The organism is Candidatus Hydrogenedentota bacterium, assembly GCA_019637335.1.
Classification (GTDB): Bacteria; Hydrogenedentota; Hydrogenedentia; order Hydrogenedentales; family JAEUWI01; genus JAEUWI01.
Map to the genome: position 1 here is coordinate 1 of JAHBVV010000021.1, position 115,343 is coordinate 115,343.

The window sequence follows — 115,343 nt, forward strand, 5'->3', positions numbered from 1 at the left end:
GGGAATCTTGTATACGCTCATAGCATCGCCGTCCGGAAAAGAGAACCGAGCAAACTACCCATATTTGCCGCCATCGTTGCCGATGTACCTTCAAACCGGATGAGCCTCCTTTCCTTGTGGCTGTCAGCCCGCGCCGGGGGCAACCGCGTCGGCCGCTTCGCCGCGCGGGCGAATGATCAGGGTGCTCATGTAACCCGTGTGGTCGCTTAACTCCAGCACCGTGTCGCCAAGCCGCACGGCCGCCTCGATCGGCTCCGTGGACTCCACCTCGACGGTATACGCGTCGCTTTCCGCCGCGAACAGGTGATCGATCCGGGACTCGCCAATCATAACGCGCGCAAGGCCCGCCCCGCTGACGGCGATCTCAAACTCGGGGTCGCCCGGGCGGCAGTTCATGTCCCCCGCGAGAAGCGCCGGGGCCGTCGGGCACCGGCTCGCGTTCATAAAATCCGCCAGCTCGCGCATCTGCTGCGCCCGCACCGCGTCGTAGGCCGGATTCCCGTACCCCGCCTGCGCGTGCGTGTTGTAGAAATCGATCAGGCCCCCCTCCGGCAGCGCGATCCGCGCCAGCGCCACGCCCTTCCCCGCCCACCAGTCGCCCTCCCAGACCTTGTAAAACGGATTGGACGCCGTGAAACGGTGAAACCACGCTTCCTGGATCGGGAACGCGCTCGCGATCAGCAGCCCGCTCCCCACCGTGCCGCTCGGGTAGTACTCGAAGTACTTCAGCCGCGACGGGGCAAGCTCCCGCATCAGGATTTCCCTATCCGCCGCGATAAACGCCTCCTGGAAGCCCACAATGTCCGGATCGAGCGTGTATAGCTTGGCCGCTATCGCCTTCATACGGCGCGGGCGGTCCTGGCTGCGCAGATACAAATCCTGGATGTTGAACGTCACTACCCGCAAGGTCACAGGAGCCGGCGCCGCCGGCGGCGGCTCCCGCAGCGCGGCGCTCTCCGCAAAATCGGTCGGAGCCCCCGTGCGGCCGTTGAAAAGCGCGGCGCCGCACAGCAAAACCAGCGGCGCCGCGGCAATCAGACACAGAACCAACAGCGCTATCTTGAGAAGCCGGGGCACGGGGTCTCCTCGGGGCGCCGGCTACACGCCCGCCCGCGCGATGCACTCGCGCATGCGGCGCAGTCCCGTTTCCGAGACGATCTTCGGGTCGGTCTTCCAGTGCTCCTCGTTGAAAAGCTCCAGCGAAAGCGTCCGGGTAAAGCCGATCGCCTTCAGATCGCGCAACGCCTGCTCGAGCGGCAACGCGCCGTCGCCCGGATACACGCGCGCGCCGTCGCCCGTGCCCTCCATCGGCGTGCCATCCGGGATGTCGTTCCAGTGGAAATTCGCGATGGACTTCCCGTTCAGCAGGCCCAGCCCGCCGAATCCGGAACCGCCGCGCCACATGTGGAACGTGTCGGCGATGATGCAGGCCGTCGGGTCGTCCGCGTCCACCGCCAGGGCCGCCGCCATGCCAAGCTTGTTCAGGCCCTTCAAGAAACCGATGAACTCAATCGCCACCACTATGTTGTAATCCTCCCGGCCGATACGGAGCAATTCGCGATACCGCTCCGCGCCCCACTTCACATCGAAGTCATCGCGATCCGGCGTCGGGATCGACGCCACGTGCAGCGACCCCACATCCGCCGACTGCCTCATCCGCTTCCGCGTAATCTCCAGCGTCGCGTCCCACTCCTCCTGTGTCGCCGGGATGCTGTTCCACAGCCCGATCACATTGGGGACAAAGAGCCCGCGATCCTTGATCTCGCGGCCCAGCGCCTTCAGGTCGCCGCCTTCTTCTTCGTACTTCTCCAGATCGTTGATCCAGAGTTCGATCGCGTCCCATCCCGCTTCCGCGGTAACCCGGATCTTGTCCTCAAGCGACGCGGGCCGGATCGTGCTCGTATTCATGGCAAGCGGCCAGGGGCTCGCGCCGCCCTGGTACGCGGCGGGCGCCGCGGAAGCTCCCGCGCTCACGGTGGCGGCCGCGCCGATGGCGGCGCCCGCGGTGGCGGTCTGCTGGAGGAACCCGCGGCGGCTGACGGGATTGGACATGGTGGCGATCTCCGTAAAGCGTGTGTTCGTCAATATCAGGGGTCGGAAGAAACGCGGGTAGTGTACCGCCCGCCCGCCCCCAGTGCAAGGCCCAGGGAAATCGCATTTAAGGCAAATGGGCGCAATCTCGAGTCGATTTGGAACCTTGAATCAAGGAAAGTGAGCAACCTGGAGCGCCGGCATCTCTGGCAAGGTCCGGGATTGGCCATGGGCGAAATGCCAGCGTTCCAACACGGGCTCTTTTCTGAGCTTCCGGTGGTTCGTATGGCGATTGGCTCGTAAACGAAGTTTAAACTCGATTGCCCTGGCAAGGCCCCGCCGCACGAAAGGATCAACCAAGGGAGGCCGTGGCGGGCCATGGGGAGGGAGGGGGAGGGAAGGGAAGCGACCCGCCACGGCTCCGTTGGTTGTTGGGAAGCATACTCGCCGCGCAAGGGCCTTACGGCGTCGGGACCCCTTCATTCCGGAATCCCCGCGCGCCCCAGTGAGGCGCCGCCTTGCGCGTCTGCCTTTTCTATTCGCGCCGGGGATCGATCCATGTCAGCCCGTGCAGGCCGCTACCCCGGGGTCAAATCAGGTCAAATTGCCGCGAATGGGCTGAACCAGCCTCGCCAGCTCCAGGGACGAATGGCCGCCGACCACGGCCGCAACGAAATCGTCCGTCGAAAGGCATTCCAGAGCCTCGCCCTCGTCGAAAGCGGCGCGAAGAATCTGTTCGCCCTCCGTCCCGCGGCGCGCGACAAACAGCTTAGCGGGCTCGTCACAACACCAGAAACGCAGCTCGAACAGGGTGCCCTCCGGGCAGCGCCCGCGGCAGATCCCCAGGAACTCGATATCGTGCCCGTGCCCCGACTCCGCCCCGATCGAATGCGCGAGACGCAGCGGAATGTTGTGATCGTGGAGGAATTTCTGCGCCGCCGCAAGCGAAGCCGGAGCCTGAAGCCCCTGCGAGAACTGCGCGCGGGTCGTATTCTTCGTGATCGCCACCACGCTGCCCGGGCGGTGGCCCTCCGTGAAGAAAAACGCCTCGTAATACGGCGCGCCCACGACGATGGCAAGCGTCGCCGCCACCACGACCGACGTCCGCGAAACCCAGTATGCCAAACGGCTCGGGCGCGCGGGAGGAGCCGCAAGCGGCACGACATTGTCCGGAGCCAGCTGCGCCGCCAGGGACTCCCAGAGCGCCGCGGGACATCCCCCCCCGCCGGACGACAGGCTCTCGCCGATGGCCGCTTCGAGGCGCACTTCGCCCTGAAGCCGGGCGCGATCACGCTCGGCCAGCGAAGCCTCGAAGTCCAGCGCTTCCGAAGCGGACATCTGTCCGTCCAGATACGCCATCCACCGTCTGTCCTGATCGTCGCACTTCATTATGCAGTTCCGCTTTTTTGCAGCTCCATGTCGTCCGATTTGCTTCCGCGCGGCAGGAGGCGCGGCATGTCGCGCACGATGCCCTGCTCCCGAGCGTAATCCACCAGCTCCTTGCGAAGCTTGGCGCGGCCCCGGCTCAGGTGCGTCATCACCGTCCCGACCGGGATATCCATGATCTCGGCGATTTCCTTGTAGGAGAATTTCTCCACCCCGCGCAGCAGCAAACACGTGCGCTGAGCCGGAGACAAATTCTCCATCGCCTGATTCAACTCGTCGCCGCACGCTTCCATCACCCGCTCGGGGTTGTCGAGCACATCGTAATACGCCCGATCATCCGTCAGCGAGACAAACGCCGACTCCGGAACATCGTCCAGCGGCGCGGGACGCCGGCCCGTCACCCGGTTGGCCACGTAACACTTGTTCGTGATGATCCGGTACATCCAGGCCCGGAAGTTCGTCCCCGGCGTAAACTTGTGCCGGTTCTCCCAGGCCGCCAGGACTGCCGACGAAAACACGTCGTCGGCCACCCCCGGATCCCACAGGGTACGCGTTACGTAGCGGTAGAATTCATCTCGGTAGCGATCAACTTGTTCGAGAAAGTCGTTCATGGCGCCTTCTTAATTCGTTGACTACACGGTTTAATGTCAAGTTTACTGGCCACCGCTAGCAACATTCCCGGTGTGTGGAATATTCCAGCGGTAATCGCAGTCCGCCCCCTACGGGCACGGGGACCACACGCCCCGGCATCGAATCAATGCCGGTCAATACGCTAAAATGACCGCCGCGGGAGGGCCGCTGCGGCTCTTTGTCTATTTCGCATACTATAACCCGAGGAGTCGAAATGAGCAAGCTTTGGGGTGGGCGTTTTGAGGGCAAAACCGACGCCCTCGTGGAACAACTCGGCGAATCCGTCAGTTTTGACGCCCGGCTGGCCCCCTGGGACATCCGCGCCAGCATCGCGCACGCCACCATGCTCGGCGATCGCGGCATCATCAGCCAGAAAGACGCCCGGGACATCGTGCGGGGCCTCAAAGCCATTGATCGCGACATCGCCGCCGGAAAAATGGCCTGGGATACCGGCCTGGAGGACGTCCACACCAACATCGAGGCCGCCCTGGTCGCCCGCGTCGGCGAAGCCGGCAAGCGCCTCCACACCGGACGCAGCCGAAACGACCAGATCGCCACTGACATGCGGCTCTGGATGCGCGACCAGATCGACGCCATTACCGGGCTCCTCGCGCATCTCCGAGCGGCCCTGCTCGACCTCGCCGAGGCCCACCAGGACGTGATCCTCCCCGGGTTTACCCACCTCCAGCCCGCCCAGCCCGTCCTCCTGGCGCACCACCTCCTCGCCTACGTGGAAATGTTCGCGCGCGACGGCGATCGCTTCTCCGAGCTCCGCGCCCGGGTGAACGTCCTCCCCCTCGGTTCCGCCGCCATGGCCGGAACACCGTATCCCATTGACAGGAAACAGGTTGCGAAGCTGCTCGATTTCGCCGCCATCTCCCGAAACAGCATGGATGCCGTCTCCGATCGCGATCACATGATCGAATTCTGCGCCCACGCCGCCCTCGTCATGATGCACCTCTCCCGCATCAGCGAAGAACTCATCCTCTGGTCCAGCCCCGCCTTCGGTTTCGTCGAAATCGGCGACGCCTTCACCACCGGCTCCAGCATCATGCCCCAGAAGAAAAACCCCGATGTCGCCGAACTCGTCCGCGGTAAAACGGGCCGCGTCTACGGGGACCTGCACGCCCTCCTCACCCTCATGAAGGGCCTCCCCATGACCTACAACCGCGACCTCCAGGAGGACAAGGAAGCCCTTTTCGACGCCTCCGATACTGTCCAGCTCTGCGTGGCCGTGTTCGCCCGCATGATCCCTTCCATCGCGATCAACCGCGAGGCCATGGAGCGGGCCACGCGCCACGGCTTCATGGAAGCCACCGACCTGGCCGACTATCTCGCCATGAAGGGCGTGCCCTTCCGCGAGGCCCATGGCATCGTCGGACGCATCGTCCGCCATTGCGTCGCCGCAAAGACCACCCTGCCCGATCTCCCGCTGGACGTATACCAGCAGCATTCACCCCATTTCGAGCGGGACGTCTACCAGGTGCTGGACCCCCGCGCCATTGTCTCCCGGCGAAACAACCCGGGGGCCACCGCGCCATCCCAGGTGGCGCGCGCCCTCAAGCAGGCCCGCAAACGGGGATAAACATCTGACATTATTTCACTTTGCGGAGTTTCCGCCGGAGTATGGTATGATTAGCACGTGTCGTCTTGGCACATGGGAGACGGTATGGCGAAATCGGAGCGCATTCTAATCGTTGATGACGAAATCGTCATCCGCGAGCTGATGTCCGATATCCTCACGGATGAGGGGTTCAACGTAGAGTCCGCGCCCAATGGCGTGGCGGCGCTCGAAATCCTCCGCGCGGCCAACGACTTCGCCGTTCTCTTCACGGATATCATGATGCCCGAAATGGATGGCATCGAGCTCATCCGCAAGGCCCGCCAGGTCGCCCCGGCCCTCGTTCCCATCGTCATGACCGGCTACGCCACCCTCGAAACCGCCCGCGCCGCCGTCAAGGAAGGGGCCTACGACTACGTCCTTAAACCCTTTAATCTCAGCGAGATAAAGATGGCGGTCACCAACGCGCTCGAGCGATGCCGCCTCTCCAATGAAAACGCATCCCTACGCGAAATCACCGAACTCTTCCGCATCAGCGAGCGGATCGCATCCATACGGACCGAAGATGATCTGCTCGATTACGTCCTCGAGGCCTCGCTGGAGCGCGTAAACGCGCGCCGGGGCTCGCTCATGCTCGTCTCCGAGGACGGCCAGCAACTCGAAGTCGCCCGCGGCGTCGGCATCCCGCAGGACTTCGACCGCGCCGCGATTCACGTCAAGAACACCATCTCCGGCTGGGTCGCCGAAAACGTCAAGCCCCTCTTCATCGAGGACATCCGCCGCGAACCCACCGTGGACAAGCTCAGCTGGCAGCTTCGAGACAACTCCTTCATCTCCGTGCCCCTCGAACGGAAGTCGTCCGCCCTGGCCGAGACGCAGAATGCCCGCAGCAAGGTCGTCGCGGTGCTCAACGTCACCGAAAAAGAGGGCGGCGCCAGTTTCTCGGAGGCCGACCTCAAAATCCTCAGCATCATGGCCAACCACGCCGCCGCAGCCCTCGAAAACGTCCGCCTCCTGCGCGACGTCGAGGATGCCCAGCGCGAAATCGTCTTCACCCTCGGCGAAATCGTCGAAACCCGCTCCCAGGAGACCGGCTTCCACGTCAAGCGGGTCGCCGAATACTGCAAATTGATCGGCCTCAAGTGCGGGCTGAACCCAAGCGAGGCCGAAGTCCTCCGCCTCGCGTCCCCCCTCCACGACGTCGGCAAGGTCGGCATCCCCGACGCCATCCTCAACAAGCCCGGAAAACTCACCCCCGAAGAGTTCGACGTCATCAAGACCCACGCCACCATCGGCTACGACATGCTCAAGGTCACCAAGGGCCATGTCCTGCGCGCCGCCGCCGTCATCGCCCTCCAGCACCACGAGCGCTACGACGGAAATGGGTACCCCCACGGCCTCGCCGGCAAGGAAATCCACCTCTTCGGCCGCATCACCTGCATCGCGGACGTCTTCGACGCCCTCGGCGTCAAGCGCGTCTACAAGGACGCCTGGGATCTCGACCGTATCCTCGCCCTCTTCCGCGAAGAGCGCGGACGCCAGTTCGACCCCGAAATAACCGACGTCTTCTTCGAAAACCTCGACGAAATCCTCGCCATACGCGCCGCCCTCGCCGACGTCGACTAACGGCTTCGCCCGAGACGACGCCAACCACGGTGGCGACGTTTCCTCCAACTTCCAAAACTGCGGGACAATAAATGCGTCAGTCGGGTCGTTACTTCCTCGTCATTGGCCCGTTTGCCGTCATTGTCGCGGCGATGGTGCTCTTGGATGTGGAATCCGTCTCAGAACGGATTGGAAAGACACAGGCCGGCATCAATCTGCGCCGTCTCGACAGCGAGACAATCCGGATATCGTGGGGAACGGGAAGTGGCGTGAATGTCTCTCCTGAGGGAGCACTAGGATTCTGGGGGTTTGTACTCGAATCAGCACGCGGGAATGGCACGCCGCAGGAATTGGCTCAGGCGCTACCCCCGCTTTCTCCTCTCGACGGCGTTTGGATGTATTTGGTGAAACCCGAACGAATGGGGGAGACCGTGCCTGCAGAATTTGTAAACCCGAAGCTCGACGGGGCCATTGACCATATGTTTCACTTAATCGCGCTTGGAGGCGAGGGAAACCAAAACGGGGACAGGATCACGCGCCTGGCGGCACGAAGTTACATCTATCTTGGATATGTGGTATTGAATGAAAGCGATGTTGTCGCGCTGCTCACCGCGCTCGCAGACCGATCCAGGATCAATCTGGAGGAAGATATCGAAACACCTGAAAGGCGCTTGTACCGATTGCGCCCTGGCGTGGAACATATCTTTGCGGATGACCCCAATGACGAAAAGGCGCTTGCTGACGCCAGAAGAAATATTCCGATTATGTATGAGTCGATCAACTTGGACGCCGGGCATCCGGGTGATGTGATGCATGTCCTCTATCTCGATGGGCACGTCGAAGCCATACCGTACGGAGAACGATTTCCGGCGCTTCCAAGCTTCATGGATGCCTTTCCGCCCCCTACGGTGTCGGAGTAGCCCGCGCCAATGATCCGGGAAAAGCCGGTCGGTGTTGACCACGGCTGTCGACAACGGATTGTTATTAGCGCGCCTGCGGCCCGGAATTCACGCGGTGACGCGCTCACGAACGGTCTTCACTCGCCAACAGGGCTTCAATTATGGGAACGAGCTTTGGCAGGGCTTGCGTAACCGTGGCCCATATGATGTCGTGATCGATATCAAAGTACGCGTGCACGAGACGGTTTCGGGCGCCAATGATGGGCTGCCATGGTATCTCCGGGTGGGCCGTGCGAAACGCGGGCTCGATCCGGCTCGCCGCCTCGCCGATTATCTCCAGCGCGCGAATCACCGCGAATCGGAGTTGGGCATCCGTGTCCAGGTCGGACCGCGTTCGAGAATGCACAAAAGCCATGCCCTCGCGCGCGGCTTCCAACATGTGCCGGACTCGGTTGCGATCAGAATCAAGCAGCATACTGAATCAACGCGTTTCGCACCACTTCGTCCCGAAAGTGGCGGCTGAGATCCCGTGGGGTTCGCATATCGGCTTTGCGGCCAAGTATTTCGCTCAGCTCGGCTTCCATCGCCGCCACATCGAACAAGGTCGGTATGTGATCGGGATGATACTCGAAGAGCACATCGATGTCGCTTTCGGGACTGAACCGGTCGGTAAGTATCGACCCAAAGAACGCCAGCTGGGTCAAATGATGGCGGCGGCAGAAGGCCTCAATGGCGCCCGGTTGAATCGTCACTGGCAAGTTCATGCGAAACCCTTTCCACGTCAATCCTGGGTGGATTAAGTATAGCAGAGCGGGTATCAGGTAGCGGAAAAACCATGGCATTCTCGGAACTTGCGAAAAAAGCCGCGGATGCGAGACGTCCATGGAGCGCAAACTGCCTGGGGTAGCATTTCATCCCTGTTGGGCGATGCAATGCCTCAAGATCGCTCACGCAGAGGCTCAAAAATTTCGCACCAGCACTTCCCGCACCTTGCCGCGCTTGTCCGCGTCCCGGTTCACCAGCCGGGCCGCCATCACATAGTCCACCCGGAACCCGCGATACAGCTCCTTGATAAGTGGCGTATCGGAATTGGACAGCAACGCCTTCACCCCCCGTCGGTCGAGCTCCCGGAAGACCTCCGCCAATTCCGCCTGGGCCGCCTCGCCAAATTGCTCCTGGTGGTAGCTCGTGAAATTGGCCGTCTTGGACACCGGATCGTAGGGCGGATCGAAATACACAAAATCACCGGGTTCCGCGTGTTCAAGCACCGCCTGAAACGGGCGGCATTCGAGCGTGCAGTTCCCAAGCGCCGCCGAGACCGCCCGCATGTTCGCCGCGTCGCAAATGCGCGGGTTCTTGTACCGCCCCATCGGCACATTGAACGCGCCCTTGCTGTTTTCCCGGTAGAGCCCGTTAAAACAGGTTCGGTTCAGGTAGATCACCCGCGCCGCCCGCGCGAGCGGATCCTCCGGTGTGCTGGCGCGCACGGCGTAGTAGTGCTCCTGGCAATGCGCGGCCTGGTGTTTTTCCAACAGCGCGATGACGCCCTCCACATCCTGCTGGACGCCCTGGTAGGCCTCGATCAGCCGCGGGTTGTTGTCCGAGAGGAACGCCGCCGCATCGCCGAGCGCGCCCCGCCGGCACAGGTGGAAAAACAGCGCCCCGCCCCCGACGAAGGGCTCATGGTAGCGCCCGTGCGGGCGCGCCTTCGCCACGCGCTTCTCCAGCTCGGGCAGAAGCTGCCGCTTCCCGCCCGCCCACTTCAGGAACGGCCGCGGCATGGCGTCTCGCAGGTTCACGCGCTTCACAGGCCGAAATACAGCTCCAACCATTTCTTGAGGTCACACAGCTCCACCGCCTTCCCGGTGGACAGCAGATACGCCTTCAGGTTCGCCGAGAAACCGTCCCCAGCGTAGACCACAATCCCGCGAATTGGCCAGGCGCGGATATCCTCGATCGTCGCCGGGATCTTCTCTTCCGCCGAACCCGCGCCGCCCTGGTACTTGCACTCCAGGCCGAGGCTCGTGCGGGTCTCCCGGTGCTTCAGCACCACGTCGATCCGGCGCCGCGCACCCCAGATGCGCCGCCCGACCTCCACCTGCCGCTCCACCACGAGGCCCAGCGCCGCGCCAATTTCGGCGACAGCGGCCTCCAGGTCGTTTCCAGATTCTACGGCGGCGGCTTTCCCGGGCATGTGATCTCAATGGGGGTTGGGGTTGCAGCGGGAGTATGTCCGAAAGGCCGCCGAAGGATCAAGGCGCGGAGCCATTCCGGGCGGTGGCGGCCCGCCCCGGAAGTGAGTTCCCGCACCCGACCACATCCTACGGTTTGGTAGGTTGGATGCTCTGAGACTACGCCGCTGTAGTTTTCCAGCAAGCGACCGGCCCAGGCCCACGAGAACCCGCCGCGGAGCCCACGCCGCTCGCAATGCCCCAGCCTGAAACAGGTTACACGCCATTTCGATCCAGGGCGAAGGGCCACAAATCAAGTTTGGCACGCTAGTTGCCCTAGAGCCCGCAAGATGTTTCCTGGAGAGTAATCAGGCGTGTTGGAGACGCCGGGGAACATCGGGCAATGGGATGGGCGTAGAGACGCGCCCTGGCGCCGGGCGTTTTCACGCGCGACCTTCCCCTCTTTTTGCTTTGCGAGTAGTCTGTTACACGCCCTAATCAGTTCCACAGGAGGAGCGATACGTGAAAAGTCCATGGAGTTTGCGAAGTGGTCTCTGGGTCCGGCCCGGGCTGGCGGCGGCGGCGCTGTGCCTGCCCGGCCTCGCCTTTGCGCAGGATACGCCCGAACTGAACTCGGGCGACACCGCCTGGATGCTCGTGGCCACCGTGCTGGTGTTGTTCATGACCATACCCGGCCTGTCTTTGTTCTACGGCGGCCTCGTCCGGTCGAAGAACGTGCTGTCCGTATTGATGCAGTGCTTTACCATTACCGCGCTGGCCAGCGTGCTCTGGGTCGCCGTCGGCTATAGCCTCGCCTTCAGCGTCCCCGAATCGCAGGTGGAGGGAACCTTCAACTTCCACTCGCTCGTCGGCGATCTGAGCAACGTGTTTCTGAAGAACGTTACGGTGGACAGCCTCGCCGGCTCCTACCCCGAAACCATCTTTATCATGTTCCAGATGACCTTCTTCATCATCACGCCGGCGCTCATTTGCGGCGCCTTCGCCGAGCGCATGAAGTTCTCCGCCGTGCTCATATTCACGGCTCTCTGGCTCGTCCTCGTCTACGCCCCCATCTGCCACATGGCCTGGTCGGGCGGCGGCGCCCTCTTCCACAACTGGGGCGTCCTGGACTTTGCCGGCGGCACCGTCGTGCACATTAACGCCGGTATCGCCGCGCTCGTCGCGTGCCTTCTCGTCGGAAAACGCACCGGATATCCCCAGAAGCCCATGCCCCCGCACAATATGACGATGACCCTGACAGGCGCCGCCATGCTCTGGGTCGGCTGGTTCGGCTTCAACGCCGGCAGCGAACTCGCAGCCGATGGCGTGGCCGGCATGGCCATGCTCGTAACACAGCTCTCGACCGCCGCCGCCACCCTCACCTGGCTCGGCATCGAATGGGTCAAGCACGGCAAGCCCAGCGCACTCGGCGCGGCCACCGGCGCGGTGGCGGGCCTCGTGGCGATTACCCCCGCCGCCGGCACCGCCGGCCCCATGGGCGCCCTCCTCATGGGCGTCGCCTCCGGCGCGATCTGCTTCCTGGGAGCCACCTCCCTCAAGCGCATGGCCGGCTATGACGACTCCCTGGACGCCTTCGGCGTGCACGGCGTCGGCGGTATCGTCGGCGCCCTGCTCACCGGCGTCTTCGCCTCCGAAATCTTCGGCGGCGCCGGACTCGAAGTCAGCATCGGCGCGCAGGTCTTCGCGCAGCTCAAGAGCATCCTCGTCACCCTTGTCTACGGCGGCGTGGCCTCCTTCATCCTGCTGAAGGGCATCGACCTGGCCATCGGCCTCCGGGTAACCGAGGAAGTCGAAAACCAGGGCCTCGACCTGGCCGAACACGGCGAAGAAGGCTATATACTGTAAGCGGGTTTCCCCCCGGGGAGGCGCGAATGCCCCCCGGGGCCAGACATCCGGCTGGCGCTGTTGAAACAAGCACAACCTGCCGCAAGGTAGTGGAGAGCATAAACGTGAAAAAAGTCGAAGCGATTATCAAGCCCTTCAAACTCGAAGAAGTCAAGGACGCGCTGTCCGCCGTCGGAATCCAGGGCCTCACGGTCTCCGAAGTCAAGGGCTTCGGGCGCCAGAAAGGCCACAAGGAGCTCTACCGCGGCGCCGAGTACGTCGTCGAGTTTCTGCCCAAAGTCAAACTGGAGATCGTCTGCACCGACGACGCCGTGGAAAAGGTGGTGAGAGCCATTCAGGACGGCGCCTCCACAGGACGCATCGGCGATGGAAAGATCTTCGTCTCCCCGATTGACGAGGCCGTGCGAATCCGCACCGGAGAATCCGGCGACGCCGTGCTGGGCTGAGGCCCACCGCCCCCGGACGCTGACCAAGGGACCCCCGGACCTGGCAAACCCGCCAGCGCCGGGGGTCCGCTTGCCTTCCGCGTCACCGCCGTTCAAGCAGCCCACCAATAAGCCGTCCCCCTTCAAGTGTGCCACGGCCAAGCGGCGCGGCCCCAGCCGCGCGGTAGCTTGACCGTGACTCCTGTGACCGTCAAACGTCAAACGTCAAACGTCAAACGTCTACCGTCAACCGTCAACCGTCAACTGTCAACTGTCAACTGTCAACTGTCAACTGTCAACTGTCAACTGTCAACTGTCAACTGTCAACTGCCCCGCCCCCCTCCAAGTGTGCCACGGCCAAGCGGCGCGGCCCCAGCCGCGCGGTAGCTTGACCGTGCCCTAAAGCCTCCAGCCTAAAGTCTCCAGCCTAAAGCCTCCCCCAAAAAGTGCAACGCCCCATCCCAATTAATAGGTGATTGACGGGGAAACTTCGATCGCGTTTGCCACCTCGTCCCCTTTCAACGTTCAGACGCGGGCTCTGTACTGGCGGATTACCACTGGGCGTATGCCGGCTATTCCGCACCACGATACTGCCAGACACCCCCGCGCGTCGTTAGTCTGACCCAAGGTTAAAACCGCCAATCACCCGCATAAGTCCGGCGCCGGACAACCTTCTAAAACCACAACTGCAACCAGGGGACTGGAGCCCGCGACGCCAACCACCCCAGCCGCGAAAGCGCCCCAAACCACCCCAGAATCGCGGGTGCCTGTACCCGCAGAAAAACGCCCCCCGTCCCACGCGCACCCGCCCCAGGGACCGCGGCGCCCCATCACCCCGGGTACCAGCAGCCCGAACGCGACCCCAGGGACTGCAGCGCCCCATCACCTCAGGTACCAACAGCCCACACGCGACCCCAGGGACTGCGGCGCCCCATCACCTCAGGTACGAGCAGCCTGCGCGGTACCGAAAGCGAGCCCAACCAAGCCGCTACACGGCCAACCGGCGCGGCTGTCCCGTCGCCCGCCAGGCAAAAGCCACCCAAGCCGCGTACGCGCCCCAAACCACCCCAAAATCGCGGGCGCCGCCAAGGGGACTGGCTCCCGCGACAAAAACCACCCAAGCCGCGTAAGCGCCCAAAGACCACCCCAAAATCGCGGGTGCCTGTACCCGCAGAAAAGCACCCCCCCGTCCCACGCGATTCCGCCTCGGGCGTATTCCCGTCCCTCCAGCCTACAGCCTAAAAGCCTAAAGCCTGCAGCCCAAAGCTACACCTTATCCTTCAAAAACTGCCCCGTATAACTCTGCTTACACGCCACAATCGCCGCCGGCGGCCCCACCGCAATCACCCGGCCCCCCGCATCCCCGCCTTCCGGGCCAATGTCAATGATCCAGTCGGAGGTCTTGATCACGTCCAGATTGTGTTCGATAACCACCACCGTATTGCCATGATCCGCCAGGCGGTGGAGCACCTGCAAGAGCTTGTCCACGTCCGCCGCATGCAGACCCGTCGTCGGCTCGTCGAGAATGTACAGCGTGCGCCCGGTCTGGCGTTTGGCCAGCTCCGACGCGAGCTTCACCCGCTGGGCCTCGCCCCCGGAAAGCGTCGTCGCCGCCTGGCCCAGCGTGATGTACCCCAGGCCCACATCCATCAGCGTCTGCACGGGCCGGTAGACCGCGGGGATGTGCTTGAAGAACGCGCACGCGTCCTCCACCGTCATTTCGAGGACCTCGGCGATGTTCTTGCCCTTGTAGCGCACTTCCAGCGTGTCCCGGTTGTAGCGGTGGCCATCGCATGTGTCGCACGGCACATACACATCCGGCAGGAAATGCATCTCGATGGTAATCAGCCCGTTGCCTTCGCACGCCTCGCAGCGCCCGCCCTTGACATTGAAGCTGAAGCGCCCGGGCTTGTACCCGCGGGCCTTCGCCTCGGGAAGCTGGGCAAACAAATCTCGGATGGGCCCGAACATCCCCGTGTACGTCGCCGGGTTGGATCGCGGCGTCCGCCCGATCGGCGACTGGTCGATATCGATGATCTTGTCGATGTGGTCCAGCCCCTCGATCCGATCGTGCTTCCCGGGCTTCTTCTTCGCGCCGCCATGCAGCGCCCGCGACACCGCCGGGTAGAGCGTCTCGTTAATCAGGCTCGACTTGCCGGACCCGGATACGCCGGTAATGCAGACGAACTGGCCCAGCGGAATCTCCACGTCCACCTTCTTGAGGTTGTTGTGTTCCGCACCGTAGATCGCGATCGACTTACCGTTGCCCGACCGCCGCTCTGCCGGGCAGTGGATCGACAGCTTCCCCGTGAGGTACTGGCCCGTGAGCGACTTCTTCGACGCCATGATCTGCTTCGGCGTGCCCTGCGCCACCACGCGTCCGCCATGCACGCCCGCGCCGGGCCCCATATCCACCACGAAATCCGCTGTGCGGATCGTATCTTCGTCATGCTCGACCACAATCACGGTATTGCCCAGATTGCGCAGGCGCTCCAGCGTTGCGATGAGCTTGGCGTTGTCCCGCTGGTGAAGCCCGATACTGGGCTCGTCGAGGATATACACCACGCCCACGAGGCCCGATCCGATCTGCGTCGCCAGCCGGATCCGCTGCGATTCCCCGCCGGAAAGCGTCCCCGCCTGGCGGTCGAGCGAAAGGTAGTTCAGCCCGACGCTCGAGAGAAAGCCAAGGCGCTCGCGGATTTCCTTGAGGATGCGTTCGGCGATGATCTTCTGCGACTTCTCCAGCTTGAGCGACTTCGTGTATTCCAGCGCGTCGCCAATCGACATCCGGGTCACGTCGATGATGTTGTGGTTGTCGATCTTCACCGCCATCGACTCCGGACGCAGGCGCGCCCCCGCGCAATGCGGGCAGGGGCGGCTGGCCATGAATTCGCTGATGGTCTCTCGCGCGCGGTTCGACTCCGTGTCGCGGTAACGGCGCTCGAGATTCGGGATCACGCCTTCGAAAGGCCGCATGACCTCGTAGGTGCGCTTCGCGTTGGAATACGAAAACGCCACCTCTTCGTCGCCGGACCCGTACAGCACGATCTGCTGGAACGTCTCCGAAAGCTGGCGCCAGGGCGTATACACGCTCTCGCCGTAGTGCTTGCACACCGATTCCAGCGCCTTCCGGTACATCCCGTCCATCAGCCGGTGCATGCTCCACGGCCGTACCGCGCCGTCCTCGATGCAGATCGACGTGTCGGGCACCACGAGCTCCGGGTCGACCTCCATCACGGATCCCAGGCCCGTACAGTGGGCGCAGGCCCCGTGCGGGTTGTTGAAGGAGAATGCGCGCGGCTCCAACTCCTCCGAGGCGATGCCGCACTCGACGCACGCCAGGCGCTCGCTCTGCAGCATCTCCTTCTCTTCGCCATCGGGCGTCTGATACCAGATGCGTATCAGGCCCTTGCCGTGCTTCAGACAGGTTTCCACCGAATCCGTGAGCCGTTTCCGTGCGCCGTCCTTGACCACCACGCGATCCACCACCACGTCGATATCGTGCTTGACGTAGCGCTCCATCTCGATGTCGTCGTCCACGTGGTGGAACGCGCCGTCCACGCGGACCCGCGTGAAGCCCTGGCGCTTCACGTCCTCAAACACCTTCTGGTACGTGCCCTTGCGCTGGCGGATGACCGGCGCGAGCAGCTGGACCTTCGCGCCCTCGGGGAACGCGAGGATTGTGTCCACGATGCTCTGCGGCGTCTGCGACTGGATCACCTTGCCGCACTGGTAGCAGTGGGGCGTGCCCACGCGCGCGAACAGGAGGCGCAGGTAGTCGTAGATCTCCGTTACCGTCCCCACGGTCGATCGCGGGTTCCGGTGCGTCGTCTTCTGCTCGATCGAGATCGCGGGGCTCAGCCCCTCGATGTGGTCCACATCCGGCTTGTCCATCTGATCCAGGAACTGCCGCGCGTACGCGGAAAGGCTCTCGACGTAGCGCCGCTGGCCCTCGGCGTAAAGCGTGTCGAACGCGAGGCTGGACTTGCCGGAGCCGCTCAGGCCCGTGATCACCACGAGTTTGTCCCGCGGGATCTCGAGATTCAGATCCTTCAGGTTGTGTTCCCGGGCGCCCTTGATCGAGATCACGTTCGACGGGGATGTTTTCTTCTTCGGGGGCATCGCGCGCTGGCGCCTCGTGGTCTTGGAATGGGTACCGGGCCAATACAGGCCACCCCGGCGCGATACCGGGGCGCCGGGGTGAGTGAAGCATTCAGAATACTAAATATTGGTTCAGTGAATCCAGCCGCATCACCGTTCGGAACGGCCGCGCGCCGCCGGATCAAACCCCGCGATCGATCAGCGATTCGCGCTCGGGCCCGACGGATACGTAGCGGATGCGGCACTGGATCTGCCGCTCGATCTCGAGGACGTAGTCCCGGGCCGCCTGGGGAAGGCCGTCGAAGGTCCGCACGCCCGTAATGTCCTCGTCCCAGCCGGGCATGTCCTCGTACACCGCCGTGGCTTCGTCGAGCACTGCGTTGATCGGGAATCGGTCGATCCGCTGGCCCCGGAAATCGTAGTGCGTGCAGATCTTCAGCGTCTTCAGCCCGCTGAGGCTGTCAAGCTTCGTGAGCGCGACCTCCGACGCCCCCTGCACCTGCACGCCATACCGCGTGGCGACCGCGTCGAAGTGGCCGATGGTGCGCGGGCGCCCCGTGGCCGCGCCGTATTCCTCCGCGATCTCGCGCAGCGCGTTGGCCTCGGCGTCGTTCATCCGCGTCACGAAGGGCCCCTCGCCGACGCACGTCGAGAAGGCCTTCACCACCGCCATGACGCGGTCCAGCCCGCGGCCGAAGAGGCCGCCGCCCACCGGTGCATAGGCCGCCAGCGCGCAGGAGGACGTCGTGAACGGGTAGATGCCGAAGTTCAGATCGCGCAGGGTGCCGAGCTGCGCCTCAAACAGGATGTTCTTGCCCGCCGCCGCCGCCTCTTCAAGCACCACCGTGGTATCGCAGATCAGGTGGCGGATCTTGTCGCCGTACGTCTCCGCCCACGCCATCGTCTCGTCGAAGGAAATCTCGCCGTTCTTGCCGTAAATGCCGGACTGCAGCTCCTTCCACTCCAGCAGGTGCAGAAGACGCTCCCGGAAACGCTCGGGATAGAGCAACTCCCCGATCTGGATGCCCTTTTTCATCGTGCGATCGCCATAGGCCGGCGCGATGCCCCGGCGCGTCGACCCGTAGGCCTGCGCGCCCAGGCGCTCCTCTTCCCACGCGTCCTGAAGGCGGTGGAACGGAAAACAGATCGTGGCGCGATCCGAAACGCGAATCACGGGATCGATGCCGCGCGATTTCAGGTCGTCCAGTTCGTCGGCGAGGCCCTGGATATCGATCACCATGCCCGGCCCCAGAATATTCGTGGCCTTCGGATTGAATACGCCGGAGGGGAGCAGGTGCAGCTTGAAGGTCCCGAATTCGTTCACGACGGTGTGGCCGGCATTGTTGCCGCCCTGAAACCGAACAACGAAATCCGCGTTCTGCGCAAGGTAGTCCACCATGCGCCCCTTGCCCTCATCCCCCCAGTTGGCTCCTACGACGATGTCTATGCTCATATCACGGCCCTTGCGCCATTGGATCGAATTCGCGGGAAAGCGCCCGATGCCGGGCAAACATGAAATGGGCGGGCCACGGTGTGCGCAGCCCGCCGCATGCGGTGAAAAATTTCCGGGAAAAGCGCGCGGCCCTTACCGGGAGTAGAAACCGATGACCCCGGCCGTCTCGGCCTTGAACGGGAGCGTCTCGGCGTTCGGAAGCGCCGTCATGCGCCCCTCGAACGACTTCGACGCGCGGTCCAGGTATTCCGGGATGTGCACCGGCGGGTGCTCGACGCCCTCCGCGATCATCGGGACCTTCTTGCTGCGTTCGCGGATGCCGATGGTCATGCCGGGCAATACGCGGAACGAGGGGATGTCAACCTTCTTGCCGTTTACCAGGATGTGGCCGTGGTTCACCAGCTGGCGCGCCGCAGTGATGGTGGGGGCGTAGCCCAGGCGGAAACAGATGCAGTCCAGGCGGCTTTCCAATAGCATCAACAGGTTGGTGCCCGTCACGCCGCCCATGCGTTGGGCTTCCTTGAAGGTCTTGCTCATCTGGCGCTCCAGAAGCCCGTAGTGCATACGGATCTTCTGCTTCTCCACCAGCTGCTGCCCGTAAACCGACATCTTGCGGCGGATGTTCTGGCCGTGCTGCCCGGGGGCGTACGGGCGCTTGTTCGACGGGCATTTCGCACTGCCCCAGATGCATGACCCGAGGCGGCGGCAGAGTTTGTGTTTGGGTCCTAGATACTTGCCCATATCGCTCGCGTTTTTCCTTTTCGTTGGACAGAAAATACCGTCTAAGTGGCGCGCCCGCCGCAATCGCGCGACCGGCACAACAGGGCATATTTCGCCCTGACAGGATGACAGAGTTGCGTATATTACGCGCTGAAGGCGGGTGAAGTCAAGTTAAGATCACGCGCCGGCAGACCACGGACGCACCCGCGCCCCGCATTTCACGGTTTTGTACCGTCACCCCCCCCAGCGGCACGCGCCACAACGCGGGGTTATGTCCCGGCAGGAGTCAATGCCCCGGATTCTTGCCACCATGCATGTCTAAAAAATGTCCTACCATTTTTTAGACATTCCTGCTATAATCCCGCCATGGCCTACGAAGAACCGCGACACCCCATCAATTTTGTGGCAAACCGAACCGGATTGTCAACCCACGTCATCCGCGTCTGGGAGCGCCGCTACGGCGCCATTCAGCCGCAACGAAGCGACACCAACCGGCGCCTTTACAGCGATGCCGAAGTGGACCGGCTGAAACTGCTCAACCAGGTCAAGTCGCAGGGGCAGTCCATCCGCCTCATAGCGCAGCTCCCGAATGATGAGCTCAAGCGGATGCTGGTCGCGGTCGAAGGGGATCGCCTCGCGGCCGCGCGCGCGCCGAGCAACGGAGAGCACGGCGCACGGATCGACACCCTGATGGAAACCTGTAAGAGCGCCATACTCGGGCTCGACGAGGACGCGCTCGCCCGGGCGCTGCTGGAAGCGAGCGTGCAACTGCCGCTGCTGCCGCTGCTGGACAATCTGATAGGCCCGCTGATGACCTGGATCGGGGATCGCTGGCACGCGGGCGCCCTGCGCGTGGCCCACGAGCACATGGCCACCGCGGCGATCCGCAGTTTCATCGGGCGCATCAAGCCAATCCGCCGCGCCGGAGCAGGCGCGCCGTGCGTGGTGATCGCCACGCCGGCCGGCCAGGACCACGAGATAGGGGCGCTGATGGCCGCGACCATGGCCGCGAACGAAGGGTGGCGCGATCTGTATCTCGGCCCCAACCTGCCCGCCCACGAGATCGCGCTGGCGGCCATGGAATCGGGCGCCCGCGCCGTGGCGGTGAGCGTTGTGGCGCCGGGTAACAACCCGGAGACCATCCAGGAGTTTCACACCCTGCGGCACGTGCTCGAGGAACGCATCCCGATCATCGCCGGCGGCGGCGGCGTCACCCGAAACCGGCTCCACTACGAAATGGACGGCGTGCGCTGCGTGGACGACCTGGCGGGATTTCGGCTGGAGCTCGCGCGGCTGAACCCGTAGCAAGCCGCGTGCGGGCCCGCGCAAAAATTTTGACAAGCGCCGCGATCTTCGGATAAACTTCTCATCCGCCGTAGCCGCATGGCCAAATTGGTAAGGCACCAGATTCTGGTTCTGGGTATTCTAGGTTCGAGTCCTAGTGCGGCTGCCATTTTATACACATAGACGGCCCTCGGGCCGTAGCCACGTTTTCGGTGGCCCGTTCATCTAGGGGTTTAGGATGCGGGATTCTCAGTCCCGTCACAGGGGTTCGAATCCCCTACGGGCTACCATATAGATTGCAGGGCCCCGGCTTCCGCCGGGGTCTTTTTTGTCTCCGCCTTACCAAAATCCCGCACGCCAATACGGGGGCCTGGGCTACGCGCTGGGGCGAAATTCGGCTCATACGCCGCGGTGGGCCGCTGGTGGATTGAAATGGAAGAGGTTTCCGCTCAGGGTCTTTCCAGCCCATAATCTTCGATTTTCTTGCGCAGGGTCACGCGCGTAATGTCGAGGATTTCGGACGTTTGCTTGATGTTCCAACCGGTGGCGCGCAGCACACGGGTGACATACGCCTTTTCCATATCACGCAATGATTTGAGCTCGGAATCTTCGCCTTCCGGCACGGCCTCGTCGCCGATGGCGGTCTGGACGAGGTCCGCGGTGACAATCGGGCCGCGGGATAGCAGGGCGGCCCGGGTCAGCACGTTATTCAGTTCGCGTATGTTACCCGGCCAGGGATAGCGTTCGCAGCGGCTGAGCGCCTCGGCGGATATGCCCTGAATGTCCTTGTGGAGCTCCCTTCCGAGGCGCGCGAGCATGCTATTGGCGAGGATGGCGATATCGGAGCGCCTTTCGCGAAGCGCGGGCACGTAAATGGTGGACACCGCGAGCCGGTAGTACAGGTCGTCGCGGAAAGTCTTTTCCGCCACCATGGATTTCAGGTCCCGGTGCGTGGCGGCGATGACCCGCGCGCGAAATGGGATCGACTTGGTGCTACCGACCCGTTCAAACTCTTTTTCCTGCAGCACGCGAAGCAATTTTGCCTGAAGCTCGAGAGGCATATCCCCGATCTCATCGAAGAAAACCGTCCCCTCTCCGGCGGCCTCCAGCCTTCCCGGCCTGTCAGCGTCCGCACCCGTGAACGCGCCCTTCACGTGTCCGAACAATTCGCTTTCCAGCAACGTGGAAACGACGGCGGAGCAGTTCACCGCGACAAAAGGCCGTTCCGGAGCGCCTGTTTCGTGCAGGGCCCTCGCCACGAGCTCTTTTCCGGTTCCCGTCTCACCTTGAACCAATACGGGCACGTGGCTTCCCGCGGTAATCGCGATCTGTTTCAGCACTTCGATTGTGCGGGGGTGCGACCCGATGATTTCGTGTGGATTCCAAGCAGCCTCGCCCGTTTCGGGCTGCGACCGCCGCACGGCCACTCCAGCTCCCCGGCTGGCCGCCTTCTCAATTGAAAGCATGACGGCATCGAGATCGAGCGGCTTCCGTATATAGTCGAACGCGCCGAGGCGCACGGCTTCAATCGTAGCCTTATAATCCTGCACGCCGGTAATCATCACCGGAACGGTCAGCGCGCTCCGCGGAAGTTCCCGGAACTTGCGCAGTATATCGAGGCCGGTGGTGTCCGGCAGGTTCAGGTCGATGAATGCGAGGTCGTAGGGTTCGGCGGCGAGCCGGTCAAGGCCTTCGGCGCCGGAGTTGCAGGTATCGGCGCGGTGTCCGGCTCGCTCCAGGTGGATCTGGAGCGAGCGGCACAACGCGCGATCATCATCGATGACGAGTATGTTCATGACAGCTTTCCGTATGGCCGGTAGCGGCCCATACGCTCAATGTTCGGCGCGCGGCAATCCAATGCAGAACGCCGCGCCGCCTTGGGGAGACGCACCGGCGTAGATGCGCCCGCCGTGAAGTTCCACAATTTTTTTCGCGTTTGCCAGGCCCAGCCCGGTTCCGTCGCTCTTGGTCGTGAAGAAGGGCTTGAACAGTATCGCCCGGTGTTCGGGGCGTATTCCGGCGCCCGAATCAAGTACTTCCACGATTACCTCGCCCCCATGAACGCGCGCGCCGATTTCCACGGCGGATCCGTTGGGTGACGCGTCAACAGCGTTCTTAACCAGGTTTTCAAGGACGCGGGAGAATTGCTCGACATCGACATTTACCGAGGCCATGTCCGTATAATCTTCGAAGGCGATCTGGATGCCCTTTTCCGCGGCCAGCCGCCTCAGGTTTTGCATCAGGTTCGCAAGCAGCGCGCCTGCGGGGAAGGGCTCCAAGTTCAAATCTATGGGCCGCCCGTATTGAAGGAGTTCATGGAGCATTCCTTCGAGCCGGGCGGATTGGCCAGACGCGATTTCCGCCAGCTCCCGATCATCCGCATCCAGTCTGGCCGAGGATTTCAGAGCATGCAGGTTCATCTTGATTGACGATAGCGGGTTTCTCATCTCGTGAACGACCCGGGACGTCAGCTCGCCGACGGTAGCGAGCGTGGCGGATCGCACGATGACGTTTTCCTTATCCCGGAGATCGTCCAGCATGCCATTGAACGCCGAACGCACCTCCTCGACCTCGCGGAGCGTGGCGGGCTCCATGCGAGCATCGGTGTTCCCGCTGGAAATCCCGCGGGCGACCCTGGCGAGGTTGGCCAGCGGGCCACCGAGGGAGCCGGAGAGCCACGCCGATACAAACGTAACGGCAAGAAGCGCAACGACCACAACGACCGTTGCGCGAAACAGCAACACCCTGACTGGGCGCATGGCCTCGTCCTGGCGAATTTCCACGACCAGCCACCAATCGCTCCCCAACGGGAGGGGAAGGGTGGCTCCAATTGTATCGCCTGTTTGGAAAGTGGAGTCCCTGGTCTGAGCCGCGCCCGGATCGCCGGAATCGAGGTGATCAAATGCGAGGAACTCATCCGCGCTCCCGTGGGTGGCGGCAAGAGGCGCCGCGCCGCGCCGCTTGTCCGAGCTCGCCAGATACACCGTGCCGGTACGACCGAGCCCGGCCCGGTCCTCCAGAATTGGGGACACCGCCCGGGTTACATTGAGGCGGGCCACGACGAAGCCGGCTATTGCGCCCTGGCCGCGTCTGACTGGGATGCTCAATCGCATCATTGCTTCGCGGCCATCCGCCGCGCCTTCCGGTTCGCTGTAGACCTTCTCGGCGCTGGCGGCCCGATCGCGGAACTCGGCGTCAACGGCCGTTTGTCCCGGATCGCCGTCCACCTCCGCAGCCGCAAGTAAAGTCCATTCCGGACCGTAGAGCGCAAGGCTCTCATACTCGCTGCCCGCACCTTGAATCGAGTTCAGCGTTTCTCGCCAGTGCGAAAAAGCCTTTTCACGACGCCCCGATTGGAGTTCTTCCAGCGCCGAGGAGAGGCCAGGGAGACTTGCCAGCGCGGCCAGGTCACGCTCGCGCTCGATGAGCCAAAGCTGGATCATGGCCCGTCGCGAAGCCGCTATCGACAGGACGTGTTGCTCCAACAACGCGTGAACGGCCATTCGTCCACAGTGATAGCCCTGATACGCAACGATGGTCAGCGGTATCAGTGAAAGCAGGGTCAGTGCGGCGAATATGCGGTGGCGCAGGCTACTACCTGGCATGATCCAATCCTGGGATTTTCGTCTGGGCTGTTTCCGGGTGCTGATGGATTCGAGACTCCCCATTATAGTGCGCGTTGCCGCTCCGCGCGACCACCCGAATTCGATTGACGGGCAACGGGGTTGACTCACGCTTGGCGTTGATTTTTGGGACGGGACTCCCCGGCGGGCGCGGAATTACCGAATACAGCCGGCCCCGTGTGGCCAGATTCTGACCAGCGATCGTGGTTAGAAGCTTTTCCGCGGATTTCGGATGTTCTTCGAAAGCACCCTTTTTATTGGTGTTTTCCGCGGTTTTTCGTTTGGCATGATACATGCTTTCGCTTAGGCAAGGCCCGCAAGCCCTGGCGCGGACGGCGGCGGTTGAAGAAACCGGCTGACCACTCCAGCGAGCGGCGGCACAATTGAAACCCACTGTCGAACGGGGTATACAGCGCCACCGCGCTTACTACCCCAAACACCCCCAACGGGGTATTAAGGAGAGCAGCCATGTACAAATCTCTGATTCTCACCGCCACCGCCCTCACCTTTGTTGCCATGAGCGCCTCGGCCCACGCCGGAACGATCATTGACAAGGGCGAACTCGGCAAGTACGAGCGCCGGGGCCAGTTTCTCAAGCCCGTGCTGGCCGCGGCCCCGCGCAATGTCGCCTCGGACCAGAAGGTCGCGGCGCGCAATGAGGCCGGGAACATCGTCGACAAGGGCGAGCTCGGCAAGTACGAGCGCCGGGGCCAGTTTCTCAAGCCCGTACTGGAAGTTGGCCCCCAGGGTTGGGCAAACATGGGCCGTGTGGCCCCGGCCAGCAGCGTCACGCACAAACACGGGCTGAATGGAAAGGAACACCGAAACATCGGGCGCAAACGCGCCTACTGAATATGGTGTGGAGCGGCGCCTGGAGGCCACCAACGGCTTCCGGGCGCCGTGGGCGTTTTGCGGTATGTGGCAGGGCGGGGAGGTCAAGGAGGGGTGGCCGAAGGTATGCTCTCGAACGCGCGAAAGGCCTATTTGGCGTAACCTCCCGACAATAGTCTGGTTCTGAGGCTGCCGGGTGTCGCACTCTGGTCGCCGCCTTACGAGAATCCGGTCCGCGCCGTTATTGGGGTGGAACCAACGGCAACAATCAGGCGAGGGCGACGGTTTGTCTCGGACGTATCGAGCAATGTTTTATCGTTGGATCGCGCACCGGGACGCGGAGGATGTCACACAGGCAGGGTGCGAGAAGCTCGCGTTTCAATCCAAGCGGTCGGGTCCCCGATAAGCCGGTGGCTACACCGCATCGCGAGGAAGCCGTGAACTGGAAGCGATCGCTGCCGTGAAGTTCCGCCAGGACCGTGAGGCGCGGGGCGGCTATTCCCCCGTGGCTTCGAGGGCGGCGGCGCATTTTTTCACGAAGGCGTCCTGCGCGTCGTTTACGCTGATGAAGGGTAGCTTTGGCGCCTCTTTTGTTGGCTGCGCGGCGCCGATGGCCCAGGCTTCACGGGCTTCGTCGTGGCGGCCGAGTTTGGCGAGGCTCTGGCCCTGCCAGTAGCGGATTTCGGCGTCGGTGAGGACGTATCGGCGGCCGACGTTGAGGTATTCCGGGTAGGTGAGGGCTTCGGAGAAGTCCGCCAGGGCGGGTTCGAATGCGCCGGCCTCGTAGTGCTGAAGCCCGCGGGCGAGCAGGGCCGCCTCGAAGATGTCGTGCGGGCGGGTGGAACCTTCGTAGTTGGTGAAGGTGGCGTCTTTCAGGAGCGCGAGGCAGTTGTCGTACCGGCCCTCGCCCAGGTAGGCCTCGGCGAGCCACAGGACGATATCGAAGCGCGTGGGCGCCTCGCGGGGCATGGTTTCGAGGAGCGCGATGGCTTCGGCCTTCTTGCCGGCGGCGGCGAGCACGAGCGCGAGATCGCGGTGGTTTACCTGGTGGTTGGTAACGGGGAACACGCCATGGGGCAGGTAGGCCTTGTATTCGACGGCGTCTGGGTTTTCGGCGGCGGCGGCCCGCGCCGCCTCGTCCTCGGCGGCGCGCGCCATGGCGTTACCGAGGCACTCTTCGGCGCGCGCGAGGTCGTTCCCGCGTTTCCAGGCATCCAGCCCGAGGAGGCGCCAGGCGACGGCGGGGGCGTCGGGCTGCTGGACCGCGGATTCCCAGAGGGCGACGGCGTCATCCATCGCGAAGAGTGCGGCTTCGAGGCATCCGGCGGCGGTGAGGATGTTTGCGTCTTGCGGGTCGACGCTTCGGGCGTAGGCGAGCACGGGGCGCGTCTCTGGGCGGGAGGGGAAGGTGTAGGTGTGGGGCATGCGCTTCGCGAGATCGACGAGGGCGGCGGCATGGGCCTCGTTCCCAATGCGCGCGCGGCACCAGGCGAGGTAGTAGACGGGGAGTGGCCCCAGGAAATGGCGTCCGTCCTTCACGCGCTCGAGGATGGCGATGGCGTCGTGGTAGCGGCCGAGATTCGTGAAGAAGGTCACGGTTTCAATGAGGGTGAAAAGGCGCTCGCCGCAGTTCTGCTCGAAATAGGCGACCGCTTCGCCGGCCTTGCTCGAATCCGCCAGGGCGTAGAGCGCGTTGAGCACGAAGTTGGTGGGGTCGTCCGCGTCGCGCGCGGCGGCGATTTCGGCGGCGATGTTCTCGCCGGCGGCGAGCCGGGCGGCGAACTCCCAGTCGCGGAAGCGCGTGTTTTCGGGGGCCAGCGCGCGCGCGGCGGCGAAATCGCTTACGGCGGCCGGGTAGTCGCCGAGGTTCATGCGGGCGCGCCCGGCGAGGCTGTATCCCTCGGCGCGGAGCGCCAGTCCGCGCACGGCGGCATAGCCGCTGTCGATGGCGCCGCGGAAATCGCCGGAAGCGAGTTGCGCCGCGCCCAGGAGGTAGCGCGCGCGGTGGGCCTCCTCATCGACCCGGAGGGCCTCCTGGCAGTGGAGGATGGCGCGGGTGTAGTCCCCGCGTTCCAGGTGGAGGGCGGCGAGGGCTTCCAGGGCGCCGGTGTGCCCCGGCGATACGGCGAGGACTTCTTCGTACTTGGTTTTCGCCTCTTCCGGGCGGTTCTCGCGGTTGAGCAGTTCGGCCTGGTGATAGAGGCGGGTGGCTTCGGGGAGGGTTTCGCGCCAGGCCTTTTCCGCGGCGAGGTCCGGCGCTTCCACGGGGGTGATCGCCAGGGGGGTGGCATAGGCGAGCAGGGTGGCGTCTCCCTGCGTCACGCGAACGTCGACGGGGCCCGAGGCGACTCCGCTCACGGCCACGGACACGGGCGCGACCGGGGACAGAGAGGCGGGCTGGTCGAGCAGGACCTTGTTCCCCTGCGAAAGGACGACGCGGGCATCGGGGAAAATGCCGGTGGCGAGCATCTTGATGGTGAGGTTGTCGCCGCTGCGGACGGCGTTTACGGCGAGGTCGCGGTTGGCGAATTCGAATCCGTCACCGAGGCCATGGACGGGGTACCAGTACTCGCGCCAGGCGACTTCCTGGTGCGGGTGGAGGAACCCGTAGTCCGCCTGGGTGAGGAGCGGCCCGGACTGCACTTCGATGTAGGGAGCGTCTTCCGGACCGCTGTCGGTAAGGCCCATCTGGCTGACAACGCCGAAGTCGTCCTCGCCCCAGGTCCAGGCTTTCTTGCCGGGCAGGAGGCGGTGGTCGGCGTGGGAGACGACGCCGCGGTCGAGATCGACGTCGTAGGCCCCGAAGAAGTCCTGATCGCAGCCGTAGGCGAAGACCGAGCTCATGGTGGGGTAGTTGCGGAGCCAGGTCATGTCCTTCCCTTCGTGGACGGGCCACGAGAAGAACTCCTCGCCGTTGTGGTCGCTGCCGAGGGACATGGGGAAGATGAAGCGGGTTCCATCGAGGTTGGGGAAGGCGGTGTTGTTCCAGAAGTAGTAGGTGTGGGTGCCGTCGGTCGGGTTGAACATCCGGATCGACTCGTCGAGATAGGCCTTGCCGGGGTGCAGGGTGAGCTGGACGGTCCAGCGGGTGCGGAAGTTCTTTTCGGTATTGCCCACCACGAGCGTTGCGGATCCGTCGCCGTTTTGCAGCAGGGCGGCGTCGACGGGGGAGACGATGGTGACGGTGTGGCCCTGGGGTCCGGCATTCCATTCGATGCCGCCGGCGATCCAGGCGCCGCGCATGGCGATCAGGGCGGGCTTGATCACGCCGGGGGTATGAAAGACCTCGGTGTCCGTGGTCTTGTTCCATACGGAGTGGATGCGCCCGCCGAGCTCGGGCAGGCAGGTGATCTTGAGGTATTCGTTTTCGAGAAAGAGCGCGCGATAGGTGCGCGTTTCGGCGTGTCTCAGAAGGTGGTCCTGGCGGGTGTAGGGGTAATAGATGCTGTTTTCGTAGGCCGAAAAGACGGGATTCGGGTCGTCGATCCAGGGGTAGGTCTTGAGGTCGAGGGTACCCTCCCAGGCCTTGACCGGTTCCCCGTGCGCCGCCCCCGTGAGCAGCAGCAGCGACACCAGAACAGCCAACACGCGCGGTTTCTGAATCATGACCCGTTCCTTCCTCTTGAATTTCGCAACCGGCGGCATCCCCGACCGCCGGGGTTTATTTTAGTAAGGAGGCGCGGGAATGTACAGTTGGGGGTTAGGCTGGAGTGGACGGCAGGGACAACAGGGACAGCGGGGGCGGCGGGGGTGGAATGTGGTATGGTGGTGTCAGCAGAACCGTCTTGAAACTCCGCAATCAACCCGCCATTTGGGAGGCCGCCGTGACCCACGATGACGCCCAGCCGCTGTATATCAACCACCTGATCCACGAGACGAGCCCGTATTTGCTCCAGCACGCGCACAACCCGGTGGAGTGGTATCCGTGGGGGGAGGCGGCGTTCAAGAAGGCGCGGGAGGAGGACAAGCCGATCTTCCTGTCGATCGGGTATGCGGCGTGCCACTGGTGCCACGTGATGGAGCACGAGTCGTTCGAGAACGAGGAGATCGCGCAGTTTCTGGCGGAGTATTTCGTGAGCATCAAGGTGGATCGGGAGGAACGCCCGGATCTGGACGATATTTACATGACGGCGGTGATGGGTCTTACGGGGCACGGGGGCTGGCCAATGACGGTGTTTCTGACGCCGGACCTGCACCCGTTTTACGGGGGCACGTATTACCCGCCGGTGGACCGCCACGGGCATATTGGCTTTCCGACGCTGCTGCGGGGCATCGCGCAGAGCTGGGAGGAGAAGCGGGAGGAGATCCTGAAGGGCGCGGAGAACATTACGAATTTCCTGAAGGAGCAATCGCGCAAGGCGCTGCCGGACGAGACGGTGCTGGCGTCGAAGCTGGTTGAGAAGGCGCGCCAGCAATTGAAGAACAGTTTTGACGCCGAACGCGGGGGCTGGGGGGGGGCGCCGAAGTTTCCGAACAGCGGCGCGATCGGGCTGCTGCTGCGGTCGCACCGGGCGACGGGCGATCCGGAGCTGCTGGAGATTGCGACGGCGACGCTGGACAAGATGGCGCGCGGGGGGATGTACGACCAGATCGGCGGCGGGTTTCACCGGTATTCGGTGGATGCGGAATGGCTCGTGCCGCATTTTGAGAAGATGCTGTATGACAATGGCCAGCTGGCGCAGGTGTACCTGGAGGCGTGGCAGGCGACGGGCGACCCGTATTACCGTCAGATTACGCGGGAAATCCTCGATTACGAGATCCGCGATATGCTTGATTCGCTCGGGGGCTTTCACAGCACGGAGGACGCGGACAGCGAGGGGGAGGAGGGCAAGTTTTACCTCTGGACGCACCGCGAGATCCTGGATACGCTGGGCGAGGAGGATGGGCGGCTGATCTGCGCGTATTACAACATCATGGAGCGCGGGAACTTTTCGTCGCACGAGACCTACCACCGGGGGCTGAATATCCCGCATATCTCGCGGCCGCCGGCGCGGATCGCGGCGGAGCAGGGCCTCGATCCGGAGGTGCTGGAGGCGCGTGTCGCGCCCTTGCGCCAGAAGCTGCTGGAGATACGCGCGGTGCGGACGCGCCCGGGGCTGGACGATAAAGTGCTGACATCGTGGAACGCGCTGCTGATCACGCCGCTGGCGCTGGCGGGGGCGGTGCTTGGGGAGCCGCGCTACACGATCGCGGCGGAGAACGCGGGGCGCTTTCTGATGGAGCGGATGTTGCGGGAGAACGGGCTGCTGCGGACGCACCGGCATGGCGAAAGCCGGATTCCGGGCTACCTGGACGACTACGCGTTCACGACGAATGCGTTTGTGGATCTGTACGAGGGGACGCTGGACCCGGTCTGGATCGAACACGCGGCCGCGATTGCGGAGCAGATGATTGCGCGTTTTGGCGACGAGGACGGGACGAGTTTCTATTTCACCGAGGCGGCGCACACCGACCTGATTCTGCGGACGCGACCGACGTATGACGGGGCGGAGCCATCGGGCAATTCGGTGGCGGCGCTGGCGCTGCTGCGCCTGGGTCTGGTGACGGGCCGCGAGGATTTTCAGTCGTGGGGCCGGAAGGTGGTGGAGACGGCGCAGCCGCAGGCGAACCAGGCGCCGCAGGGGTATCTGCGGATGCTGTGGGCGGTTGACTTCCTGTTGCACGCGCCGGTGGAGATCACACTGGTCGGGCCGCGGGACGACGCGACGATCCGGGCGATGCACGCGGCGGTGTTTGCGCGGTACCTGCCGAACCGGGCGATCGTGCTGCTCGATCCGGACAATCCGGGGCCTGTCGAGTCGTCGCCGCTGGCGCGGGAGAAGACGCTGGTGGATGGGCAGCCGGCGGCGTATGTGTGCGTAAACCAGACGTGCCTGGCCCCGGTGCGCAGTCCCGAGGCGCTTGGGGCGCTGCTGGACGGGCTCGGCGCCGGGGATGCTTCTGAGATGGCCGAATAGGGCGCAGAATCTCGACCAGGCCGCTCAGTCGGCGAGGATGTGACCTGGTAACACTTTAGCGATCTGAAGTGCGGAACAGTATGTGTTTTTACTGATGGAGCCGGTGTGCATGGAACGCCGGCGGGCCGCCGGCGCTCCATAGTTGTCTTGCGCCGGGGGCGCAATGCCGGCGGGCCGCCGGCGCTCCATAGCTGTCTTGCGCCGGGGGCGCAATGCCGGCGGGCCGCCGGCGCTCCATAGTTGCACGTAGCCTTTATTCAACGAGTCGCTCTGGTTTGGCCACTGTGCTTCGTTCGGCTAAAGTGATACGTAACCTGAGACTTTTCCGGTGGCATAAAAGGCGGCGGCGCACCGGATGGCGCGCCGCCGTTTCATAGTCTCACGAATTCGGGACGGTCAGGGAATCGTCACCCAGGCATCCGGCTTGCACTGGTCGCCGAGCTTCTTGCCAATGTCGGATCCCTTGACGTCATTGAAGAGCTCGCCGGCCGGCGGGAGCTGGTAACGTTCGCCGGCCTTGCCCCGCTTCAGGCGCTCGACCGCATAAATCTGCTCCACCTTCGTCACGGTCACGCCGTCGTCCTTGTTCAGGCGCGCGATCTCGTTGTAGAGCGCCTTGCGCCCCTGGTTCTCGTCCGCCACGAGCTGCTGCGCCGCATTCTTCGCCGCCGCATCGGCCAGGGCGTCGCAGTCGCGCAACTCAACATAGCCGCGGTTCGTCTCCCCGAGGCAGCCATCCTTCTTCAGCTTCGCGATGGCGTCGTTGTTCTTCCGCAGCGCCGTGGCGATTTCCTCCACCTTCGCCGACTTCGTGTTCATCTGCGCATGCGCGGTCTCGAACGGGTCGATGGCGTCCAGCGCGCGCCGCAGCCACGACGTGGGTTCGCCCGCGTCCTCAAATCCGGGCAGGGTGTCGGACTTGCCCTCAATGAAGTCCAATACCCCTTCGGCCTGTTGCTGGACGTGCCGTATGTCCAGGGTGATGTGGGCGTCGATCTTGTGCTCCGTGCGAATGACACAACCGGCCAGAACAAGTATGGCCGCGGTACTCAGGAACCAGCTGTTTTTTTTCATGAGATATCCTTCCTTTCGTCACACGAGACGCAAACGCGCCAAACCTTATTCACGTATTCTATACCGGGCGGCGGAAGCGCCGCGAGTTTTAGCGTTCCTGTTGTGCGGTGGACCGCATGGCCTCGAGGATGGCGGCCGGTTCCGCGCTGATATCAACCGTCACGTCGAGCGATTTGCTTTCCAGGCGGGCGACGCCCTTGATCAGCCCCCCTTCAAGCCGGAGCTGGAGCGTGGCCTTCTCGAAGGGGCGCTGCTCGTCATTGCCGATCACCTTTTCGATTACCCGCTGCACCGATTTACTGCCCACCGCATCATTGACGTACTGCGACATGAGAATCTGCCGGACCATGCCGCGGTTCATGCTCAGGTTTTCGGAAGCGACCAAGTCCACGTGCAGATCGCGGAGCCCATCCAGGGACAGCGATATTTCCGCATCTCCACTGACCTTGCCGGTTAGCATGAGGTCCGGCGGCTTGAAGATACGCGTGAATTCGGCCAGGTCCAGCCCCGCCACTTCGACGTCCAGCGTTCCCGGAATGGCGGGATCCAGGTAGTCGAAACGCCCGCTCGCGACCAGGTTCCCGCCCAGAAACGTGGTGGCCAGTCTGTCACACGCCAGATGGTCCGGCCCTATCCGGATGAAGGTATCCGCCGCGCCAAAGGGGATTTCATAGATCGTGAAATTCGCCGCCGTCAGGCGCCCGCCGCTCTCGCCGCCCGCCGGGCTGAACTGGCCCGCCCAGGCGATCGTATCAAACGACGCCATTTTCTCGGGAAGCGCCAGCGAGGCCGCGCGCAGGTCCCAATTGACGGCGCCGGAAAAAGCTTCCCCGGTCCAGGCGAAATCCTCGCCGCGCAGGGTGGCGCGGCCGCTCTCGGCGGCGCCCAGCATCCCGCGGCGGACCAGCAGGTCGAGATCGGTCTCCAGCGCGAAGGCGGAGGCCCGCATGGAGAAGGGCGTTTCGCCCGTCGGAAACTGGAACGCGAGCGCGCCGAGCTCCCATGCGGCCAGGGCGCCGATCGTGGCCCGAACCGGCGCCAGCTTGAGCGAGTTCGGTGTGTAGGCGTAGGCTAGACTCCCCGCCAGCTCCAGTTCCTCGCCGTAGGGAACGCTGTAGTCGCCATACCCGAAGGACCCCGACCGCGCCGTGAAATCCCCGAGCGAGGTTTCCTCCGCTGTGATGGACAGGGCGCCCTGGATCGCGGCGTCCCCATAGAGGTCGGACAGGTCGAACATGCGGGCGACGGCGTCGAGCGAGAGCGTGCCGCCGATCCCGCCGCGCATCGCCGCCCGCGCGATGTCGAAGGACCAGCGGGACACCGAGGCGTCGAGCAATCCCTCCTGCTTTACGCGCAGGCGCTCGCTCGCCAGGCGGCTGGCGTCGAGGTCCAGCGCCACGCGCCCGGAAGCTTCCACCGGGGCCTCCTCCGGGAGCACGACATCGCCATACCGCAGCCCGGCGCCCTTGAGGTCCAGGTCCAGGGCGACGGGGGCGTCCGGCGGCAGGGTAGCCAGCGCGGATCCCGATATCGCGCCGGAAAACCCGGGCAAGATCGCGTCCCCCAGCAGCGAGGCGGTCCAGGGATTGACCTGCACCCCGGACAGCGCACTCGCGATAGATACCGGCGCGTCCGGCGGCACAACGATACGGCTCTTCACGTTGCCGCCGTGAAGCGACAACGCGGTCTCGAGTTCCAGGGCGCCGGAGGCGTCCCGCGACACGGCCAGCGGCGCCTCCACGGGCGCGGCGTCCCCGAAGGCGAGCGCCAGGGTGGCGTCAATGCGCAGCCCATCGGCGCCATACGCGAAGTCGCCGCGGGCTCCGAGACGGTTCAGTGGCTTCAGAATCTCCAGCGCGCTGGCGTAGGCTTCGGGCGCGAGTTGCGCAATCAGTTCCCGTGGCCACGGGTCCCACGTGAAACTGCCCTCCGCGCCTTCGCCCGCATGGCGGACCGAGGCCTCCACCTTCGCATTGTTCAGCAGGGTGGCCTTCCCGGTGATCGTCGTTTCGTCACCGTACTGGCCGCGCACCGCCACGTCAAGCGGCCCTTGATAGTACGGGTCTTCCGCCGGCCCCACGGTAAGCAACGGTATCCGCGCATCCACATTGGCCTGGTCGATCACGATGCCCGAATCGCTCCGGTGCAGGTGCACGTCGGTGTCCGCGAGCGCGAGGCGTTCGAAATGAAAAGGCACGGAAGAGAGATCCGTCACCATCGCCGCCCAGAGCGGATCCTCGAAGGCGGCTTCGGGCACGGAAAAGGACAGGAATGGCTGGCCGCCGCGCTGCATCCAGGAGGCGGTCCCGCGCAGGCGCGCGAGCGGTCCCAGATCGATTTCGGCGTCGAGGTCCGCGCTCTGGCCGTCCCAGACCGCGTCGACGCGCACGGCGCCCGCGCCGGATTGCGGGCCGCCCGGGGCGTGGACGGAGGACCACGCCAGGCCGGCAACCGGGGCGTTCAGGGCGATGGATCCCCGGTCCAGCGCCGCCAGCTCCGCCTGGAATCCGAGGTTATTGGCGCGGAGGTAGTAGCTTGGAAAGTCGATTTCGACCCAGAGGTCGCTCAGGGAAACGCGTTCCGGCAGAAACGGCGTGATATCCATTTCGCCGCCGCCCGGCTGGCGGAATCGGTCGGCGAGGAATTGAAAGTTGTTTTCCGCGACGCCCTGCTGGATCGCGATCTGTAACCCGTCCAGCGCCACGCTGGCGAGATAGCGGCCGCTTTCGGGGCGCAGGGCATAGGCGACGCGCGCTTCCTCCAGCCGCAGGGGCGGCCCGTAGATGGACGCGCCGCGGGCCGCGATCGTGAGGCCCTGTACCGTGAGCGGATTACGCAGCGACACCGATTCGACGGTGGCGACGCCGCCAAGCTGCGAAGAGAGCGCGTATTGGAGGCCCAGGCGCTGGGGCGTTCCGGTGTAGAGCAGGCCCGCCCCCAGGGCCGCGAGCCCCAGCGCGGACAGCAGGGCCACGGCGGCCACGCGCCGGCCGCAACCGCGCCGCGTTCGTGTCGTCTCCTCGTTGGCCATGGCGCTCTCTTACCTCGTCCGGGCCGCTACTGATCTTCCGCCTCCCGAATTTGAAGCTGTCCGATGATCGGGATGATGCGGGCCTGCTGAAAAAGATCGCCCTCCGCCAGCTTGATGTGCGTGGCGTCCACCAGCGGCTGGTTGAAGGTCGGGTCCACATCGATCCACTTGCCCACCCACACCTTCGCCCACTGGTGGAAGTAGAAGCCGGGCTGGACGCCCTCCACATACACGAGGCCGGCGACTTCGCGCGCGGGCAGCCCCGCGGCGCGCGCCAGCCCGATAAACAGGATGCTGTGCTCCGTACAATCGCCCTCCAGGTGCTCCAGCACCTCGATCGCGTTTGTCAGCCGGGCGGAGAAGGTGCTGTTCATGTTCTTGTAGACCCACTCGCAAAGGAGCTTCGAGACGGCCAGGCTGTCGCTCGCGTCCTTGAGCGCGCCGGAGGCCGTCGCCTCGTCGATGATCGACTTCGCCTTTTCGATCAGCTTCGGGTGATCGCTCTGAACGAACTGCGTCGCCTCGATCCACGGCGCCAGCGCCTCGTCGGTGATGGGAAGCGGCGCGGGCTTGAACCCCTTCATGTCGTAGCGCCGCCCCTCGAAACGGTAGTAGCCGTCCGCCGGCGTCACCGTCTGGCGCTCGTCGTTGAACACATGCGCGTCCGACAGGGGGCCGCGCATTTCCAGCGCGAGCGAATTCCGCTTTCGCGCATCCTGGATCGGGGTTTCGACCAGGGCCGCGTTGCCCGCGATTACATCGTTACTGTAGGAAACGTCGCGCGCGAGCTGTTCGTCTTCCAGGCGCAGCTTGATCAGGCCCGCCACCTCGTCTTCCAGCGTCACGCCGTCCTCTGTGACATAGGACACCGAGTTTACACCCATCTCCCGGAGTTCCGTGGAGATCTTGAAGACCTTCGTGTGCACCCCCTGCATCTCGCGTTCTTCCACCGCCACAATCGTACTGATGCCCGTGATTTCCTTCCGGTACATGGGCTCGAAGGTGGTGAACTCAATCGCGGCGCCAACCTTCGCGTCTCCGGAAACCAGCTGGGCGAGCTTCATGGCGTCCTGGAGCGACTCCCTGGGCTTCGGATGCACCCCCTCCGACTCCGCCCCCCCGATGACCGTCTTGAGATGCAATTCGTCGCCGCGCACGACGCCATTGAAGCGGTTGGATCCGGCGGGATCCACGACTTCCGAGACGATGGAAAGCAATGCGCCGTCGGCAGCGTAGGTGCGCGTCGCCTCGATCCGCATGTCCTGCTTCACGCCCGCCATGTTGATCTGAAAGCGCATATTCTCGATAACGGATACGCTCCCGTCGTCGTTCTGCTCGACCTTGTTAACCGCGTAGCCCGCCTTCTGGTCGTTCATGTAGACGCCGTACCAGCTCTCGCCGAGGTAGGCCGCGATATCGATCGGCTGGGATAGCGCCGCGGGCGCGAGCAGAAAGAAGAATAGCGCCACAATCCGTCGTGTCATATGCGGAAACTCCTGCGTTCGTTCAATACGCCATTGTACTGTATTCACCGGGCGGGGAAAAGCGGGGCCGGATCAGGCCCGGGCCCGGAAGCCAGGCTCGATGAGGACCCCTGTCGCAACCCCCAATTCCAGACCGCGCCCGAAAGATGGCGGTCTGATGAAGCGCAGGATATTGATCTGCGTGGTCCCCGCCCAGACTCCCGCGAGTATTCCCGCAGTATCGTCATGAATCTTCGCATCGGCGTGGGTCGCGGGGTAAAAAAACACTCATTCGTGATAAACGATCATCGGCTGATGTGCCGAATGCGTTTCGGTTGGGACGAGTCAACGCAAAGAATCGCACCCGTCCCGCACCGTAAAACCCGTATCTCCCTGCTGTTCCGCTTGGCATGAAAATTGCGGTGGTTTGCGCATCGGGGAGCGCGTGGTCACGCCGTCGCCGCCTCGGTGTCGCTGTTTGGAAGTACCTATTGATAAAGGAGTTATGCGAAATGGGAATCAAGAAATGTCCCGGTCTGGGTTGTGTGCCGCCACGGGTGGCCGTTTCGACGTTGATGGCGCTCGCATTGGGCGGAATCTTCTCGGCTACGGCCGGCGCCGTTACGGTGACGACCAACGCCGAATACGAAGTGACAACGACCACGCCCGAAACCGTTACCGATCAGGACGGCCCGAATTCCACGAATTCCGGATGGATCTGGTCCCAGGTTTGGTATGGCGCCGAGAGCCTCCCCACGCAGGTGACTGAAGGGGTCGGGCCGCTGGACTATTATTACACCAGCTACGGCTACGCGGGCGGATTCGGGGAAACCTCCGGCAATCTGGCCGCCAACGCCGCGCTGGACATGGGCGATGACGTCCTCGACATGTGGTTCCAGGGCTCTTCGACTTGGACCGATACCTTTTCCAACAATAGCGGCGGGCCGCTGTCCTACGATTTCAGCTATTATGTGAATGGCGGATGGCTGTCGTTGTACGGAAACGGCGGGACGGCGGGTTTCAGCCTGGAGATCCTGCTGAATGGTTCGTCCGTCTGGTCGCGCACGGCAACCGCGTCCGGCAGCCCGATTGACGACAACGTTGTTCTGGATCCGGATGGCCTTACCCACACGATCTACTATGAGCCCATGTACGGCTATTATGACGTCTACTTTGAGCCCTTTGGGGGCGAGGTCGCGCTCGGCGAGTTCGCCGCGGGCGAGCAGTTCGATATCACTTACAATCTGGATGTGTGGGCCTGGAGCGAATCGCAATACGGTGGAGTATACGCCAACATCGGCGACCCGTTCGGTTTGGGATTCTCGGGCGAGCTGAACGCGAGCGCGCCAATCCCGGAGCCCGCGACGGTAGCGCTGCTGGCCCTCGGCCTCGGAGGCCTGGGCGTGCGGCGCTGGCGCGGTACGCCCCGGTAGTCGCGAGCTACCGTACACCACGTTGAAGAACCTCGAAGCCCCGCCGCTGGCGGGGCTTCGTTCGTTCTGGCACGCAACGAGGGAACTCCGCCTATCGGGACGGTCCTGAAGCCATGGACGCCCGGGCCCGCCACCGGAGCCACAGTTCGAAAACGAGGAGCGCCCACAGGTGGTGGCCGAGGTTCTCGCGTGCCGCGGCGTGGCGTTCCTGTAGTGAACGGACGAAATCGGGATTCAGGTATTCACGGCAGCGCGCATCCGCCGCGAGGACCGTATCGCGTACGAGATCCTCCAGGTCCTCCCGCATCCAGCGGTGAACGGGCAGGGAGAAGCCCCGCTTGCGCTGCGCGAGCGCCGCCGCCGGCAGGCGATCGCGCATGAGGTGTTTCAAGACGCGCTTCGACTGGCCGCGGGCATATTTCAAGGAAAACGGCAGCGTGGCGGCGAACTCGGCGATGCGGTGGTCGAGCAGGGGCACGCGCGCCTCCAGGCCGTGGGCCATGCTCATGCGGTCCACCTTTGTCAGGATATCGTCCGGGAGGTACATGCGCGTATCGATAAACAGCATCTGATCCTCGGGCGATAGATCAGCGCATTCGGCGCAGATCGCGTCAAATCGCTCCGTATTCTCCACGCGCCACTCCGGCCGGATCAGCGCCGCGCGCTGCGCGCCCGTGAAGCAGGAAAGCCGCCGCTGGAATCCCCGCGCCGGCGCGAGAAAACTGTCCTCGTGAAAGCGTTGGAGGCGTTGCGCCGCCGGGCGGTCCGGCAGGCGCCCGATCAGGCCGCCCGCCGCGCGGCGCATCCACGCCGGGACGCGGCGGTACTGGTGTACGCGCCGCGCCATATGCGTCCAGGTGTAGCCGGCGAACAGTTCGTCGCCGCCATCGCCGGACAGCGCCACGGTCACCTGTTCCCGCGCAAGCTGGGATACGAGCCACATGGGCAGGAGCGAGGAATCGGCGAAGGGCGCGCCAACGTGCGCGAGCATCCGGGGGAGCAGATCCGCGAGATCGGGTTGCAGGATGGCTTCGGTATGATCCGTATTGAAGTGTGCGGCGACCGCCCGGGCGTAGGGCCGTTCGTCGGCCTCCGGGTCCTCGAATCCGATGCTGAACGTCTTGAGCGGCGCCGCGCGATCCCGGCAAACCGCCGCCACCACGCTGCTGGAGTCGATGCCGCCGCTCAGGAAGGCGCCCAGCGGCACGTCGCTCCGCTGGCGCAGGCGCACGCTGTCCGCGAGTAGCTCATCCAGGCGGTCGGACGCGCGCTCCAGGGTCCACGATGGGTCTGGGGCGTAGCGCAGCGTCCAGTAGGGCGAAATGCGGAACGTCCCGCCGCGCCACACCAGCATGCAGCCGGGTTCCAGCGCGTGGATGCCGCGGTAGATCGTCTCCGGACCCGGCGTATAGAGGTACTGGAAGTACGCGTCCATTGCGGCGGGATTGATCGCGGAATCCACCAGGCCGGATCGAAGCAGCGGGGCCAGTTCCGACGCGAAGGCCAGCCCGCCGGGGATCTCGGCGTAGTAGAGCGGCTTGATCCCGAGCCGGTCGCGAACCAGGACCAGGGTCTCCGCATCGGGATTGTAGAACCCCGCCGCAAACATGCCATTGCACCTGGGGAAGAAGCCCTCGCCCCGCGTGGCGAAGCCCTCCAGCAGCACCTCGGTGTCGCCGGCCGTCTGGAAACACGTTCCCGCGCCTTGGAGTTCGGCGCGCAGCTCGCGGAAGTTGTACACCTCGCCGTTGTACGTGATGATCTGCCGCCCGTCCGCGCTCGTCATGGGCTGGTGGCTCGCCGACGTGGGATCGATCACGCTCAGGCGCCGGTGGCCGATCTCCGCGCGCGGGCCAACCCAGCGGCCCGCGTTGTCCGGGCCGCGGTGCGCCAGTTCGCCCGACATTGCGCGGACCCGTGCGCGCGTTTCGTCATCCGGCGCCTCCCGCCAGACCGCGCCGCTTATTCCGCACACGATCAGTCCCCCCGCCGCGGCGCCGGCCGCAGGAGCTCGTGGTACAGCGCCCGGTGCGCGTCCACCATGCGGTCCACGGGCAGGTTTTCCCGCACCCAGGCGCCGGCCGCGGCCCCGAGCGTTTGCCGCAACGCCGCGTTCTCAAGCAGCAGGCCCACCGCACGCGCAAAGGCTTCCGGCGTCCGCTCGTCAAGCAGGAGCCCGGTCCTCTTGTCCGCAATCAACTCCGGCAACCCGCCCACGCGCGCCGCGACGCAGGGTTTTCCCGCGGCCATCGCTTCCATAATTGCGTTCGGAAAGCCTTCGATCGATGAAGTCAGCACCACGACATCCATGATGTGCAGCAAGTCGGCCACTTCGCTTACCGTGCCCGCGCGCGTGAAGAACCGTTCCTGGCCGCGACGCCGGATCAGGTTGCCGATGGCGTTGACCTCGCGCCCCGTGCCCACCAGCACGAAGTGCAGGTCCTGGCGCTGCGCGAGGAGCCGGTCGGCCATGTCCAGAAACAGCCGGTGATCCTTCACCGGGCTGAAATTGGCCACCATCCCCACATTCAGCGTGTCCGGCGGCAGGCGGAAGCGGTCTGTGCTCTGGTGGCGCGGGACGGTGCTGATAAACTGGTCCGCGTCGACGCCATTGTGAATCACGCGAAAGCGCGCGCGCGTCAGGCCTTCCTGTTCCGCGGCATAGCCGGCAACCGCCTCGCTGTTGGCCACGATGCAATCGACATAGTGGTTCGCGCGGCGCTGCATGAAGCGGTGGCGCGGCTTCTGCCAGGTCGCCAACTCCCGGCGGCTCGATACGATGACGGGCACGCCGGCCGCCCGCGCGGCCCGGTTCGCAAAAAGATCAAATCCCGAAAGGAAGGTGTGGAGAATATCCGGCGTGTGCGCGGCGAGAATCCTGCGCATCCGCCGCTCGACGCGGAAATCCCAGCCCGACGGCGAATCCAGCACGCGCACATAGGCCCCGGCGCGCCGCGCGTCGCCGATAAGCGCGCCCTCGCTCCGCGTGCAGATCAGCGTGGTCTCGAAATCGTGCGCAAGTCCCTTGAGCAGGTGGAGCAGTTGCATCTCCGTGCCGCCCACCCGCATCGTGGGGATGGCCCAGGCGATTCGTGGCCGCCGGTCCATCAGGCCTCCTCCAGAAGCCGGGCGAGGCGCGGGGCGGCCACAGACAGCGAGAAGTCCGCCTCGGCGGTCGCCCGCGCGGCTTCGCCAAGCCGATTGCGCAGCGCCGGATCGCGCAGCGCGGCGAGCGCGGCGCGCCATTCCGCGGGGGTTTCCGCAAACCAGCCGTTTTCCCCGTGGCGGATGATGTCCGTTATCGCGCCATACGGTGTCGCAATGCACGGGACGCCCGCCGCCATGTACGTCAGCGCCTTGAGCGCGCACTTGCCGCGGGTCCAGGCGTCCCGGGCGAGCGGCATCAGGCCCACACTGAATTGCTGCACGATTTCGACCTCCGTGTCGTAGCGCCAGGGTACCGTCCGGGCGGCCTCCCAGTGTACCTGCGCGGGATCGGCCCCCGCCACCAGCAATTCGCCCGGCGCCAGTTCGTCCAGCGCTTCGCCGATGGTGTCCAGCGCCGGGGCGGTGGCCGGCGCGCCCATCCAGCCGGCGCGGAAGGCGGTCGGGGCCGGGCCGGGTGTAAACCGATCGGTGTCCACCACCGTGGGGAAGCAGGTCGCGTTGCCGCCCAGCGCCGCCGCCTCGTCGGCCAGCCAGCGGTTGCCCGCAAGCACCCGGTCGGCGCACGCCATCAGCCGCCGCGCCTGGTTCCGGTCCTCCAGCAGCGACCACGGCATCCGCAGTGGGTGCGGCGGCGCCAGGTGCACCGCGTCGTCGATATCGTAAATAAGCCGGCGCGCCCCCGCGCGAAGCACCCGGTCGAGCCCGGGGAGGTAGGCCGTGGTGATAGCCTTTTGCAGAAACACGGCGTCGTAGCGCCGCGCCAGGAGAATCTGGCGGATGCGCCGGGGCGTCTCGAGCGCGTGGTACCAGAACGCGCGCCCCTGGCGGCTGGGACCGCTGTGACGCCGCCATTCGGCCTCGCTCAGGGGGGCGCGCACGTCGCACGCGATGCCCGCCGCTTCGAGGTGCGGCAGGAACTGGTGCACGCGGTAGCGGGGGCTGGCGGCGGCTTCCGGATAGAGGGTGAGAAAGAGAACGCGCATCGTGGGCCTGATCTGGCGCCCGAGCCAAGCGGCGCGGGCCGTGAAGAGTGCGTCGCCATTGTAGCCCGCCGCGCCCCCCGGCGCCTATCCCAGGGCAATCGCTTCTAAACTTCCAGTTCGGTAACACTTTAGCGTTCTGAAGTGCGGAACAGTATGTGTTTCTACGAATGGATCCGGTGTGCATGGAGCGCTGGCGGCCCGCCGGCATTGCACCGAAGGTGCGAGAACTCATTGCCGGATCCCTCCGGCGGCACGCCGCTTCTGATGCAACGGCGGCATTTCCAGAACGCTGTATTGCGCCTGCGGCGCAATCTGCCGGCGGGCCGCCGGCGCTCCATAGTTGTCTTGCGCCTGCGGCGCAATCTGCCGGCGGGCCGCCGGCGCTCCAAAGTTGTCTTGCGCCCGCGGCGCAATCTGCCGGCGGGCCGCCGGCGCTCCATAGTTGTCTTGCGCCCGCGGCGCAATCTGCCGGCGGGCCGCCGGCGCTCCATAGTTGTCTTGCGCCTGCGGCGCAATCTGCCGGCGGGCCGCCGGCGCTCCATAGTTGTATTGCGCCCGCGGCGCAATCTGCCGGCGGGCCGCCGGCGCTCCATGGTTGTCTTGCGCCTTGCGGCGCAATCTGCCGGCGGGCCGCCGGCGCTCCATAGTTGCACGTTGCCTTTATTCCGCAAGTCGCTCTGGTTTGACCACTTTACTTGGCTCGGCTGAAGTGTTACCCAGTTCGAGCCGAGCACCATACGAACCACGAGAAATGTTGGCAAGGGCGCGTGTTGGAGCGCTGGCATTTCGCCCGCGGCGAATCCCGGACCTTGCCGGCAGAAATGCCGGCGCTCCAACACGCTCACTTTCATTGAATCAAGGATCCGAATCAAGTCAAGCTTACGCCCAAATGCCGCGATCGGGTTTAATTGCGATTGCCCCCGGCGCCTATCCGGGACCGCGCCGAAAACTCTTGCCTCCCGGCGCGGCCTGTGCTTAAATGAACGCGCCCTGCTGGTACAAAAACCCGGCGCTCTCCCGCCGGTAAGGAAGGAGTACCGAATGAAAACCCCGCAACCCCCAACAACCAGCCCATCTCCCGCCACGGGCCCTTTCCGGCGCCGGGATTTCCTCAAGACCGCCGCCGCCGGCGCGGGGCTTCTCATTTTGCCCAGCGGCGCCTTCGCGGGGCCGAATGCGCCCAGCAACAAGCTCAATGTCGCGCTGATCGGCGCTGATGGTCGCGGGCGCGCGCACTATGAGGCGCTCGCCACCGAGAACGTGGTGGCGCTGTGCGACGTGGATGAGACCCACCTCGACTTTGCGCAGCAGACCTTCCCCGACGCCAAGCGCTATATCGACTGGCGCGAGTGCCTGGACCACCCGGAGCTGGACGCCATCGTCTGCTGCACGACGGACCAGACGCACGCCTTCATTTCCAGCTGGGCGCTCGATCGCGACCTGCACATCTACTGCGAAAAGCCGCTGGCCATCAGCGTGGAGGAAGCGCGGCTCGTCCGGGCGAAATACCTGCCGAAGAAGGACAAACTCGCGACCCAGGTTGGCATGCAGCGCCACGCCAAGGAGAACTTCAACCGTATTCGCGAAATGATCCTTGACGGGGCCATTGGCGAATTGCGCGAGGTCAGCGCCTGGGGCGATCGCCAGATCCCGCGCGATGGTTACCTGCCCGCCGCCGGCGATCCGCCCAAGCACCTGCACTACGATCTCTGGCTCGGGCCGGCGCCCTTCCACCCCTATAACCCGGGCTATTTCAAGGGCGATACCGGCATGAACTGCCTGGAGTGGAACATGTTCTGGGATTTCGGCGTCGGCCAGGTGGGCGATATGGGCAGCCACACGATGGACATCGTGTGGAACGCGATCGACGCCACGCTACCCATTTCCGCCGAAGGGGTTGGCGAACCCTTCAACCCCGAGGTGACCCCCGTCCGCATGACATCGACGTTTGTGAATCCGGCGAACGACTGGCGGCCGGAAATCGTGGTTAAATGGTATCAGGGCGGCGACATGCCCGCCTCGCCCGAGAAATACATCGACCTCAACGCCATCGGGCACGGCGCCATGTTCCGCGGCACGCACGGCTACCTGATCGCCAATTTCGACACGCGGATCCTCTATCCGTACGGCGCAAAGACGGACATGACCTACTACAAGCCGCGCGCGGAGAAGGATCTCCTCCCTGAAGTTGGCCATTTCCAGAAACAGTGGATCAACGCCTGCAAGGGCGGCAGCCTGAAGACCGCCTGCGATTTCGAGTACAGCGCCAATATGATCGAGCAGTTGATCCTCGGCCTCGTCGCCTACCGGCACGGCGGCAAGATCGAATACGACGGCGCCGCCGGCCGCGTGACGAACAGCGAATCGGCCAACGCCCTGCTGAAGCGCCCCTACCGCGACGGCTGGACGCTCGAAGGCTGATCGACGCCCCGACCAAGAAACCTGGCGGCCCGATCCCGGGAGGGATCGGGCCGCCTGATCATTTCCGCGAGGCGCGCGTGAATGCGCCGATCAGAATTTGACCCAGGATGCGCCGGCGTTGGCCGATTCGACGGCTTTCGTGATGAATTCCATCCCGCGCAGGCCGTCGTAAACCGTGGGGAAGTCGTATTCCTCGGTCTTCAGGGGCGCGCCGTCGATATGTGCGCGAATCGCCTTCACTGCGTCGCAGTAGATTGTCGCGAAGGCCCCGATATAGCCCTCGGGATGGCCCGTGGGGACGCGTGTGGCCCCCGCCGCCGGCACCGACAGGTAGCCGTGTCCCCGCGTAAGGGTATGGCGGGGCTCGCCGTAGCGGTACATCTCCATGTAGTTCGGGTTTTCCTGCGCCCACTTGATGGCGCCCTTCTCGGCGTAGACCCGGATGGTCAACCCGTTCTCCTCGCCTGTCGCCACCTGGCTGATGGTCAGCACGCCCTTGCCGCCGCCCTTCAGCCGCAGCAACGTGTTCACGTCCTCGTCCAGCGTGCGATCGGGCAGGAAGGTGCTGGAGTCCGCGCACATCTCCACAACCGGGTCGCCCGTGATGAACTCCATCAGGTTCAGGCAGTGGCTACCGATGTCGCCCAGCGTTCCGCCGAGGCCCGATTGCGCCGGGTCCACGCGCCACGCGGCCTGCTTCTGGCCCAGCTTCTCGTGGGGCACCATCAGGAAGTCCTGCAGGTATTCCACGATCACCTTGCGCACCTGGCCCATCCCGCCCGACTCGAAGAGGTGCTTCGCATGGCGGACCAGCGGATGGCCCGTGTAGTTGTGGGTGAGCGCGAAGACGAGCCCGGTCTTCTCCACGAGCGCCACCAGTTCCCGGGCTTCTTCCACCGTATACGTCATGGGCTTGTCGCACACCACGTGAAAGCCCGATTCCAGGAACTTCTTCGCCACGGGGAAGTGGAGGTTGTTCGGCGTGACGATGCTCACGAAGTCGATGCGCTCGCCCTCGGGCAGCGCGGCCTCTTTCTCGGCCATCTCCTCGTAGCTCGTGTAACACCGCGCGGGGTCCAGGTAAAGCTCCGCGCCCGTGGTCTTCGTGTTTTCGTAGTCCCGGGAAAAACAACCGGCAACCAGGTCGATCTGCTGGTCCAGGGCCGCCGCCATCCGGTGCACGCCGCCAATAAACGCGCCCTGGCCGCCGCCGACCATTCCCATCTTCAGTTTACGCTTCCAGGATTCCATAGCCTCGCATTCTCCGTGTTTACCGTGATTGATTGTTGTGCGTTCGGGTTGTTCCGGCGCCGCGCGGACCGCCGGGAACCGTCAGTCCAGCCCGAGCATGCGGCGGTTGCGCGCCGTGTCCGTCGCGCCGCCGGCAAAGTCGTCAAACGCGACCGCGGTCTTCTCGATCAGGTGCGCTTCGATGAAGGCCGCGCCCTCTTCCGCGCCCTGTTCGGGGCTCTTGATGCAGCATTCCCACTCCAGCACCGCCCAGCCCTCGTAGCCGATCTCCGTCATCAGCGTGAACACGCGCGTGAAGTCGACGTCGCCGTCGCCCAGCGAGCGGAAGCGGCCCGCGCGGTCGGTCCAGCCCTGGTAGCCGCCATACACGCCCACGCGTCCGGTCGGGTTGAACTCCGCGTCCTTCACGTGGAAGGCCTTGATGCGGTCCGCGTAGATCTTGATGAATTCGAGGTAGTCGAGCTGCTGCAGGACGAAGTGGCTCGGGTCATAGTTGATGCAGGCCGCCGGGTGGTTGTTCGTGTGCTCCAGGAACAACTCGAAGGTCGCCCCGTCAAACACATCCGAACCCGGGTGCAGTTCGTACCCGAAGGTGCAGCCCTTTTCCGTCGCAAAGTCGAGGATCGGGCGCCAGCGGTTCGCAAGCTCCTTGAAGGACTCCTCGATCAGCCCCGCCGGGCGCTGCGGCCACGGATAGATCATGTGCCAGGCGAAGCCGCCCGACATCGCCGGGATGCAGCTCAGGCCCAGGTTCGCGGACGCGGATACGCACTTCTTCAGCTGGTCCGTGGCCCAGGCGGTGCGCTCGGCGCCCTTCAGCCCCGCCGGATGGAAGCCCGCGAAGCCTTCTTCATAGGCCGGATGAATCGCCAGCACCTGGCCCTGCAGGTGCGCCGCGATCTCGGTGGGTTCCAGGCCGATCTTGTCCAGGATCCCGCGAAAATCGTCGCAATACGCTTTCGACTCCGCCGCCTTCTCCAGATCGAAGCAGCGTCCGTCCCACGAGGGGATCTGCACGCCCTTGTAGCCCAGGTCCGCGACCCATTTTCCAATGCTCTCCAGCGAATTGTAGGGCGCCTCATCGCGCATGAACTGCGCCAGAAAGATTGCCGGTCCCTTAATCGATGCCATGATCGCTCTCCTTATGCCTGGTTGGTTGGGATAGTCGGGGCGCGGCACGGCCCGACAATCCGCGGGGGATTTCGCGGTACCGCACGCCCGCAGTGCACTATAGCGAAATCGCCCGGTCGTTTCCAGACGCACCCCCCAGGGCAATCGCATTTAAACTTCCAACTCGGGCCGAGCGCCACATGATCCACCTTCAACGTTAGAAAGGGCGCGTGTTGGAGCGCTGGCATTTCGCCTGCGGCGAATCCCCGACCTTGCCGGCACAGATGCCGGCGCTCCAAAACGCTCGCTATCGTTGATTCAAGGTTCCAAATCTACTCAAGTTTACGCCCATATACCGAGATCGAGTCTAAATGCGATTGCCCAGACGCGTCCCCGCCGCCGTTGCCCCGATCCGTCGCCCTGCCGTACAATGGAGGGCCGCGGTAAGGAATCCAATCCCATGAACAAACTCGAACGCACCTGGCTCACGTGGAAACACCGCCGCAAGTTCGCGCGGCTCGGCAAGGGCTGCCAGTTCCCCATTCCGCAGCTCTGCGTTCAGGGCCACGTGGAAATGGGCGACTATTGCCGTTTCCGCAACGACGTCACCCTGCGCACCCACGGCAACGGCAAGATCATCTTCGGAACCCGGTCCGGGCTCAGCTGGGGCTGCCTGGCCGAGGCCTGGGATCGCATCGAAATCGGTAATTACACCGCCATCGCGGAGTTCTCCTGGCTCTGCGACAGCATGCCCGTGCTCCAGGGCGCGCCACAGCCCCGCGGCCGCGAAGCGCGCATCACGAAACCCATCCGCATCGGCGACAACGTCTTCGTCGGGAGCGGGTGCATCATCGGGCCCGGCGTCACCATCGGCGATGGCGCCGTGGTCGGACCCTTCTCCATCGTCACGCGCGACGTGGGCCCCATGGAGATCTGGACCGGCGCGCCCGCCCGAAAAATGGGACACCGCACCGAGGGCGTATCCGAGGAGCAGTTGCAGGCCTACCGCGACATGCTCGAACAGCAAGGCCTGCTTCAGGACCGCTACCTGGAATGAGTATACGCGCGATTACATTCGACTTCTGGATGACGCTCTTCGAGGAGCGGAACCGCCACGAACGGCACGCCTGCCGCGTGGAAGCCTTCTGCAAGGCCACGGGCGCCCCCCGCGAAGAAACCAGCCAGGCCCTGCGGGCCGCCCACGACTACTTTTTTCACATCCACGAGCACGAACAGCGCACACTGACGCCGCGCGACGCCGTGGATATGGTCTGCGACGCCCTCGGCATCGCCCTGGACCCCGAGGAGGCCGACGCCATGGCCGACGTCTTCGGCACGGCGATTCACGTCTTTCCGCCGGTCCCCATCCCGGGCGCGCTCGACGCCGTCAAGGCGGCGTCGGAACGCGTCCCCGTCGGGCTCATATCCGACAGCGGCATGAGCCCGGGCGCCTCGTTGAGGAAGCTGCTCGACGACAACGGATTCACGCCGCACTTCACCGTGCTGACCTTTTCCGACGAGGTCGGCGTGGCCAAGCCGCAGGCCCCCATGTTCCACCGTACCGCGGCGGCGCTCGGAGTTGCGCCGTCCGAACTGTTTCACGTTGGCGACCTGGAGCCGACCGACATCCGGGGCGTTCAAGCCGTCGGCGGCGTGGCCGCGCTCTTCGCCGGCGCCAATCCGCGCTTCGCCAGCGACACCCGGGCGGAGCATACGTTTCACCGCTGGGAGGAGTTCCTCGACCTCCTCCCAGGGCTCCTGGATCGCTGATCGCGGACCCTTCTACTTTCGGAATTCGTTAGCGGAATGAAGCGGGCTTGATTCTTCGACGAATAAACCCCGCGCCGCAACGGAAGTGCGGACGAATGGGAGCGCGGGCGGCCCGCCCGCACCGCGCCGGAGGCGCGAATCTGTTAAACAGCGGTAGTCCGAGTCCAATCGTCTCCCCGATCAAATGTGTCGATATTGCAAACACGCAATGCACCTCCGGTGCATTGCAGGCGGGGACGCCTGCGCTCCCAGCCTTGCGCGCTCTCGTCGTAGTATCGCGGTATGACAAGAATGGGCTGGCGCCACTTCATTCGGCTAAAATGTTACCTACTTTCGAATAAGCCAGACCTCCGCCACCTGCGTCCCGCGTCCCGCGCCGCCCACGCCCGGCGTCTGCGTCCATTCGAGCGCCAACGTCCCGTCCGCAGTCGCCGCGCGCGGCACATCGAACTGCACCGGCGCCACGGGCATCGGCTTCGTCATGTAGCCGTGGATCTCGTGCTCGCCGTCGGCCACCAGCCGCAGTTCCGCGGTGAGCCGGTCGCCCGTATACGTCGCCTTCACGGCGTACTGCGCGCCCGGATCGAGATTCGTATACTCCATCCGCAGCGGCTGATCGCGCAGGGTCTCCGCGTAGGTGACCCAGGACATCCGCCAGTCCGGCATGGAATGGATCGCGTCGTGGGGGGTCTCGCGGCGCTCGGGATCCAGGCGCCAGCCGACGCCCGGATGCAGGTGCGGCTGCGCGCCCGGCTGGCCCAGGTCGTCGTAGAAGCCGCCCGGCCCGGGGTTGTCCCAGTTCACGATGACGTCCAGCGCGGCCCGCTTTTCGGCCTCCGTATCGAGGTTCCGGATCGCTTCAAACTCGTTGTTGAGCCAGATCCGGCTGTTCAGCGGATAATCCACCAGGTCCAGGTTCGCTCCCCGCCGCACCGCGATTGCCTGATACCGCTCCACGCTGTGCTGCATCCGGATGCTCTGGTACAGCGCCTCCGCCATCTCGAAAACGCGCGCGCGTATGTCCTGCGCCACGGGCTCCGTCAGCGAACGCTCCAGGATCGCGGTGGCCCGCTTCATGGCCACGTCCGCGCCAAGCCGGTCCGCCTGCCGCAGCGCGTCCATCGCCTGCTGCTCCAGGGACGTCTCATAGTGGAGCCGGCGCCGGTTGTACTCATCGTAATTGGCGCGGTAGATCGCCTGCTGGAAGCGCCACTTCAGCTTCACCTGCGGGCTCGCCTCCGCCAGCATCTGTTCAAACTGCTTCCACGTCGTCTCCACCCCCGCGTTCGTCGCCAGCGGTCCGATCCAGTTGCGCTCCAGCGCGAGGAGGCCCTGCGCAAACGATTCTTCCAGTTCCGGGCCGATGAAATACCGCGCGTATGCGCGCATAACCCCGTTCACATCCACATCCGGGTCCCAGCCGAGCGCGCTCCAAAGGATCTTGTTCACGTCGTCGTTGCAGCCCTCGGAATAGGTCAGGAAACCGTAGGCCAGGTGATCCCAGAGGCGGTAGATCTCCGCGAATTGCGTCGGCCGCGGATTGATCACCTCCCGGTTCTCCGTCAGCGCGTACGCCGGATCCCAGTTTGGGACGGCGAACTGGCTCGCAATGCTGTGCGTGATGTCAGGATAGCGCCGGATCGGGTAGTTGGAAGGCACGCGCTCGCGCAGCGCCGGCAGCATCGCAAAATTCTGCGGGCCGTACACAATCCCGCTGAGCCACTTCGGCTGCTTTTCCATCAGCGCGTAGAATTCCTCCGTGCCCGCCGCGTCGAAGCTCTGCGGCGACATCCACATCTGCGCGTCCGGGTGGTGCTTTTGCAGGTTAGCCGTCTGCTTTTCTAGCAGGTTGAAGAGCACCCCCGGCGGCGTGTGTCCCGGGTCGCCCCCCGGCACGAACACCACGCTGATGTGCGGCAGCCTTTCGAAGACCTCGCCCCATTCCCGTAAGGCGAATTCCACCGTCTCCGGCTTCGTGTAATCCTCGTCCAGCGCCGGATACCAGATCCAGAGATCCAGCCCGTAGTCCTTCGCCAGTTGGGACATCTCGGCCATCATGTCGATCTGCGGCAACGGGAAATGCGGGCTGTCCGCCGCGTCGTCGGTCCGCGGCGGCATGAGCTCCACCGCGTTCGTCCCGAACACGATCAGGTCGCGGTAATACTGCTCCCACATCGGCGCCGTCCAGCCATCGTACGAATTCACCTTCGGGCGAAAGCCGAGCTGGTGCCCGCGCAGGGGCGTCACCGGAGCCGTGTCGATATCCACCGCCGCATCCAGTTGCACCGACTCCCGCGTCATCCGCATCTCCTGGAGGAGTCGCCCGCACCCGAACAACACCCCGCGTGCGTCGTTCCCAACCACCAGCACCGTCGGCGCGCCACGCCCCGAAACGGTCTTCACCCGGTAGCCCTCGGCCTTACCGCCGGCCGGCGCCTCGCCCACCGCGTTCGCGGCCGCTTCGCCATAAGACGTCAGCACCGAATGACGCCCGACCACGATGACCGGCACGTTGTCCGCCGGCAGTTCCCGCCGCACTTCCCAGCGCGCCAGCGACCGCGCCGCCACCTCCTCCACCAGCATCTCCACGGCCTTCTGCTCCGGCGTCGAATCGGGCTCCGGTGTCACCACCACCGCGTTAAACAAATCCAGCGGCGCGGCCCCCGCCGGCAACGCCAGCGAGCCCACGGCAACCAACAGACCAACAAAAACACGCATGGGGCCAACGGCAAGGTTCATGGCTCTTCTCTCCCGTTAAACGGACACAACCCGCGGCGCCCACGCGCCGGACGGCAATCCATTTAAGCACAAGTCGATCCCGCTGGCAAGCAAAATCTCGAAAAACACGGATCGCCCCAGGAGGAGATCGACGCGCGCGACACGACGCCGGTGGCGGCGTCCAAAAAAAAGAAACGCCACAACAATGGGACTCGTTATGGCGCCACTTCAGGAGGAATGTGCGTTGCGACGGCGGTTCCGCGTGCCGGGACAAGCACCCGAGACCGCCTTTGCGTGTCACAACACACGCTTTGGGAAGACTTCCGTGTCTACTTCGTCGCCTCAACATCCTTGTTTCGGCCTGATACCTGAACTATCGGCATCGCCGTGGGAATCTTTAGTCTCGATACCGAGCGCTTGAGAAACTGGGTAACCGTTCAGCCGTACGAAGTAGCGCCAGATCTTTTTTGTCGTGCCTCGAAACTACGACGAGCGTACGCAAAGCTGGGAACGCACCTCTGTTGCGGCGCGGATTTGTGTCCTCGTGGCCGCGGGAATGCCCGCGATCCCTATGCCGCGCTACCTTGCGAGTTACCGGGACGCCCCGCGCGACCTCGCCGATGCCGGTTGTCCGGTTCGGGTGTTTGCATGCCCGCGCGGGGCGGTGGTATACTCCGCAATTTGGCAAAACGCAGCTTGCCATATATTCTAAGTTCTTTTGTTTGAACGAATTACGTAAAGGTACACGCCCGTGGGGAAGTTTTACTGCGGTGTCGATTTCGGCACGTCCAATTCCAGTGTCGCCCTGTCCGACGGCGAGAAGGTGCAGGTGCTCGCGCTGGATGAAGCGAATGTCAGCCCGACATCGCTGCCCTCCCTGCTTTACATCACCAACGACGGCGAAAAGATCATCGGTCGCGGGGCCGCGAACGCCTTTATCGACCGCAATGTTGATCGTGAGGTTCTCCTCCAGCAGGTGGACCTGGGCGTGAGTATCGAGGCCTATGTCGCGTCGGAGCCGGACAAAAGCGAGGGCTACCGGCCGCACACGACGGACGGATCCGCCCGCGAGGCCGTGCGCGCGCGCGCCGTGGTGGAGGTGAACTCCCCGGGGCGCCTGTTTCAATCGCTCAAGACGCTCCTGCGCCACGACGGATTCCGGGGCACCGAGGTTTTCGGTACGCATTACCAGATCGAAGAACTGGTGGCCATGATCCTCGAGCCGATCAAGAATGCGGCGGACGCGGCGGCCGGCGAGTCCATTGAGCATGCCGTTTTCGGGCGGCCGGTGCGCTTTTCCCAGCGGGATACGGAAAACGAGGTCGCTGAACGCCGGCTGCGTACCGCCGCCGGCCTGGCGGGCTTCAAGGACGTCACCTTCTTCTACGAACCCGTCGGCGCCTGCGTGGAGTACGCCATGGCCGCGGAAGAGCGGCAGCGGCTGATGGTCGTGGATATCGGCGGCGGCACCTGCGACGTGTGCATCATGGAGTTTGGCGGATCCCACGGCTTCAAGGACCGGCTCGCGGAAAGCAAGATCCTCAGCGTGTCCGGCGTGCCCGTGGCGGGCGACGCCATCGACCGGGAAATCATCCGCAGCAAACTGTTTCCGGTATTCGGGAGCCGCGCGCGCTACGGCCCGTCGCGCCTGCCCATGCCCCAGTACCTGTACAACCAGATTCTGGACTGGCAGAACCTTTACAAGCTGAACAACGAAGAGACGACAAACTGGCTCATCGCGGCGGAAGCGACCTCGGACAACCCCGCCGCGCTGCGTGCGCTCCGCTGCCTCATCCAGCGCAACTTCGGCTACCCGGTCGCGCGGGAAGTGGAGGCGGCAAAGCGGCGCCTTTCCGTCGATATGGAAACCGAGATCCGCATCGAGAAGGAATCGATCGAGATCCAGGAGCGCCTGGAGCGCGAGGAATTCGCCCACATTATCGAAGAGAACCTCGAACTCATGCTGAACAGCATCGAGGAGGCGGAATCGCTCGCCGGCATCAAGGCGAGCGATCTGGATCTCGTGCTCACCACCGGCGGCACCAGCCTGATCCCGGCCATCCGCAGCATGCTCGAAGACCGCTTCGGCCCCGAGAAACTCAAGGCGCGGGACACGTTCACCAGCGTCGCCACGGGCCTCGCAATCGTCGCGCAGTACACCTGATATCGGCGCGCGCCTACTCCGCCGCGTGATCCGCCGCCGGCGCCTTTTCGGGGACGCCGAGCAGGGGCGCCAACACGGGCTCCATTGAAGAGGCCCAGACCTGGTAGCCCGCCTCGTTCGGGTGGAGCAGATCCGGCATCAGCGATTCCGGGACTTGTCCCTGAAGATCACGGAAGGCCGGTCCCAGATCGAGAAACGTCACCATCGGGTCAGCGGCCAGATCGGCGATGAGCGTGTTGGCCTGGTTGAGCTTCTCCACGATCTTCTCGGGCTTGTCGCCGCGCGGGAAGATTGCCAGGAGCAGCACCTTCGTGTCCGGCAGGCCGTTGCGCAGCCGCCGCACGATCGCGGTAACCCCCTCGGAGATTTCCTCGGCGGAATTGTCCTTGTGGTTGTTCGTGCCGATCATGACCACGGCGACTTTCGGGGATATTCCGTCGATATTCCCGTTTTCGAGCCGCCAGATCACATGCTGGGTGCGATCGCCGCCGATACCCAGGTTCACGGCGTTCCGGTCCGCGTAGTAGTGGTCCCAAACGGGTTTCCCCGCGCCTTCCCACCCGTGCGTGATGGAATCGCCGATGAATACGAGGTCGGCGTTGCCCTGTTTCACGCGCTCGTTCATCTGTTCGTGCCGGGCCATCCAGCCCTCCTGCTTTTCGCGGGGCTCGGGCGCGACGGCCGTGTTTGCGGCGGCGGCAACGAGGGCCGTCAGACACCAGGCGGCGCAGGCGGCGGCGTACATTCGCTTCATCGCGATATCTTCCTTTCACGGGTCGGGACTCAGACTTGCCAGGGGGATTACTCCATAGTGTACGCTACCCCTTTGCTGTTTGTCGCCAATTTTTTTTGCGCGCGAGATGGCCGAGAGGCCGGGAGGATAATCATGATGATTCGACTGACGTGCTGCCTGGCGGCCCTGGCGATGGCCGGGGGCGCGCTGTGCGAGGCAACGTGGTACAAGGGCGCGACGCACCTGCACAGCCTCTGGAGCGACGGCGACGCCGCGCCGGAGTACATAATCCAATGGTACCGTGACAACGGCTGGGACTTCGTGTGCCCGTCGGATCACAACGTGCTCCTGCAGGGCGAGCGGTATTACGACATCACGGAGGACAAGCACCTGACCCCGGCCCGCGTGGACGAGTTGAAGGCCATGTTCGGCGCGGACTGGGTCGTGGTGAACGACGGGAAGATGCGCCTGAAGACGCTGGAGGAGCTTCGCGCGCATTTTCAGAAGCCGGGCGAGTTCATCCTGATTGAGGCGGAGGAGATGACGACGCGGGGCGGCAACCCGCACATCAATGCGCTGAATCTGCGCGAGCCCGTGGATGGCCTTCCGAACGAAGGCGAGAAACCGGGCCTCATCCAGCACTATATCGACGTCATCGCCGCGCAGAGCAAGAAGTACGGCATCCCGATGATCGTCCACCTGAACCACGTGAACTTCGCCGACCGTATCACCACGGAGGAGATCATCGAGGCGCGCGGCCTCCACTTTTTCGAGGTCTACAACGGCCACCGGTCGGTGTACTCGTGGGGCATTCCCGATCAGGGCGTGCCGTCCCACGAGCGGCACTGGGACGTGGTCAATTCCATGAAGCAGCTCCGCGAGCCGGGCTACATCATGTATGGCGTCGCGACCGACGACAGCCACAACTACTTCAAAGCGCCCGGCGGCGTTTCGAACCCGGGCCGCGGCTGGATCATGGTGCGCTCGGAGGCGCTGGAGGCGAACGCGCTGATCGAAGCGATGCAACGCGGCGACTTCTACAGCTCGACCGGGGTGACCCTGAAGGACGTGCGCGCGGCGGACAGGTCGCTGGGCGTGACGGTCGCCGGCGAACCGGGCGTAACCTACACAACGCAGTACGTCGGCACGCGCCGGGGCTTCAACCAGGAGACGCGCCCCGCGCTCGATGCGGAGGGGAACCCGCTGAAGCGCAGCTCGCTGATTTACAGCGACAGCATCGGGGAAGTCCTGCACGAGACCACCGACCTGGAATCGGACTATACGTTCCAAGGCGACGAACTGTACGTCCGCGCGCGGGTCGTTTCCGACAAGCTCCAGCCGAACCCCCACGAGGAAGGCGACTACGAAATGGCCTGGGTACAGCCCGTGCTCGTGAAATAGGCGGGGATCGGGCCTGTATTCTTTCTGCCGCGGCCGCCCGCGCGAATCCCGCGCGCGGGCGGCCGTTTCTCGTTTACAGGCCCAATTTATCCGCCACAAAGTCCGCGTCTTTGTCGCCCCGGCCGGAAAGATTGATCAGGATCGTCTTGTCCGGCGGAAGATCCGGGGCGATACGCATCGCATAGGCGACCGCGTGCGCACTCTCCAGGGCGGGGATGATGCCCTCGAGGCGCGACAGGTTCATGAACGCGTCGAGACACCCCTGGTCGTCCACCGTAACGTACTGCGCGCGGCCGATGTCCTTCAGGTAGCAGTGCTGCGGGCCCACCGCCGGATAATCGAGCCCGGAGGCGATGGAGTATACCGGGAGGGGCTCGCCGGCGTCGTCCTGGAGGTTGTAGCAGCGGAATCCGTGCAGCGACCCCTTCGTTCCGAGGGTCAGCGTGGCCGCGTGATCCGGGGTGTCCAGACCGCGCCCGGCCGGTTCCACGCCAATGAGCGCAACGTCCTCGTCCTCCAGAAACGCGCTGAAAAGGCCCATCGCGTTGGAGCCGCCGCCGACACAGGCCATCAGGTAGTCGGGAAGACGGCCTTCGCGCTGCAGGAACTGCGCGCGTGATTCGCGGCCCACGATGCTCTGGAAATCGCGCACCATCTTCGGAAAGGGGTGCGGCCCGACCACGGAACCAATGGCGTAAAAGAAGTGCTCGGGATCCTTGAGGTACTCCTCGAAGGCGCTGTCGACGGCGTCCTTCAGGGTGCGCGTGCCGCGCGTAACCGGCACGAGCGTACACCCGAGGATCTTCATCTTGGTGACGTTCGGGTGCTCCTTTTGAATATCGACCTCGCCCATGTGAATTTCGCAGGGAATGCCCGCCAGCGCACAGGCCGTGGCGAGCGCGACCCCGTGCTGCCCGGCCCCCGTCTCGGCGAGCACCTTCGTCTTGCCCATGTGCTTGGCGAGCAGCGCCTCGCCGAGGCAGTGGTTAATTTTGTGTGCCCCCGTGTGGTTGAGGTCTTCCCGCTTGAGGAAGATCCGCGCGCCGCCGCCCGCCGCGGTCAGGCGCCGGGCGAAGTACAGCGGGCTGGGCCGCCCCACGTAATCCGTGTACAGTTCCTCCAGCTCGTCCTGAAAGGCCTGTGTTTGCGTGACCTGATCGTAGGCGACATTGATGTCATCCATGATCTTCTTCAGTTCGGGCGGGATGATCTGGCCCCCGTATTCCCCGAAATAGCCGGCTTCATCCGGCATGGCGCCCAGGTGCATGGTCATGGTCGGCTCTCCCCGATGGTTGGTGTGTAGGTCCGCGGGCGCGGTTCGGGGATGGGCTCCCGGCGTCTGGTTTGCCCCCCCGGGCGGGCCGCGATTCCCCGATTCTCCCCCCTTGGACCACGCCCAATACGATACCGGTTGCGGCGCGCGGAATCCAGATTTGCTCCCCCGGGCAATCGCATTTGAACTTGGTGTAGGAGCCGATCGCCGTACGAACCACTGGAACATCAGAAAAGGTGGCTCATCCGGTTTGAGCGTGATTTTTCGGGTGCTGGCGGAGAGCAACCGTAACGATGGTTCGCGGAGCTGGGGAGAACGGAGCGGTAAAGCTTGACTGACGCGTTCCATGGTGCGCCAACGTGTGTTGGGCATCTTGCCTGACACGGCGGCAGCCCGCTTTTCCGCCGTGATCTGCCGCTGGGACGGGTGGCGCGGCGCCCTTCGTCAGCCTGAAAGGCTAAGCCACGTTGGCGGGCGTTGAAGGATTGCGGTAATTTTGGATCCACGGCGGCTCTGTCGGAATTGGCCGGGAATTGTTGTCCGGCAGTCGGGACGTTAATGAAGCGTGGCGCGGATTCATTGGGCCAGCCTCTGGCGGCGGCCAAAGAAATGATCACCACGAAGGGCAGTTAGAGATGAAGTTTTTGAAGGCGGCCGTGCCAATGTGTTTGTTATGGAGCCGAGTCGGGATGCGAGGTCGATGCGCGGGGGGGATTGGATCGGGGGCCACAAAGAGCACAGAGAACACAAAAGATTTGTTTGAACCGGAAGTGAGCGCGAATGGACTGAGCGCGGCCTTTGGCCGCGATCTGGAGTTTTGACCACGGATTACACGGATTGCACGGATAGAAGGAATTCGATGAGTTCCAACCGCGATTGGTAACGAATGAAGGAAGTATCGTATCGCCTTGGGAGTCCGAGGCTGTGTTTTGTGGCGTTGATGGGCCGTTCGAAGGCGCCGCTCGCGCTGCGTCAGCCTGGAAGGCTAACCCACGTTGGCCACCCATGTAGAGACTGGGGTTATCTTCGTTCGGCCAGACATTAATCGTCGGTCCAAGTACGCCAAGACGGGATGAACCAGAAAATGGCTCGTGTTGGAGCGCTGGCGTTTCGCCCGCGGCGCATCCCTGACCTTGCCGGCAGAGATGCCGGCGCTCCAGCACGCTCACTTTCGTTGATTCAAGGCTCTGAATCAGCACAAGTTTACGCGCCCATTTGCCACGATCGGGTATAAGTGCGATTGCCCTGAGATTTGCTCCCCGGGTAATCGGGTATAGAGGAGTTCTGTTCGGTGGCGAGCTTGGGGCGTCGACCGGACTTGGTATATCTTTGTGTCAGACGGTGGCGCTTCGCCGGAATGCCCAACCCCCTGTTGAGTCGCTCGTGCGGGGCGGTGTTGGCGGAACTGGGTGGGCGTTGCTCCAGGCACACGAACGCGCGGGGGCGCGATCGCGCTGCACAGGAGTCGGGGCGATTGAACGACGGGACGGCCTGGCGTAATCTTGGACGGGCCACGTGTCGGGCAAGATCCCCAACCTCCTGGCGGCGCGATAGGCCGAACCCGATGGGTCAGGGCTGTACGCGGTAGACGGTCACGTCTCCCGTTGTGTGGAGCGGTTGCAGCCACGCGTGCGCGGCCGGATCGAAATCCCCGAGCGCGCGCTCCCAGGGACCGTGCAGCACATACGCGACCCCGTGTCGGGCGCGGAGCCAGCGCTTGAAGCCGTCGTCGTCGCCACTTTGGAAAAAGCGCGCCATGTGCGCGTTGGCCTCCCGATAATTCGGGGTCAGCGCGTCCTGGCCCGTGACCACCTTGAAATTGGCGTAGCGCGGAATGAACTGGCTGGTGTCGTGGCTCGCGAGTACAACCGCCTCTTCCGGCGCGTTCTCCGACAGCCAATCGAGCGCGCTCAGCACTTCCGAGGAAACGAAGTAGCGCCACGGCGGCGTGGGTGCGTGCAATCCGCGAAAGAAATCCGCGTAGACCAGCAGGTTGGTCGGGAGGGCCGCCAAGGCAATCAGGCATGCCGTCAGCAGTCGCCGGGACGGTCCCGCGCCAGTCCACCCGATCAAGGCGGGCGCCGTATGCCGCATGAACAGGAGCGGCGGCGCGAGTACCCAGGCGAAATAGCTTTCGACGCCCCAGGGGAACCACGGAGCGGCCTGCCCGAGCAGGGCCGCCGCGGCCAGCCAGATGACCGGGGCGGAAAGGGATGGCTTCCAGCCTTCGCCGCGGACGACAACGAACCCCAGGTGGATCAGGATGGCGGCCAGCGGCAGGCCGAACCAGCCGATCAACTCGAATACGCCGGGCGCGCTCCAGGCGTCCATCGCGCCGAGGCCGAGGGGGTTGCGCAGGAAGATCCAGGCCTGCCAGGCGATGGCGGGAGCGTGCGCTGCCAAGGCGATTGCGGCCCGGATGCTTACGGGCCGGAACAGGGCCGGATCGCGCAGGGACCGCGCCGCCACATAGAGCGCGAGCACGAGGCAGGACTCGGGAATGTGGTACGGGCGGATCACGCTGTGGCCCGCGGCCGCCAGCCCGGAAAGGGCAAAGTACCGGCGGCGGCCCGTCTGGTCGCCCCGGATGAGCCAGGCGTATTGCAACGCCGCAAAGGCCCCGGCCCGCATGAAGTGCGGCTTGTTCATGAGGTAGCCGAAAACCGTGACCCCCTGGGCGTCGTTGGTCGGGGGCAGGCCCGCGCCGGTAAGGGCGTTGGCCGCCACGACGATCCAGCCGAAGCCCGCGCCAAACGCGATCAGCAGCAGCGCGGCCTGGCGATCGCGCTCCCGGGCGAGAAAGACCGCGCAGAGGTGATAGGCCGCCAGCAGGAACGCGGCGGCCGAGATCGCGCGCCCGATGTGAAACCACGTTTCCAGCGTCCAGCCCGACCAGCGCGCCGCCTGGCCCATCACCCACCATTCGGGATTGAAGTAGGCGCGGGACGGCGATTCGGGCGCGTACAGGTTGGTGACGAGCGCCGGCCCCTCGGCCGCCTGCCGCGCGAACGCGAAGTAGCTGTTGGCCCCGGGCGTCCCCCGCCCGACGAAGCCGGCGAAGACTTCGTCCTCATCGGCGATGGCGTATCCGTAGAGGTAGGGCGCGCTTCCCACGGCCACAAAAAACACCGCCAGAAGCAGCGGAAATCCCCACGCGCGTGATTGGTTGGGTCGCATGGCCGGTAGTATGCGCCGGCCCCCGGGATCGTTACAAATACCCCAGAGTCTGGAGCATTTCCTCGTCGAGCGGCACGGGGTCCAGCAGGCGGCGCCAGGCCGGATCGACGGTTTCGAGCAGGCGGGTATGCTCCGGTGTCAGCCGCGACGGATCGCGCGTGGCCTTATACGCATCCGGCAATTGCGGCGGACAAGTCTCCCGGTACTCCCGCAGGTATCGCCGCCACCGCGCCACCTCCCCGGGCCGTTCCGCCGCGAGATTATTTTGGCAGCCCGGGTCCCGCGCGAGGTCGTAGTACTCTTCCCGCACAATCGGCCCCCACGGATCGACCTCCGCGCGCACGCCGTCGCGCAATTCCCGGCGGATGGCGCGCAGGTTCCCAGCGGTCTCCGCGCATTCGGCTGGGCTCAGGTACTTCCAATACGCCAGGTAGAGCGAACTCTCGGTCACGACCCCGCGAATCAGCATGCGGCTCTGGATCAGTTGCTCCAGAATACGCGGGCCGGCGGGCGTCCGGGCGCGCCACATGCCATCCGTTTTTTCCAACAGATTGACCCCGCTGATGGTGTCTGGATGTCGCGGCAGATCCTGCAATGCGACGAGCGTGGGGAAGAGGTCCACCAGGGACACCACGCCCGCCTGTCGGCCCGGCGCAATATGTCCCGGCGCCCAAAGCAGGAGCGGTATGCGGTAGGTCTCGGGATACAGCGACCATGCGTGCTCGACGAAGCCGTGTTCGAGGAATTCCTCGCCGTGATCGGCGGTAACCACCGCGAGGCTTTGGCGTTCCAGCCCGAGATCGGCCAGCCCTTCGAAACACGCCCGGATCGCCCGATCCACGTCGAATATCTCCGCGTCATAGCGCTGCACCAGGTCCTCAAATCGCGCCTCGCCCGGCCCGAAGCCTTCCTCAAGCAATGCGGGCAGGCCCGATCGCAGGGCGCCATCCATCGTGACGGGATCGCCGGGGCGCGCGCCGCCGAATCGATCGTAGGCGTCGTCCGGCGGGTCGTACGGCGCGTGCGGGTCGAGAAAATGGAGGTAGATCAGCGTTTTTTGCGTCCGGCGCTCACCGAGCCACGCGAGCGCCTTCTCCGCCAGGCGCGCGCTCTGGCGGCTCAGCCCGAATTCCGTATCGCAGACCGCCGTGTCGAAGCCGCGGTGGAACTCCGGGTGATCAAGCATCGGCGTGGCCGAAAACAGCGCGGTGTGGTACCCCGCGTCGCGAAAACGCATCGCCAGCGTGTTGTGGTTGAGCGAGGGTCTGGCGTGCCAGCCCGCGCCCCAGGGGGTGGCGGACGGGTAGAGGCCCGTGAAGAGCGCGGAAATCGACTCCGGCGTGTAGGAGGACACGCTGGCCGCGTCGGTAAAGACCAGGCTTTCCTCGGACAGGGAGGTGAGGAACGGCGCGGTGTCGCGATCGTAACCGTGGAGGGGCAGGTGATCCGCCCGAAGCGCGTCGATCACGATGATGACGACGTGATCGGGCAGGGTCTGGATCGGGCCGGGCAGGGGAGGCGTTCGGGGCTCCCGACACCCCGCGACGAAGCACGCGCCCAAGACGATCAGAGCCGGAACGCCAAAAACTGAGAATAACGAGGAAAGTCCGCCGTATCGTTTTTTTCTTGGCATGTTGTGTATACTAGGGTATACTCAAGGCAAATGGGAAGTCACTTGACGCCCGCGGCATTTGGCCTCGGTTGCCCAGTGATGCTGGTGTGTTTTGAAGTCCCGGCGTTCTGTATAGCGTGCCGCGATGGGCCGGCCCGGCGGGAACCGGGTGCGCCTTCCTGTTGTGATTATTGACCAGAGGAGATTGTTGGACATGAGAAAGTTGGGTGTTCTCGCGTTGATGTTGGTTGTGGGGACCTCGCTCGCTTTTGCGGGTTCCATAAGTATTCCGTGGTTTGTGGACAACGCCCCGGTGGCGAACTTCATCCCGGGCGTCTCCAGTGGCGTAACGGGGATCGTCTACCTGAAGAGCAACGTGGGTACGCCGCTGACCTGCGAGATCGAGTATTTCAGCCAGAGCGGCGTGCCCCTGGGACCGGCAAACAACGCTACGCTGGCCGATACCAGCAACTCGTTCACGATCCCGCCGTTTGCGGCTGTGGCCTTCCGGCCCGCCACCCATGATCCCGACACCACGCCGGGCGGCCAGGAAAGCACGCTGGCGATTACGGTGCCGGACCGGCCCGCGACGGGCGTGAACAGCGTGCTCGCGCAGCCCGGGCAGGACAACGACGGCAAGCGGAACGGGTCGATCACGATTTCCTGGACCGGCGATCCCACGGATGTCCAGGGTACTTTTGTGTACTATCAAACCTTCATTCCGCCGAGCGGCGATTCCCGCTTTCCGACGACGATGTCCTACGGCCACCTTCTGCCCAGCGGCCTGTAAGCCGATATCGGCGTAACACGAATTCCCGGCGGGCGCACCAGTGCGGTGCGCCCGCCGTTTCTTGTGATCCCTGCGAGGTGCGCTCGCTTCGGGAATCTGAGAAAGCCCCCGGAAGGGCGAAAATCCCGAGTCCACTGCACGCATCATCGCCGCGCCTTCGCGTGAATATCGGTCCTTCTCCAACGTCATTTCTTCGTAACATTTTAGCCGTCTGAAGCAGCGAGCAAGTAAAGTTCCCGGCCCTCCGGTGATTTCCGAGAAAGCACGGCAAAAGGATCGCAGGCATTTCCGCCACGGCGCACCTTCGGCCTGCCGGCGGCAACGTCTGCTTCGGCTATCAGCGGGTACGGCTGGCCTGGAACAAATTCCCCGCGTACCCTAATCCGGAATGCAACGGGGACCGGGGCCATTTCTCAAGCGCAGCGATCACATGAAGTCTTGCGCTCTTCCTGCCGCGGACAAGAATGTCCGCGATCCTTTGCGCCTTTCGGGGCTTTGGACAGGCGGGACGCCTATCCTACATTTGCGCCTTTCGGCGCTGAACACAGGCGAGACGCCTGTGCCACTTTCTTTTCGAGGTGGTTTTGGTGGGGGGCAGGGGATTTATTTGGCAGCGGGCTTACTTTGCCGCGGACAAGAATGTCCGCGATCCTTCGCTCCACGCTCTCTTGTCCGAGACATGCGTTCACAGCAGAAGCACCTCATTCCGCTAAAGTGTTACATTTCTTCGTACTACTATCCGTCAAGTTCCTTCTCTGCGGGCTCTTGCGTCGAATTACCCCTTAACTATTTGTCGCAAAGGCATTTACGAAGCGGAAACTCCAGAGAAAGCTTCCGGGCTTTTCCGTGAGTTTCCTAGCCGGGGTTCTTTTTCCTGACCACGGATTACACCGATGACACGGATTGCAGCGGCGCTCGATCCAGATCGAGACCGATCAGCCCGACGCCCCAACAACCCCGCGACAATTCCGATGCTGAGCAACCCGAGGAGGCCACCTTGGAAATCGCATCCGGCAGCAGTTCGCGGCCTCTCTGATCGCGCCCTTCCCGTCCCGTTCGACTCCCGGGGCGCAGATTTCGTACAATGCCAACCGGCATCAGCACCGGCGCCTTCGTCCCGGTCAGCCAGTCATGCGGTCGGGCCCCGGCATGGCGGGCAACCTGACGGCCATAACACGCCGTTAGCAGCCGTAACCACATCCCACCCCGCGCGACTCGCAACAACCCGAGGGGAGTCTATCCGCCGTGAGCCAGACCGATCCGTACCCAAACGCCACCTCCATATCCGAGGTCCCACCAACGCCCATTGATCGGCAACACCTGATCCGCTACATCAGCCTGAAGCTGGCGGCGCAGGGCCTCCCGACCTATGCGGGAGCGGGCGAGGAGTTTCTCGACCTCACCGGCGACCTCGTGCGGAGTTACCGGGAGAAAAGCCGTTTGCTCTCCGGCCATCTCTGCCCGGTGGACCAGCGGATACAGGATTTCCTGGACGATTACCTGGCCGGAGAATCCTTTCATCAGCCTCCCCGGCTTCCCGGCTCGACCTTCGTGCTGGATCGCCCCGGGCTGGCCCGGGAACTGTCGCTGCCGGTGGAGGGCGACCACGTGCGGACGGAACTCCTCGAGTCTTACCGGCTTCAGCAGGGCGTGCTGCACAACCCGCGGAGCGATCGGCGCACCACGAAGGGCGTGTTCCACGTGGCCGCCGGCGGGCTGCCCGTGCCCCTGGACAAGAAGGAAACGCCCCGGCGCACCTTTGGCAACCTGCTGATCGCGGCGCTGGACCCGCCGGCGGAAATGCTCGAGCTGCCGTTTCTCGCGGGCCAGCCGGAACCGGCGCGCACCCTGGTGTCGCTCCTGCTCCGCCCCCTGGTCGCGCCGGAGGTTCCCGGCCATGCGCCCGCAAAGCGCATGGAAACCCGCTTTTTCGCGCCGGGCAGCCTCATTGCGAACCTGGACTTCGTGGAGACGATCTTCGGCAACGCGGGCGATCCGGCCCTCGCGGAGAACGACGCCGCGCTCGATGTGGAGCACTGGACCGGCCATACCGGCTGCGTGATCCTGGCGCCCCACCTCACCCAGTGCCGGAAGAAGGATCTGGGTCTGCCGCACTTCGACGAGGCCACCCCGCGCCAGCGCCGCGAGGGCATGTGCTGGCAGGACGAGGCGGAGCTCTACAACGACGGCGGGGCCTTCAAGATTACCTGCCGCGACGATCGCGGCGTCATGGTGACGCTGATTGCGGACAACTACTTCGGGTACTGCAAGAAAGAGGTCAAGACCCAGCTCAGCTACGCCGCGAATCTGTACGGCAACTGCGAGGAAGAGCATGCGGGCGGGGCGCTGGCCTACGCCCGCTTCAGCCTCGGCGACAAGTTTCACATGGATTCGCGGTTCTCGAAGGATGACCACACCTTTGCGGAGATGGTGTCGAAATACGGGTCGCTGATGCACGTGCGGCCGGAAGGCTACGCGATCGACAAGCGCTACCCGGACATCATTTACGTCCCGGAGAACGTGCACATCGACCTCAACACCCAGCGCGTGTACTGGGAGCACCAGGGCGCGGTTCAGGAGATCCCCCTCCACCCGAACCACACCTACGTGAACCCGGACGGCTATAAGGTCCACATGGACAAGCACCCCGGCGCGCCGAGCTGGCGCCTCGTGGGCACGGGCGTCGAGGGCACCTTCTGCCACAAGCCCTGCACCGTCTCCGGCGGCGGAAAATCCGAAATCTCGAAGTCGCTTCTGGACGCCATCCACTACGGCCCGTTCTTTGTGGCCGACTTCAAACAGGACCTCGACCGGATCGAAGGGATCATGGCGCACGACTTCAGCCACCGTTTCCGCGACAAGTCGATCGTCTCCAAGGGGCGCCCGCTGCTCTCGCCGGACCGCTCCCTGGGCTCGGTGATCCGGCTGCTGACCCCCTCCGAGGACGATTACACGCCCGAGTACAACGCGTGGCTCGCCACCATCCCCGATTATCTCAAGGCCATGATCTTTATCATCAAGCGCTTCTACCGGCCCGAGTGGGGCGACGACTGGCGGGGCCATTTCGGGGCCGACATCATCAACGGGCGGCCCGGGCACGAGCTGAAGTACAACGGGCGCAAGGTTGTGGCGAGCTACCTGCGTGTCGGCCTTCAGGAGGACGGATCCTGGCGCACCTACAAACTCCGCCAGGATTTTCTCCCCGCCGCGAAAATCCAGAAGGAGGACGACATCTCGGCCACCGCCGTCGCGCCGGCGGAGGGCCTCGACTACCTGAACCCGCACTACCGCAACCGCAGCGTGAAGCTGGTTGAGAACTGCGAGATGCGGCTGTTCCAGCGCCCGGACGAAGCCATCCACCGCGGCCAGGACAAGCAAACCGAGCGCGACCTGGCGGAAGACGGCAATTTCATCTCGAATTTCGAGCCGCTGGCCCGCGCGGACGCGCAACGGCTCCAGCAGCAAACCATCGCCTTTCACGAGTACACCGAGCCGATGCAGGGCCTCATCAGGCGCGCCGCCGCCAGCGAGGACATCGAGTATTTCGTCTCCTCGGCGCATCCGCGCATCGTGGACGGCGCCCCCACGAAGAATCCCCGCTACCTCCAGCTCCGACCCGACCTGGCCGACCCCCGGGAACGCTACCTCGGCGAGGTTGCCACGCGCCTGCACCGCCGCGTCCCCCTGGACAAGGCGCTGATACAGCCGGTGAACGCGGTCCTGCCCGGTCGGCGCAATAATCCGCCCGATCGCCAGGCCGGTATCCGCCCGCTCGCGGTCTACAACCCGATTCACTACCAGGAACTGCCCGAGCTGTTCATGGATTTCATTTCCAGCCTCACCGGCAAGTCGCCTTCGACCACGGGCGCGGGTTCGGAAGGCGCGCTGACGAAGGGCCCCTTCAACTGCCTTACGCCCACGAGCGACCTGAACAACGCGCTCGTGTCCTATATCCTCACGGATTACCACTGCTTCACCACGGCGGCGGGCTACATCGGGCCACACTACCGCGTCGACCACGATGTCAGCCTGCTCATTCCGGAAGTCTGGTGCCGCCTTTCCGAGGAAGAACGCGATCCCGCCCGCCTTATCGCGGAAGGCTGCCTGGAGAAGCTCGAAGACTTCGAGCACAACGGGCAGATGGTCCTCGCGAGCCGCCTGGGCTACCGGATGACCCGCAAGTTCCTGAGCCACTATTTCGGGCGCGTCTTTGACAGCCCGACCACCGTGTTCAACGACGAAATGCTCCGGCCCGAGACGCAGGACCTGGAAGCCTACGCCGATGGCATCAACAACATTACCGAGGCCCAGCAGCGTTGCGCCCAGGCCTTCTTTGACGACGGCAGCATTGCGTCGGCGTGCCCGCCCCTGGCCGCATTGCTTCACATCATGGCGCACGGCGACTACGGCGGAAAGGGGGCTCAGGACCCCGAAGTGCGACGCCTCTTCACCCGGGAATACCTCATCGAAAGCGACTGGTACCAGGAACGGCTGCGCATCAAGCAGGAGCGGGATTGCGCCCTGTGGCGGCGCCACATCCACAACCTGTCGGAATTCATGAAACGCCCCCATTTCGCCGAGGAAGTGGAGCGTCTCAAACTCGCCGATCGCCTCGTCTTCGCGAAAGCCGAATTACAGCGCCTGGAGAAGCCGGCCTACCGCGAGAGCCTCGTTGGCACGCTGGGCGCCGATCCGCTTTACCGGGGCTGATCCCGCGCCAGGAGATTTCGCCATGCATACAAATTGCCCGCGTAGCATTTTCGCCGCCCTCGCGATCCTCGCGGCCGTTGCGGTCGCCCAGTCGACCGCGGCGGGCCCGGGACTCCGTATTGGCCCGGAGGGCGCCATTTTGCTGGATGGCAAGCCCGTCCGCGCGTTCGGCATCAACTACATGAGCGCCTTTACCCGATGTCTCGAAAACCCCGGGGACACCTCCTACCGCGAGGGTTTCGCCACCCTGGCGGAACATGAGATCCCCTTTGTACGCCTTAATTTCGGCGGATTCTACGCCGTGGATTGGTCGTTGTACCGCGACGATCCGGATCGCCACTTCCAGTTGATGGACGGCGTCGTCCGCGCGGCGGAGGAGCACGGCATCGGCCTCGTGCCCTCGCTCTTCTGGTGGACGGCGTGCGTGCCGGACATCGTCGGCGAACCGCGCAACCAGTGGGGCAATCCGGAAAGCAAGACGCACGCGTTCATGCGGGAATATGTCCGCGCGGTGGTCACGCGCTACGTAGACTCACCGGCAATCTGGGCCTGGGAATTCGGCAATGAGTATTCCCTCGCGGCAGACCTGCCCAATGCGGCGGAACACCGCCCGTGGACCCACGTGTCGCGGGGCTGCCCGCCGGAACGCGGCCCGGACGACGACCTGACCTCGGCAATGGTGAACACGGCGGTGGCCGCGTTTGCGGCGGAGGTCCGCAAGTACGACCCGCACCGGCCCATAACGACCGGACACAGCCTGCCGCGCCGCTCCGCCCATCACCAGCGGGTTGAATTGTCGTGGAAAGAAGACAGCGCGGACCAGTTCCGGGAAAACCTGGCCTTCATGACGCCCGATCCGGCCGATCTTGTCTCGGTGCACATCTACGCGCACGCGAAGGAGCGCCGCTTTGGGGAAGGCGACGTTTCCTATGCCCGGCTGCTGGAGGAAGCGTCCGCGGGCGCGCAGGCGGCGGGCAAGGGCCTGTTTGTGGGCGAATTCGGTCCGCCGCCGGACAACGAGGCGCCGTGGGATCACGCTTCCGCAAAGGCCGAAGGCCTGGCGCTCCTGAAGGCCCTGGAGGAGAGCGACGCGCAACTCGCCGCGTTCTGGGTCTTCGATTTCCCGTGGCAGGAGGCGTTCATCAACGTCAGCACGAAGAACCACCGGAGCCACTATCTCGAGGCGTTGCGGGACGCAAACCGCCGGATAAGCAACGGCGGCGAGTAGCGGGCGCGGGGGCTATTCTCGGGCCGGAGGCGCGGCGGCGGAATCCCCCAGCCGCTCTTGAATGATCTGTAGCGCCAATTCCGGGAAATTCCGGATTACGGCGTCGATCCGGGCGCGCCCCAGGCCGAGAACAATCGCGGGTGTCCTCGCCACAATCGTGTGCGGGTGGCGGCCCGCCGCAAAGAATGGACGGACCCCGACAAATGCCGGCGCGTCCCCGGCGGGCTTGATCCGCAGCGGCGTCGGCCCTTCTTCGACGAGCAGCCCGTCGATAAGCTGAAACAGGGTGTCGGCCGGCGCGCCCGCTTCCACGAGGGTCTCGCCGGGCGCCATCATCCGCTGGCTGACGTCCATCGCGGACAGCCGCTGGAAATTCCTGATGAAGACATTGGCCTCGCTCAGCCTCCGCGCGAACTGGCGGCACAGGATGCGCGTCAGGCCCGGCAGGCGATCGATGATCGTGTCCAGATGCTCCGGGGCCAGGCGCAGGGTGAAGGAATTCAGAACGCTGCGCACGGACGCGGATCGGAAACCGGCGCCGAGGTACGCCATTTCGCCCACAAAGACCGGCGCATCCGGCTCCGCGCTGATGATGGCCAGCTCGTTCCCCGGCGTCCGCTCCCGGGGCGCGTCCGGCTGCTCCACGAGGCAGTTGCCGCGCAACAGAATGAAGACGTCCTGCTCCGTGTCCGACCCGTGCACCACGAATTCGTCGTTGGTGAAGCGCACGCCCGTGATTCCGGGGCACGCCGCAATCAGGGCGTGGATTTCCGAATCGGCGGGCAGGTCGAAGGTGGCGATATCAAAGGGCTCCGGCACGGGGCCGCTCCTTGCGTTCGGCGCTACGGCCGTCCAGGTACACTTTTGCGGGTGCAGCGTATACCGCCGCGCGGCTCCGGAGCAACCCCGCCCGGGGCAGGGCAATCGCATTTGTAACACTTTAGCCGAGCGAAGTACAGTGGCCAAACCAGAGCGACTTGCTTAATAAAGGCTGCGTGCAAATGAGGAGCGCCGGCAGATTGCGCCGTCGGCGCAAGAATGCGTTTTGAACATGCTACCGTTGCATGAGAAGCCGCGTGTCGTCGGAGGACTCCGGCAGCGTGTTCTCGCACCTTCGGTGCGATGCCGGCGAGCCGCCGGCGCTCCATACACACCGGATCCATTAGTAAAAACACATACTGTTCCGCACTTCAGACCGCTAAAGTGTTACTAACATTTAAACTTCCAACTCGGGCCGAGCGCCACATGAACCACCTTCAATGTTAAAAAGGGCGCGTGTTGGAGCGCTGGCATTTCGCCCGCGGCGAATCCCTGACCTTGCCGGCACAGATGCCGGCGCTCCAAAACGCTCACTATCGTTGATTCACGGTTCCAAATCGACTCAGGTTTACGCCCATATACCGAGAGATGGATCAATGCGATTGCCCTGCCGCCCGGGGCGGGACGTATGCATTGCCACAGGGGATTGCGTTACAGTGGCCGCAGGAGCCTATCCCCAAAACCCCCATGATCTACGTTACCGAACATATCGCGCTCGATGAAAGCGAACTGCACGAGACCTTCATCCGGAGCGCCGGCCCCGGCGGCCAGCACGTAAACAAAACCTCCACGGGCGTCCAGCTTCGCTTCGACGTCGCCGCATCGCCGTCGCTGCCCGAGGGCGTCCGCGCGCGCCTGCTGGCCCGGCGCGATTCGCGCCTTACGGCGGAAGGCGTCCTCGTGATCACGGCCACCAGCCAGCGCAGCCAGAAGGCCAACCGCGAGGAAGCCGTGGAGCGCCTCGTGCAGCTCGTGCGCGCCGCCGCCACGCCGCCCCGCGCGCGGCGAAAGACCCGGCCCACCCGCGCCTCGAAAACCCGCCGCCTCGAAGGCAAACGCCACCGCGCCTCGATCAAGGCGAACCGGGGGCCGGTCCGGGACGATTAACGGGGGCTGCGCTCACGGGCCTTCGCGCGCCAGCGCCCGAAGCCGGGGGTAGGCCGCCAGCAGGCCGGGCGGGAGGCCGCCATATTTCGCCGCGCCGAGCCCCGCCGCAATCTCGAGCGCATTGGCGACCGCCTGGCCGCGAAAGTGGTTGTTGGTGACGGCGTAGACGCTCCTGGCGCGCCCCCGCATCGCCTGGATGCGTTCGAGCCAGGGATTCAACTCCTCCTCGCTGTAGAGGTAGTTGTAGCGGTCGTTGGGGCCGGATTCTTCGCGAAACCAGTGCTCGTAGTTGCGCCCGTGCAGCCGGACGTAGGCCAGGGGGGCGGTTACGTGGGCGGACGGCGCGATCGAATCGTCAAAGATCGGCTGATCGATATTGCAGAACGCAATTTCGCGCGCCGCGAATCCCGCATACAGTTCCGGGACATCCCACGAGGCGTGCCGCAATTCCACCACCAGCGGATAGCCCGCGAAACAGTCGCAGACCCGCGCGAGCCACTGCCGGTTTTCGGCGGTGCGGCGAAAACTCCACGGAAACTGGGCCAGCACCGCGCCGAGGCGGCCCGCTTCCCGAAGCGGCGCGATACCCTCGGTGTATTGCCGGATCTCGGGTTCGGATGGCCACGCGCCGCGCTCGTGGGTGAAGCGCTGCCAGATCTTCGCGGTGAACTGGAACTCCGGATACGGCGCCACGCGGCGCGCCCAGGCTTCGGCGTTTCGCGCGGACGGCGGGCGGTAGAAGCTGGAATTGATCTCCACCATGTTGAACCACCGGGCGAGTACGTCCAGCGCATGAAATCCGCGCGGCTGAACCTCCGGGTAAACGATGCCCTTCCAGTCCGCGTAGGACCAGCCCGCCGTGCCGATATAGAGATTCGCAACGTCCACGCGATCCGCCTCCCGGGAACAGCGCCCAATGCAAACGGCGGCCACAGAACGTGGCCGCCGCGGAATTTATGCGCGTATGCGCCGGATTGCGTTTGCGGCGATCAGGCGTCGATCTCGTCCAGCTTGGTGACGATCTTTGAAACGATACCGTAGGCGAGCGCCTCTTCCGCGTTCATCCAGAAGTTGCGGTCACTGTCCTTGGCGATTTTCTCCACCGGCTGGCCGGTTTCAACCGCTATCATCTTGTTGATGCGCTCGCGGATCTTGAGAATTTCCTGCGCCTCGATGCGGATGTCGGATGCCTGGCCGCCCGCGCCGCCGCTGGGCTGGTGGAGCAGGTAGCGCGTGTTCGGCAGGGAGAGGCGCTTGCCCTTGTCGCCGCCAAACAGAATCGGGACGGCGATGCTGGCCACCCAACCGGCGCCAATCGTAATCACGGGGGACTCGATACAGCGCATCACGTCGTGGATCGCGTATCCGGAGTCCACGTGGCCGCCGGGCGAGGTGATCACCACCTTGATCGGGTCGTGGGAATCGTTGTTCAGGATGAAGAGCTGGGTGATGACCTTCTCCGCCATCTCCTGGTCCACCGTCCCGGCGACGAGCACGGTCCGGGACTTGAGCATCCGGTGCATCATGCCTTCGGCGTTGCTCTTGTCGTCCTTCTTCTTGTCGTCTTCTTCGTCATCGTGCCAGATGTGGGTCATTTTCATTCCTCGTAACGGGCGCCGGACGCCTGCGGAAGTTCTGCCGGTTTCGGGCCGGCTCTTGCGGCCAGCGGCTGCGGCGCGGGCGGGCCGGAAATGCCCGCGGGCAGGGCTGGGTATTGTGGCATGTTCCGGCAAATGGGTTCAAGGAATGAACAGCGCGGGCCGCGCCGGAACCGCCCCGGGATGCGCTCCGGAGACCGGATCAATCGTGACCTCGCCCGACGTTTCCACCACAATTTCGGCCAGGGCGAGCAAGGGCGTGTCCAGTTCGATCATCCAGCCTCCCGGGCGGCGCTCAACCCACCGGTCCCAGTCGAGGCCGCCGGCGCCGCCGGACGCGCCCGCGCGCAACGGAATCCGGCGCTCCGCCAGGATCGCGGCGTCCGGACCGCCCCAAACCTCCAGGGTAACCCCGTCGGGCCACGCGGAGGCGCGCAAGATCAGGGGCGCGGCGCTTTCCGGAAAGCCCTCGGGCAGGCGCCGCACGGGCAGGCCCGCCGCCGCGCAATAGCCGAGCAGCGCGGGCGCCCCGGCGGCTTCCAATTGCGGGGCGAGCGCGGGATCGCCAATCAGCACCGCAATCGCCCGCGCGAGATCGGCGGCGGGCGCCAAGTCCCCCTCCGCTTCGCGGCTGTCCAGCGCGAGAAACCGCACCGCGTTGTCGGCTTCGCCCGCGTGTACAAGCGCGCGCTCAAAAAACAGCCCGCGCTGGCCGTGGGGAAGCCTCGAGGCCTGGTCCCGCAACGTGTCGATCAGCGCCTGGACATGGGCGTCGAGGTTAATCGGGCCGCGTGCTTCCGCGGGCCGCGCCGAGGCCGCGAACGTCGCGGCCGCCGCCTCAAACCAGCCTTGGGCCGCCAGCGAACGCGCGCGCAGCACGCTGTAGGCGGGATCGCCCGGATAGCGCGCAAGCAGGAAATCGAGCCGGGCATCCAGTGTTTCCCAGGCGGCGGCCTGCAGGAGTTCCTCCGCGCGCGCGGCCTGGTTTCGCGGGTCCTGGCGGCCCGGAGGCGCGATGCCCAGCACCTGAATCACGGCGCAGGCGATCGCGGCCGCCAACAGGCCCCGGGGCGCGGTGAAGGCCCCGCCGCGCGCCCAGGGGGCATCGTGGGCCGCAATCAGGCCCAGCGCCAGGAAACTCACCGGGTCGGGAAGCGCCCCCAGGAACACCGCCGCGACCGCGCCCGCCAGCACCAGCGCGGAAGCCACCCCGCGCGGCGGCATGTCGGTGTCGCCAGCGCGGAGCAGGCTTCGCGCCGCCACACGCGCCGCAAGCCAGAGCGCCAGCAGCAAGAGCAATGCGCCGCGCGGCGACCCCGCCGCTTCCGACCAGGCCGCGCCGGGCCGCGCCAGGGCCAGCACCGGGGTGTGCATCACCAGCAGCCAGCACACCGAGATCAGGGCCGCCACCGCCGCCAGGATGCGCCAGGCGGTCGCAAGTGTGGGGACGCACGCCACAAAAACGCCCGCAAGCGCGGCGTGAAATACCATGAGCACACTGGCGGCGACGTCCGGGGTCCCCGCGATCGCCAGGCTGGCTTCGGCATGAATGCCCGCCGGGGGTTGCCATCCGGCCTGGGCCGCCGCGTGCAACAGCGCCGCGGCGCCGCCCGAAACGGATAGCGCCAGGAGCGCACCCTGGGCCGCCCGGCGTTCATGAAGCAGGATGACCGGCGCCAGGAAGAAGACGGGACACCAGAGGGACGGCGCGCCCGCGCCCCCCGGGAGAAGGCAGAGCGCCGCCACCGCCACCCACCAGTATTCGAAGGGCGGCCGTTGCATGCGGCGTACGCGCCAGGCATGCAACGCGAACGCCAGTAGCGCGGCGGCGGCCAGAAAGCGGGTGGAAATGGGCGTGTACGGGATGCCGGTGTACGCACCCAGCGGCCAGAGCGCGGCCACGAGCATGGGGAGCGCGGGAGCGAATCGCATCATGGCGCCCGCTCCACCGGGGGCGATGCGGTTGTGAAAGCGGGCCGCTCCGCCATCCAGCCGGCGGCCCAGACCGCGCCCGCCAGCAGGAGCAGAAGCAGCCACGCCAGCCGGCGCTCGCGCCGGTTGCGCGCTAGCGGATCGGGGATCTCGGAAGGCTCCCCGGCTTCATCCTGGCGCGCGCGCGCGCTCAAAACGCCCCGTAACACGCCGCGATCGCATCGAGAATCCGGGCGGGCGTCCCCACGACGGGTATAATCTCGCGCTGGCTCTCCTCGCGCAGGGTTTGAATCGTCGATTCATCCAGCGGGTTGGCCATTGCGACGACCATGCGGTCCTCGCTGACCCGGAGCGGCACGCAAACGTACCATGCGCACACGTCCTTGCTCAGCGCCGCGATCGCGTCCCGTGGAATGTGGAGATCGGCGGGGTCGACCACGGGCTGTCCCAGCTGGCACGCCACGGCCTGCGCGATCGCGTCTTCCGTGGCGAAGCCACGCTCCACCAGAATGGCCCCGAGCAACTGGCTCGGCTCGGATTCCTGTGTGGCGAGCGCCTCGACGAGCTGGTCCCGGGTCAATATGCCCGATGCCACGAGAATGTCCCCGAGGCCCCGGTTGGACTCCGGACGCAGGAGCGCCGATACCAGGATGTCCTGCTGCTGCATGCGTAGGGCGCGCGCCGCGGCCTCGTGGCCCGCACCGGGACCGCCATCCCCGCTTTCGTCTGCATCCCTGGAGTCTTCCGGGCGCCGGGCCGCCAGTTCCGTTTCCAGCGCCGCCGCGCGCTCCAGCGCCGCGTCGCGTTCGGATTCAGCGTTGCTGGCGCGGCCCGCGGCGGCGTTCAGGGCGTCTTGCAGGCGCGCAGCCTCCGCGCGCGCCTCGGCCAGGGCCTGCTCCTGCGCGGTTTCAAAATTCCGGTGCGTCTCCAGCTCCCCGAGCAGGGCCCGGGCGGAAGCGACGGTCTCCGCCTCGCGCCGGCGCAGCGTCTCCAGCTCGCGCTCCAGGCCCGCCAGCGCCTCCCGGAGGCCCGCGTGATCGTCGTCGCCCGCCGCGCCGTCCGCGGTTTCGGTTATAGTGGATCCGGCGCGCGGAGTAGCCGCAAGCGCCTCGCGAAGCGCCGCGATCTCGGCGCCGAGCGCGTTGATGGCGGACCGCTGCTCTCCGGCTTCCTCGCGGTGCAGCGCCAGCGCCTCCCGCATGGCCTCGGCGGACGACTCGAGCCGGGCGAGCGCGTCTTTCAAGGCATCGCGTTCGCGCGAGATCGCCTGCATTTCCGCCTCCCGCTCCCGCAGGCGCGCCTGGGCGGCTTCAAACTCCTCGCGCTGCTTCCGCTCCCGTGCGCCTTCAGCGGCAAGATTTGCGGAAGCGAAGGCCTCCCGCTGCTGGTGCATGGCTTCGAGTTCGCGATTCAGCGCCCCGACTTCCGACGAAAGCACTTCGTTCTCGTGGCGCAGGCGATCCAGTTCGCCGGAATCCTCCGGGGCGGACGATTCCACGGTCCCCTCGGGCAACAGCAACTCCACGAGGCGCCGCAACTGGCCATTGGCCCGGTCGAAACGCGCCGAGATGTCGCTCTGATGTTGCGTAACCTGCGCGGTCCACGCGTGGACCGCAGTCTCGATCTGGCCGAGCGCGCCCGAGAATTCCCGCGCGGCGTCCTCCTCCGGGGGGGCCGTCTCCGCCGCGTACCGCGTCACCGCGCCGGGCGGCATCCCCTGTTCCTGAACCACGTGGCGCAGGCGATCCAGCTCTTCGTTTGCGCGGGCAAGGTCCGCCGCGCTTGAGTCTCGCTGCCGCAACACCTCCAGCAGCCGCCTCAGCTGCGCGTTGGCGCCGTCGATCTTGCGCGCCAGCCCCGCCTGCGCGGAACCAACCTCGGTCCGCCATCCGGCGATGGCGGTCTGTAGCTGTGCGATCAGCGTGGCGGTTGGTGCGGCCATGAAAGGGATACCCCGTGGTGAGTTTTCAGGCGGTTCTGCGCTGGATTATAGAATCCGCCGCGGTGGCGTTCAATCCCGCGGCGTATTCCCGGCTCCCCGCGGGACATCCGGTCGCACCTCGAAGAATACCTGCCTGCGCCGCAGCCAGGCGACGCCCACCAGATCGAACAACCCGCGCCAGAGCCGGTTCCGAATACCGTACTTGGACACACCGCTGTGCCGCGCGTGGTGCCGAACCGGGTGTTCGGCGATCGTGAAGCCCTGCGCGCGCACAAACACGGCGAAGAACCGGTGGATCCCGTTGAACGCCACCAGGTGCGTCACGCAATGGCGCCGGAAACCCTTCGCGCCGCACCCGGCGTCCCGGATGCCATCGTGGAGCACCGCGTTGCGGACCGTGTTCGCTACCCAGCTGGAAAAACGCCGCACCCACGGATCGTTCCGGGCCGCGCGGTACCCGCAGACGCAATCGTACTCCTCCAGGAGCGCCAGAAACGCCGGAAAGTCCGCCGGATCGTTCTGCAGGTCCCCGTCAAGCGTCAAGATGTAGTCGCCGCGGGCCGCGCGCATGCCGGCAATGAGCGCCGCCGACTGACCGGCGTTCCGGGCCAGGTGGATCGGCCGCACGCGGGAATCCGAGGCGGCAATTGCGTCCAGGCGGGAACCCGTCGCGTCGGTGCTGCCATCGTTAACGAAAACAAACTCCGCCGCGTACTCGGGAAGACCATCGAAAACGTCGCGCACCCGCGCGTACAGCGGTTCGATATTGTCCTGCTCATTGAAAAACGGCGCAACGACACTGACCAGGGGATTCATCGGGAGACCTTGCGGGGCTTCGGAACGTGTAGGGTTGCTTCGGAGCGCGTAGTATACCCGATCCGGCCCGTGGCGCGAGAATCTCCCGGGGGGGGTTGTCATTCCAGACACCGCGTCGTATGATGGCGGCAGGTAGCACGGCGGGCGCCGGGCCCGCGGAGCAACGCACAGCCGAGGGAGTCGAGCCATGGCCTATCGATTGAGCGACTACATCACCTACGGGGAACTCTTCACGACCAGCCACTACGGGGTATATGGTTTTCTGGTGCTGCGCACCGAAGAGCAGGAGGCCGGGGGCGACCACACCATGATCCGCCTGGAGCTCACCGGCGATCCGGACCCCGATCTCCAGGGCATGCACATTTGCTTTGAACCGGAGGAGGGCTCCGAAATCAAATACTTCCGCCGCGCCGAACACCCCGGCCTCATGATGCGCCAGTACGGCGCGACCGGCGCAATGTCCGCGCAGGGCTGGGTGCGCGCGCTGCCCTGCTCCGAGACCGAATACATGACCCGCCTGCGCCTCGGCGAACCGCCTCCCACCGAGTGGAAAAACCGCCTTCACCTCGAGTGGTATGGACCAAACGGGCGCATGGTCGTCGAACTCGCTGGACCGCTCGTCGAGGTCTGTACGCGGGAGCGCGACGAGGACGACGAGGACGACCAGGGCGACTGGGAGCCCCTGCGAAACCTGGCGCCCAGACCCGAGCCCTACATCCACGGGGAGACGGATCCCGGCGATTTCGAAATCGTCGCGATCAACGCGGATGGCGAATCGGCGAGCTGCACGGGGCGCGAAATCAGCCACGGCGAATCGCTCGAATTCGAGCGCTTCCTGGAGGACGACGGCGATGCGGCCCGGGACGAGGACGACGGCGAGGACGATTGCGAGGCGTTCATGCGCGAAACCCGACTCATGGACGAGTGCATCGAGGACGGCGAAGAGACGCCCATCATCGATCTCATCGGCGGGATTGACGGCCTGCCCGACCCGGACGATCTGAACGAGGAAATGGCGGAAGACCACCTGAAGGCCCTTCTGGGGCGCCTCGCCATGATCGGCGTCGCCCTGAGCGTCTGCGAACACTACACGCCCCGCGACACGTACCGGCTGCTCGTGAAACGCATCCTGCCCGAAGCCGGCGCCTTCAAGGAGCTGATCGGCACGGAGTGGGTCCAGCACTACATGACCGCCGAGTATTGCGCCAAATGCGACGAGCAGGTCCTCAAGGATTACGGCGTCGACCGCGAGCCTCCCCCGCCCGTCTGGAACTGACCAACCGGGAACCCGTTCCAGTGCGCGCTGCAGCAGACAAGACACGTACACACGCAGTGCAGCCTCTGGAAGCAACGGAAGAGGGGATCACCACGAAGGTCACGAAGGTCACGAAGAAAAACAGAGAAGAGCTTTAACCGCAGAGAGCGCAGAGGATGGCTCTTGTACGCAGATGAAGTAGGTGGTTGAATGAGGGTGCGTTTTTGACCACGAATGAACACCAATGCACACGAATGCGCCGGGAGCGGCGGCTGGCCACGATCAGGATTTGTGACCACGGATGACACGGATGACACGGATAGCAATTGGTTCCGGTCGTTGGGGTGTGCAGGCGGCTGCGTGCGATTTTCGACGCAGCCTGTTCGGATTGTTCAGCATCGGAATTGTAGCGGGGTGGAAGGGGCGGCGGGCTGCTTCTTCTCGTTTGGTTCGGGTGTCGCTTCAATCCGTGTCATCGGTGTAATCCGTGGTCAATAGAAGAATATCGGCCACGATATTCATGGGACGGCCCGGAAATTCTCCTTGGAGTTTCCAATTCGTAAATGCTTTTACAACAGATTGTTATGGAGGTGTTGCGCGCAAGAACTTGCAGAAAAAACAAGAAAAAGACGGATAGTAGTACGAAGGAAAGAAGATGGAGAAGGATTGATATTCACGCGACGGCGCAGAGGAGACGAACCAGGGCGCGATGCGCGGTTACGGTGGGCGGGGGATTGGATTTGGAGCCACAAAGAGCGCAAAGATCACAAAGAACACGGGGGAGCCTCTGGCCGCAGCCAGGGAATTGATCACCACGAAGGGCACGAAGGAAAACAGGGAAACGCTTTAACCGCAGAGAGCGCAGAGGGTGTTATTTTGCGCGGACGGACCGGGGCGGTTGAATGAGGGCGGACTTTTCACCACGAATGGACACCAATGCACACGAATGCGCCGGGAGCGGCGGCTGGCCACGATCAGGAGTTGTGACCACGGATGACACAGCGCAGCCTTTGGCCGCAACCAAAGAAATGATCACCACGAAGGGCACGAAGAAAAACAGAGAATAGCTTTGACCGCAGAGAACGCAGAGAGCGCATAGGGTGATTTCTGGTACGCAGATGGATTGGGTGGATGATCGAGAGCGCATTCTTAACCACGAATGGACACCAATGCACCCGAATGCGCCGGGAGCGGCGGCTGGCCACGATCAGGATTTGTGACCACGGATGACACGGATGACACGGATAGCAATTGGTTCCGGTCGTTGGGGTGTGCAGGCGACTGCGTGCGATTTTCGACGCAGCCTGTTCGGATTGTTCAGCATCGGAATTGTAGCGGGGTTGATCGGGTGGCGGGCTGCTTCTTCTCGTTTGGTTCGCGTGTCGCTTCAATCCGTGTTATCGGTGTAATCCGTGGTCAATAGAAGAATACCGGCCACGATATTCATGGGACGGCCCGGAAATCCTCCCTGGATTTTTCGCTTCGTAAATTCTTTTACAACAGTTGGTTATGGAGGTGTTGCGCGCAAGAACTTGCAGAAAAAACAAGGAAATGACGGATAGTAGTACGGATAATGAATAAAGGTCAGTCTTTCATGACGCGTTGCGTCACCCGTTAAGGATGAAATGCTGCTGCTGACTTTTGGCGCTCAACCGGTGTCTCGCACGCTCAAGCCTTCGCGGCGGAGCCGCGGAGCTTGAACGTGGCACCCGTGGCTCCTTTTGAACTTTCAGAGCAGCAGTCTCGCTTTGGGAATCCGAGGCTGTGTTCACGGTATCAATGGGGCGTTCGAAATCGGCGCTCGCGCTGTCTCAGCCTGGAAGGCTAAGCCACGTTGGCCGCCCATGTAGAGACTGGGGTTATCTTCGTTCGGCCAGATATTAGTCGACGGTCCAAGTACAACAAGCCTTGCCCGCTCCGGGCCGTGCCCTGCGTCAGCCTGGAAGGCTAAGCCACGTTGGCCGCCCATGTAGAGACTGGGGTTATCTTCGTTCGGCCAGACATTAGTCGTCGGTCCAAGTACGCCAAAACCGGATGAACGCAAGAAATTGACGGATAGTAGTACAATGTCACTCCATACACGCTGTCAACTGTCAGTTGCCTTCCTCTCCATTTCCCGGCTTCGCGCTTGATTCCTGGCTCGCGCGCCAGCGCGTATAGCCATAACCGACGCCCAGGATCGTGACGCCAAGCGCGAGCAGCGCCCCCGCGCGCTCCAGCCCGTGCAAGCGCCACACGTCGAGGAGGAACACCCGGCCCAGCGCGAGGCCGATCACCGCAAGTCCCGCGTAGCGGAACCAGCGCTGGCCCGTGAACATGGCCCAGCCGAACACGGCAATGGCCCAGGCCGCCCAGGACATCGTCAGGTAGAAATTGTGAATCACGGGGATGCGCGAAAGGCATACCACGCCCAGCAACACGGACAGACCCACCACCGCCGGGATGGCCCAGGCCGTGTTCCGCTCCAGCAACGGGATGGTCGCGCGCGCCCGAAGCGCCGCCGTCCCGCGCTCCACACAGAGCCAGTACGCAATCAGGATCAGGTACCCGTAGAGGCGGCCGGATTCGCCTTCCACCACCGCCGGGGCGCTTTCGGCGAGGATGAGCAGCGTGTACAGGGCCGCGCCCGCAAGCGAAAGCAGGGCCGCTGATCCGCCGCGGAATACCGCGCTCCAACCCAGGAACGCGAGTGCGACCACCCCGGCCCCGGCGAAGCGCCAGGCCGGATCCGCAAATTCCCGGTTGAAGCCCAGCGCCGCGAGCCACGCGCACACGACCAGTATCCGCGCCGGCCAGGGCTCCGCAAAGGGCTTCCGCGACCGCAGAAAGCGCTCGCCCGCCAGCGCGCCGCCCACCAGCAGCGCCGCGCCCGCATACCAGGACACGGGCCACCCGGCGGTCGCGGGCCGGTCGGCAAGCCAATCCAGGGTGGCAAGCGCGGCCACGGCGGTCGCCAGAACCGCGAGCGATCGCGCGTGCAGCGCGAGCATGCCGGCCATCAGGACCAGCGCAACCACCATTATCGCGGCGGGCCGCCAACCCGGGCCGATCTCGCCGTCCAGGATCCAGAGCACGCACCAGGTAACCACGCCATAGACGAGGTAGGGCGCGGGCAGCAGACGGTGGAACGCCAGGCCGGCGCGTTCGCCCCACCAGCGCGTTTCGACGGCGGTGGACGCGACGGCAAGCGCGCCCACACCCGCCAGCGCCGCCCAGGGCATACCATCTCCGGATGGGAGCAGGACGGCGGGCGCGGCGCAGAAGCAGCCGGTGACCAACGCAAAGAGGCCGAGGCTCGCGCTGCCCGCCAGCGCCGCGCCGGCCACCGCCGCCAGCGACAGGGCCCCCAGTACCAGCAGGCCGTGCGCCGGCGGCATGGCCGCGTCCAAGGCCGTGGCGGCCGTGAGCAGCGCCGCGAGCATCGCATGGAGGTTCGCAACAAGTTCGCTGTTCCGGGGCCACGACCCCTGAATGTCACCGTGAAGAGCGTAGCGGGCCATACGAACTGGCGCCAGTACGCGCAACAGCTCCGCGATGGCGAGGGCCGAGACGATCACGATTGCGCCGGGATACAGAACGTCCGAAGCGGACGCCGCGGGCGTGGCCAGGTGGCCAAACCACGTCAGGGCGCCTTCAAACGTGACTGCGGCGGACGCCAGGAGCAGCGGCGCGGATCGCAGACCCAGGCCCAGGCCCGCGAGCGCCGCGGCGATCAGGGCAAATAGCGGCGCGGCCTGGTGATCGGCCAACAGGCGGTTCCCGTGGCCCAGGAGCAAGAGTACGCCGGCGAACGCGACGATATGCGACAGCACCATCCGGCTCGGACCGGGAACCGCGGCGGCGTGCTCGTGTATTTCCAAATCTTCGCGCAGGGTCTGGAGCCAGAGCGGTCCCCGCCACGGCCCGGTGGCGAAGCTATGCCACGGCGTCACGCGGTAGATCTCGGCCACGCCCCAGAGCACGGCGACGGCGGCGGCGAGAACCGCGCTGTGGCCCACAAAGCCGGGTTCACCAAGGGAGGGCGCGGAGCTAAACCCCCACGTGCATGCGCCGTGGGCAAGCGTCAGCGCGACCGCGCCGAGCGCCAGGAGCCGGGGGGCGTGCCGGTGCGTTTCCCGGGCCGCCAGGATGAGCACGAGCGACTGAAGCGCCAGCGAAAGCGTTACCGTCGGCCCGTCGAGCCACGCTCCGAATCCCACCGCTGTCAATACGGATGCCTTGGTGAGGTAGAACGACGCCAGGGGATCTTCGGCGGGGCGATCGCCTGTTTCCGCGCGCCCCTGGCTCCAGTCACGCCGGGTATAGCTCCAGCCCATCGCGAGCGCGAACAGGGCCGTCCCGAAGTAGAGGAGATGCTCCGTGGACCGGGTGAATTCGAAGCCCTGCATCAGGATGAGGCTAAGCAGCAGGAACCCGCCCGTGTTGACGCCCGCATAGGCCGTGCGCAGCCGGGCGCGTTCGACCGCGAACGCGACGGGCGCCACGCGATCGGCGATCGCGTAGAGAACCAGGTAGGCGCACAGGACCAGCATGCCGGCAATGAACTCCGGCGCCTGGCCGCCCGACGGCGCGCTCGCCAGCCAGAAGAACTGGTTGAGGTAGCTGCCGGTCATCGCCGCCATCGCCACCGCGTACCAGCCGTGGCGGTACAGGAACCAGGCGCTGCCCGCGCCGAGCAACAACAGCCCGCCGACCGCGGCGCGGCTGGGGGCCTCCAGGGTCAGGGTGGATAGCGCCACGGTGAAGTGGCCCATCAGGGTCATAATGAGGGCTACCAGCGCGGAGCGCCGCCAGTGCGCGATGGCGCCCCAACCCGCCACGAGCAGGGCGAGCGCGACCAGCGTGTACTCCTGGCGTGGCGCGATCCGGGTCTGCGGGATGTACCACGTGGCGAAGATGACGAAGTAAAGGACGCCCAGGCCACCGCCCATGAGCAGGCGCGCGAACGCCGGATACCGCGCCTCCAGCTTCCAGCCGGTTCCCGCCATGGCGCCCGCGATGCCGAGCCCCACCGCCACGCGCGCCCACGGCATCCAGGGAGCGTCCTGAAACTGGCCCGCGACCCACGTGAAGCCATACACCACGGCCATCGCGATCAGCGGCACGCCGATTCGGGGCAGCCAGTAGGTCCCCAACGCCATTTCCCAGCTCATGCCCTCGGGCGGCCCGAAGCGGCGGGGCTTTTTCGCGGGCAGCGCGGCGGGCGTGGCCGGGCGGGAGGCGACGGGGGCCGCGGCGACCGTTGCGACCGTCGCCGGGGTCGGAGCCGGCGCGGGTTTGGCGCGCTCCAGGGGCAGCGGCGGCGGCAACGGAGCGGAGGGCGTCCGGATCGTCTCCACGACCGTCGGGGGGACCGGCTCCGCTTGATCGGGCCGCAGGACCTCGATAGGGGACGGAGGCGCGCTTTCGCGGGGCGCCGCGTCCAGCGCCCGCTGCCGCGCTTCCGCTTCGTCGAGGCGAAGCGAAAGGCGTTCGACGGTTCGCTTTACGCCGTTCAGGTCGGCGCGAATGGCCGATATCTCGTCGTACACGTTCATGGTGGTTTCTCTCCACGGCGCGCCGCCCCGATGCGGCCGCCACCGTCACTATACCACAAAATCGTTAGAAATCAAACAGTAAAAACCAACCCGATGCTCCGCCCGTGCCAAACGACGATCATACTACGACCGACGGCCCCACAATTCGATTTTCGCAATTCTTTAGCGGAATGAAGCTGCTTGATTCCTCGACGATACAATCCCGCGCCGCAACGGATGTGCGGACGGCCCGCCCGCAACGCGCCGGAGGCGCGAGTCTGTTAAACAGCGGTAGTCCGGGTCCAATTGTCTCCCCGATCAAGTGTGCCGATATTGCAAACGCGCCATGCACCTCCGGTGCATTGCAGGCGGGGACGCCTGCGCTCCCAGCCTTGCGCGCTCTCGTCGTAGTGTCGTGGCATGACAAGAATGGGCTGGCGCTACTTCGTTCGGCGAACGTGTTACCCAGATCGGAACACCCTCGATGCGGGTATAATACCGTGTGGCGCGTTGGTGCGCCGCTTGCACATGCGGGATCCCCGGGGTTCCGCCCAGGCCAGCCCATGCACAATCCGTCCAAATCCGGCGCCCGGCCCGAGAAGCCGGCGTCCGGCGCCCTGGCGAACGCCAACGCCCAAATTGCCGCGCTTGAGCAGGAACTGGCCCTGAAATCCGAGCAACTCGCGCTGGCGCGGCGGGAAATTACGAACGTGCAGCAGCGCCGGATCGATGAAGAACGCCTCAAGGTCCTGCTGCAGATGGCGGGCGCGACGGCGGCGGAGCTGGACGAGCCGCTGGGCGAGCTGTTGCGGGCGTGCGCGGAGCTGGAGATCGATCCGGTGGGCGCTGGGCGGCTCGGCAAGCGGGTGGAGGCGTTGAAGGCGTCCGCGCTGCGGGTCGAGCGCTGCATCGAGCAGATCCAGAGCGCGCAATCGAGCCTGCTGGCGCCTTTGCCGCGCGACCTCGACCCTGAAACCCCCCAGGGCCATTACCGGGTTTTACTCATCGAGTGCGAAGATCACTTTTCGTCGACCCTGCACGCGTGGCTCGCGCCGTGGAGCGAGGTCGTGGAACTCAAGCGCGTGAGAAACTGCGGCCAGGCGGAGCGGCGCCTTGCGCGGGAAGCGTTTGATCTCATCCTTTCGGACTACGAGCTGCCCGACGGGAATTCGCTGGACCTCTTTACCCGGCTTTCCACCCGAATGAACCTGCCGCCGTTTATTCTGATCTCGGGGCAGGGCAGCGAGGATGTGGTGGCGCAGGCGGTCCGGCGCGGGGCCTGCGACTACCTGCCGAAGGCGGGGCTGAACCGGGAGCGGGTGGTGCAGAGCATTCTGGCGGCGCTGGAGCGTGTGCGGCTGCGCCAGGAGCTGGAGGCGGCGCACCGGCGGCTGGCGGACCTGGCGACGCACGACGAACTGACCGGTCTCTACAACCGGCGCTACCTGATGGAAGCGCTGGAAACCGAGATCAGCCGGGCCCACCGTTACGGCCAGCCGCTCACGCTTTGCATGTTCGACCTGGATCATTTCAAGGACCTGAACGACCAGTTTGGGCACGAAGCGGGGGATCGGGTGCTTGTATCCATTGCCGACATGCTGCACCAGACCGTGCGATCGCCCGACGTGGCGGGGCGGTATGGCGGGGAGGAGTTCCTCGTGCTGCTCATCAACACCGGCGTCGAAAAAGCGGCGCACTATGGGGACCGCCTCCGGCGGCAGGTGGGCCGCAAGCGGTTTCGATTCGGTGGCCAGGCGCGGGTCCGGATCACGTGCAGCATCGGCCTGGCGGCCTGCCACCCGGACGCGGATCGCGCGCCGGACCTGGTCAACCGCGCGGACGCCGCGCTCTACGACGCAAAAGGCAGCGGGCGCAACCGGGTTCGCATCGCGCGGTAGGGGGGCGGCTCAGCACAATCGCATTTAAACCTCCAACTCGAGCCGAGCGCCATATGAACCACCTTCAATGTTAAGAAGGGCGCGTGTTGGAGCGCTGGTAATACTTTAGCCGTCTGAAGTTGAGCCAGTCTTTTTGCTAGCTTGCCGCGACACTACGAGGAGAGCGCGCAAGGCTGGGAGCGCAGGCGTCCCCGCCTGCAATGCACCGGAGGTGCATAGCGTGTTCGCAATATCGGCACATTTGATCGGGAGGAAGACTGGACCCGGACCACCGCCGTTGATCAAATTCGCGCCTTCGGCGCAATGCGGGCGGCCCGCCCGCGCTCCCATTGGTCCGCCCTTCCGTTGCGGGGCAGGTTTGTGTCGTCGAGGAATCAAGTCAACTTCATTCCGCTAACGTGTGTTACGAGCGCTGGTATTTCGCCTGCGGCGAATCCCTGACCTTGCCGGCACAGATGCCGGCGCTCCAAAACGCTCACTTTCGTTGATTCAAGGTTTCAAATCGACTCAAGGTTACGCCCATTATGACGAGATCGAGTTTAAGCGCGATTGCCCTGGGGGGGAGGCTCAGCGCGGCTTGAGGGCCGCGAGGATTTCCTTCACCGCCGCCTCCAACCCGATGAATATCGCGCGCGCGATAATATCGTGCCCGATGTTCACCTCGCGCAGGCCGGGCAGCGCCACGATCGGGGCGAGATTGCGCGCGGTCAGGCCGTGGCCCGCGTGAAAGCGCATATCGGTTTGCGCGATCGCGGCGGCCGACGTCCGGAGCCGCGCCAGCTCGCGCTCGATACCCGCACCCGCCGCATTGGCGTACGCGCCGGTGTGCAGCTCCACGTAGTCCGCCCCGGTCGCCGCGCTGGCTTCGACCTGATCCGGATCGGGGTCGATAAACATGCTAACTTTGACGCCGTGGGCGTGCATGCCCGCGACCACCTCGGCCAGCCAGGCGCGCTGTGCCTTCACGTCGAGGCCGCCTTCGGTGGTGATTTCCTGGCGGTTCTCGGGCACGAGGCAAACGGTGTAGGGTTTCACCTGGTGCGCGATGGCGATGATTTCGTCCACGGCAGCCATTTCGAGGTTCATGCGCGTCGTAAGCGCGCCCGCGAGCGCGTACACGTCCCGGTCCTGTATGTGCCGGCGGTCCTGTCGCAGGTGCACGGTAATCTGCTGGGCGCCCGCGCGCTCGCAGACCGCCGCCGCCTCCAGCACGCTGGGGACAATACCCTTTCGCGCCTCGCGGAGGGTTGCCACGTGGTCTATGTTGACGCCGAGTTCTATCATGCCAGCCTGTCCTTTACGGGTATGCCGCGGGCGCGCGAAGATGAGCCTTCGCGAGAGCGCGCCCGTCCTCCCACCGCCCCATGCGCACGGTTTACAGCGCGGCGACGCGGTCCGCCAGTTGCTTCGTCAGGGTCTGTGCGGTGCGCGCGTCCTGGTGCTGCACCATCACCCGCACGATGGGCTCGGTGCCGGAAGGCCGTATCACGACCCGGCCCTTCCCCGCGAGCTCGTCGCGAATTTCCTCCACCAGCGCGTCAAGCGATTCCTGCGAGGGTTTGGGCTTGCCGCCGAGGGGCACTTTCTGGTGGCTCTCCGGCATCTCCTGGTAGGCGTGGGCCAGATCCGTCAGCGGCTGCTCCTTGCGAACGATGATGGCGAGCACCTGCAGCGCCGCGATAATCGCGTCGCCCGTGGTGTTGTGATCCAGCATGATCATGTGCCCCGAGGACTCCCCGCCAATGGCCAGGCCGTGCTCGCGCATGGCCTCCACGACGTAGCGGTCGCCGACCTGGGTGTGGATAATCTTGCCGCCCAGCGGCTCGAGCGCGCGCGCCAGGCCGCCGTTGGCCATGATGGTCGTCGCGATGGTGCTGTTGGGCAGTTCGCCGCGCTCAAGCCGGTCAATCGCCAGAATGGCGAGCAGCGCGTTGCCGTCGAGCAGCCTCCCGTTGCCGTCGGCCATGACGAGCCGGTCCCCGTCGCCGTCAAAGGCGATGCCGAGGTCGGCGCGCTCGCGGATGACCGTTGCGCGCATTTCCTCGGGATGCACCGAACCGACTCCCTCGTTGATGTTTCGGCCGTCGGGCCGATCGCCAATCGCAATCACCTCGGCGCCGAGTTCGCGCAGCGTGTTTGGACCGGCCTTGTATGTCGCGCCATTGGAACAGTCGACCACGATCCGGAGGCCATCGAGGCGCATGCCCTTGGGGAACGAGGCCTTCACAAACTCGATGTAGCGTCCGACGGCGTCGTCAATGCGCCGGGCAACGCCGATGTCGTTGCCGGTGGGCCGTGTCTTCTCGACCTCTTTCGTGCGGATGAGCCGTTCAATCTCGTCTTCGGACTCGTCCGGGATTTTGTAGCCGTCGCGCCCGAAGAGCTTGATGCCGTTGTCGGCGTAGTCGTTGTGAGAGGCGGAAATCATGATTGCGCCATCGCAGCGGAGGCTCCGCATGATGTAGGAGACGCCCGGGGTGGGGAGGGGCCCGGTCAGAAGGACGTTAATCCCGGCGGAGCACAGGCCGGCCGTCAGCGCGTTCTCCAGCATATAGCAGGAACGCCGCGTATCCTTCCCGATCAGAATGGTGTGGTGCCCCTTCCCGTTCTGAAACAAGTGGCCCGCGGCCCGGCCCACCTGAAGGGCCATCTCGGCGGTCATCGGGTACAGGTTCGCCTTGCCCCGGATCCCGTCCGTGCCAAACAAGCGATCTGGCATGCCTCTCTCCTTGTTGAACTTCCCGTGTTCCGTTCGCGCCTATTCTAACAGACTCCGGCGTACAAAATGGCCTCGGCCATGCGCGTCACCCGCGCCATCGCGCGCACATCGTGCACGCGAACGGCGTGCGCCCCGGCGAGCACCGACGCCGCAACCGTCGCCGCCGTGCCCTCGCCGCGGTCGCCGATGTCCACGTTCAGCACGTGACCGATCGTGGACTTGTTCGACGTCCCGATGAGCACGGGCAAGCCGAATCGGCAAAACTCCCCCAGGTGTTTCAGCAGAATCAGGTTGTGCTCGGGCGTCTTCCCGAACCCGAAACCCGGATCGAGCCAGAGCTGCTCCCGCCGGATTCCGGCTCGCTCCGCCGCCGCGATACGCTCTTCGAAGAAGGCGCCTATGTCCGCCACCACATCGCCATACTGCGGGTTTGCCTGCATATTGCGCGGCTCGCCCCGCATGTGCATCAGCACGCACGGGCAGCCCCGATCGGCAACAACCGCGGCCATCTCGGGATCGAAGCGAAGCGCGCTGATGTCGTTGATCATGGCCGCGCCCCGGTCCAGCGCGGCGCGCGCCGTGGCCGCGTGATACGTATCCACGGACAAGGGAACCGGGCAGTCGCGCAGCAGGTCGAGGACGGGAATAAGCCGCGCCATCTCCGCTTCCGGCGTCACCGGCGCGGCGCCGGGGCGCGAGGATTCGGCGCCCAGATCGAGGATATCCGCCCCGTCCGCCGCCAGCGCCAGCGCGTGGTCCCGCGCGGCCTCGGGATCGGGCAGGCGTCCCCCGTCAAAAAACGAATCCGGCGTCAGGTTCACGATGCCCATCACGAACGCGCGCCGCCGCGCAATCACCGCGCCCGTGTACAACGGCGCAAAACGGCCAGCAGCAGCATTCATGGCGCGGCCGGGCGCCTAGACGGTGTCCGGCACGATGCCGCCGGGCGCCGCCGTTTCGGGGGAATCATCCTCGTCGCTCTTTTTGTCCCGGGCTTCTTCGCGGGCTTCGGAGGCGGCGGCGGGCTTGTCCTCGGCGGCTTTCCGGGGTTCGGGATCCGCGGGAATGAGGTGCTCTCCGCCAACCTCGCGGATGATCGCGTTCACCTCGCGGGCGTCCAGCGTCTCGCGTTCGTAGAGCGCCTCGGCCAGCGCCTTGAGTACGTCGATATGCTCTTCGAGCATCTTTTTCGCGTCGGTGTAGGCCTCTTCCAGAAGCCGGTGCACCTCGCGATCCACGGCGGCGGCCGTCTCGTCGCTGTAGTCCCGGGTTTTGCTGAAGTCGCGCCCGAGGAACACTTCATCGTTGCTCCCGAACGAGATCGGGCCAAGGTCGCTCATGCCCCATTCGCACACCATGGCGTGCGCGCGCGCCGTGGCCTGTTTCAGGTCGTTCGCGGCGCCGCTGTTGAATTCGCCGTAGATAAGCTCTTCGGCCGCGCGCCCGCCCATGATCATGCGCATGTTTGCGAGGCACCACTTCTTCGAGGCGCAGTACTTGTCCTCGGTCGGCAGGCTGCTCGTCACGCCGAGCGCGGGACCGCGCGGAATCACGGTGACCTTGTGCATGGGGTCGGCGTCCGGCAGCAGCTGGCAGAGGAGGGCGTGGCCCGCTTCGTGGTAGGCCGTCGCCAGTTTCTGCTCCTGGCTCATTACCAGGCTGTTGCGCGCGGGCCCCATGATCACGCGGTCCTTCGCGTCCTCGAAGTCGACCATCGTGACCTTGTCCTGGTCGCGCCGCGCGGCGAGCAGGGCCGCCTCGTTCACCATGTTGGCCAGGTCGGCGCCGGAAAAGCCCGGGGTGCTGCGGGCCAGGATCGAGGAGTCGACGCTCTCGTCGACGGGGACCTTCTGGTTCTTGATGTGAATATCGAGAATCTGCCGGCGCCCGTTGATATCGGGATTCGCCACGACCACCTGCCGGTCGAAACGGCCCGGCCGGAGGAGCGCGCGGTCGAGAACGTCGGGGCGGTTGGTCGCCGCCATGAGGATTACGCCGTCGTTCGTGTTGAAGCCGTCCATCTCCACGAGCAGCTGGTTCAGGGTTTGCTCGCGCTCGTCGTGGCCGCCGCCGAGTCCGGCCCCGCGCTGGCGGCCCACGGCGTCGATCTCATCGATAAAGATGATGCAGGGGGCGTGCTTGTGGCCCTGCTGGAACAGGTCGCGGACGCGGCTGGCGCCGACGCCCACGAACATTTCCACGAAATCGGAACCGCTGATGCTGAAGAAGGGCACGCTCGCCTCGCCGGCCACGGCGCGGGCGAGGAGTGTTTTGCCGGAACCGGGAGGGCCCACGAGGAGCACGCCGCGGGGGATCTTGCCGCCGAGCCGTGTGAATTTCTTGGGCTCTTTCAGGAATTCGATAATCTCGTGGAGTTCTTCCTTCGCTTCATCCACGCCCGCCACGTCATTGAAGGTGACGGTCTTGTCGCCCTGGTTCACCATGCGGGCGCGGCTCTTGCCGAACGACATGGCCTTGTTGTTGCCGCCCTGCATCTGCCGGATCATGAAAAACCAGAAGGCGCCGATAATCAGCAGCAACAGGAAGATCTGGAAGATCATGTTGGGGATCATCGAGTTTTCTTTGCTGTATTCGACGCCCACGCCCTGCGCCAGCAGCTGCTGCTCCCAATCCTTGGGGAACTCCTGCAGCGTAAACGGAGGAAGCTCCTTCTGCTTCGCCTCGCCCACGGGTTCCTTGAACTTCGCATAAACCCGAACGCTGTTCTCGTCCAACGTCACTTTAACCGGGTCGGCCAGGTTTCCGGCCTCCATCTGGGTCACGAAATCGGACTGGCCCTTCATGGAGGGCTTGGCGTTCATCTCCGAGAAACGCGTCAACACCAGCACGACGATAATGCCGAGCACGATCCAGAGGGACACCTGTTTGAATAAGCCATTCATAACGGAATAGAGAACCTCATCTTAGTCACTGGGCGCATCATCGGGCTGCCGCAAGACGATTAGAAATGGCGAGTACGGCGAATGCCGGAACAGTGCGCCAGAGCGGGGTCCCACTGGCGCACGGGCTGCATGCCTGTGGCGGTTGTGCTTAAAGTCAATGATCATCATACCATAGGGCGGGCGACCATACAACGGCGGCGCGGGAATCGGACGGGCCGTGTTTTGCGTCGGCCCCCGAGCGACCGGTATGATTCCGGCTGCCGCTCGAACCAGTTCCCCCGATCAAACCCTATTCACGAAGTATGTGAAATGACATCCACCGCCGCGCCCGCCACTATGAATCCCGCCGAAGGCCGCTCCACGCTCCGCGCGGTATTTGTAACGCTTTTCCTGGATCTGGTGGGGTTTTCAATCATTTTCCCCCTGTTTCCGGGCATGCTCGAGTTCTACAGCGCCCAGGATCCGCCCTCCCCAACCTTTTCCGCCCTCTACGCCGCACTCGAACGCCTCACGGCCGCGCTCGGCGTCAGCGGGGGGCACTGGGGCATCATCGTGCTCTTTGGCGGCGCGCTCGGCTCGCTTTATTCGCTTCTCCAGTTCGTGGGCGCACCCCTTTTCGGGGCGCTTTCCGATCGGATCGGCCGCCGGCCCGTCATCCTACTGTCTCTCGTCGGGATTCTGATTTCCTACGTGATGTGGTTTTTCGCCGCGGGTTTCGGGCTTCTCGTTGCGGCGCGGCTGCTGGGCGGCATCATGAGCGCCAACATCAGCACCGCCACCGCGATCGTGGCCGACACCACAACCCCGGAGAACCGCTCCCGAGGCATGGCTATCATCGGCATTGCCTTCGGGCTGGGTTTTACGCTCGGCCCCGCGATAGGCGGCGTTACGGCGAGCATCGACCTTACCGCGTATTACCCGGGGCTCGCGGCGTGGGGGGTCAACCCCTTTTCGGCGCCCGCGGCGGCGGCCCTCCTACTTACGGTCTTCAACCTTGTATACGTCGCCCTCCGGCTGCCCGAGACGCGCCGCAAAGACCTCGCTCCGCGGGCCGCGCGGATCGCAAACGTGTTCGCTCTCCTGCGCACCGAGCACTACCCGGGCGTCACGCGCACCAACCTGACGTACTTCCTCTTTCTCCTGGCATTCTCCGGCATGGAGTTTTCCCTGACCTTCCTGGCGCACGAGCGGCTGGACTACGGCGCGGGTAAGAATGCGCTTATGTTCCTCTTCGTTGGCCTCGTGCTGGTGGTGGTGCAGGGCGGCTACGTGCGCCGGCGTTCCGGCGCGGTTGGCCCGCGGCGAATGGCCCTGCACGGCCTGGCGATGGTCATGCCGGCCCTCGTCGTCGTTGGGCTGTCCGGCCACTACCGGAGCAGCCTTGTGCTGTATGTGGGACTCTTCTTCCTCGCGGCCGGCGCCGCCCAGGCTTTGCCCTGCCTCACGGCGCTGGTGAGCGTGTACACGCCGCCCGAGGACCAGGGCCGGGTTTTGGGGATCTTCCGCTCGCTCGGCGCGCTGGCCCGGGCCATGGGGCCCCTCTTCGCGGCGGCGCTGTACTGGTGGACCGGCCCCACGTTCGCCTATTGCCTCGGGGCGGTGTTTGTGCTTGTTCCGCTGGGCATGGCCCTCGGGCTTCCGCGCGCGGCCGATCCGCTCCCAACCCGCGCCTGATTCATACACCGTTTCCGGGCGTTGCCAAGCGCCTCCCGCGCCTCTATAATGGCAACGGTAGAGCACCCCGGCGCCGGGCGGGAGCCCCATCTCCAGCCCGGGCCCGCCACCACGGGAGCGTGCAACGCCGGGGCGGCGCCCGCCGCTCCTCCCGACCACGCTCGCGCCACCACCCATAATGAAACGGCTGGCGCCATGTTCGGGGACGACGCGCGGAAGAACTGACTGGTGACCGATCACGATCCATACCCGGAGGAGGGCCCGCACCGCGGAAACGGGGACGCCATGCCGGGCGATCGGCGCGCCCCTTCGCCGGGGGCCCCGCTGGAGCCGCACGCCATGCCCACCGTGGCCGGGGCGCCGGTGGGCGGCCTGTCCCTGGTGCTGGATCTGGATCTTCCGGGCGATGGCGCGCACGACCGCTACGAGAACCCGGTGGAATTCGGCCGGGGCGGCATGGGCCGGGTCTTCATCGCGCGCGATTCGGTGCTCAGCCGCGAGATCGCACTGAAGGTACTCCACACCGACGCGGGCGCGGACGAGGCGACGGTGGCCGGCACCCAGGCGCCGACCCAGAATGGCTACCTCGCCCAGCGCTTCCTGCGCGAAGCCCGAATCACCGGCAATCTCGAGCATCCATCCATCGTACCCGTGTATGAGCTCGGACGCCGACCCGATGGGGCCTACTTCTACACCATGAAGCTCGTGCGCGGGCGGACACTCCACCGCGCCATCCGCGACGCGCGAACGCTCGAAGCGCGCCTCAAACTACTGCCGCACGTGATCGATCTCTGCCATGCCATCGCCTATGCCCACAGCAAGGGCGTCATTCATCGGGACATCAAGCCCGCCAACGTGATGCTTGGCTCGTACGGCGAAACCGTGGTCATCGACTGGGGTCTCGCGCGCGTCATCGGCGGCGACGATCCCTACGCGCCCCGCCTCGGCGCGGCCGGATCGGAGGGACGAACGCATCCGGACGCCGACGCCAACGCAACCGGCGCGGGAATTCCGGTCGGCACGCCCCACTACATGTCCCCGGAGCAAGCGGCGGGACGGCTCGACGAAATCGGCCCGCACTCGGATGTCTATGCGCTGGGCGTGGTGCTGTACGAACTGCTTACCGGGCGCACGCCCCACACGGGATCGCGCCCGGGCGATGTTCTGCGGCAGGTGCTCCATAGCCGCCCGAAACCCGCGACGTTTCACGAGCCGTCGCTTCCGCCCGCGCTTGCGGCGATCTGCGCTCGCGCGATGGCCCCGGGGATTGGTGACCGGTACCCCTCGGCGGCGGCGCTTGCGGAGGAGTTGAACAGGTTCACAACGGGCGCCCTCGTGCATGGACACAGCTACACCGCCTGGGAACTGGTAAGGCACTACTACCGCCGTAATCGCGCCCTGTGCAACACCGTAATCGCGGCAATCGCGGTCACCGGGCTGGTGGCGATCACGTCCTATGTCCGGATCCTGGAGGCGAACCAGCGAGAACGCGCGCAGCGGCTGGCGGCGGAGGCGGAGGCCTACCGGGCAAATATTCAAGTGGCCGCCAGCGATGTGCGCGCGGAGCGCTTTCTGAATGCCCGCGAGCGGCTGGAGCAGCAACATCCGGATCTGCGGGACTGGGAATGGGGCTTCCTTTTCGAGCAGAGCCACCGGGACCGGGCCACGGCGGAAGGCCATGGCGAACGGGTCTACCAGATCATCGGAGTCCCGCGTTCCGGGCGCATAGTCTCGAATTCGGGCTCCGAGGTATGCGTGTGGACCACGCCGAGCCTCGAACTGGTGCACCGATTCTCCATACCGCCGTTTCCATCGACCGGAATCAGTCTTTCCGCGGACGAGCGGCTTATCGCCCTGAGCCGGCTCGACGGAATCATCGAACTCTACGATTTCAATTCGTTCGGTCTGGTGCGCAGTTTTCAGGAAGACGCCCTTACCTTCGGCAGCGCGGTTCTCAGCGGCGACGGGTCCCGGCTGGCCGCGGGCGCGAACGACGGTACGCTGGTTATCTGGAACCTGGCGAATGGCGCGGAGGCCCATCGGGAACCCGGTAATGGGTCCGTCCGGTATGTGCTCGGAATGAACCAAACCGGTTCCCGGCTGCTCCAGATGGAAACCCCGGGAACGGTTCGTCTGCTGGATTTGGATGCCGGCGGCCCTCTGGTGGAATTGGTCACGGAAGCGCACTCGATCTCGGTGAATGGAGGCCGCTTCGCGCTACGCCATGGCGCGGGGGTGGAAGTCTACGATCTCAACTCGGGCGAGTTGCTCCGGCGGGTTGATCCGCCTGATGGGCGCTTTGAACAGATCGCGCTGAGCGGCGACGGGCGCCGGGTTTCGGCCCTGGGCCCGAGTTCGACCGCGTATGTCTGGCCGGTCGAATCGGGAAGCGCCGTGGGCGCGTTTCGCGCCGAAAACGCGCGGCGCCTACTCGGCTTGAGCCAGGACGGCGGCTACCTTGCCGTGGCCGTGCACCCCAACGGCATAGAGATCCGGGAAAGCGAAAGCGGCCGGGTCGCCGCCGTGTATCAGGGCCATTCGGACCGCGTGGAAACGGGTGTGTTTGGGCCCGATGGCCAGTATTTCTACTCCGGGAGCGCGGACGCCACATTGAAATCCTGGCGCATGCCCGACCCGATCTCCCCGCCCGCCGGCGACCAGCGTGGCCGCTTTGCGGGCCTGGCGCATGATCGGGCGTCTGGCCGGATCGCGGCTACAACCACCGGCGGCTCCGCACACTTCCTCCGGGAAGATGGCTTCGAGCACGTGCTGTCCGTTTCGTCGTTCGAGGGATCCAATACCACGCGCGCGGCCTTCCACCCGGATGGCGACCGGGCGGCCGTCCGGCTGAATCCCACGAGCGTGCTGGTGATTTCGCTTCCCGGCGGGGAGATTGTCGACCGCCTCCACGATAGCCCCGCCGCCATCGACGAAGTGGCCTACAGCCCGGACGGCAGCCAGGTGGCGCTGGCGTGTTTCGATGGCGCGGTTCGCCTCTGGGGCGGGGACGGTACCGGGAGCCTGCGCGAAGCTGCGCGCCATTCCGGGCGTGTGACGTCGGTGACTTTCGTCCCGAATAGTGACCTGCTCGTATCGGCTTCGGATTCTGGGGAGGTGCTTGAGACCCGCTGGCGATCGGGGAACGCCCTTCGACGCTGGGCCCACGACGGGCGCTCCGTTGTGACGATGGGCGCGAGCCCGGCGGGCGGCTGGGTGGCCTATGCCCTCGACGACCACAGCATTCACCTCGTGGACGCGGTGTCCGGTGGCGACGCAAAGCGGATGATCGGGCACGACCACCGGGTGCGCGGTCTGGCGTTCTCGGAGCGCGGAAGCCGGCTGTTCAGTATCTCGGACCGTGGCGAGCTGAAGATCTGGAGTGTGGATACCGGGCAAGAACTTCTGACCCTGGACGGCAAGCAGAATCTGGCAAGCGATATCATACTGACGCCCGCGGGGGCCGTGGCCGGGCTGGACGCTGGATCGCTCGGGGTCTTTCCAGTCTTTCCCGTGGAGGCCTGGGCGCGCGCGAGTTCCGATCCCGCGTTCATCGCGCAATACAAGGAAGAGCGCGACCGGGCGGCGCGGGACACGGTGATACCGCTTCAGCCGGCGGTGACCGTGGCCTACAGCACGCGGGAGAACCTCCGCGCCGCCGCGGTTCGTCTTGCCGCAATGGAGACCGCGGTTTCCGCCGGAGGCACGTACCAGGAACCCGCGTGGAACCCGCTGGTCTTGCTCGGACTACTGCCGGGCGACCGGCTGCTGGAGGTTGGCGCCACGCGCGATCCGGATGCGGCGGCGTTTCGCGAATCGCTGGAGACGATAGGAGAGGGCGCATCCGCGGAGTGGCGCCTTGACCTGCGCCTGTCCCGCCAAGGCCGGGAGTTGCGCATTGAACACCGCGGCGTCGCGCAGGCGGTCACCGGGATCGAGCGGAGGCTGTCCGGCTCCATGGCGGCCGAAGTGCTGCGCCAGCTGGAAGAACGCGTTCGCCCCTTCGAACGGGTCATTGTGGAGTACAGCCAGCGCTTCGGCCGGGAATCAGGCGCGCTGCTGCCCGGGGATCAGGATCTGGAGGGCCTCTGGCTGATGCCCCCGGCCAGCGAGGACGATGTAGCCCTCCTGCGGGATTTCGGCCTCGTACGCGGCGACTGTATCCGCGCGATCAATAACATTCCGATTACACACTATGCTACCCTGGTCTCGGACCTGGGCAGGGCGCGCGCGGCCGTTCAGGCAGGCTGGACGGGAACGGTCGAATTGGAAGTGCGCCGCAATCGATTTCACCGCGTCGATCTTCGGATCGCGGTCGAGTAGGCGGGGGCGCCATGGGGGCGCCGCCGGCAGCAGGACAAACAGGAAGGAACACGGCATGGCAACACATACGGGCAGCACCATCTGGGACATTGAGCAGTCACTCCGGCGGCTGGGGCCGGATCACTACGGGCGCTACCGGGAGACCCACCAGCGGGTGGCGGTCATGGGCAACGCGTTGCAGGGCCTGCCCCTGCGGGGGATCTACCACAACCCCGCGCGGGAGACGGTCGCCGCCCTGCTTGCGAACACCGATCGCCCCGGCATGGTTTCGGAAAAGCTGCTGACGCACGCGGAGCAGCAGCGCCTGCTTGGAGCCCTGCAGGCCGTGGAGGCCGCGTTGGAGGCCGCGGATCCGGGCCTTACCCTGTATACGATTGCGACGCGGCCCGGCAGCGAGTTTCCGGAGATTATGGCGGCGCTGGCGCAGGTAGACGCCGCAACGCCGAAGGTCTGCGTGCCTTTTGTGCAGGCCGATTATGATCCGGCCCGTGCGGCGGGCGCGCTGGACGCGCTGCTCGACTTGATTGGCGATCGGCACACCCTGATCGACCTGTACGACCGGCAGCCCGCGGTGGCGTGGCGCGCGGCGTTCAACGGGGTCATGGTTCGGGCGCGGCGGGCCGGGCTGCTGGTCGAACTGCGCGGCATCTGGAAGCCGCCCGCGCCGGGCTACATCAGCGATCCCGCGGACAGCCGCTGGGATGTTCGCTCCTGCGTGGCGCCCGAGAACGCGGTGCTCTACAAGGACGTCCACGTGCGAATCAACACGATGGCGTACCTCATGGACGGCCTCACCTACGGGGACTTCTTCGACCTGCCCATGGGCGATGACCAGGTGTTGCCGCACTTCAAGCGGCGGATCGAAGCGGACAACGGCTACTGGTTCACGGCGCTGGAGCGGGATCGGGTGAGCGCCGCTATCGATGAGATTCTGGCCTACCTGGGCAGCCCGGGCGCGCCGGCGGGGCTTACCCTTCGCGAGGTCTATTCCGATCCGGACGCTCCCCGGGAAGTATTGATCGCCTTCCAGCGCATGCTCGACGTGAAGCCGGAGCTCTGCCTGCCCTTCATGCTGCACACCTGGGATCACGCGGAGGCCGGCGCGGCGATCGATGTGTTTCTGACGAAGAACCGGGATCGAACGCTGAAGGCCCTGTATACCAGCGCGCCGGACCCGGCCAAGCCCACCTACACACAATCGGAATATGAGCTGATTCTTCAGCAGAGGAACGCCACGCGGGTCCTGCTTCAGAAGAGCAATGACCTGAGATGCTATAACCCGGGCGAATGCCTGTATGAACCCTACGATTACTGCACAACCACCCCATATGGGAATTGCCAGCCGTAAGGCGCACAGTCCCGATTTAACGCAAGAGCCGCCCCGCATAGCAGCATGCGGGGCGGCTCGTTTTGTCTCGCTGAATGGCTCTATATCACTTCGGGCGCGACTTGTAGGCCTTCTTCTTCGACGGAACGGACTTCCGCAACTCGCCGATATTGTCGACCACCTTGCGAACCGCCTTCGCCACCAGATCCATGTCGCTCTGGGTGTTCATCAGCAAGCGGTGGTGGACGGTCACCCCGGAATTCTTGTGCGCGTCCGTGCACACCGGGATCTTGTGTCGCGCCGGATCGATCGCCTTCCAGTACGCCGCATCCAGCTTGTGGCGGACCTTCGTCCGCGGCTTGTACAGCACGCACTGGTTCAGCGGCTGGTAGGGCGCTTCGAAACCGTTCGTGTTGAGCTCGGCGTTCAGCGCCGCATAGAACTGCGCGTTCGTTACCTTCAGTTCCTTCGTATCGATCCGGAAGCTGAAATTGAAGTAACTCTGCTGGGTCACTTCCCTGCGCCGCCGCATCGGAAGAATTCCCGGAATCTCGGCCAGCTGGCTGTTGAGGTAGATCGCGTTCGCGTCCCGCTCCTTCACCTGCCCGTCCAGACGCCTGAGCGCGCCCAGCAGAATAGCCGCCTGCCACTCTGTAAGCCGGTAGTTGCCCGATTGCAGCGTCGTGTCGTGCGCCGCCGGCTTTTTCAGGCCGAAAACCACGGGGCTCGCCTCATACGGGCGCCCGCAGTTCCGCAGGCTGTAGAGGCGGTAGAACATTTCCTTCGTCTTGCACATGTTGAAGCCGCCCTCTCCCGAGGAGATCACCTTGGACTCCTGGAAGCTGAACGAGGCCACGTCGCCGAAGGATCCCACGCCCTTCCCTTTCCAGAAGCTGCCGTGCTGGTGCGCGCAATCCTCGATAAGGAACAGCTTGTGCTTCTTGCAGATAGCGGCCAGGCGCGTCAGGTCGGTCATGCAGCCGTAGAGGTGCACCACGATGATCGCGCGCGTTTTTTTCGTGATCAGGGACTCGACGTGGTCGAGATCGAGGTTCCAGGTGTCCGGCTCCACGTCCGCGAGCACTGGAATCGCGTTTACGTCCACGCACGCGGCGGCGGTGGCCTGCCACGTCATCCCGGGCACGATCACCTCGTCGTAGGCGCCGATTCCCAGGGCCTCGAGGGCCAGCTGGATGCCCACCGTGCCGTTCGCGCAGCACAGGCCGAACTTGGCTTTTTGATAGGCGGTGAATTTCTCCGCGAACTCCCACTCGTGGGCGCCGTCATATGACCAGTTGTTGCTCTTCGTGATTTTTGCAACCAACTCCACGTCCGCGGCGTCGCTCACGGGCCAGCCGGCCCAGGTTTTCGATTTCGGCGTGACGGCCTTGCCGCCGTTCAATGCAAGTGTTCCCATGTGTCGTTTCTCTCTTCCCGGCGCGGGTTCGCGCCACCGTGGTTGGACGTCGCTGGCATTTCCAGGCTCGGGCAATAGCATAGCGGGCGCGGCGTGGATCCTTCAATCAGCCTGAAAGGGACGCAGCGCAGCCTCTGGCCGCAACCGAAGAAATAATCACCACGAAGGCCACGAAGAGAGGAAGTATTTGAAGGGGGGGCCATGCGAAGGTGTATGGAATTGATCCGTGTCGGGATGCGGGGTTGATGCGCGGGGAGATTGGATCGGGAGCCACAAAGAGCAAAGAGAACACAAAAGATTTGTTTGAACCGCGAGTGAGCGCGAATCGACTCCGCGTGGTCTTTCGCCGCGTTCTGGAGTTTTGACCACGGATTACACAGCGCAGCCTTTGGCCGCAACCAAAGAAATGATCACCACGAGGGGCGCGAAGGTCACGAAGAAAAACAGAGAATAGCTTTGACCGCAGAGAACGCAGAGAGCGCATAGGGTGATTTCTTGTAGGCAGATGGATTGGGTGGATGATCGAGAGCGCATTCTTAACCACGAATGAACACCAATGCACGCGAATGCATCGGGAGCAGCTGCGGGCGGCGATCAAGAATTGTGCCCACGGATTGCACAGATGACACGGATAGAAAATGATTTCGGTCGTTGAGGTGTGCCGGCGGCTGCGTGCTGTTTCCAAGGTGGCCTGTTCGGATTGTTCAGCATCGGAATTGTAGCGGGGTTGATTGGTTAGCGGGCCGCTTCTTCTCGTTTGGTTCGGGTGTCGCTTCAATCCGTGTCATCGGTGTAATCCGTGGGCAAGAAAAGAATTTCGACCATGAAACTTGCGGAACGGCCCGGAAATTCTCCTTGGAGTTTCCAATTCGTAAATGCTTTTACAACAGATTGTTATGGAGATTTTGCGCGCAAGAACTTGCAGAAAAACAAGAAAACGACGGATAGTAGTACGAAGGCCACGAAGAGAAGAAGTATTTGAAGGGGGGCATGCGAAGGTGTGTGGAATTGATCCGTGTCGGGATGCGGGGTTGATGCGCGGGGAGATTGGATCGGGAGCCACAAAGAGCACAGAGAACACAAAAGGTTTGTTTGAACCGCGAACGGACTCCGCGCGTCCTTTGACCGCGATCAAGAATTGCGCCCACGGATTGCACTGATGACACGGATAGCAATTGGTTCCGGTCGTTGGGGCTTGTCAGCGCCAGCGTGCTGTTTCCAAGGCAGCCTGTTCGGATTGTTCAGCATCGGAATTGTAGCGGGGTTGATTGGTTGGGGGGCGGCTTTTTCTTGTTTGGTTCGCGTGTCGCTTCAATCCGTGTCAGCGGTGTAATCCGTGGGCAAGAAAAGGACTTCGACCATGAAACTTGCGGAACGGCCCGGGAATTTTCCCTGGAGCTTTCGCTTCGTAAATTCTTTTACAACAGTTGGTTATATGGATTTTGAATGGAAGAACTTGCAGAATAAACAAGAAATTGACGGATAGTAGTGCATATTCCTGTCTGCGATGTCCCATGTCACGCCGCCAGTCAGCGAAGCGGCTTATACCGCGCCGCGACGGCCTCGTGCAACGCCCCCGCGAGCGCCTTGCGATCCGTGCCCGCCATCGGCTCCGCGCCAAAACATAGCTCCACGTCAAACCCCGGGTAGAGCAGGAGCCGCCGGACATGGCGGAAAAACGGCTCGGGACGCCACCATCCCACGATCCGCGAAGGCGGCGGATCGGTATACGGGGTGTCGTAGTTAATCGTTACGAAGTGCACCGGGAAACCGCTGTCTATCGCGGGCTGGATGAGCGCGGACTTGAACGGCTCCACCGCGAGCCCCCGCGAGATACGGCTCTCGGCAAACACCACGAGCGCATCCCCCTGGCGCAGGGTGTGCGCGATCTGCTCGTTCACGCGCACGGCGTCCTGGCGCTGTTCCCGGTTGATGAACAGCACGTGAAGGGAACGCGTGATCCAGCCGATCACGGGCCACAACGCCAGATCGCCGCGCGCGACAAACGTCGTGCCCAGCACCGAGGACAGCACGAAGATGTCGAGGTAGCTGAGATGGTTCGCCACCAGGTAGAACGGCGGGGAGGGAAGCGGGCCGTGAACGCGGATGCGGGCCATGGCGAGCTTCCGGAAGCCCCAACCCCATACACGCAGGATCCAACGGCGCCCCCGGCGATCCGCGGCCTCGTTGACCCAGATCAGCGGCCAGAATCCAACGCGCACGGCCCAGATCAGGCCCGTCCAGAGCAGCAGCATCAGGAAACGAAACCAGCCCAACAGGGGGCGAGGCGAGACGGATTCTGTTAAGCTAGGGTTCACACACGACCTTCCGCGAGCCGGTTTGAGGCCGGGTTGTGCGGGATGATAGCACGGCGCCGGGCGTTGCGTTCCAGGCGGGTGAATTTCATTCTAACTGTTGAATATCTAACAATATTGTGATAGAATCTTGCGGTGAGTACGTGACAACACGGGAAGGAGCCCTTGCCCATGCACGCTTGGCCACTACTCGGGCAGCGCCGTTTTGCGCCACTCTTCTGGGTGCAGGCCCTGGGCGCGTTTAACGACAACGTCTTCAGGAATGCGCTCGTAATACTCGTGACCTTCCGCGCAACGGGTATTGCGGGTTTGAGCCCGGCGTCCACCGTGGCGCTTTGCGGCGGGCTGTTTATTCTGCCCTTCTTCCTGTTTTCGGGCATCGCCGGACAAATGGCGGACCGCTGGTCGAAAACGAGCCTGATCCCCTGGATAAAGCTGGCCGAGATCGGAATCATGGGCATCGCCGCCGCCGGGTTGTACGCGGGCCGGCTGGACCTCCTGATTGGCGTCTTGTTCCTGATGGGGACCCAGTCGGCATTCTTTGGTCCCATCAAGTTCGGCATACTTCCCGAGCTGCTGCCGGATCGCGATCTCATCGGCGGAAACGCGCTGGTGGAAATGTCCACCTTTCTGGCGATCCTCCTGGGGACGATCGCGGGCGGCGTGCTCATCGCGCGGGAAAACGGGGCGCTGTGGGTGAGCGGGCTGGTCCTCGCCACAGCCGCGGCGGGTTGGCTTGTGACGTTCTTCCTGCAACCGCTGAAGCCCGCGGATCCCGGCAAGCAGATGGAGTGGAATCCGGCCCGCGCAACGTGGCGCATCATGGCCGCCGCGGCCGGCGAGCGCGTGATCTACCTGCCCATACTTGGCATCGCCTGGTTCTGGTTCACCGGGGCCAGTCTGCTTGCGCTGTTTCCGGATTTTTCCAAGGTTTACCTGGGCGGCAGCGAAGCCCTCGTAACCTTCTTTCTGGCCACCTTCTCCATCGGCATTGGCGCGGGATCGTTGATCTGCGAGCGCCTTTCGCGGGGGCGGGTGGAACTGGGGCTGGTGCCCATCGGCTCTATCGGCATTACGATCTTCCTCCTCGACCTCTTCATCGCCGGCGCGCCCGTGCTCGCGGATCCCTTTACCCTTTCGTCCTTCCTGTCCCAGTGGAGCGGCCTGAGAATCAGCATCGACATTTTCCTGCTCGCGGTCTTCGGGGGCTGCTATATCGTGCCGCTCATGGCGATGATCCAGCAGCGCTCCGCGCCGGGGCAGCGCGCGGCCGTCATCGCCGCCAGCAACGTCATCAACGCCATCTTCATGGTGCTCTCCGCGGTGTTCCTGATCGCGCAGCATCAGATCGGCGTGCCCGTTCCCTACATCTTCGGTGTGCTCGCGCTGATGAACGCCGCCATCGCGCTGTACATTTACCTGCTGATCCCCGAATTCCTCTACCGGCTGCTGTGCTATCTGCTCGCCAACGTCTCTTACCGGCTGCGGATTGAGGGAGAAGACCATATCCCCGACACCGGCCCGGTTCTCCTTGCGAGCAACCACGTCACCTTTGTCGACTGGCTGCTGATCGCCGGCGCCTGCCGTCGTCCCGCCCGCTTCGTTATGCACCACAGTTTCCTGAAGCTGCCCGTTGCGCGCTGGCTCTTCAAAGGCGCGCGGGTCATTCCCATTGCCTCGGGAAAGGAAGCGCCCGCCGTGCTTAAGCAATCGTTCGAAACCATCGCCGAGGCCCTCGCCAACGGCGAAGTCGTGTGCATCTTTCCGGAGGGGCAGATCACGCGGGACGGCAAGTTCAACGAGTTTCGCGCCGGCATCGAACGCATTGTCGCACGGAATCCGGCGCCGGTTGTCCCGATCGCGCTTTCCGGGCTCTGGGGGAGCTACTTCAGCCGCGAGCGCGGACGGGCGATGAAGGGCAATCCCCTGCGGTGGATCTGGGCGCGCGTAACGCTTCGAATCGGAACGCCAATCGCGGCCGCCGAACTCACTGCGGACGGCCTGAAGCAGCGCGTACTGGCGCTTTACGAGGGCGACCAGGCGGCTGGTTCAGACCCTCAAAGCGACCAACCATCCCGGTAGGGCGGATTCACCAGGATGTTTGCGTCGGGTACATTCGTTACCCGCAACGCCTCGCCATCCCAATCCAGGCGGCGATCCTTCATGCGGATCGCCAGCACGCCCGCGAGCACCATTTCGGTCAGCGGGCCCCCATACTCGAAATTCGACGAAGCCGGACGGCCATCCTTGCACGCGCGAAGCCAGTCGTGCTCGTGTGGGGCGCTGGTCTGTTCCACGCGCGGAATTGTCGGATCGGGATCCGGGTATTCGGCCCGGCGCGATTCCGGAAGTATCTGGGCTCCGCCGGCTCCATGGGATTTGTGCAAAATGACGCCCTTGTCGCCCACGAGGAGCGCGCCGTTGTTGGGCAGGTCGATATCCCCGGGCAACATATCGGGGATGGGCGGCTTGAGACGCCCGTCATACCACGTAAGCTTCACGGGCGGTTTCGACCCGCGCGCGGGAAACTGATAGGTGACGACGCACGCGCGCGGATAGGTCTCCTCCTGGATTCCCGGCTCGTAATGGGTGGTAGCGGCCTGAACCCAGGCGGGATGGCCCAGCTCCAGCGCATAAAAGGCGGGGTCGAGGATGTGGCAACCCATGTCGCCCAGGGGGCCCGTGCCGAAATCGTAGAACCCGCGCCAGCTCAGCGGATGGTATATGGGGTGGTATGGCCGCATCGGCGCCGGTCCAATCCACAGATCCCAATCGAGCGAGGCCGGGACCGGCGGCGCGTCCGACGGGCGCGCCATAATCGGAAAGTCCGACCAGGGATCACCGCCCACCGGACGATCGCTCCACGCAAGCACCTCGCGCACCGGGCCGATGGCGCCATCGTCAACCCACTCCTTTACGCGGCGGATCTCGTTGGAAGATCGGCCCTGATTCCCCATTTGCGTCTGGATTCCCGCTTCGCGCGCGGCCAGCGTAATGGCGCGCACCTCGTGCAGGGTGTGCGCCAAGGGTTTCTGGCAGAACAGATGCTTCCCGTGCTGGATCGCGGCCATACAGATTACAGCGTGGGTATGGTCGGGCGTCGCGCAGATGACCGCGTCGAATTGATCCGCGGCATCGTCGAACATCTTCCGGTAATCCACGAACCGCGCAGCGCCGGGATATTGATTGAAGATCCGCTCCGCATGGGCGCTGTCCACATCGCACAGAGCGACGATGTTTTCGGTCGCCGCGCAGGCCGCAATGTTGTTGCGGCCCATTCCGCCAATTCCGACCGCGGCGATATTCAGCTTCTCGTTGGGCGATATCTTCCCGGGCACAACACGGGCCGTGTTCGCGGTCGCGGTCTGACAGGCCGAAAGCGCCGAAGTCGTGGTGGCCGCTATAAACGCGCGGCGGGTCAACGTGCGGGTGGGCATTGCTCATTCCTCCGATCCCGGCCGGTTTCCAGCCGGAGCACTTGAGCCTACCCCATTGCATGCGGAAATTTCGACCTGAATCGAGGCGCGTATACTCTTCGTGAGGTACGGAATGCGGGCTGTTCCAGCGACGAACACGCTATATGTTGTATTGACCGGGAGAAGCCTCGAAAAACCGGTTTTTCGCCGCTCTCCCGAAGTTATCCACAGGCTCCACTTTTTTTTTCAGCGTGGCCGGGTTGTTGAATATATTTTCAGGCATATAAACATAAACAATTTAAAATAAAGTGTTTATATACGAAAAATTACTGTACTTCGATCTGGCCAGGACCGACTTTATCCACATCAGCACACCATCCATACCGACTTATACACATGTTTTCCACACCCCTTCGGGCGGCGAAGCTATACATCCCCGCACAATATCTTGAGCGTCATGAGGCCGCAGGACGACCAGCAGAAAAAAACGCGGAAGTCCGTTGAAGTGGACTTCCGCGAAGTATGTCGATCGGGCGTTCGCGCCGGGATTGCCATCCGGCGTCAGATTCGGATGGGCATGATCACATTCACGTAGCTGTCGTCCGGCGCGTCGGTGCACGGCTTCAGTATCCCCGGGCTCATGGCGTCCTTCACCACGAGCACCACCTGGTCCGAATCGACGCGCCGAAGCACATCGAGCACGAAGTCCGGGTTAAAGGCGATTTCCACGACCTCGCCATCGTACTCGACGGGCAGTTCTTCCTCGTATTCACCGACTTCCGGCGTCACCACCTTCAGCCCCAGGAGGCCCTTTCCAAAGCTGAAGCGCACCGAATTGAACTTTTCGTTCGTCATTGTGCGGGTGCGGCGCATGGCCTCCATGAAGCGATCGGTATTAACAATGATTTCCTTGTCGTGCTTGGCCGGAATGACCATGTTGTAGTTTGGAAAGGTTCCCTCGATGAGCGCCGACACCAGGCGGAGGTTGTTGAATACAAAGGCGATCTGGCTTTCGTCCAATAACACCTCGACCGGCGCGTCGTCGTCCAGGAGGCGTTCGAGCTCGTGAATCATCTTCGACGGGATGATGACCTTGGCTTCCTTTTCCTCGGGAACGGCTTCCGAATCTCGATTCAGGCTCATGCGGCGGCCATCCGTGGCGACGACGGTCACCTTTCCGCCCGCAATCTCAAAAAGCAGCCCCGTGAGGTTGTAGCGCGCCTGATCGTTGCAGATGGCGAAGGACGATCGCTGAAACAGCTTCTTCAACTGCCCCTGTTTGAACGAAAGCGGCTCGATGCCCTCGAAATTGCGGATCGGCGGGAATTCATCCGGCGACATGCTGAACAGACGCGTCTCGATCTTCCCGCAGGTGATCTCGATGACGTTGTTGTCCATGAGGTGGAGCGTAATGTCTTCGTCGGGCATTTCACCGAGCATGGAGGATACGCGCTGCGACGACACCGTGAGCGCCCCAGGTTGCTCCACAAGGCAATCCACGGTGCATTCGATGCTGACCTTGAGATCCGTAGCCGCAAGCTTCACACAGGCCTCTCCGGTCTCGATAAGGATGTGCGAGAGGATGGGCAGCGCAGACTTGGACGAGACGACGCTCTTCACCTTGTTGACAGCATCGAACAAATCCTGTCGCGGGATCGTAATCTTCATTCTGGTTCTCCATGTCCTGGGGTGTGGATAAGTGATGCTTAGTATATAAGAACGAATTTAGATATAAAAAACGTCATAGTCTTAATAGGGGATGGGATAGCGGGGATAACCTCCCCAAACGCCGTAATTATAGTCATTTAGCCCGTGGAAAAAAACTTGGATAACCCGGGACGTTATCCACGCTTGTCCCCACAACCCACGCGGAGCCCCGATCGCGGACATCTCAGGCCGGGTCTGTTTGTGGATAACTGGATCGGTTTTTCAGGGGTTATGAAGATCTTATACACAGGCCGGTTGAGCGTACTTTTCCACCGTGGTGGCGGGGTTATCCACAGCCCCGGAAACCCGAAAACCTGTGCTCCGGTTCTGTTTTGTATCCTATCCAATTCGCGGGGGTTCAGCGGCGTCCAAGGAACAACGGCGCGCGTTCAATGGAACTGCACGCCGTTGTTAAGTCATTTATTTTCAGTTACTTAGAAACGTTGTCTCACCGGATCCAGTTCAAGCGTATGTGTTTATAACTCTATGAATTACAATAGCTTGTATCGGTCATGCTGTCATACGGCGCGCTGTGTAATCTCGGGTTGGAACGAGTTTATTCACATGTTTTCCACAGCCCCTAGCGTAGCAGATTATAGCGGTATGGGCCGGTAAACGGGACTCTGTCAGGTTCGGATTACGCGCAGGAATTCCTCGGGATTCACAATCCCGTCCTTGACCTTCTGCCGGCACCGCATCGCCATGGTCTTGAGCTTGGAGGCCTTCATTATTTCGTCCGTACCCGCCTCGTCTTCGATGAGTTTGCGAATCGGTTCGTTGATTTCCAGGATTTCGAAGATGCCGGTGCGTCCGAAATTTCCGGTGTGATAACAGGCGTCGCAGCCCTTGCCGCGATACAGCTTCTTCGTGGTTGCCGGCAGGCCGAGGGACTTCAGGAGTGTCGCCGGCGGTTTGAAAGCGGTTCGGCATTCCTGGCAGATAGTGCGTACGAGGCGCTGGCCGACAATGGCGGTAAGGGCGCTGGAGATCAGGTAGGCCGGCACATCCATGTTGCGCAAGGTTGCGATGGCCTCGGGCGCGTCGTTTGTGTGGAGCGTGCTGAAGACGAGGTGTCCCGTCATTGCGGCTCGCACCGCGATGCGCGCGGTCTCGGCGTCGCGAATTTCGCCGACCAGCAACACGTCGATGTCCTGGCGCAGGGCGGCGCGCAGGGTATTGGCGAAGGTGACGTCGATATCCGTATCGATCTGCACCTGGTTGATGCCTGAGAGCTGATACTCCACTGGATCTTCGAGCGTCACAATGCTGTCGGTCATGACGTTCTTCTGATTCAGGGCGGCGTATAGGGTGGTGGTCTTTCCGCTGCCGGTGGGGCCGGTGACCAGGATCATGCCGTACGGCTGCTCGATGAGCCGGAGCAGGGTTTCCTCGTCGTCGGCCTCGAGGCCGAGATCGCGTATGCCGGAGAGGACGGAAGACTGATCCAGGAGGCGCAAGACGACGCGCTCTCCGAGGAAGGTCGGCAGCGTGGCCACGCGAACGTCGAATTCACGTTCGCCAACTTCCAGACTGATGTGGCCGTCCTGCGGGTGCCGGGTCTCGGTGATATCCAGATCGGCGATAATCTTGATTCTTGAAACGACGGCGGCCTCGAGTTCTTCGGGGATACTCATGATGTCATGGAGCACGCCGTCGATGCGGTAGCGTACGCGCATCTCGGGCTCCTGGGGATCCAGGTGGATATCGGTGGCGCCGGAATTCACGGCGCCCTCGATGATCGTGCTGACCATCTGAATGACCGAACTGCCTGAGGCGGCCCGGGCAATGCTTTCAAAACGGGCAGTTTCGCGTTCGCCCCCCACTTCGTATTCCTCGGTCGTGTCCACAGTGTTGCTCTCCATAACGGGTGTTGCTTCAACGATTTTGGGGATTTCCGCGGCGTGCGTCAAATCGACGCGTTTTACCGGCGTTCGCGCCAGCACGGGAGCGCTCTCGCCGCCGGGTTTATTGAGAATTGCGTAGCGTTTTTTTAATTCGGCCTTGATATCGTCGCAGGCGGTGATTTTGGCGATGATCCGGCGTCCCAGTAGGATTTCCGCCGCGTTCAAATGCTCGAGGGCGTGGGGGCTCACGATCAGGACTTCGAGGGAGTCGGTGTCTATGGATGTGGGAATAATCTCGTTTTTCCGGGCAATGCTCTCCGGAATGGCCTCGAGCGCTTCACGCGAGCTTTTTGCCTTGCCGAGGGCCACATACGGCAAGTCGTGCTGGCGGCTGAACGCCTTGGCGATGTCCTCGCGTGTTACATAGCCCATCTCAAGGAGCAGATTGCCGAGAAGCCGGCCCTTTTTCTTCTGAAGCTTGAGGACTTCATCGAGCTGGGCCTTCGTAATCGCACCCATGTCCACCAGGGTTTCGCCCATATTGGCCTGGGCCGTTCGGGTGGCCTTGGAGTGGAATTCAAAACGCAACATGTCCTCGACCGCGCTAAAGGAAACCTTGCGCGAACGGAGCAACTGCATATACCAGGGCGTGCCGGAACTCTCCGCGGCTTTCTGGGCCTGAAGCAGTTCATCGCGCGTGATCAGCTCCTGCTTGACGAGCTTTTCGCCGGCGTCGGCGCCCTTCTTGTGGGCACTCACAGGGTCGTTCTCCTCCTCTTGGTCCCATGGGGAAGCGCCATTATAGAGGGCGGGAGTGGAATTCGCAAAGTGCGACAAGCGCGAAAGCTGTTCCCATCCGAATGCGCTTACGGTCCACCATAATCCCGCATTCGGGCGGGAATTGCAAGCGTTTTTTTCCATTGGACCCGAAGCATGTGTTCGCGTATCATCGAAGGCTGCGCATGGCGGTCGAATTTTGAACCCACCGGAGAAGTTGACAGGAATGTCCGATAATCGAGAAAGCGAGACCGGCGCAAACGGCGCCAGGCCACCCGTAAACTTCGTGCAGCTGATGGCAAGCCTGCTTGTGGTGGCGCTGCTGGGCACGAACATCATCACCTGGACCTACTTCCAGGAGCAGTTGCGCGGTGTTCCTGGGGGAGGATCCGCGTCCGCGCCCCCGCCCAATACGCCGCTGGAGAACGTTTACCGCATCACCAATGGCCACGATCACCTTTACATGCTCAAGCATCTGGACAAGTACCTGAAGGCGGCGGAGACGCTCGGGGTGACGCGAACGCTTTTTGTCGCGAGTTCGGAATTCACGTTCATGGGCACAAGCGGCGATCCGGAGAAGCTGAACGATTGGAGTTCGAAGGAAGTTCTCACGGCGGCGAAACAGCACCCCGGGAAGGTCATCCCGTTTGTGACCATGCACCCGAATGACGAAGACAAGGTGGAGCTGCTCAAGGGCTATGTGGCCGAGGGCGCGATGGGGCTGAAACTTTACAACGGGCACAGCAATTTCTACGAGAAGCCGCTGGACGACCCGGTGATGATGCCCGTGTACGCGTATTGTGAAGAGATCGGGCTGCCGATTCTGTGGCACGTGAACATGGCGAAATACTCGAAGCAACTCTTTCGCGTGCTCGAAAAGTATCCCAACCTCACGGCGATCATTCCGCATTTTGGCGTGGGATTCTGGCAGCCGGACGGCCAGGTGATGAAGGACGTGGCCTGGATGCTGGACACCTACCCGAATGTGTACGTCGACAGCAGTTTCGGGACCCGTGAAATCCTGGTTGGCGGGTTGGAAAAGGTATCCGCAAACGTCGAATTCTTCCAGGATTTCTACGCGCGTTACCAGGACAAGATCATCTGGGGCACCGATATGGTGGTGACCGGCAACAAGGAAAAGACGGAACCCTGGATCGCTTCCGTCATCCGGGCCTGCCGCGACGTGCACGAAAAAGATCACTACACGTTCTGGATGGCCGCCGCGGGCTCCGGGTACGCCTACGGGAGCAAGTCCAACGTTTACGGAGAGCTTCGTGGGCTCAACCTGCCGCCTGAAATACTGAAGAAGATTTACGAGACGAATATCGACAAAGCCCTCGCGCGCGTTTCAGGGAGTTGATCTTCCGGCCGGCCCCGCACCCGAGTCGCCTCGAATCACCGGTTCGATTCATCGCCACGGCTCCGCCCGGAATATACGCGCTTGGCCGTTGGGTGTCAGGGTATAAAGTTCCATCCCGTCGGCGGAGAAGAACGCCGGCCCGATAACCCGGTTCAAGGTGGCGAGCACGCGTCCGTCACTCGCTCGGTGGATATGTGCCTGGTGCTTCGAGTGCTCCGTAGTAACGAAGCGGTCGCCTTCTGGATGGAACGCCACCGTCATCGCGTGGGAGCCGCGGTGCTCGTATACGCGTTGCAGGGTGTCGCAGTCGAAGTAGACGGGATTAAAGTTTCCACCGTAGAGCAACGCGTGGTGGCCACTATCGAATTCCACATGGTGGCCCCATCCCAGCCCATCCACGCGTGCGGCGGGCGCGCTCCAGTCGCCGTTTCGGTAGACGACGAAGGAATGGTCCGTGGAGCCGTTCAGGCCCCAGACGCCCGCAAACAACAGGGCGCCGTCGGGGCTCCAGGCGAGATCGTTGATTCGATTGCCGGCCAGGTCGGCGCGGTCGATCAAGGCGCCTGTCTCGAGGCTGCAGAACAGTGCGGGGGTCTGCGCCGCATCCACCGTACTGCGGTCACCATAGCCAAGCGCAATCACCGCGTTACCGGGGGCGATCGCGGCCGTGTAACAGGCCTCTTCGGCCTCCGGTGGAAATTCCCGGATGAGCGCGCCGCCTTCGGTTGCCCAAACGCGCGCAAAGCCATCGAAATGCGCCGTCGCCATCATGCTCCCGTCGGGGCTGAAGGCGATCTCGAGCACCTGGCTGCCGCCGGTGTTCCAGCGCCGCTCCAGCGCCATTTCCGGGATCCGCCACAGCCTGATTTCGGAGAGATCCGCCAGCGTGGCGAGCCGGTTGCGATCCGGATGCACGGCATAGCCACGAAATGGGGAACTGTATGGATCCGGGATGTCATGCGCAAGCGGCTTGCCGTTTTCGTCCCTGAACGGAATCCGGCTCATGTAGGGCGTATCTCGAATGCGCCAGAACTTAAGATGGCTGTTTTGGCTGAGTGTGGCCGCCACCGGCTCGGTGTTGGCAATGTCCAGCCCGCTCAGGGAAAGCGTGTGGGACTGGTGCTGTTCGATAAGCTCTCCAGATTGCGCATCCCATATGCTCCACCGCTCTCCCTGCTCGCGGATCCCGGCCAGGAGCCGATCTTGGCCGCCGTACACGACACCCCTGGCCCCGGTGGCTCCCGAAAGGTCGGGCAGCGGCTGATCGAGGTTCAGATCCCACTGTCCCACCGAGCCATCGGGGCGGACAAATATTGCCCACTCCCGCGCGGGATCGAGGTCGACCGTGCCGGGCAGCACTGCCATTTTCCGCGCGATCAACCCGGTATCCAGGTCGAGTGTACACAAGTCATCGTCGGAAAAGATGACCCGTGGCGGGTTCTCCAGGAAGCCCGCGACATTGCCAACATTATTCAGAACCAAGTCATAGAATTGACGGTATAGCTCGTTGACGCCGTCATAGCCCGGATGGGTCCACGGCTTCAGATCATGGTGCTGCCGCACGGCGCCGGTCTGGAAGTCCCAGACCAACAGGGCGCGGGCGCCGGATTCCCGGTCGCAGGTAATGCCCGCGGCGTAGCGGCCGCTCTCGTCGACAAGAAAATGGAACAACCATGCGCCGCCGACGCTGTGAAATTCCCGGACAATCCGGTCCTCTTCCCAATTGAAGTAGACCGCTGTTGTATAGCTCAGACCCGCGGTGAAATGGCCGGGATCCGGCCCGAAACCGGTTGCGCCGGGAAAGCCCTGAAAGGTGTCGAGCGGGCTGTAATAAACGTATTCGCCCCGCTTTCGATCATAGATGGTTATGGCGCCATGGGAACTCCATTTTGAAAGCACCAGGTGGTCATCGCGGCTGAAGAGGCACCGGAGCGACTGGACCGTACCCACTTTCAGCGGATCGTGGGGCGCGTCGGCGAGCAGTTTGCTGCTGGCGTGCCGCATTGCTCCCCACTCCCAACCGCGCAAGCCCTCGGGGGCGCGATCCAGGTATTCCAGCGCCCGTTCGGAATTGAGTTCGGCGAGGTACGAGTGCGCGGCAATCACGCTGGAGGCATAGGCCTCCTCGCGCAACAGCGTGTTTCGCTCCTCCACCGCGAGGCGCTGGCGGCGCTCCGCTTCGTGCGACTGGTGGAGCCGTATGTTGTAGTAGGCGAGACCGCCGGCCAGAATTGCGGCGGCGGCCATCCCGACGCGCACGGCGGTGCGATGGCGGCGATACAGACGTTGTAGATTCTGCCAGGGGGAGTAGGCGTACGCGCCGACGACGGCTCCCGCCAGGAAGCGCTGCACATCCTCGGCGAGTTCGCGGGCGGTCTGGTAGCGTTTCTCGGGATCCGCGCGGAGGGCCTTTTCGCAGATCGCCGCGAGTTCCGGCGGGGCCTCGGGCTCCAGGCTGCGCACGGGCTCGGGCCGCCCGCTCTGGACCCGGGCGAGAAGCTCCATTTTATTTGCGCCGGAATGCGGTGTGTTGCCGGTGAGGATTTCGTAGAGGACGGCGCCGAGCGAGTAGACGTCGGAGCGTTCATCGACGCGTTCGAGGTGTCCGAGGGCCTGCTCCGGCGGCATGTACGCCGGGGTGCCGACGATCTGCCCGTATTCGGTCTGTGCGAGGCCTTCCTCTCCTCCCAGGTTGAGCGCGCCAATCGCCTCGGCGAAACCTTTCTCATGCACGTCCTCAACGCCGCGCGCCTTCGCGAGACCCCAGTCCAGGACGACCGTCTCGCCGAATTCTCCGACCATCACGTTCGAGGGCTTGATGTCCCGGTGGAGCACGGCGCGGCTGTGGGCATATGCGATGGCCTGGCAGAGATCGACGAAATGGGGCAACAGCGCCAGGCGGGCCTGCCAGCCGCCATCCCGCCGAATGGCGCGGGCAAGGGTCTCGCCACGGACCAGCTTCATCGTGTAATAGAGCTGTCCGCCCGGGCGGTGGCCCAGCTCATACACCGGCACGATGGAAGGGTGCTCAAGTTGTCCGGTGATTCGGGCTTCCTGAAGGAAACGGTGGACGAGCGGGACGGAGAGCCGGACCGGGCTCTCCGCGGCCATGGAGAGGGTGTCGCTGCTGTGGGAGACGTTGGGGAGCAATTCCTTCATCGCGATATCGCGGCCCAGGTGGGTGTCGTGGACCAGAAGTACCCGGCCCATGCCGCCGCGGGCGTATTCGCTGTCGCCGCGGTAGCGGCCCGGCGTTTCGTGAATCAGGGCGTCGGCCAGGTCCCTGGAGGCTTCCGCCGTACCGGCGGGGAGGGTGCTCGCGCCGCTTCGCGCCGCATCGGCCAGGGCGGCTCGCTCCACGTAGCGCCCAAAGGCGAGCGAGGGATGGATGGCCGCTTCGAGCGCGGCGACCGCGTTGCCGCCGGCCTGCGCCACAGCCTGCGCGACCATTTCCCCAAGCGTATCGCGCCCCTCACGGGTGATTGCGTTGCTCGCGAGAAGGCGCTCGGGAATGGTCAGGCTCGGTTCTGCGGCCCAGGCGGCGGTGGCTTCGAGCGTCTGGGGGAGCGGGGCGAGGGATAGCTGCACCGCGAAAGCCGCAAACAGAAGGTTTTCCTCGTGGCTCATGGCGCGCCCACGTTATTTTTTGCGCTGCTTGAGCAGCCAGCGGATATGGCGCCTGTCGCCGTAGGCCTGGTCCCACGAATTGTGTCCGGCGCCTTGAAACACCGTGTATTGGACGTCGCCGCCCGCCGCATTCACACGCGCAACCATTTCCGCGGATCGTTCTTGCGGAACCACGTCGTCGTCACTGCCGTGGAATGCCCAGATCGGGAGGGTGGCCAAGTTCCGGACGCGTGAATCCATGGCGCCGAAGGCGGCCAGTGTGCGCGCCGGGAAACGCTTGCTGAGCTGTTCGAGGTCGCCACCGCCGCATATCGGCATCAGTGCGGCGAAGAGGTCGGCCCGTTGGGCGCCCCAGATCCAGGTGGCGTAGCCGCCGAGGGAGAGGCCGGTCAGTGTAATCGCCCGGTCGTCCACCCGGTACTCCGACCGGGTCTGTGCGATGGCGGCCTCAATGGCGGGAATCGCGGCGTCCCAGAAGCGATCCTTGGGGCACTGGGGCATCAGGACGAGGGCCGGGAACCATTCCCGGTGGAGCCGGATGGCGCGCCCGATCCCCACTTCGGTCTGGCGGAGATTGTCGTCCCCCCGCTCACCGGCGCCGTGCAGGAACACGATGAGGGGCCAGGCCCGCTTTGGGGAGTAGTTGTCGGGCACGTAGAGCGCGTAACGGGACTGCTGTCCCTGGGCGTCGACGGTCTTGTCGAGGAATCCGGTGGCGCGGGGTGATGCGTCCCGTGTAAAGATGGAATTGGGGCTGCCCGCGGCGGAAGTGATCGCGCAGCAGAGGGCCGCCATCAGCGCCGCGGCGCGCGGCAGGTAGTGGTGCATTCGGTGTCCTTTCGGTGGCCTGGGGCGGCGCGCCGGAGCTGCCGCCGGAAACCGGGCATAACGATACTTCTTTTGGGTGGGGCGTTGCACCTCCGGGCGGGTTGTGCTAGAGTGGCGCTTTGATTTCACTGCGGTATTTGTTGGTATTACAGCTTGCCTTCTTCTCCCGCGCC

At 64.3% G+C, this 115,343-nt stretch carries 71 protein-coding genes and 2 tRNA genes; 27 read left to right on the plus strand and 46 right to left on the minus strand.

What is annotated here, in order from left to right:
- Positions 1-123: 123 nt before the first annotated feature.
- The 4 genes from KF886_19020 to KF886_19035 all read right to left on the minus strand — a co-directional run bounded on the left by KF886_19020 (position 124) and on the right by KF886_19035 (position 4,028).
- Positions 124-1,077, minus strand: a complete 954-nt coding sequence (locus KF886_19020) for an endonuclease/exonuclease/phosphatase family protein (protein MBX3179454.1) — start codon at positions 1,075-1,077, stop codon at positions 124-126.
- 21 nt (positions 1,078-1,098) lie between these two features.
- A complete protein-coding gene (locus tag KF886_19025) occupies positions 1,099-2,052 on the minus strand; it encodes a sugar phosphate isomerase/epimerase (GenBank protein MBX3179455.1) in 954 nt (317 codons plus the stop codon).
- Between the two features lie 573 nt (positions 2,053-2,625).
- Positions 2,626-3,420, minus strand: coding sequence for a hypothetical protein (locus KF886_19030; GenBank protein MBX3179456.1), 795 nt, complete (start codon positions 3,418-3,420; stop codon positions 2,626-2,628).
- Entirely contained in the window at positions 3,420-4,028 is a 609-nt protein-coding gene (locus KF886_19035) for a sigma-70 family RNA polymerase sigma factor (GenBank protein MBX3179457.1), read from the minus strand. Before KF886_19035 ends, KF886_19030 begins: the two co-directional genes overlap by 1 nt.
- A 233-nt stretch (positions 4,029-4,261) precedes the next feature.
- Between KF886_19035 and argH the strand changes: the two genes are divergently transcribed.
- The 3 genes from argH to KF886_19050 all read left to right on the plus strand — a co-directional run bounded on the left by argH (position 4,262) and on the right by KF886_19050 (position 8,133).
- Entirely contained in the window at positions 4,262-5,632 is a 1,371-nt protein-coding gene (gene argH, locus KF886_19040; protein ID MBX3179458.1) for an argininosuccinate lyase, read from the plus strand.
- A gap of 84 nt (positions 5,633-5,716) precedes the next feature.
- Positions 5,717-7,234 (plus strand): response regulator, encoded by a 1,518-nt coding sequence (locus KF886_19045; protein MBX3179459.1) that lies wholly within the window; start codon positions 5,717-5,719, stop codon positions 7,232-7,234.
- A 71-nt stretch (positions 7,235-7,305) separates the two neighbouring features.
- Positions 7,306-8,133, plus strand: a complete 828-nt coding sequence (locus tag KF886_19050; protein MBX3179460.1) for a hypothetical protein — start codon at positions 7,306-7,308, stop codon at positions 8,131-8,133.
- A 103-nt stretch (positions 8,134-8,236) separates the two neighbouring features.
- Here the strand turns inward: KF886_19050 and KF886_19055 are convergent, their stop codons facing one another.
- From KF886_19055 to KF886_19070, 4 genes are all read right to left on the minus strand, one after another.
- Positions 8,237-8,584, minus strand: a complete 348-nt coding sequence (locus KF886_19055) for a DUF86 domain-containing protein (protein MBX3179461.1) — start codon at positions 8,582-8,584, stop codon at positions 8,237-8,239.
- A complete protein-coding gene (locus tag KF886_19060) occupies positions 8,577-8,876 on the minus strand; it encodes a nucleotidyltransferase domain-containing protein (protein MBX3179462.1) in 300 nt (99 codons plus the stop codon). Before KF886_19060 ends, KF886_19055 begins: the two co-directional genes overlap by 8 nt.
- A 195-nt stretch (positions 8,877-9,071) precedes the next feature.
- Positions 9,072-9,944: a DNA adenine methylase gene (locus KF886_19065; GenBank protein ID MBX3179463.1), complete on the minus strand. Its 873-nt coding sequence runs from the start codon at positions 9,942-9,944 to the stop codon at positions 9,072-9,074.
- Positions 9,917-10,306: a hypothetical protein gene (locus tag KF886_19070; protein ID MBX3179464.1), complete on the minus strand. Its 390-nt coding sequence runs from the start codon at positions 10,304-10,306 to the stop codon at positions 9,917-9,919. The genes KF886_19065 and KF886_19070 overlap by 28 nt, the downstream gene beginning before the upstream one ends.
- A 628-nt stretch (positions 10,307-10,934) precedes the next feature.
- Between KF886_19070 and KF886_19075 the strand changes: the two genes are divergently transcribed.
- Positions 10,935-12,149 carry an ammonium transporter gene (locus KF886_19075; protein MBX3179465.1) on the plus strand — a complete coding sequence of 405 codons (1,215 nt, stop codon included), beginning with the start codon at positions 10,935-10,937 and terminating at the stop codon, positions 12,147-12,149.
- Between the two features lie 104 nt (positions 12,150-12,253).
- A complete protein-coding gene (locus KF886_19080) occupies positions 12,254-12,595 on the plus strand; it encodes a P-II family nitrogen regulator (GenBank protein ID MBX3179466.1) in 342 nt (113 codons plus the stop codon).
- A 1,245-nt stretch (positions 12,596-13,840) separates the two neighbouring features.
- On the opposite strand, the gene uvrA is transcribed toward KF886_19080, so the two are convergent.
- From uvrA to rpsD, 3 genes are all read right to left on the minus strand, one after another.
- Positions 13,841-16,696: an excinuclease ABC subunit UvrA gene (uvrA, locus tag KF886_19085; GenBank protein ID MBX3179467.1), complete on the minus strand. Its 2,856-nt coding sequence runs from the start codon at positions 16,694-16,696 to the stop codon at positions 13,841-13,843.
- 160 nt (positions 16,697-16,856) lie between these two features.
- Entirely contained in the window at positions 16,857-18,128 is a 1,272-nt protein-coding gene (locus tag KF886_19090) for an adenylosuccinate synthase (protein MBX3179468.1), read from the minus strand.
- Between the two features lie 132 nt (positions 18,129-18,260).
- The gene (gene rpsD / locus KF886_19095; protein MBX3179469.1) at positions 18,261-18,869 is read right to left on the minus strand and encodes a 30S ribosomal protein S4; all 609 of its coding nucleotides are present in this window, start codon (positions 18,867-18,869) and stop codon (positions 18,261-18,263) included.
- 345 nt (positions 18,870-19,214) lie between these two features.
- Here rpsD and KF886_19100 point away from each other — a divergent pair, with 345 nt between their 5' ends.
- From KF886_19100 to KF886_19110, 3 genes are all read left to right on the plus strand, one after another.
- Complete coding sequence (locus KF886_19100; protein ID MBX3179470.1) at positions 19,215-20,153, plus strand: MerR family transcriptional regulator; 939 nt, start codon at positions 19,215-19,217, stop codon at positions 20,151-20,153.
- Between the two features lie 72 nt (positions 20,154-20,225).
- Positions 20,226-20,301: transfer RNA gene (locus KF886_19105), tRNA-Gln, on the plus strand.
- Between the two features lie 45 nt (positions 20,302-20,346).
- Positions 20,347-20,422: transfer RNA gene (locus KF886_19110), tRNA-Glu, on the plus strand.
- 159 nt (positions 20,423-20,581) lie between these two features.
- Here KF886_19110 and KF886_19115 read toward each other — a convergent pair.
- Positions 20,582-21,928 (minus strand): sigma-54-dependent Fis family transcriptional regulator, encoded by a 1,347-nt coding sequence (locus KF886_19115; GenBank protein MBX3179471.1) that lies wholly within the window; start codon positions 21,926-21,928, stop codon positions 20,582-20,584.
- A gap of 36 nt (positions 21,929-21,964) precedes the next feature.
- Complete coding sequence (locus tag KF886_19120; GenBank protein MBX3179472.1) at positions 21,965-23,737, minus strand: sensor histidine kinase; 1,773 nt, start codon at positions 23,735-23,737, stop codon at positions 21,965-21,967.
- 486 nt (positions 23,738-24,223) lie between these two features.
- On the opposite strand from KF886_19120, the gene KF886_19125 reads away from it, so the two are divergent.
- The gene (locus KF886_19125) at positions 24,224-24,607 is read left to right on the plus strand and encodes a hypothetical protein (GenBank protein MBX3179473.1); all 384 of its coding nucleotides are present in this window, start codon (positions 24,224-24,226) and stop codon (positions 24,605-24,607) included.
- Positions 24,608-25,081: 474 nt separating this feature from the next.
- Here KF886_19125 and KF886_19130 read toward each other — a convergent pair whose 3' ends face one another.
- Positions 25,082-28,192, minus strand: a complete 3,111-nt coding sequence (locus KF886_19130) for a DUF5107 domain-containing protein (GenBank protein ID MBX3179474.1) — start codon at positions 28,190-28,192, stop codon at positions 25,082-25,084.
- Positions 28,193-28,410: 218 nt separating this feature from the next.
- Between KF886_19130 and KF886_19135 the strand changes: the two genes are divergently transcribed.
- Positions 28,411-30,543 (plus strand): thioredoxin domain-containing protein, encoded by a 2,133-nt coding sequence (locus KF886_19135; GenBank protein MBX3179475.1) that lies wholly within the window; start codon positions 28,411-28,413, stop codon positions 30,541-30,543.
- 396 nt (positions 30,544-30,939) lie between these two features.
- Here the strand turns inward: KF886_19135 and KF886_19140 are convergent, their stop codons facing one another.
- The 3 genes from KF886_19140 to KF886_19150 form a co-directional block, all read right to left on the minus strand.
- Positions 30,940-31,617, minus strand: coding sequence for a DUF1318 domain-containing protein (locus KF886_19140; protein ID MBX3179476.1), 678 nt, complete (start codon positions 31,615-31,617; stop codon positions 30,940-30,942).
- Positions 31,618-31,705: 88 nt separating this feature from the next.
- A complete protein-coding gene (locus KF886_19145) occupies positions 31,706-34,648 on the minus strand; it encodes a hypothetical protein (GenBank protein MBX3179477.1) in 2,943 nt (980 codons plus the stop codon).
- A gap of 26 nt (positions 34,649-34,674) precedes the next feature.
- Entirely contained in the window at positions 34,675-36,132 is a 1,458-nt protein-coding gene (locus tag KF886_19150; protein ID MBX3179478.1) for a transglutaminase domain-containing protein, read from the minus strand.
- Between the two features lie 491 nt (positions 36,133-36,623).
- Here KF886_19150 and KF886_19155 point away from each other — a divergent pair, with 491 nt between their 5' ends.
- Positions 36,624-37,544, plus strand: coding sequence for a PEP-CTERM sorting domain-containing protein (locus tag KF886_19155; GenBank protein ID MBX3179479.1), 921 nt, complete (start codon positions 36,624-36,626; stop codon positions 37,542-37,544).
- Between the two features lie 91 nt (positions 37,545-37,635).
- On the opposite strand, the gene asnB is transcribed toward KF886_19155, so the two are convergent.
- The 3 genes from asnB to KF886_19170 are packed head-to-tail and all read right to left on the minus strand — an operon-like array spanning position 37,636 to position 41,695.
- Complete coding sequence (asnB, locus tag KF886_19160; GenBank protein ID MBX3179480.1) at positions 37,636-39,519, minus strand: asparagine synthase (glutamine-hydrolyzing); 1,884 nt, start codon at positions 39,517-39,519, stop codon at positions 37,636-37,638.
- 2 nt (positions 39,520-39,521) lie between these two features.
- Positions 39,522-40,652, minus strand: a complete 1,131-nt coding sequence (locus tag KF886_19165; GenBank protein ID MBX3179481.1) for a glycosyltransferase — start codon at positions 40,650-40,652, stop codon at positions 39,522-39,524.
- Positions 40,652-41,695 carry a glycosyltransferase family 4 protein gene (locus KF886_19170; GenBank protein ID MBX3179482.1) on the minus strand — a complete coding sequence of 348 codons (1,044 nt, stop codon included), beginning with the start codon at positions 41,693-41,695 and terminating at the stop codon, positions 40,652-40,654. Before KF886_19170 ends, KF886_19165 begins: the two co-directional genes overlap by 1 nt.
- A 1,041-nt stretch (positions 41,696-42,736) precedes the next feature.
- Between KF886_19170 and KF886_19175 the strand changes: the two genes are divergently transcribed.
- Positions 42,737-44,116 (plus strand): Gfo/Idh/MocA family oxidoreductase, encoded by a 1,380-nt coding sequence (locus tag KF886_19175; protein MBX3179483.1) that lies wholly within the window; start codon positions 42,737-42,739, stop codon positions 44,114-44,116.
- Between the two features lie 90 nt (positions 44,117-44,206).
- Here KF886_19175 and KF886_19180 read toward each other — a convergent pair whose 3' ends face one another.
- A complete protein-coding gene (locus tag KF886_19180; protein ID MBX3179484.1) occupies positions 44,207-45,334 on the minus strand; it encodes a Gfo/Idh/MocA family oxidoreductase in 1,128 nt (375 codons plus the stop codon).
- A 114-nt stretch (positions 45,335-45,448) separates the two neighbouring features.
- Entirely contained in the window at positions 45,449-46,498 is a 1,050-nt protein-coding gene (locus tag KF886_19185) for a sugar phosphate isomerase/epimerase (GenBank protein MBX3179485.1), read from the minus strand.
- Between the two features lie 439 nt (positions 46,499-46,937).
- Between KF886_19185 and KF886_19190 the strand changes: the two genes are divergently transcribed.
- Complete coding sequence (locus KF886_19190) at positions 46,938-47,534, plus strand: acyltransferase (GenBank protein MBX3179486.1); 597 nt, start codon at positions 46,938-46,940, stop codon at positions 47,532-47,534.
- A complete protein-coding gene (locus tag KF886_19195) occupies positions 47,531-48,247 on the plus strand; it encodes an HAD family hydrolase (GenBank protein ID MBX3179487.1) in 717 nt (238 codons plus the stop codon). Before KF886_19190 ends, KF886_19195 begins: the two co-directional genes overlap by 4 nt.
- A 327-nt stretch (positions 48,248-48,574) precedes the next feature.
- Here KF886_19195 and KF886_19200 read toward each other — a convergent pair whose 3' ends face one another.
- A complete protein-coding gene (locus KF886_19200) occupies positions 48,575-50,965 on the minus strand; it encodes a hypothetical protein (protein MBX3179488.1) in 2,391 nt (796 codons plus the stop codon).
- Between the two features lie 751 nt (positions 50,966-51,716).
- Here KF886_19200 and KF886_19205 point away from each other — a divergent pair.
- Positions 51,717-53,129, plus strand: a complete 1,413-nt coding sequence (locus tag KF886_19205) for an Hsp70 family protein (protein ID MBX3179489.1) — start codon at positions 51,717-51,719, stop codon at positions 53,127-53,129.
- A 13-nt stretch (positions 53,130-53,142) separates the two neighbouring features.
- On the opposite strand, the gene KF886_19210 is transcribed toward KF886_19205, so the two are convergent.
- A complete protein-coding gene (locus KF886_19210; GenBank protein ID MBX3179490.1) occupies positions 53,143-53,883 on the minus strand; it encodes a GDSL family lipase in 741 nt (246 codons plus the stop codon).
- A 132-nt stretch (positions 53,884-54,015) separates the two neighbouring features.
- Here KF886_19210 and KF886_19215 point away from each other — a divergent pair, with 132 nt between their 5' ends.
- Positions 54,016-55,263 carry a hypothetical protein gene (locus tag KF886_19215; protein ID MBX3179491.1) on the plus strand — a complete coding sequence of 416 codons (1,248 nt, stop codon included), beginning with the start codon at positions 54,016-54,018 and terminating at the stop codon, positions 55,261-55,263.
- Positions 55,264-55,336: 73 nt separating this feature from the next.
- On the opposite strand, the gene trpB is transcribed toward KF886_19215, so the two are convergent.
- The 3 genes from trpB to KF886_19230 all read right to left on the minus strand — a co-directional run bounded on the left by trpB (position 55,337) and on the right by KF886_19230 (position 61,346).
- Positions 55,337-56,515: a tryptophan synthase subunit beta gene (trpB, locus tag KF886_19220; GenBank protein MBX3179492.1), complete on the minus strand. Its 1,179-nt coding sequence runs from the start codon at positions 56,513-56,515 to the stop codon at positions 55,337-55,339.
- A gap of 1,590 nt (positions 56,516-58,105) precedes the next feature.
- Complete coding sequence (locus KF886_19225) at positions 58,106-59,713, minus strand: hypothetical protein (GenBank protein MBX3179493.1); 1,608 nt, start codon at positions 59,711-59,713, stop codon at positions 58,106-58,108.
- Between the two features lie 31 nt (positions 59,714-59,744).
- The gene (locus tag KF886_19230) at positions 59,745-61,346 is read right to left on the minus strand and encodes a sulfatase (protein MBX3179494.1); all 1,602 of its coding nucleotides are present in this window, start codon (positions 61,344-61,346) and stop codon (positions 59,745-59,747) included.
- Between the two features lie 193 nt (positions 61,347-61,539).
- Here KF886_19230 and KF886_19235 point away from each other — a divergent pair, with 193 nt between their 5' ends.
- The 3 genes from KF886_19235 to KF886_19245 all read left to right on the plus strand — a co-directional run bounded on the left by KF886_19235 (position 61,540) and on the right by KF886_19245 (position 68,053).
- Positions 61,540-62,115, plus strand: coding sequence for a hypothetical protein (locus tag KF886_19235; GenBank protein MBX3179495.1), 576 nt, complete (start codon positions 61,540-61,542; stop codon positions 62,113-62,115).
- A gap of 1,281 nt (positions 62,116-63,396) precedes the next feature.
- Positions 63,397-66,825 (plus strand): hypothetical protein, encoded by a 3,429-nt coding sequence (locus tag KF886_19240; GenBank protein MBX3179496.1) that lies wholly within the window; start codon positions 63,397-63,399, stop codon positions 66,823-66,825.
- Positions 66,826-66,847: 22 nt separating this feature from the next.
- Positions 66,848-68,053 (plus strand): cellulase family glycosylhydrolase, encoded by a 1,206-nt coding sequence (locus tag KF886_19245; GenBank protein ID MBX3179497.1) that lies wholly within the window; start codon positions 66,848-66,850, stop codon positions 68,051-68,053.
- Between the two features lie 12 nt (positions 68,054-68,065).
- On the opposite strand, the gene KF886_19250 is transcribed toward KF886_19245, so the two are convergent.
- Positions 68,066-68,872 carry a hypothetical protein gene (locus tag KF886_19250; protein ID MBX3179498.1) on the minus strand — a complete coding sequence of 269 codons (807 nt, stop codon included), beginning with the start codon at positions 68,870-68,872 and terminating at the stop codon, positions 68,066-68,068.
- A gap of 687 nt (positions 68,873-69,559) precedes the next feature.
- On the opposite strand from KF886_19250, the gene arfB reads away from it, so the two are divergent.
- The gene (gene arfB, locus KF886_19255) at positions 69,560-69,979 is read left to right on the plus strand and encodes an aminoacyl-tRNA hydrolase (protein ID MBX3179499.1); all 420 of its coding nucleotides are present in this window, start codon (positions 69,560-69,562) and stop codon (positions 69,977-69,979) included.
- Positions 69,980-69,991: 12 nt separating this feature from the next.
- Here arfB and KF886_19260 read toward each other — a convergent pair whose 3' ends face one another.
- The 6 genes from KF886_19260 to KF886_19285 form a co-directional block, all read right to left on the minus strand.
- Positions 69,992-70,867 carry a DUF72 domain-containing protein gene (locus tag KF886_19260; protein MBX3179500.1) on the minus strand — a complete coding sequence of 292 codons (876 nt, stop codon included), beginning with the start codon at positions 70,865-70,867 and terminating at the stop codon, positions 69,992-69,994.
- A gap of 101 nt (positions 70,868-70,968) precedes the next feature.
- Complete coding sequence (locus tag KF886_19265; protein MBX3179501.1) at positions 70,969-71,565, minus strand: ATP-dependent Clp protease proteolytic subunit; 597 nt, start codon at positions 71,563-71,565, stop codon at positions 70,969-70,971.
- Positions 71,566-71,718: 153 nt separating this feature from the next.
- Positions 71,719-73,512: a hypothetical protein gene (locus tag KF886_19270; GenBank protein ID MBX3179502.1), complete on the minus strand. Its 1,794-nt coding sequence runs from the start codon at positions 73,510-73,512 to the stop codon at positions 71,719-71,721.
- Positions 73,509-73,718, minus strand: a complete 210-nt coding sequence (locus KF886_19275) for a hypothetical protein (GenBank protein MBX3179503.1) — start codon at positions 73,716-73,718, stop codon at positions 73,509-73,511. The genes KF886_19270 and KF886_19275 overlap by 4 nt, the downstream gene beginning before the upstream one ends.
- Entirely contained in the window at positions 73,700-75,451 is a 1,752-nt protein-coding gene (locus tag KF886_19280) for a hypothetical protein (protein MBX3179504.1), read from the minus strand. Before KF886_19280 ends, KF886_19275 begins: the two co-directional genes overlap by 19 nt.
- 69 nt (positions 75,452-75,520) lie before the next feature.
- Positions 75,521-76,267, minus strand: coding sequence for a glycosyltransferase family 2 protein (locus tag KF886_19285; protein MBX3179505.1), 747 nt, complete (start codon positions 76,265-76,267; stop codon positions 75,521-75,523).
- 187 nt (positions 76,268-76,454) lie between these two features.
- Here KF886_19285 and KF886_19290 point away from each other — a divergent pair, with 187 nt between their 5' ends.
- Positions 76,455-77,543 carry a hypothetical protein gene (locus KF886_19290; GenBank protein ID MBX3179506.1) on the plus strand — a complete coding sequence of 363 codons (1,089 nt, stop codon included), beginning with the start codon at positions 76,455-76,457 and terminating at the stop codon, positions 77,541-77,543.
- 2,072 nt (positions 77,544-79,615) lie between these two features.
- Here the strand turns inward: KF886_19290 and KF886_19295 are convergent.
- Positions 79,616-83,059: a DUF2339 domain-containing protein gene (locus KF886_19295; protein ID MBX3179507.1), complete on the minus strand. Its 3,444-nt coding sequence runs from the start codon at positions 83,057-83,059 to the stop codon at positions 79,616-79,618.
- Positions 83,060-83,601: 542 nt separating this feature from the next.
- On the opposite strand from KF886_19295, the gene KF886_19300 reads away from it, so the two are divergent.
- Complete coding sequence (locus tag KF886_19300) at positions 83,602-84,936, plus strand: diguanylate cyclase (protein MBX3179508.1); 1,335 nt, start codon at positions 83,602-83,604, stop codon at positions 84,934-84,936.
- A 567-nt stretch (positions 84,937-85,503) separates the two neighbouring features.
- On the opposite strand, the gene KF886_19305 is transcribed toward KF886_19300, so the two are convergent.
- The 4 genes from KF886_19305 to ftsH form a co-directional block, all read right to left on the minus strand.
- Positions 85,504-86,220 (minus strand): pyridoxine 5'-phosphate synthase, encoded by a 717-nt coding sequence (locus tag KF886_19305; GenBank protein ID MBX3179509.1) that lies wholly within the window; start codon positions 86,218-86,220, stop codon positions 85,504-85,506.
- A gap of 91 nt (positions 86,221-86,311) precedes the next feature.
- Entirely contained in the window at positions 86,312-87,655 is a 1,344-nt protein-coding gene (locus tag KF886_19310) for a phosphoglucosamine mutase (GenBank protein MBX3179510.1), read from the minus strand.
- A gap of 44 nt (positions 87,656-87,699) precedes the next feature.
- Positions 87,700-88,557 (minus strand): dihydropteroate synthase, encoded by an 858-nt coding sequence (gene folP, locus KF886_19315; protein MBX3179511.1) that lies wholly within the window; start codon positions 88,555-88,557, stop codon positions 87,700-87,702.
- A 15-nt stretch (positions 88,558-88,572) separates the two neighbouring features.
- Positions 88,573-90,558, minus strand: a complete 1,986-nt coding sequence (gene ftsH / locus KF886_19320) for an ATP-dependent zinc metalloprotease FtsH (protein ID MBX3179512.1) — start codon at positions 90,556-90,558, stop codon at positions 88,573-88,575.
- Between the two features lie 309 nt (positions 90,559-90,867).
- On the opposite strand from ftsH, the gene KF886_19325 reads away from it, so the two are divergent.
- From KF886_19325 to KF886_19335, 3 genes are all read left to right on the plus strand, one after another.
- Positions 90,868-92,232 carry an MFS transporter gene (locus KF886_19325; protein MBX3179513.1) on the plus strand — a complete coding sequence of 455 codons (1,365 nt, stop codon included), beginning with the start codon at positions 90,868-90,870 and terminating at the stop codon, positions 92,230-92,232.
- A 228-nt stretch (positions 92,233-92,460) separates the two neighbouring features.
- The gene (locus KF886_19330) at positions 92,461-96,552 is read left to right on the plus strand and encodes a protein kinase (GenBank protein MBX3179514.1); all 4,092 of its coding nucleotides are present in this window, start codon (positions 92,461-92,463) and stop codon (positions 96,550-96,552) included.
- 55 nt (positions 96,553-96,607) lie between these two features.
- On the plus strand, positions 96,608-97,900 hold the full coding sequence (locus KF886_19335) for a hypothetical protein (protein ID MBX3179515.1): 1,293 nt from the start codon (positions 96,608-96,610) through the stop codon (positions 97,898-97,900).
- Positions 97,901-97,985: 85 nt separating this feature from the next.
- Here the strand turns inward: KF886_19335 and KF886_19340 are convergent, their stop codons facing one another.
- The gene (locus KF886_19340; protein MBX3179516.1) at positions 97,986-99,296 is read right to left on the minus strand and encodes a DegT/DnrJ/EryC1/StrS family aminotransferase; all 1,311 of its coding nucleotides are present in this window, start codon (positions 99,294-99,296) and stop codon (positions 97,986-97,988) included.
- Between the two features lie 1,529 nt (positions 99,297-100,825).
- Positions 100,826-101,614: a 1-acyl-sn-glycerol-3-phosphate acyltransferase gene (locus KF886_19345; protein ID MBX3179517.1), complete on the minus strand. Its 789-nt coding sequence runs from the start codon at positions 101,612-101,614 to the stop codon at positions 100,826-100,828.
- A 168-nt stretch (positions 101,615-101,782) separates the two neighbouring features.
- On the opposite strand from KF886_19345, the gene KF886_19350 reads away from it, so the two are divergent.
- Entirely contained in the window at positions 101,783-103,693 is a 1,911-nt protein-coding gene (locus KF886_19350) for an MFS transporter (GenBank protein MBX3179518.1), read from the plus strand.
- Here KF886_19350 and KF886_19355 read toward each other — a convergent pair.
- The 3 genes from KF886_19355 to tadA all read right to left on the minus strand — a co-directional run bounded on the left by KF886_19355 (position 103,669) and on the right by tadA (position 109,337).
- A complete protein-coding gene (locus tag KF886_19355; GenBank protein MBX3179519.1) occupies positions 103,669-105,048 on the minus strand; it encodes a Gfo/Idh/MocA family oxidoreductase in 1,380 nt (459 codons plus the stop codon). The genes KF886_19350 and KF886_19355 overlap by 25 nt on opposite strands.
- A 540-nt stretch (positions 105,049-105,588) precedes the next feature.
- Positions 105,589-106,695, minus strand: coding sequence for a DNA polymerase III subunit beta (dnaN, locus tag KF886_19360; protein MBX3179520.1), 1,107 nt, complete (start codon positions 106,693-106,695; stop codon positions 105,589-105,591).
- A 665-nt stretch (positions 106,696-107,360) separates the two neighbouring features.
- Complete coding sequence (gene tadA, locus KF886_19365; GenBank protein ID MBX3179521.1) at positions 107,361-109,337, minus strand: Flp pilus assembly complex ATPase component TadA; 1,977 nt, start codon at positions 109,335-109,337, stop codon at positions 107,361-107,363.
- Between the two features lie 244 nt (positions 109,338-109,581).
- On the opposite strand from tadA, the gene KF886_19370 reads away from it, so the two are divergent.
- Entirely contained in the window at positions 109,582-110,715 is a 1,134-nt protein-coding gene (locus KF886_19370; protein ID MBX3179522.1) for an amidohydrolase family protein, read from the plus strand.
- Between the two features lie 48 nt (positions 110,716-110,763).
- Here KF886_19370 and KF886_19375 read toward each other — a convergent pair whose 3' ends face one another.
- Together KF886_19375 and KF886_19380 are read right to left on the minus strand one after the other, a co-directional pair.
- Complete coding sequence (locus tag KF886_19375; protein MBX3179523.1) at positions 110,764-114,342, minus strand: protein kinase; 3,579 nt, start codon at positions 114,340-114,342, stop codon at positions 110,764-110,766.
- A 12-nt stretch (positions 114,343-114,354) separates the two neighbouring features.
- Positions 114,355-115,170 carry a prolyl oligopeptidase family serine peptidase gene (locus KF886_19380; GenBank protein MBX3179524.1) on the minus strand — a complete coding sequence of 272 codons (816 nt, stop codon included), beginning with the start codon at positions 115,168-115,170 and terminating at the stop codon, positions 114,355-114,357.
- Positions 115,171-115,343 lie beyond the last annotated feature (173 nt).

What these genes read in the sequence shown, in the direction of transcription:
- KF886_19170 (MBX3179482.1), bottom strand. Translation starts at nt 41,695, where the DNA reads ATGCGCGTTCTCTTTCTCACCCTCTATCCGGAAGCCGCCGCCAGCCCC.
- KF886_19375 (MBX3179523.1), bottom strand. Translation starts at nt 114,342, where the DNA reads ATGAGCCACGAGGAAAACCTTCTGTTTGCGGCTTTCGCGGTGCAGCTA.
- uvrA (MBX3179467.1), bottom strand. Translation starts at nt 16,696, where the DNA reads ATGCCCCCGAAGAAGAAAACATCCCCGTCGAACGTGATCTCGATCAAG.
- KF886_19075 (MBX3179465.1), top strand. Translation starts at nt 10,935, where the DNA reads ATGCTCGTGGCCACCGTGCTGGTGTTGTTCATGACCATACCCGGCCTG.
- KF886_19115 (MBX3179471.1), bottom strand. Translation starts at nt 21,928, where the DNA reads ATGAACATACTCGTCATCGATGATGATCGCGCGTTGTGCCGCTCGCTC.
- KF886_19335 (MBX3179515.1), top strand. Translation starts at nt 96,608, where the DNA reads ATGGCAACACATACGGGCAGCACCATCTGGGACATTGAGCAGTCACTC.
- KF886_19295 (MBX3179507.1), bottom strand. Translation starts at nt 83,059, where the DNA reads ATGAACGTGTACGACGAGATATCGGCCATTCGCGCCGACCTGAACGGC.
- KF886_19325 (MBX3179513.1), top strand. Translation starts at nt 90,868, where the DNA reads ATGACATCCACCGCCGCGCCCGCCACTATGAATCCCGCCGAAGGCCGC.
- KF886_19165 (MBX3179481.1), bottom strand. Translation starts at nt 40,652, where the DNA reads ATGGACCGGCGGCCACGAATCGCCTGGGCCATCCCCACGATGCGGGTG.
- KF886_19225 (MBX3179493.1), bottom strand. Translation starts at nt 59,713, where the DNA reads ATGCGACCCAACCAATCACGCGCGTGGGGATTTCCGCTGCTTCTGGCG.
- KF886_19140 (MBX3179476.1), bottom strand. Translation starts at nt 31,617, where the DNA reads ATGAAAAAAAACAGCTGGTTCCTGAGTACCGCGGCCATACTTGTTCTG.
- KF886_19350 (MBX3179518.1), top strand. Translation starts at nt 101,783, where the DNA reads ATGCACGCTTGGCCACTACTCGGGCAGCGCCGTTTTGCGCCACTCTTC.
- KF886_19045 (MBX3179459.1), top strand. Translation starts at nt 5,717, where the DNA reads ATGGCGAAATCGGAGCGCATTCTAATCGTTGATGACGAAATCGTCATC.
- KF886_19060 (MBX3179462.1), bottom strand. Translation starts at nt 8,876, where the DNA reads ATGAACTTGCCAGTGACGATTCAACCGGGCGCCATTGAGGCCTTCTGC.
- KF886_19230 (MBX3179494.1), bottom strand. Translation starts at nt 61,346, where the DNA reads ATGCCAAGAAAAAAACGATACGGCGGACTTTCCTCGTTATTCTCAGTT.
- KF886_19065 (MBX3179463.1), bottom strand. Translation starts at nt 9,944, where the DNA reads ATGGTTGGAGCTGTATTTCGGCCTGTGAAGCGCGTGAACCTGCGAGAC.
- ftsH (MBX3179512.1), bottom strand. Translation starts at nt 90,558, where the DNA reads ATGAATGGCTTATTCAAACAGGTGTCCCTCTGGATCGTGCTCGGCATT.
- KF886_19125 (MBX3179473.1), top strand. Translation starts at nt 24,224, where the DNA reads ATGTACAAATCTCTGATTCTCACCGCCACCGCCCTCACCTTTGTTGCC.
- KF886_19155 (MBX3179479.1), top strand. Translation starts at nt 36,624, where the DNA reads ATGGGAATCAAGAAATGTCCCGGTCTGGGTTGTGTGCCGCCACGGGTG.
- KF886_19245 (MBX3179497.1), top strand. Translation starts at nt 66,848, where the DNA reads ATGCATACAAATTGCCCGCGTAGCATTTTCGCCGCCCTCGCGATCCTC.
- argH (MBX3179458.1), top strand. Translation starts at nt 4,262, where the DNA reads ATGAGCAAGCTTTGGGGTGGGCGTTTTGAGGGCAAAACCGACGCCCTC.
- KF886_19290 (MBX3179506.1), top strand. Translation starts at nt 76,455, where the DNA reads ATGGCCTATCGATTGAGCGACTACATCACCTACGGGGAACTCTTCACG.
- KF886_19145 (MBX3179477.1), bottom strand. Translation starts at nt 34,648, where the DNA reads ATGGCCAACGAGGAGACGACACGAACGCGGCGCGGTTGCGGCCGGCGC.
- KF886_19210 (MBX3179490.1), bottom strand. Translation starts at nt 53,883, where the DNA reads ATGAAGCGAATGTACGCCGCCGCCTGCGCCGCCTGGTGTCTGACGGCC.
- KF886_19030 (MBX3179456.1), bottom strand. Translation starts at nt 3,420, where the DNA reads ATGAAGTGCGACGATCAGGACAGACGGTGGATGGCGTATCTGGACGGA.
- KF886_19310 (MBX3179510.1), bottom strand. Translation starts at nt 87,655, where the DNA reads ATGCCAGATCGCTTGTTTGGCACGGACGGGATCCGGGGCAAGGCGAAC.
- KF886_19280 (MBX3179504.1), bottom strand. Translation starts at nt 75,451, where the DNA reads ATGGCCGCACCAACCGCCACGCTGATCGCACAGCTACAGACCGCCATC.
- arfB (MBX3179499.1), top strand. Translation starts at nt 69,560, where the DNA reads ATGATCTACGTTACCGAACATATCGCGCTCGATGAAAGCGAACTGCAC.
- folP (MBX3179511.1), bottom strand. Translation starts at nt 88,557, where the DNA reads ATGAATGCTGCTGCTGGCCGTTTTGCGCCGTTGTACACGGGCGCGGTG.
- KF886_19215 (MBX3179491.1), top strand. Translation starts at nt 54,016, where the DNA reads ATGATGATTCGACTGACGTGCTGCCTGGCGGCCCTGGCGATGGCCGGG.
- KF886_19070 (MBX3179464.1), bottom strand. Translation starts at nt 10,306, where the DNA reads ATGCCCGGGAAAGCCGCCGCCGTAGAATCTGGAAACGACCTGGAGGCC.
- trpB (MBX3179492.1), bottom strand. Translation starts at nt 56,515, where the DNA reads ATGCCGGATGAAGCCGGCTATTTCGGGGAATACGGGGGCCAGATCATC.
- KF886_19035 (MBX3179457.1), bottom strand. Translation starts at nt 4,028, where the DNA reads ATGAACGACTTTCTCGAACAAGTTGATCGCTACCGAGATGAATTCTAC.
- KF886_19185 (MBX3179485.1), bottom strand. Translation starts at nt 46,498, where the DNA reads ATGGCATCGATTAAGGGACCGGCAATCTTTCTGGCGCAGTTCATGCGC.
- KF886_19380 (MBX3179524.1), bottom strand. Translation starts at nt 115,170, where the DNA reads ATGCACCACTACCTGCCGCGCGCCGCGGCGCTGATGGCGGCCCTCTGC.
- KF886_19195 (MBX3179487.1), top strand. Translation starts at nt 47,531, where the DNA reads ATGAGTATACGCGCGATTACATTCGACTTCTGGATGACGCTCTTCGAG.
- KF886_19235 (MBX3179495.1), top strand. Translation starts at nt 61,540, where the DNA reads ATGAGAAAGTTGGGTGTTCTCGCGTTGATGTTGGTTGTGGGGACCTCG.
- KF886_19175 (MBX3179483.1), top strand. Translation starts at nt 42,737, where the DNA reads ATGAAAACCCCGCAACCCCCAACAACCAGCCCATCTCCCGCCACGGGC.
- KF886_19120 (MBX3179472.1), bottom strand. Translation starts at nt 23,737, where the DNA reads ATGCCAGGTAGTAGCCTGCGCCACCGCATATTCGCCGCACTGACCCTG.
- rpsD (MBX3179469.1), bottom strand. Translation starts at nt 18,869, where the DNA reads ATGGGCAAGTATCTAGGACCCAAACACAAACTCTGCCGCCGCCTCGGG.
- KF886_19090 (MBX3179468.1), bottom strand. Translation starts at nt 18,128, where the DNA reads ATGAGCATAGACATCGTCGTAGGAGCCAACTGGGGGGATGAGGGCAAG.
- KF886_19180 (MBX3179484.1), bottom strand. Translation starts at nt 45,334, where the DNA reads ATGGTCGGCGGCGGCCAGGGCGCGTTTATTGGCGGCGTGCACCGGATG.
- KF886_19130 (MBX3179474.1), bottom strand. Translation starts at nt 28,192, where the DNA reads ATGATTCAGAAACCGCGCGTGTTGGCTGTTCTGGTGTCGCTGCTGCTG.
- dnaN (MBX3179520.1), bottom strand. Translation starts at nt 106,695, where the DNA reads ATGAAGATTACGATCCCGCGACAGGATTTGTTCGATGCTGTCAACAAG.
- KF886_19270 (MBX3179502.1), bottom strand. Translation starts at nt 73,512, where the DNA reads ATGATGCGATTCGCTCCCGCGCTCCCCATGCTCGTGGCCGCGCTCTGG.
- KF886_19100 (MBX3179470.1), top strand. Translation starts at nt 19,215, where the DNA reads ATGGCCTACGAAGAACCGCGACACCCCATCAATTTTGTGGCAAACCGA.
- KF886_19355 (MBX3179519.1), bottom strand. Translation starts at nt 105,048, where the DNA reads ATGCCCACCCGCACGTTGACCCGCCGCGCGTTTATAGCGGCCACCACG.
- KF886_19285 (MBX3179505.1), bottom strand. Translation starts at nt 76,267, where the DNA reads ATGAATCCCCTGGTCAGTGTCGTTGCGCCGTTTTTCAATGAGCAGGAC.
- KF886_19300 (MBX3179508.1), top strand. Translation starts at nt 83,602, where the DNA reads ATGCACAATCCGTCCAAATCCGGCGCCCGGCCCGAGAAGCCGGCGTCC.
- KF886_19150 (MBX3179478.1), bottom strand. Translation starts at nt 36,132, where the DNA reads ATGACACGACGGATTGTGGCGCTATTCTTCTTTCTGCTCGCGCCCGCG.
- KF886_19025 (MBX3179455.1), bottom strand. Translation starts at nt 2,052, where the DNA reads ATGTCCAATCCCGTCAGCCGCCGCGGGTTCCTCCAGCAGACCGCCACC.
- KF886_19190 (MBX3179486.1), top strand. Translation starts at nt 46,938, where the DNA reads ATGAACAAACTCGAACGCACCTGGCTCACGTGGAAACACCGCCGCAAG.
- KF886_19370 (MBX3179522.1), top strand. Translation starts at nt 109,582, where the DNA reads ATGTCCGATAATCGAGAAAGCGAGACCGGCGCAAACGGCGCCAGGCCA.
- KF886_19050 (MBX3179460.1), top strand. Translation starts at nt 7,306, where the DNA reads ATGCGTCAGTCGGGTCGTTACTTCCTCGTCATTGGCCCGTTTGCCGTC.
- KF886_19305 (MBX3179509.1), bottom strand. Translation starts at nt 86,220, where the DNA reads ATGATAGAACTCGGCGTCAACATAGACCACGTGGCAACCCTCCGCGAG.
- KF886_19340 (MBX3179516.1), bottom strand. Translation starts at nt 99,296, where the DNA reads ATGGGAACACTTGCATTGAACGGCGGCAAGGCCGTCACGCCGAAATCG.
- KF886_19200 (MBX3179488.1), bottom strand. Translation starts at nt 50,965, where the DNA reads ATGCGTGTTTTTGTTGGTCTGTTGGTTGCCGTGGGCTCGCTGGCGTTG.